Source organism: Novosphingobium sp. KCTC 2891 (assembly GCF_025938155.1).
Taxonomy (GTDB): Bacteria; Pseudomonadota; Alphaproteobacteria; order Sphingomonadales; family Sphingomonadaceae; genus Novosphingobium.
Map to the genome: position 1 here is coordinate 585,125 of NZ_JAPCZG010000001.1, position 112,190 is coordinate 697,314.

The window sequence follows — 112,190 nt, forward strand, 5'->3', positions numbered from 1 at the left end:
GCGCAGGCGCGCGGGGATTGGGACAACACGAAGGCGCTGCTCGAACGCGGGCAGGACGGCATCATCCAGGAAATCAAGGATTCGGGCCTTCGCGGGCGCGGCGGTGCGGGTTTCCCCACCGGCATGAAGTGGTCCTTCATGCCCAAGGAAAGCAAGGACGGCCGTCCGAGCTTCCTGGTCATCAACGCCGACGAATCCGAACCCGGTTCCTGCAAGGACCGCGAGATCATCCGCCACGATCCGCACAAGCTGCTCGAAGGCGCGCTGGTCGCGGGCTTCGCGATGCGCGCACGGGCGGCCTACATCTACATCCGCGGCGAATACATCCGCGAGGCCGAAACGCTGTTCGCGGCGCGTGACGAAGCTTATGCCGCCGGCCTGCTGGGCAAGAACGCCTGCGGTTCGGGCTATGACTTCGACGTCTTCGTTCACCGCGGCGCCGGCGCCTACATCTGCGGCGAAGAAACCGCGATGATCGAAAGCCTCGAAGGCAAGAAGGGCCAACCGCGGCTCAAGCCGCCGTTCCCGGCCGGCGCGGGCCTCTATGGCTGCCCCACCACGGTCAACAACGTGGAATCGATCGCGGTGGCGCCGACCATCCTGCGCCGCAGCGCCGCGTGGTTCTCGTCCTTCGGGCGCGAGAACAACAAGGGAACCAAGCTTTTCCAGATCAGCGGGCACGTGAACAAGCCCTGCGTGGTCGAAGAAGAGATGAGCATCCCGTTCAGCGAGCTGATCGAGAAGCACTGCGGCGGCATTCGCGGCGGGCGCGACAACCTGCTGGCCGTGATTCCCGGCGGTTCGTCGGTGCCGCTGGTGCCCGCGGCCGAGATCTGGGACGCGCCGATGGACTTCGACGGCCTGAAGGCGGTCGGCTCGGGCCTTGGCACCGCGGCCGTCATCGTCATGGACAAGTCCACCGACATCGTCCGCGCGATCAGCCGCCTGTCGTACTTCTACAAGCACGAGAGCTGCGGCCAGTGCACGCCCTGCCGCGAAGGCACCGGCTGGATGTGGCGCGTGATGGAGCGCCTGCGCACCGGCGATGCTGACGTGTCGGAAATCGACATGCTTCAGCAGGTCACCAAGCAGGTCGAAGGCCACACCATCTGCGCGCTGGGTGACGCGGCCGCCTGGCCGATCCAGGGCCTGATCCGCCATTTCCGCCCCGAAATCGAACGTCGCATCGCCGAGCGAGCCGACGTCCGGGAGGCTGCAGAATAATGCCCAAGGTCAAAGTAGACGGCGTCGAACTCGAAGTCCCGGCGGGCGCCACCGTCCTCCAGGCCTGCGAACTGGCCGGCAAGGAAATTCCCCGCTTCTGCTATCACGAGCGGTTGAGCATCGCCGGCAACTGCCGGATGTGCCTTGTCGAAGTGAAGCCCGGACCGCCGAAGCCGCAGGCTTCGTGCGCGCTTCCGGCCAGCGAAGGCCAGGAAATCCGCACCGACAGCGAGATGGTCAAGAAGGCGCGTGAAGGGGTGATGGAGTTCCTCCTCATCAACCACCCGCTCGATTGCCCGATCTGTGACCAGGGCGGCGAATGCGACCTGCAGGACCAGTCAGTGGCCTATGGCCGCGGCGCCTCGCGCTACCACGAGCACAAGCGCGCGGTGACCGAGAAGTACATGGGCCCGCTCATCAAGACGACGATGACGCGCTGCATCCACTGCACCCGCTGCGTGCGCTTCTCTGAAGAAGTGGCCGGCGTGGACGAGATCGGCGCGCTTTATCGCGGCGAGGGGATGCAGATCAGCACCTATCTCGAAAAGGCGGCGAAGCACGAGCTTTCGGCCAACGTGATCGACCTTTGCCCGGTCGGCGCACTAACGTCGAAGCCCTATGCTTTCGAGGCCCGTCCGTGGGAGCTGAAGAAGACGCTGTCGATCGACGTGTCGGACGCGCTCGGCTCGAACATCCGGCTCGACAGCCGCGGCCGCGAAGTGCTTCGCGCTCTGCCGCGCGTAAACGATGACGTGAACGAGGAATGGCTGTCCGACCGGGGCCGCTACATGGTCGACGGGCTTACCCGCCGCCGCCTCGACAAGCCTTGGCTGCGCCGCGACGGCAAGCTCGTCGCCGCCACCTGGGCCGAAGCGTTCGATGCCGTGGCGAAGATCAACCCCGGCGCTTCGGTGGCGGTAATCGCGGGCGACCTCGTCGATTGCGAGACCATGTTCGCTGCCAAGAAGCTGGCGGGCGCGCTCGGTTCCAGCCTCCTCGAAGGCCGCCAGACCGGGCTGGCCTATGATTGCTCCAACCTCGCCGCGGTGAATTTCAATTCGACCCTGGCCGGGATCGAGGACGCCGATGCGGTCCTGATCGTCGGTTCGATGGTTCGCGACGAGGCGCCGCTGCTCAACACCCGCCTGCGCAAGGCGGTGAAGAAGGGCGCGAAGGTCTTCATCGTCGGCCCGCACTGGGACCCGACTTATCCGGCGACCTTCCTGGGTGACGATCTCGCCGTTCTGGGCAACCTGCCGGCGGATGTTGCCGACCTGTTCGGCAAGGCGCAGAAGCCCGCGATCATCGTGGGCGGCGGTGCGCTCGCCAAGGGTGCGCTGGCTCCTGCACTGGCGTTTTCGGCGCAGTTCAACCTCGTCCGCGATGGCTGGAACGGCTTCAACGTCGTCCACATGGCCGCGAGCCGCATGGGCGGGCTGATGCTCGGCTACGCGCAGAAGGGCGGCATCGCCGACCTCGTCGCGGCCAAGCCGAAGATGGTGATCTCGCTCGGCGCCGACGAAGTGGACTTCACGAAGTTCGCCGGCAGCATGATCGTCCACATCGGCCACCACGGCGACAAGGCGGCCCATGCCGCCGACGTGATCCTGCCCGCCGCCGCGTTCAGCGAGAAGGACGGCACTTACGTCAACACCGAGGGCCGGGTGCAATACGCCGAAAAGGCCGTGTTCGCGCCGGGTGACGCCCGCGAGGACTGGACGATCCTGCGCGCGATGGCCGATGCGCTGGGCGTGTCGGTCGGCTTCGACAGCTTCGAGCAGCTTCGCGCGGCCATGGTCGCGGAAGTGCCGGCGCTGGGCGTCGAGGGTCTGGCCGACTACGGCGCGCTGCCGGCGGCTCCGGCCGACGCCAAGGCGGAAGGCGTGATCGGCTACCCGATCAAGGATCGCTACCTCACCAACGCCATCGGCCGCGCCAGCCCGACGCTGCAGCGCTGCTCGGCGGAACTGCTCCACGGTGAAACCTTCGCGGAGGCCGCGGAATGACCGAGTTGTTCATGAACCTTGGCCTCTCCTACGAGTGGGCCTGGGGCATCTCCACCATCGCCGGCATCCTGCTGATCGCGCTGCCGCTGATGCTCGGCGTGGCGATGATCATCTATGCCGACCGCAAGATCTGGGCGGCCATGGCGCTGCGCCGCGGCCCCAACGTGGTCGGCCCGCTCGGCCTGCTCCAGTCGTTCGCGGACGGCCTGAAGGTCTTCCTTCAGGAAACCATCATCCCGTCGGCCGCGAACAAGGGCCTGTTCCTGATCGCGCCGATCATCACTTTCACCGTAGCGCTGATGGCCTGGGCGGTGATCCCGTTCAATTCGGGCGCGGTGCTGGCCAACATCAACGTCGGCCTGCTCTATGTCCTCGCGATTTCGTCGCTGGGCGTTTACGGCGTGGTGATCGCAGGTTGGTCGTCGAACTCGAAGTATCCGTTCTTCTCGGCGATGCGCGCTTCGGCACAGATGATCAGCTACGAAGTCTCGATCGGCTTCATCCTGATCTGCGTGGTGCTGTGGGCCGGCTCGTTCAATATGAACGAGATCGTCAAGGCGCAGAAGGATCATGTCTGGATCATCAACGGCTTCGTCGCGAACCCGCTGCTGTTCCCGATGTGGGTGATGTTCCTCATTTCGGGCATGGCCGAAACCGCACGCGCGCCGTTCGACCTGACCGAGGCGGAATCGGAACTCGTCGCGGGCTACCAGACCGAATATTCGTCGATGAGCTTCGCGCTCTACTGGCTGGGCGAATATGCCAACGTCCTGCTGATGTGTGCGCTCAACGCCACGCTGTTCTGGGGCGGATGGCTGCCGCCGCTCGACATTCCGGTGCTTTACCTCGTGCCGGGCTTCGTTTGGCTGCTGCTCAAGATCCTGTTCTTCTTCTTCGTGTTCAGCTGGGTGAAGGCGACGGTCCCGCGCTATCGCTATGACCAGCTGATGCGCCTGGGCTGGAAGATTTTCCTCCCTGTCTCGCTGCTGTTCGTCTTCCTGATCAGCGGTTACCTCATGGCTACCGGACACTTCGCATGACCGTCGGACAGCTCATCAGGAGCTTTACGCTCTGGGAGTTCGTGAAGGCGCATTGGTTGACCTTGAAGTATTTCTTCAAGCCCAAGGCGACGATCAACTACCCGTTCGAAAAGAACCCGCTTTCGCCCCGCTTCCGCGGCGAGCATGCCCTGCGCCGTTATCCCAACGGCGAGGAACGGTGCATCGCGTGCAAGCTGTGCGAGGCGGTCTGCCCGGCGCAGGCCATCACCATCGAAGCCGAACCGCGTGAGGACGGCAGCCGCCGCACCACGCGCTACGATATCGACATGACCAAGTGCATCTTCTGCGGCTTTTGCCAGGAAGCCTGCCCGGTCGATGCCGTCGTCGAAGGGCCGAACTTCGAATACGCGACCGAAACGCGCGAAGAGCTGCTCTACGACAAGGCCAAGTTGCTTGCGAACGGGGACAAGTGGGAGCGCGCGATCGCTGCCAATCTTGAAGCCGATGCGCCGTATCGCTAGGGGGCCGCGCTCATGATCCAGGCCTTTGCCTTCTACCTTTTCGCGACGCTGATGATCGCCTCTGGTGCGATCACCATCCTCGCCCGCAATCCGGTGCATTCGGTGCTCTGGCTGATCCTCGCGTTCTTCAACGCCGCGGGCCTGATGGTCCTGTGCGGGGCTGAATTCATCGCGATGCTGCTGATCATCGTCTATGTCGGTGCGGTCGCCGTGCTGTTTTTGTTCGTGGTCATGATGCTCGACATCGACTTTGCCGAACTGCGCGCGGGCTTCATCAACAATTTCCCGCTGGGCTTCGTGCTGGCGGTGGTTCTGCTGTCCGAACTGGTGCTGGGTGTTGGCGCCTACCGCGCCGGTGCTCTGAAGCTGGGCACGGCGGACGGCACAGCCGCACCGTCTCAGGCCATCAGCAACACCGAGGCGATCGGTGCGCTGCTCTACACGCGCTACCTGTTCCTGTTCGAGGCAGCGGGCATCATCCTGCTGGTCGCAATGATCGGCGCGATCGTGCTGACGCATCGCCAGCGTAGCGGCGTGCGGGGCCAGAACATCGCCAAGCAGGTCGCGCGTCGCCCTGAAGACGCGACGTTCAACGTGCAGCCGGAAGTGGGCAAGGGGGTCCAGCTCTGATGATCGGCATCGAACACTACGTCGTCGTCAGCTCGATCCTGTTCGTGCTCGGCGTGCTCGGCATCTTCCTCAACCGCAAGAACGTCATCATCATCCTGATGGCGATCGAGCTGATCCTCCTGTCGGTGAACCTCAACCTGGTCGCCTTCAGCGCCTACCTCCATGACCTTGTCGGCCAGATCTTCGCGATGTTCGTGCTGACCGTGGCGGCGGGCGAGGCGGCGATCGGCCTTGCGATCCTCGTCATCTACTTCCGTGGCCGCGGCACCATCGCCGTGGACGACGTCAACCGGATGAAAGGCTGAAACTCGTGTCTTCCATCCTGATCATCGTTTTCCTGCCGCTGCTGGCAGCGATCGTTGCCGGCCTGGGCAACAAGAAGCTGGGCTTCGTGCCCTCGAAGGTCATCACCACAGGCGCGCTGTTCATCAGCTGCGCGCTGTCGTGGCCGATCTTCCTGTCGTTCCTGAACGGCAGTGCCGAAGCCACCGTCGTGCCGGTGCTGCAATGGGTGCGGTCGGGCGACCTCGATTTCGCCTGGGCGCTGCGGGTCGATACGCTCACCGCGGTCATGCTGGTGGTCATCACCAGTGTCTCGGCACTCGTGCACCTCTATTCGTGGGGCTACATGAGCGAGGAGCCGGATCAGCCGCGCTTCTTCGCCTACCTGTCGCTTTTCACCTTCGCCATGCTGATGCTGGTGACGGCCGACAACCTCGTCCAGATGTTCTTCGGCTGGGAAGGCGTGGGTCTTGCGTCCTACCTCCTGATCGGCTTCTGGTTCCGCAAGCCGTCGGCCAACGCCGCCGCGATGAAGGCCTTTGTGGTCAACCGCGTGGGTGACCTTGGCTTCATGATGGGCATCTTCGGCACGTTCCTGGTGTTCGGTACGGTTTCCATTCCGGAAATCCTGCACGCAGCGCCCGGCATGGCCGGATCGACCATCGGCTTCCTCGGCCACCGCTTCGACACCATGACGGTGCTGTGCATCCTCCTGTTCATCGGCGCGATGGGCAAGTCGGCGCAGCTTGGCCTGCACACCTGGCTTCCCGATGCGATGGAAGGCCCGACCCCGGTGTCGGCGCTGATCCACGCCGCGACGATGGTCACCGCCGGCGTGTTCATGGTCTGCCGTCTTTCGCCGATGTTCGAGGCCAGCCCGACGGCGCTGGCATTCGTGACCTTCGTCGGTGCGGCGACCTGCTTCTTCGCGGCGACGGTCGGCACCACGCAGACCGATATCAAGCGCGTGATCGCTTATTCGACCTGTTCGCAGCTGGGCTACATGTTCTTCGCGGCGGGCGTCGGCGCCTATGGCGCGGCGATGTTCCACCTGTTCACGCACGCCTTCTTCAAGGCGCTGCTGTTCCTGGGCGCCGGCTCGGTCATCCACGCGATGCACCACGAGCAGGACATGCGCTACTACGGCGGCCTGCGTAAGCACATCCCGCTGACCTACTGGGCGATGATGGCCGGCACGCTGGCGATCACCGGCGTGGGCATCGTCGACGTGGCGGGCTTCGCGGGCTTCTATTCGAAGGACGCTATCCTCGAGGCGGCTTATGCCAAGGGCACCGAGCTGTCGCACTTCGCCTTCTTCATGGGTATCTTCGCCGCGCTGTTGACCAGCTTCTACAGCTGGCGCCTCGTGTTCCTGACCTTCTACGGCAAGCCGCGGTGGGAGCAGAGCAAGCACATCCAGCACGCGGTGCACGACGCACACGGCCACGGCCATGACGACCATGCCCATGACCATGCGCACGCAGCCGATCATGCCCACGATGACCACCATGGTCACGACGCGCATGGCGACGGCACGGCGGGTTACCACCCGCATGAAAGCCCGCTCAACATGCTGGCTCCGCTCGGCATCCTGTCGGTCGGCGCGATCGCCGCGGGCTTCGTGTTCCACCACGCTTTCGTCAGCGAAGGCACGGGTGAGTTCTGGAAGGGTGCGCTGGTGTTCAACGAACACCTGCTCCACGCGATGCACAGCGTGCCGGACTGGGTGAAGTGGGCGCCGTTCGCGGTGATGGCCACCGGCTTCCTGATCGCCTTCTACGCTTATATCCGGAACCCGAAGTTCCCGGCGGCCTTCGTCGAGCAGTTCGGCTTCCTGTACCGCTTCCTGCTCAACAAGTGGTACTTCGACGAGCTCTATCACTTCATCTTCATCAAGCCCGCCATGTGGCTTGGCCGGGTCTTCTGGAAGGTGGGTGACGTGGGCATCATCGATCGGTTCGGTCCGAACGGTGCCGCGTGGGTGGTTGCCAAGGGCAGCCGCGCCGCCGTCAAGCTCCAGTCGGGGTACCTCTACAGCTATGCGCTGGTCATGCTCGTCGGACTTGTCGGGGCGATCAGCTGGGTGATTGCACGATGACCGGCCTTCCCATCCTTTCGTTGATGATGCTCGCGCCGCTGCTTGGTGCGGTGGCCTGCCTCAAGGCGGGGCGCGAACAGGCGCGGACGATCGCGCTGGCGGCAACGCTGGTCGATTTCGTCCTCGGCCTGATGCTCTGGGCCAACTTCGACGTGGGCGGCGCGCAGTGGCAGTTCACTGAACGTTATGCCGTGTTCTCGGGCTTCTCGTGGGCGCTGGGCATCGACGGCATCGCGTTGCTGCTGATCGTGCTGACGGTGTTCCTGATGCCGATCTGCATCGGCGCCAGCTGGAACGCGATCGAGAAGCGCGCGGGTGAATACTACGCCGCGTTCCTGGTGATGGAGACGCTGATGATCGGCGTCTTCACCGCGCAGGACTTGTTCCTGTTCTACATCATGTTCGAAGCCGGCCTGATCCCGATGTACCTGATCATCGGCATCTGGGGCGGCGCGGACCGGATCTACGCCAGCTACAAGTTCTTCCTCTACACGCTGCTCGGCTCGGTGCTGATGCTGATCGCGATGTTCTGGATGGTGAACCAGGCCGGCACGACCGACATCCCGACGCTGATGGCCTACAACTTCCCGGTGAAGGCCCAGACCTGGCTGTTCCTCGCCTTCTTCGCCAGCTTTGCGGTGAAGATGCCGATGTGGCCGGTCCATACCTGGCTTCCCGACGCGCACGTGCAGGCGCCGACCGCCGGTTCGGTGATCCTGGCTGGCGTGCTGCTGAAGATGGGCGGCTACGGCTTCATCCGCTTCTCGCTGCCGATGTTCCCGGAAGCCTCGGCGCAGTTCGCGCCGCTGGTGTGGGGCCTGTCGATGGCGGCGGTCGTGATCACTTCGCTGATCGCGCTGGTCCAGCACGACATCAAGAAGCTGATCGCCTACTCGTCGGTTGCGCACATGGCGATCGTGACCATCGGCCTGTTCGCTTTCAACCAGCAGGGCCTTGAAGGCTCGATGATCGTCATGCTCAGCCACGGCCTTGTCGCCGGCGCGCTGTTCCTCGCGGTCGGCGTGATCTACGATCGCCTGCACACCCGCGAGATCGACCGTTACGGCGGCCTTGCGATCAACATGCCCTATTTCGCGCTGTTCTTCCTGCTGTTCACGATGGCTTCGATCGGCCTTCCCGGCACCAGTGGCTTCGTCGGCGAGTTCCTCTCGCTGCTCGGTGTCTACAAGGCGTCGAGCTGGGTGGCGCTGGTCTGCACCACGGGAATCATCCTGGGCGCGGCCTACATGCTCTACCTCTACCGCCGGGTCGTGTTCGGCGTGCAGAAGAACGCCGATGCCGCAGCGATGCCCGATCTCGACAAGCGCGAGTGGGCGATGATGGTGCCGCTGGCTGCCGTCGTGCTGTGGATGGGCGTCTATCCGGAATCGTTCCTCGCGCCGATGCGCAAGGACATCGCCGCGCTTGATGCGCGCCTGGCCCAGGCCGCGCCCAAGGGCGACGCCCAGCTGAAGGTGGGGGCGGCGAAGCCCGTGTCCGCCGAACATGATGCCGCGCACGGGGAGGCGCACTGATGGAACTCGTCCGCTCTCTCCACCTGGTCGCCGCCGAGGAACTGCTCAGCGTTGCCGGCCTGATCCTGCTGCTCGTCGCCGCCTGGGGCGGTGACAAGGCCGCCCGCGCCATCTCGATCGCCTCGGTCGGCGTGCTGACAGTGTGCGCGCTGCTGGCGGCGCCCGCGCTGTGCAGCGGCGCGACGGGGCCGGATACGCTCGCTTTCGGCGGGCAGTACAAGGCTGATGCCTTCTCTGCCTTTGCCAAGCTGCTGATCTATGCCGGCGCCGCGGTCACGCTGATCGTCGCGCCCGCGTTCTTCGACCGCTTCAAGGCGATGCGCGCCGAATTCCCGCTTCTCGTGCTGTTCGCCTCGCTCGGCATGGGCATGATGGTTTCGGCCAGCGACCTGCTGACGCTCTACCTCGGCCTCGAACTCAACAGCCTTGCCTCCTACGTGCTCGCCGCCTTCCTGCGCAGCGATGATCGTTCGGCAGAATCGGGCCTCAAGTACTTCGTGCTCGGCTCGCTCGCTTCGGGCATCCTGCTCTACGGCGTCAGCCTGACCTATGGCTTCACCGGCCACACCAGCTTCGCGGGCATCCGCGCGGCGCTGGGCGCCGGGCCGATGTCGGTCGGCGCGACTTTTGGCGTGGTGTTCATCCTCGCCGGTCTCGCCTTCAAGATCAGCGCCGCGCCGTTCCACATGTGGACGCCCGACGTCTATGAAGGCGCGCCCACCCCGGTGACGACCTTCTTCGCCACCGCACCCAAGGCGGCGGCGCTGGCGCTGCTGATGCGCATCAGCCTCGAAGCCTTCGGCGCGCAGCCGCAGGCGTGGCAGCAGATCGTGATCTTCGCTTCGCTGCTGTCGATCGTGATCGGTGCGCTCGGCGCCATCGGTCAGGACAACATCAAGCGCCTGATGGCCTATTCCTCGATCAACAACGTCGGCTTCATGCTGATCGGCCTTGCCTGCGCCACCCAGAACGGGGCGGCAGCAATGCTGATCTACCTCGCGATTTACGTCGCGATGTCGGTCGCCGGCTTCGTCGCCATCCTGATGCTGCGCGACGAGAATGGCGATCCGGTGGAATCGATCGCGGATCTGGGCGGCCTGTCGAAGACGCGCCCCGGCCTTGCTGCTGCGCTCGCGGCGGTGATGTTCAGCCTTGCCGGCATCCCGCCGCTGTTCGGCTTCTGGGGCAAGTTCGTGGTGTTCCAGGCCGCCGTGCAGGCGAACCTGGTGGCGCTCGCCGCCATCGGTATCGCCGCCTCGGTGATCGGCGCCTTCTACTACCTGAAGGTGGTGAAGGTGATGTACTTCGACGAGGCGGTGGACAAGGTGCGCGGCAAGAGCGACGCGGCGCATGTCGTGCTGCTCGCGGTCGCCAGCCTGTTCATCTCGCCGCTTGGCTACTTGCTGACCAACTGGCTGCACGCGCTGGCCGGCAACGCTGCGGCGGCGCTGTTCCACGTTGCGTAAGGGGCGCGGCCTGGCCGGACGCGTGATGCCGTGATCGAAACGGTCGCGGAGATCGGCTCGACGAACGCCGCGCTGCTGGGCCGCCTTGCCGCGGGTGAGTCCGTTCCCGAAGGTGCGTGGCTTGTCGCGGACCGGCAGAGCGCCGGCCGCGGCCGCGCCGGACGGACATGGTCCGATGGCTTCGGCAATTTCATGGGATCGACCGCGGCGCTGCTGCGCGCGGGCGATCCTCTGCCGCAGACTTTGGCGCTGGTCGCGGGCGTTGCCGCGCACAAGGCGGTGCTGGCGCTGTGCGATGGCCTTTCGGGGCTGATGCTCAAGTGGCCGAACGACCTGCTGGTGGGGCAGGCCAAGCTTGCCGGCATTCTTCTGGAACGGCAGGGCGATGGCGTCGTCGTGGGCATCGGCGTCAATCTGGCGCAGGCGCCCGAGGTGCCGGGGCGCGCGACTGCTTCGCTGGCAGGGCTGGGCTTCCCCGTGGCACGCGATGCTTTCGCGGCCACGCTGGCGGCGGAGTGGCAGGCCGCGCTGACCCGCTGGCATTGCGGGGAATGGCCCGCGCTGCGGGAGGAATGGCTGGCCCGGGCGCATCCGGTCGGAACGCTCGTCACCGTCAAGGATACCGATCAGGGCACCATCATGGGGGCATTCGGCGGTATCGACGACAACGGCGTGGCCCTTCTGCGCTTGGCGGATGGCGCAACCCGTGCCATCCACGCCGGCGACATAGAAATGGTGGGATAGGAACCGGGGCGATGCTGCTGGCAGTGGACGTCGGAAACACGAACGTGGTGTTCGCGCTGTTCGATGGGCGCGAAATCAAGGGGCGCTGGCGCGTGGCGACCGATGCGCGGCGCACTGGCGACGAATATGCGGTCTGGTTGCTTCAGCTCATGCAGCTTGAGGGCTTCCGGCGCGAGGACGTGCAGCACATCCTCATCTCCACGGTCGTGCCGCGCGCGCTGCACAATCTGAAGGTGCTGGCGCAGAAGTATTTCAAGCAGGAAGCGATGGTCGCGGGCGAAGGCGTCGCGGCCTGGGGTTTTGAAGCCGACGTGGACGAGCCGCGCTCGCTCGGCGCGGACCGGGCGGTCAATGCCATCGCCGCGCACGCCAAGTACAAGGGCGACCTGATCGTCGTCGATTTCGGCACTGCGACCACCTTCGACCACGTCGATTTCATGGGCGCCTACAAGGGCGGGATCATCGCGCCGGGGATCAACCTGTCGCTCGACGCGCTGGTCAATGCGGCGGCCAAGCTGCCGCGCATCGCCATCGAGGCGCCGACCCGCACCAAAAGCGTGATCGGCCGCAACACGGAAGATCAGATGCACATCGGTGTGTTCTGGGGCTATGTGGCGCTGATGGAGGGCCTGATCGCGCGGATGCGCGCTGAAATCGGCCGGCCTGCGCAAGTCATCGCCACGGGCGGCCTTGCCGTGCTGTTCGGCGATCATACCGACATTTTTGACCATGTGGACGCAGACCTGACGCTCGACGGTCTCGCCATCCTTGCCGAACGCGCCGCTCAGGCGGCTGCATGACGGCACGACCAGAACAGGAATTAATGTGAACCCCGGTAAGGAACTGCTTTTTCTCGCTCTTGGTGGTTCGGGCGAGATCGGAATGAACGTCAACCTCTATGGTTGCGACGGCAAGTGGCTGATGGTCGATCTCGGCATGACCTTTGCCGACCCGTACTATCCGGGCATCGATCTCGTCTTCGCCGATCTTGAGTTCATCGAGGAACGCCTGAAGGATCTCGTCGGGGTCGTGCTGACCCACGGGCACGAGGACCACATCGGCGCGGTGCCCTATTTCGCGCAGGAACTCGGCGTGCCGCTCTATGCGACGCCGTTCACCGCCAAGCTGATCCACGCCAAGCTGACGGAGGCGGGGATCGACAAGACCACCGAGCTGAACGTGATCCCCAACGAGGGCGCGTTCAGCCTCGGGCCGTTCGATATCCGCTATGTCCCGCTGGCGCACTCGATCGCCGAAGGCAACGCGCTGGTGATCGACACGCCCTATGGCCGGGTGTTCCACACCGGCGACTGGAAGCTGGATGATGAGCCGCGTGTCGGCATTCCGGCGACCGAGGAGGAACTCACCGCGATCGGCGACGAGGGCGTGCTCGCGCTCGTCTGCGATTCGACCAACGTGTTCAATCCCAAGCCATCCGGCTCCGAAGGCGCGGTGCGTGCCGGCCTGTTCGAGGCGATCGAGCCGCTCAAGGGGCGCCGCGTGGTGGTGACCACGTTCGCCTCCAACGTGGCGCGCCTGCAGACGCTGGCGGAAGTGGCCGAGGCCACCGGACGGCAGCTCTGCGTTGCCGGACGCTCGCTGGACCGGATCATCGCGGTGGCGCAGGCCTCGGGCTATCTTCAGGATTTCCCCGACACGATCTCGATGGACGAGGCGATGGACCTGCCGCGGGGGCAGGTGATGATCGTCGCCACCGGCGGGCAGGGCGAGGCGCGCGCGGCGCTGGCGCGGATTGCGGGCGACCAGCATCCGATCAAGCTGGAGCGCGGCGACGTCGTGCTGTTCTCGAGCCGCCAGATCCCCGGCAACGAGATCGCCATCGGCCGCATCCAGAACGCACTGGTGGCGAAGGGCATCGAACTCGTCACCGATCGCCAGTCGATGATCCACGTGTCCGGCCATCCCGGCCGTCCCGAACTCGTCTCGCTCTATGAGTGGATCCGCCCGCAGATGCTGGTGCCGGTCCACGGCGAGATGCGCCACATGGCCGAGCAGGCACGCCTGGGGAAGGCCGAGGGCATTCCCAAGACCATCGTCCAGAAGAACGGCGACCTTATCCGCCTGGCGCCCAACGGGCCGCACAAGCTGACCGAGGTGCGCAACGGCCGGCTTGTGCTCGATGGCGACATCATCGCGCCCGCGGACGGCGAGGCGATGGGCGCGCGGCGCAGGCTGGGGCTGAACGGCCTCGTCACCGTGGCGCTGGCGGTAACGCGCGAGGGCAAGCTGGCATCGCCGGCGCAGGTCGCCAGCGTGGGCCTGCCGCTGGATGAGGACATGAACGATTTCGTGATCGAGGCCGAAAGCGATGCCGCCGAAGCGGTGCGGACGCTGAAGGGCGATCGCAAGCGCGACCGGGTGGCCATTGCCGAAGCCGTGCGGCTCGCGGTAAGGCGCACCGCGCAGCGCTGGTCGGGCAAGAAGCCCGTGGTCCAGGTCCTGCTGCGCGAAGCGTAAGGGAGCAGCTGGCGTGAAGTGGACTTCGATCGTCGCGATCTATTCGCTTTTCTGGGTCTTTTCAGCGTTCCTGGTGATGCCCTTCGGCGTCCGGACGCATGACGAACTGGGGCTGGAGAAAGTGCCGGGGCAGGTGCACAGCGCCCCCGGCAACTACGACCCGAAGAAGATCGCCACCCGCGCCACGCTGCTCGCGGTGGTGCTGTTCGGGCTGTATTACGCCAATTACGTGAACCGCTGGATCACCACCGACGATCTCGACATATCCCGCCTGATCGGAATCTGAGGCACGACCCGAACGATACCTAACCGCACCTGACGACACCCAAGGGCGTCGTCAGGGCGTTGGAGCGGAATGTCTCAGACACCTTCCAGCGCGTAGCCGGCGGAGCGCACGGTGCGCACCGGATCGGCAGCGCCGGGCAGGGCGATCGCCTGGCGCAGGCGACGGATATGGACGTCGACCGTGCGCAGCTCGATGTCGCTGCCGCTGCCCCATACCGCATCGAGCAGTTGCCCGCGCGAGAAGACGCGGCCGGGGTGTTCCATGAAATGCTTGAGCAGGCGGAACTCGGTCGGCCCGATCTTGAGCGATTCGCCGCGGCGCATGACGCGGTGCGCGGTGGGATCGAGCGTGAGGTCGCCCACGGTGATCGTCTCGCCCGCCAGCGCGGGGCGCACGCGGCGCAGCACGGCGCCGACGCGGGCGATCAGCTCGCGGGGGGAAAAGGGCTTGGTCACGTAATCGTCCGCGCCGGTTTCGAGGCCGCGCACGCGGTCGTCCTCGTCGTGGCGGGCAGTCAGCATGATGATCGGGACGTGCGCGGTTGCCTTGTTGCGGCGCAGGCGCCGGCAGACCTCGATGCCGCTGGTGCCACCGATCATCCAGTCGAGCAGGACGAGATCGGGGGTATCCTCGGCGGCGAGGAGCAGCGCCTCGTCCCCGTCGTCGGTGCAGCGCACATCGTAGCCTTCGCCGCGGAAGCGATATTCCACGAGTTCGGCGAGCGCCGTATCATCTTCGACGAGAAGCAGCTTGGGAGCCGACACACAAACCTCCGTGACAGTCAGGTTGCGCCAGACACGCCCAATGTTACCGCAGTGTGACCAGTTTCAGACCGATCGGGCGCCGGGCCATCAGATGCCCGGCGGGATCACGTCTTCGCGCTCGGGCAGATAGGTGCCCGTGGCCGCATAATGGACCATTTCCGCGATGTTGGTGGCATGATCGCCGATCCGCTCGATGTTGCGGGCGACGAACATCAACTGTGCGACGCTGCTGATCGTGGCCGGGTTTTCGACCATGTAGGACACGAAGTTGCGGAACACGCTGTCATAGAAGGCATCGACCTTGGCGTCGCGCAGAACGATCTCGGCGGCGGCGACGGGGTCGCGGGCGGCGAAGGCGGTCAGCACGTCGTGGACCATGTCTCCGGCCAGTTCGTTCATCACGGGCAGCAGGGTGAGCGGCTCGAACCGCTTGCGGCCTTCGATGTGGCCAACGCGCTTGGCGATGTTCTTGGCATAATCGCCGATGCGCTCGATGACGCCGGCGATCTTGAGCGCCGCGATCACTTCGCGCAGATCGTCCGCCATCGGTGCGCGCAACGCGAGCACGCGGACGGCGAGGCGGTCCACCTCGGCTTCCAGCTGGTCGATTCGCTTGTCGCGCGCGATGACGCCTGTCGCCAGTTCCTCATTGCCATGGACCAGCGCGTCCATCGCCTCGGCGATGGAAAGTTCGGCCAGGCCGCCCATTTCCGCCACCAGGCCGCGCAGGCGGGTGATGTCCTCGTCGAATGCCTTGACGGTATGTTCGGCCACCATTTCGATTCCTTACCCGTAACGCCCGGTGATGTAGTCCTTGGTGCGTTCTTCACGTGGGTTGGTGAAGATATCGGATGTCGTGCCGTATTCCACAATCTTTCCAAGGTGAAAGAATGCGGTCCGCTGCGAGACGCGGGCGGCCTGCTGCATCGAGTGGGTGACGATGACGATGGCGTAGCGCCCCCGCAGTTCGTCGATCAGTTCCTCGATGCGCGCGGTGGCGATGGGATCGAGCGCCGAACACGGCTCGTCCATCAGGATCACTTCGGGATCGACCGCGACGGCGCGGGCGATGCACAGGCGCTGCTGCTGGCCGCCGGAAAGGGCGGTGCCGCTGTCGTCCAGGCGGTCCTTCACTTCGTCCCACAGGCCCGCGCGCTGGAGCGACTGTTCGACGATGCCGTCGAGTTCGCTCTTGCTGCCGGTGATGCCGTGGATCTTGGGGCCGTAGGCGATGTTCTCGTAGATCGACTTGGGGAAGGGGTTGGGCTTCTGGAACACCATGCCCACGCGGGCGCGAAGCTGCACCACATCCATCGAGGAGCGGTAGATATCCTCGCCATCGAGCAGGATCTCGCCTTCGACGCGGGCATTGGTGATCGTGTCGTTCATGCGGTTGAGCGAGCGCAGGAACGTCGACTTGCCGCAGCCCGACGGGCCGATGAAGGCGGTGACGTAGTTCCGCGGAATCTCGATCGAGACGTCGTCGATCGCGCGCTTCTGGCCATAGAAGACCGAGACGTTGCGGGCGCTGATCTTGGGCTGACCGACAGGCTCGGGGAAGCGGGGGGCGTCGACGGTGACGGAGGGTGTGAGGGGGGCGTTCATGTTACCACCGTTTCTCGAACCGGTTGCGGAGGTAGATCGCAAGACCGTTCATGAGGAGCAGGAAGACGAGAAGGACGACGATCGCCGCACTGGTGCGTTCGATGAAGCCGCGGTCGATTTCATCCGACCAGAGGAAGATCTGCACCGGCAGCACGCTGGACGGCGAGGTGAAGCCGGACGGCGCGCTGGCCACGAAGGCGCGCATGCCGATCATCAGCAGCGGCGCGGTCTCGCCCAGCGCGCGTGCCATGCCGATGATCGTGCCGGTGAGGATGCCGGGCAGGGCGAGGGGCAGGACGTGGTGGAACACGACCTGCACCGGGCTGGCGCCCATCGCGAGCGCGGCATCGCGGATCGAGGGCGGAACGGCCTTGATCGCGTTGCGTCCGGAAATGACGATGACCGGCATGGTCATCAGCGCCAGCGTCATGCCGCCGATCAGCGGGGCCGAGCGATAGTTGGGGAAGATCCACAGGAACACCGCAAGGCCGAGCAGGCCGAAGATGATCGAAGGCACCGCCGCCAGATTGTTGATCGAAATCTCGATCATGTCGGTCCAGCGGTTCTTCGGCGCGTATTCCTCAAGATAGAGCGCCGACAGCACGCCGACCGGGAAGGCCAGCAGCAGCGTGACCAGCATGGTCATCATCGAGCCCTTGAGCGCCCCCCAGATGCCCACCGCCTGCGGGCTGGTGGCGTCGGCCCGGGCCAGGAAGCCGCTGTCGAACACGCGGACCAGCTTACCCTCGTGCACGAGCTTCTGCGCCACGGCGCGCAGTGCCGGTTCGCCGCCGCGCTGGGCAGAGGCGAGATCGTCGCTGGCAGGAAGCGAAACGTCGATGCGAGGCTGCGACAGCAGATCCGGATTGGCGATCAGCTTGTTGCCCAGATCGCGCCAGGCACCATCGGACAGCAGCGCCGCGCCGCCCTTGCCCAGCGCCTGCTCGGCAGCGGCATCGACCGCCATCGGCAGGCCGGCGCTTTCGAGGCCGCCGAGCGGGTCGGCCTGCGCGAGGCGCGAAGGGTCGATCATGACCTCACCCTGGATCGGCACGGAAAACCGCAGTTCGCTGCGCTGGAAGCCGGCTACGCCCTGCCAGCCCATCGTGATGAGCAGGAAGGCGAGCACCAGTGCGGAGAACGTCACGGCCGCAAGGCCCGCCATGCGGAAGCGCCGGTCGGCGGCATAGCGCCGGGCCAGCCCGGCCTGCATCCGCGCACGGCGTTCCGCCTGCACCTGTTCGAAGCTGTCGGTCATCGGGCGATCACTCGTAGGCTTCGCGGTAGCGCTTGACGACGCGCAACGCGATGAAGTTGAGGGCCAGCGTCACGAGGAACAGGACCATGCCCAGCGCGAACGCGGAAAGCGTCGCGGGGTGATCGAAGCTGCCCTCGCCCGTGAGCATGGCGACGATCTGGAATGTCACCGTGGTCATCGACTGGAACGGATTGAGCGTGAGGTTGGCCGAAGCACCAGCGGCCATGACGACGATCATGGTTTCGCCGATGGCGCGGCTGATCGCGAGCATGACGCCCGCGACGATGCCGGGCAGGGCGGCCGGGACGAGCACGCGGCGGATCGTTTCGGAGCGGGTCGCGCCCATCGCGAGGCTGCCGTCCCGCATCGCCTGCGGCACCGCGGCGATCGAATCGTCGGCCATCGAGGAGACGAACGGAATGATCATGATGCCCATGACCAGGCCGGCGGCGACCGCGCTTTCGGTAGAGGCGCTGGAAATGCCGATGGCCTGCGCCGCATCGCGCACAGCCGGGGCGACGGTGAGCGCGGCGAAGTAGCCGTAGACCACGGTGGGCACGCCGGCGAGGATTTCGAGCAGCGGCTTCATCACCTTGCGCACGGTGGAGGACGCATACTGCGTGAGATAGATCGCGCTCATCAGGCCGAGCGGGATGGCGACGATCATGGCGATGATCGCGCCGATGTAGATCGTGCCCCAGAACAGCGGAATCGCGCCGAACTGCTTGCCGTCGGGCGCGCCGGTACTCATCGGATCGGGCGCCCAGTGGGTGCCGAACAGGAAATCGATGGGTGAAACCATCGAGAAGAAGCGCGCGGTTTCGAACACCAGGCTGACGATGATGCCGAGCGTGGTGAGGATGGCGACGAGCGAGGCGATGAGCAGCAGGCTCATCACCGCGCGTTCCACACGCGTGCGCGCGGTGAAATCGGGCTTCAGTCGCAGGAACGAGAACGCGCCGCCGACAAAGGCGATCAGCAGCGTGACGACGAGGCCGATGCCTTCATAGCGCAGGTTCGCCGCGCGATAGGGCTCGACCAGCGCCTGCGCTTCGGCGGTGAAGACCGCCGGGGCGGCCCCGGTGGCGACCGCGCGTGCTTCGGAAAGCATCGAATCGCGCTCGAAGCCGAAGGCCGGCAGCGAGGCGGCTGCCGGATCGGCCAGCACGGACTGGGTGATCAGGCCGGGGCTGACCGCGTTCCACGCCAGCGCGAAGACGAGCGCCGGGACCGCGATCCACAGCGCCACGTACCACGCGTGGAAGTTGGGCAGGGAGTTGATCCGGCCGTGAGGCGCGGAACGACGGAAAGCCCAGGCCCGGGATCGTGCCGCCAACCAGCCGACGAGACCCAGCCCGAAGGCGAGCAGAAGCAGGATGGCTGGCGACATGACTTGAACGATACTCCTTACTTCAACTGCGCGCCATCGAGCAGGGGCAGCTCGGTGACGGCCTTGGTGCTCGCGGCAAGAACGTCGTCAGGTGCGACGACCATGCCGAGCTTGGCCAGCGATCCGCCCTTGCCCCACGCCTTTGACCATTCCGTGACATAGGCCTGAAGTCCCGGGATTGCCTTGAGATGCGCCTTCTTCACATAGATGTAGAGCGGGCGCGCACCCGGGTAGGTGAAGTCCGAAATGGTCTGGTAGGTCGGCGTGATGCCGCTCATGGTCAGACCCTTCAGCTTGTCGTGGTTTTCCTCGAGATAGGAGAACCCGAAGATGCCGATGGCCTTGGGATTGGCTTCGATCTTCTGGACGATCAGGTTGTCGTTCTCGCCCGCGTCGACATAGGCGCCGTCTTCACGCACTTCGCCGCAGATGGCGTCGTGCTTGTCCTTGTCGCTGTCCTTCAGCGCCTTCATCTCGGCGTTGGCATCGCAGCCCTTGGTCAGGATCAGTTCCTTGAGCGCGTCGCGCGTGCCGGAAGTCGACGGCGGACCGTAAACGAGGATCGGTTCGTCGGGCAGCGACGGATTGACGTCCTTCCAGGTCTTCGCGGCGTTGGGCTTGCCATAGGGGTTCTTGGCCAGCGCCTTGTAGACGTCTTCCGGGGTCAGCGCGATGCCGGGGCCCTGCGAACCTTCGGCGAAGGCGACGCCGTCGAGGCCGACCTGGATCTCGACGATCTCCTTTACGCCGTTCTTCTGGCATTCCTCGAATTCGGACTTCTTCATCCGGCGCGAGGCGTCTTCGATATCGGGGTGCTGCGGGCCGACGCCGGCGCAGAACAGCTTCATGCCGGCGCCCGTGCCGGTCGATTCGATGATCGGCGACTTGATCGAGGCGTCGGACTTGGCGAGCGATTCGGCGACCGCCTTGGCGAAGGGATAGACGGTCGAGGAACCGACCGCGCGCACCTGATCGCGGCTGGCGCCCTGCTGCGAACCGCAGCCGGCGAGGGAGAGTGCGGCGAGTGCGACAGCCGAGAGAGCAATGTTACGAGTGACGTTCATGGTGGAAACCCTTCCATCCGCGTTGGATTGGCGGCCAATGAGACAGAGCTGTGACGGTTTTATGACAATTGCTCGACCGCTGTCACGGCCAGAGAAAATCGGACGGTGACAGTGGTGCCTTCGCCCAGCTTGCTTTCGATGTCGAGCTTGCCGCGATGGCGTTCCACGATGTGCTTCACGATGGCCAGGCCCAACCCGGTTCCGCCGGCCATGCGGCTGCGGCCGGGGTCGGTGCGATAGAAGCGCCGGGTGAGGTAGGGCAGGTGATCGGGGTGGATGCCTTCGCCCCGGTCGGCCACGGTCAGCACCGCCTCGCCGTGGTCGGGCACGACCCGCACGTGGACGGGAGCCTTGGGATCACCATACTTGAGAGCGTTGTCGATCAGGTTGCGGATGACCTGGTCAAGTTGCTGGCGGTCGCCGATGACGGTCGCGGGGCTGGCCTCGACCGTCACGCGGTCCTCGCCCACGGTCGCCCCGACTTCGCCGACGATGCTTTCCGCGAGCTGGCCGATATCGATCCGCTCCTTCGGCGGCTCGTGCTTTTCCGCCTCGATGCGGGAAAGCGACATGAGGTCTTCGACCAGGCTCTGCAGCCGCTTCGCCTCGCGCAGGACGGTGGCGTGAAAGCGCGCCGACGTGGCCGCGTCGATCTTGGCGTCGGGATCGGACAGCGTCTCGATATAGCCGATGATCGAGGCGAGCGGAGTGCGCAGTTCGTGGCTCGCGTTGGCGACGAAATCGGTGTGCGCGCGGCTGATGTCGGCTTCCGCCGTGCGGTTCACCAGTTCGATCAGCGAAAAGCGCTGGTCGATCGCGGCCCGGTTGACCTGCCAGATCGAACGCGCGCCGGTGAGACCGCGGACCATGGCGCTGCCCTCGGTTTGGTCGAGCAGCTTGATCGCGGCAGGATGGCGCAAGGCGACGCGCGCGTCCTGGCCGACGACATGGGGGCCGAGCGCCTCGCGTGCGGCGGCGTTGGCAGCGGCGATGCGCTGTCCGTCAAGCATCAGCACGGGCACGCTGAACGGTTCGACCAGTTCGACCATGGCCTGGCGCGAGAGATTGCCTTCATCCGGATCGCGGGTGCGGACGGTCGGTTCCGGACGGGCCAGCCATAGCGTGCCGAGCCAGACGATGAGCACGGACACGGCGAGCCAGGCATTGGCCCCCGAGAAGGTCATCGCGACAGCGGTGCCGAGCGCGACGGCGATGCTGGACCAGGGCAGGGACAGGCCTTTCATACGCGTCGCTTGATACCACGGATGTTACCGAAGCGTGACAGGGACTTGCTCCGGGGTCGGCGGCGCCCATAGGCGAGGTTTCAGGGCGGCGGCAAGCGCGCATCGGGGATTGTGAACAGCCTGCCGCGAACACGCGGGAAATGGACCGCCGGAAGTGTCATGATTGCAATGCTATCGTCAAAAATAGGTCAATTCAGTCACAAACTGTAACAAAAGAGTCTTGGATCGATCATAGTTGGCCCGTGAGTTTGGTGGGAGGGACCGATGCGAAGCGTCGCAAATGTGATGATCCTGACGGCGGCTATGGCCGCGATGCCTTGCGCAGCCATCGCGCGCGACGATGCCCAGGCGTGGCAGGCGGCGACGGTCAACGTTGACCTCGGTTCGGGTTTTCGTGCCAGCAACGAGATCGTGGCGCGCAGCAGCGATCGCCGGGGCTTCTATGAAATCGAAGACAACCTGATGGTGGGGTACAAGGCCAACAAGGTCGTCACGGTCTGGTTGGGGTACACCCACAACCCGCAGTACGATCATGGCGACTTCACGGTGATGGAGCACCGCTTCCGCCAGCAGGTGAACTTCGACAACGTGGCGACTGTGGGGAACGTGAGGCTGTCCGGCCGCTTGCGGCTGGAAGAGCGCTGGCGCGATGGGCAGAACGGCACTGCCTGGCGCCTGCGGCCGCAGGTGAAGGCCGCCCTGCCGCTGAAAAGCGGAAGCCGGACCGCGCTCGTCATGACGCACGAAAGCTTCATCGACCTCAACACCAACACCTTCCAGCGGGTGGGCGGCGAGGAGCGGATGCGCAATTTCATCGGCATCAGCACGCCATTGTCGAAGAAGATCACTCTGGAAGGAGGCTATCTGCTCCAGCACGGATTCGTGCGGAACGGCCCGGATAACCACGACCACGTGTTCTCGCTCGCCCTCAACGGAAACTTCTGAAGCTGCGTGGGACGGTTCCGCCATGATGGCGGGGCGGGCCCGTTCCATTTCGATTTTCGTGTAATCGCAGTACGCTCAGGGGGCGCCGGGACGGGCTTGGGCGGGGTTGGACGGGCTTGGACCGGCTTCGCGGCAACGGCATTCCACGATTATGGCGGAGGCGCGGCCTGTGCTCCATATGGCGCACGGCGTGCGGGATGATCTGCGACATACCGCATTCTGCAAAAACGCCCCATGAAACAATGCGCTATGCGTGGCGGCTAGATCGCTGATCCGGCTTTTGCCGATGGTTGACATTGGACGGCCATGGGCGAACCGTTCAGCCCGTGTGCAACCTCTACCGCATGAAAGCCTCCGTGCAGGAAGTCGCGCAATTGTTCGGCGCAAGTCCGTTCGAGGGAGCGAACCTGGCGACCGAGATTTACCCCGGGTATCCGGGGCTTGTGGTGACGGGTGGGCAAGTGCGCCGGATGACCTGGGGCTTCCCGCTCGCGCTCAAGGGCAAGCAGGGCCAGCCGCTCAAGCCCAAGGCTGTCAACAATGCGCGCGAGGACAAGTTGCTCACCCCGTTCTGGCGAGACAGTTTCGAGCGGCGGCGCTGCCTTATCCCGGTAAGCGCTTGGGCCGAGGCCGAGGGCGAGAAGGGCCGCATGACCCGCACATGGTATTCCCTACCCGGCGAGGAACTGTTTGCCGTTGCGGGCTTGTGGAGGCCCACCGCGGAATGGGGGGATGCCTATTCCATGGTGATGGTCGCCGGTTGCCCTGGCATGACGGACGTTCACGATCGGATGCCGGTAGTGCTGGCGCGCGACGATCAAGACCGGTGGTTGCAGGGCGATTCAATCGAAGCGTTTTCGATTTGCCGGACCTGGGCGAATCCGCTGGCGGTTGACCGAACGCAAGACCGCTGGGCGAGCCGATAGGACGGCGCGGTCATTGCCGTTCAGCGCGCTGCTTTCCGAGATATTGCCGATATCGCCCTTCGGGCAGCCTTGGCCCCAAAGATTGATCTAGTTGGTGACCCCTACGAGAATCGAACTCGTGTTTCAGCCGTGAGAGGGCCGCGTCCTAACCGCTAGACGAAGGGGCCTTGCCGGGGACCAATTGGTCCGCCGGGCAGGCAACTAGTGGTGACCCCTACGGGAATCGAACCCGTGTTTCAGCCGTGAAAGGGCCGCGTCCTAACCGCTAGACGAAGGGGCCACTGGGCTAGCGCCGCTGGGCAGGTCCGCGCCTCTATTGGCATCCCGCGGATGCGTCAAGCGTCGTTTTCAGGAAAATGTCATCAGTCTGCAAAGGCGGCGTCTTCAACGTGAAGTTCGGCTGCGGGGCGGGTGCCCCAATCGTCGATCTTGGCGCGGCCCGCGAGCCAGAACTGCCTGCCGCGCGATTGGTGGAGCAGGACCTGGCCCAGTTCGGTCTGTGCAGCGCGGAAGGCGATCGCCTTGAACGAGCGGCCATCGCCGCCGCTGGCGATCATGCGGACATGGTCGGTGCCGACGAGATCGCATTTGACGAGGCGCACCGGCCCGACCGCGATGCGCGGCCCCGGCCAGCCCACGCCGAAGGGACCGGCCCCTTCCAACGTCTCGATCAGCGACGGCGTCAGACCGCCGGCGGTGAGCGAGAGATCGAGCAACAGCGCCTGCGCCGCGCGCGCTTCGGCCACGTCACGCGCCAATCGTTCGTCGAGCCAGTCGGCGAGGCGGGGCAGGGCGGCCGGGTCGATCGTCAATCCGCAGGCCATGGCGTGGCCGCCGCCTGCAACCAGCATTCCTGCCTCGCGCGCGGCGATGATCGCGGCGCCCAGGTCCACGCCCGAGATCGAGCGGCCCGAACCCTTGCCTTGGCCCGCCTCGTCCGCGCCGAGCGCGATGACCAGCGTGGGCTTGCCGGTCTTTTCCTTGATCCGCCCCGCGACGATGCCGATCACGCCGGGGTGCCAGCCTTCGCCCGAGACGACGATCACCGCGCGGTTGTGCTGAGCATCGACCTGCGCTTCGGCGGCTTCCTGCACGGCCTGTTCGATGGCGCGGCGCTCGTCGTTGAGTTCGGAAAGCCGGGCCGAGATGGTGCGCGCCTCGTCCGGGTCCTCGGTCGTCAGCAGGCGCACGCCCAGCGACGAATCGCCCACGCGCCCCGCCGCGTTGATGCGCGGCCCGAGTGCGAAGCCCAGATCGCTGCACGTTGGCGCGCGGTTGAGGCGGCTGGCGTCGATCAGCGCGGAAAGGCCGACGTTCTCGCGCCGGGCCATGACTTTCAGCCCCTGCGCCACGAGCGCGCGGTTGAGGCCTTTCAGTTGCGCCACGTCGGCTACGGTGCCGAGTGCGACGAGATCGAGCAGGCGCATGAGGTCGGGCGCGGGGCGGCGGTCGAACCAGCCGCGTCCGCGCAAGGTGCGCACCGTCGCCACCGCGAGCAGGAAGGCAACGCCCACTGCGGCGAGGTGCCCGTGCGCGGCGGCCTCGTCGGCTTCGTCGAGCCGGTTGGGGTTGACCAGCGCGGCGGCTATGGGAAGTTCGGGCGCGCACTTGTGATGATCGACCACGATCACGTCCACGCCCTCGGCATGGGCAGCTGCCAGCGCTTCGTGGGCCATGGCGCCGCAATCGACGGTGACGATCAGGCGAGAGCCTTCGCGCGCCAGCCGCACCAGCGCCTCGCCCGAGGGGCCGTAGCCTTCGAGCAGTCGGTCGGGGATATAGGCGCGCGCGGGCAGGCCAAGCTCGCCCAGCAGCCGGATCAAGAGCGCCGCGCTGGTGGCGCCGTCGACGTCGTAGTCGCCATAGACGGTGACGGCTTCCTGTCGCTCGACCGCGTCGGCGAGGCGGCGGGCGGCAGCGTCCATGTCGCGGAAGATCGACGGGTCCGGCAGGAAATCGCGCAAGGTGGGACGGCGGTGGCGCTCCAGGTCGTCGCGGTCCACGCCGCGCGACAGCAGAAGCTTGTCGACCAGATCGTCCGATAGGCGGGCATCGCCGCCAAGGTCCATGTTGCCGCCCCGCCAGCGCCAGGCGAGGCCGGAGAGGGATCGAGTGATCGCAGTGACGGGTATCATGTGAGCGCTGCGCTAGACCATTCGGGGCCGCGATTAAAGCGCGCCCTTTGCGCAAGGTCACAGCGAGTTGACACAGGGGACGGTCATATGGTCGCATCTGCCGGGGCAAACCCGCCCGCGCGCGGCGAGTCTCGTTCTCAACGGAGGATGCTATGAGCAGGAATCGGCGTGAACGACGCGTGTTGCAGCCCTTCTGGATCGGCGCAGCAGCGGCGATGGGCGTGATCGCGGTGGGCGGCGCAGTCGTCGCGCAGAAGACCACGGGGCCTGTGGCCCGCTATGAAATGCGCGCGGGCACCACATCGGGCATGGGCGCGATGGGAGCAGGCGGGCGCGGCGGGATGCGCGGCGCGATGGGCATGGCCTTCGGCGGTGGCAATTCGGCCAACCACGAGTTGTGGCTCGACCTTGGCTCAAGTCGTGCGGCCAGCGAAGGCACGCCGCGCGCGGACCATTTCATGCCGGCGGGGGCCAAGCTCGGCCCATCGGTGGCGCTCAAGACGCCGCAGATCGTGTCCAGGCCGGAACAGCCGGGCGAGCGCGATTTCCAGCGGCCCAAGGGCCGGATGCTGATCTTCTGGGGCTGCGGCGAGCACGCGCCGGCCGGGCAGCCGATCGTGATCGACTTCGCCCGGATCGCCGCAGGGCAGATGCCCCCGGGCCTGTGGTCCACCAGCGTGCCGATGGACCGCTATGTCAGTCCGGCGAATAGCCGCACCTATGGGCACTGGCCGTCCGACGATGGCAAGTTCGTGAAGCCGGACAGTTCGCTGATCGGCGCGCACCGCGTGGCAGGCAATTATTCGCCGAGCATGAGCTTCACCCTGACGCGGGACTTCATGGGGGCGCTGCGCGCGGGATCGACGGCGAATCCCAGCGGATCGGTGCTGCTGCGCTGGAATGCCCTGCCCGACGCGACCGGCTATCACGCCTCGCTGATCGGCGGGAAGCAGGGCAAGACCGGTGGCGGCGAGATGACCGACGTGGTGTGGTGGTCGTCGAGCGCCACGCGCGAGTTCGGCGGCGGGCTGGCCGACTGGCTCTCCCCTGCGACGGTGGCGCGGCTGGTGGCGAACCGCACGGTGCTTTCGCCGCAGACCACCACCTGCACGGTGCCGGTCGAAGTGAAGCAGGCGGCGCCCGACTTCCTGATGACTTCGCTCTATGCCTATGGGCCTGAGGAAAGCTTTGCCTATCCCCCCAAGCCGGCGGACCCCAAGGCGGTGTGGAACATCGAATGGTCGGCGCGTATCCGCCATCGTTCGATGACCGCGTTCCTGGCGGGGATGCCGGGAATGGAGGACATGGGCGCGGCGGATGAGGGCGGCCAGCGCAAGCCGCAGTGCAAGCCGAAGAAGAAGGGCGGCTTCGGCGGGCTGCTGGGCGGCGCGTTGGGCGGGGCGCTGGGCGTGCCATCGGGCGACGACGGCTGCTGACCGGCAACGCGCCCGGATTGTTGATCGTGTGGCACAGCCGCACGGGTGCCGCCGCGCAACTCGCGCGCGCGGTGCACGACGGAGCGGGCGGCGCGGTCGGCGCGCGCCTGCTCCGCGCAGAGGATGCGGCGCCGGAGGATCTTCTGGCCGCGCGCGTCACGGTCTTTGCCTGCCCCGAAAACCTGGGCGCGCTGTCGGGCGCGATGAAGGAGTTCTTCGATCGCAGTTATTACCCGGTGCTGGGGCGGATCGAGGGGCGCGGCTATGCCACTGTCATCGCGGCCGGATCGGCGGGGCAGGGCGCCGAAGCGCAGATCGACCGGATCGTGACCGGGTGGCGGCTGCGCCGTGTGCAGGAGGGGATGATCGTCAACCTGGGCGCGCAGACGCCCGAGGCGATTCTGGCGCCCAAGCAGGTGGACGAGACGGCGTTGCAGAAATGTCGCGATTTGGGACAAGCGTTGGCGGCCGGTCTCGATATCGGCCTGTTCTGATGTAAAGTTCCCGGCCATGTGGCGGTCCGGATCGAATGCTTTCCCAGACGCGCGGGACTCGACGGCCGGCACCGTGTCGGCCAAGCATCCGGTGGAGGGCGAAGGAGCACACGTGGTCGGGATCGCAAGCACGGCGCAGAGCAGGAGCGTAGCCGCGCTGCTGTTCGATTCCGGCAAGCGCCCCGATGCAGAGGCGCTGGCTGCACTGGCCGCGCGCAGCGGCGCCTTTACCGTGACGCACCGGTCCGAAGCGGAGCCGGGCTGGCTGGAACTGCTGCGCGGCGGACTGACTTTCGACGTGACCGGCCTCGCGCCGGAAACGGCATTGCGGCTGGGCCCGGCGGCGGCGCACCCCGTGGGCCTGCCGCGCAGCCTCGATCTCACCACGCTGGAGGCGATTTATCTCGCGCCCGGGCCGCATCTGGCTGGCGCCGAACATCTTCTTCCCGTGATCCGCGTCGCGGTCGCACAAATCGCCGATATGGCGCAAATGCCGGGGATTGTCGGCGTTTCATGGCTTCCGGCCAGAACGGTCGTTTCGCCAGGATGGTTCGTGCAGGCCATCTCCGCGTGGCTTGATGGCGGGCCGTTCCCGGCGCTGGCGCTTGCCGCGCTGGCGAGAACTTCCTCCAAAATGACCAGCGAAGGGCTGGCGTTTCTGATTGGTCAAGAATTCACGCTCTACGCATCGGACGGGATGTTGCAGGAGAGGGACGCGCGCGTGGCGGTACGCCTGGTCGATTGGCTGGTGGCCCATGGCAAGGTCGAAGGACCACGCGAAGTCGTGCTTTCCGGCGTCGGCCCGGTCTGGCTGGAGCCTGACCGGGAGGGCCTGGTTCACGCCCGGTGCGTGTAAGCGCGCAGGCGTGACGGCGGGCGCTCGCACCGCGCTGCCTTTCAGGGCGGTCAACGTTTTCGGCGCGCGCGGATATGTCGCGGGATTGCAGCGCCACCATGTCCTGCCGCGCCAGCTGCTGGGCCATGGCGGGCTGAAACGGATGTTCGCCGCGCTCGACGGCGAGACGCTGGGCTTTCACGATTTCCGCCGCAATGGCCTGCTGCTGCCCGCCTGCGAGCGCCAGGCGGAGCGCGCGGGCCTGCCGCTTCATCGCGGGCCGCACCGGCGTTACAGCGAACTGGTGCTGGAGCGCGCGGGGCAGATCGAGGCGGGCTGGCAGCGTGCGGGGCAGGTCGATCTCGACCGGGCGTGCCGCGAGGCGCTGATGCGCTTCGACCTGCTGCAGAAGGCGCTGCGCCGGCGCTTGCTCGATCCGCGCCGCTGGCAAGGGCCATCGCTGCATCGCCGCGATCCCAACCGCCGCGACCCCGCGCTCGATTTCAGCCATCTGGACCAGATGGCCGAGATGCTGTGGGCGGATACCGCGACCGAAGCCTGAGCTTCGGCCGCGCACCATCGGTTCAGCGCAGGAACGGGGCCGTGTTTTCCGCGAGCGCGGCGGCCGCTTCGCGATATTCGGCTTCGAACCGGGCGACGCGCGCCTCCACCGGCTCCACCGCGTGGATCGCGCCGATGCCTTGGCCCGAACCCCAGATGTCCTTCCAGGCCTTGGCTTCGGTATTGCCGCCCGAGCCGAAGTTCATCTGCGAGGGATCGCTGACCGGCAGGTTGTCCGGGTCCAGCCCGGCCGCGACGATCGATGGGCGCAGGTAGTTGCCGTGCACGCCGGTGAAGAGGTTCGAGTAGATGATATCGTCCGCACGGCCTTCGACGATGGCGTTCTTGTAACCTTCCTGCGCGCGGGCCTCTTCGGTCGCGATCCATGCGGAACCGATATAGGCGAAGTCCGCGCCCAATGCCTGTGCGGCGAGGATCGAGCGGCCATGCGCGATGGCGCCCGACAGCGCGACCGGGCCGTCGAACCAGCTGCGGATTTCCTGCATCAGCGCGAAGGGCGAAAGCGTGCCGGCATGGCCACCCGCGCCCGAGGCAACCGGGATCAGCCCGTCCGCGCCCTTGTCGATGGCCTTGTGCGCGAAACGGTCGTCGATCACATCGTGCATCACGATCGCGCCCCAGCGATGGGCCGCGTTGTAAACGTCCTCGCGCGCGCCGAGCGAGGTGATCAGCATCGGCACCTGCCACTTTTCGCAGAGCGCCATGTCCTCATCGAGCCGGTTGTTGGTCTTGTGGACGATCTGGTTGACCGCGAAAGGCGCGGCCGGGCGGTCCGGATTGGCGCGGTTGTGCGCGGCCAGTTCCTCGGTGATCTGGTGCAGCCATTCGTCAAGCTGGCTGACCGGTCGTGCGTTGAGCGAGGGAAAGCTGCCGACGACGCCCGCCTTGCACTGGGCGATGACCATTTCCGGCCCGGAAATGATGAACAGCGGGGAGGCGATGACCGGCAGGCGGAGCTTGGAGAACAGCGGCGGCAGCGACATCGGATTTCTCTCCCATCAAGCCCTTTAACCGGGCGATTAAGAAGAGCTACCAAGCCGCGCCGCCGCTGTCAAAGACCCAGCGTTGGCGGATTCCCGTAAGGGCAGGCGTCAGCCCGCGTCGAGCAGGTGTTCCACGCCATAGACCTTGGCTGCAGTGCCGGCGAAGAGCGCCCGCTTTTCGCCGGCGGAGGCGCCCGCCGACAGCCGCTTGAACGCGTTCCACAGCGTGCGGTAGTCCGCGCCCCAGCGATCGACCGGGAAGTTGCTTTCGAACATCGCGCGCTGCGGGCCGAAGGCGTCGATGCAGGTTTCGATATAGGGACGCCACATCGCCGCCAGCACTTCCGAGCCAAGGCCCGCCGCCGGGCCCTTGTCCGGCATCATGCAGAACGCCATGGCGAGGCCGCCGAGCTTGACCGACACGTTCGGGCATTCGGCCAGCGTGCGAATCTTGGCGCGCCAGATGTCGAAACGTTCGGGCAGCTTGCCCTTGTAGCTGGCGATGCCGAGCGGGGTGCCGCAGTGATCGAGCACGATGGTCTGGTCGGGGAAGGCGCGGGCAAGGTCGATCACGTCGTCGAGTTGGGGCTCGACCACCCAGGCGTCGAACGTCAGGCCCATGGGGGCAAGGTGCTTGAACCCGGCACGGAATGCATCGCTGTGGTAAAGCCCCTGCACGGCATGGAACGGAGGGCCGAGCACCTCCGGATCGGCATCCCACGCGTCTTGGTGGCGGATGCCCTTGAAGCGGCCCCCTGAACTGCCGCCGCCCGCGGCGACGAGCGCTTCGAGCACGCCCTTGGCGCCGTCGCCCAGCGTCATGTCGGCATGGCCGACGATGCCTGCGCAGGGGCGGTAGGCGCCGTAGAGGCCGCTGGCGCCCTGCGCCGCGACGCCGTTGACGTATTCGACTTCGCCGACCGGCTTCATCGCCTGTTCGGCGCCGCTGCGGTAGAACGCGCCGCATTCCATGAACACGGTGCCGATCACGTTGTGGCCGGACTGCGTATCCGCGAGCAGCTGGTCGAAGGTGTAGTAGGGCGCCAGAGTCAGCGCCTCGATGAAGGGGTGGCGCGGCTGGGGGAAGGAATCGACCAGCGGCCGCAGATCCCACAGATGGTGGTGCGGATCGATGATCGGCAGGTCAGGATCGAGAATCGCTTCAGGCATACCGGCTCCCATTTTCGTGCGCCTCTTGTGGGCAGGGGAGCGAGTATGGAGAATGCGGGCGCAGCCGCAAGGTCTAGTTTAATCGGGTAATTGACGTTCGATCGGGACGTTGACGGGGCGGCCATCGGGCCGCCCCGCAATATCGTCAGGCGGCGTTGGCGGCCGAAAGGATGGCGCGGACGCTGGCCGTGGCCACGTCCTCGTCGATGCCCACGCCCCAGATCGCGCGGCCATCGGGCAGCACGCACTCGACATAGGCGGCCGCACGCGCATCGCTGCCGCCGGACATGGCGTGCTCGGAATAGTCGCGCACGTCGATATCGATGCCGAAGCCGTCGCGCAGCGTGGCGACGACCGACGAGATCAGGCCGTTGCCGCGCCCGCTGACCGACTGGACCTTGCCATCGACCTCGATCTTGCCGGCGAACACGCGCGTGCCATCGGCCGCGCGGCTTTCCTCGTAGTCGACCAGCTGGAAGTGCTGCGGCACGTCAAGCCGGTAGACCTTGCGGAACACGCCCCAGATGTCGCCCGCCTGCAGTTCGCGCCCGAGTTCGTCGGCCAGTTCCTGTACGTGGCGGCTGAAGTGCGCCTGCATTTTCTTGGGCAGCTTGAGGCCCTGATCCTGTTCGAGCACCCAGGCGAAGCCGCCCTTGCCCGACTGCGAGTTGACGCGGATGACCGCTTCGTAGCTGCGGCCGAGGTCGGCCGGGTCGATCGGCAGGTAGGGCACCGACCACAGGTCGTCGTTGCGCTTTTCCTGCGCGGCGAAGCCCTTCTTGATCGCGTCCTGGTGGCTGCCCGAGAATGCCGTGAACACCAGTTCGCCGCCATAGGGATGGCGCGGGTGGACCGGCAGCTGGTTGCAGTATTCGACCGTGCGGATGACCTCGTCGATGTCCGAGAAGTCCAGCTCCGGATCGACGCCCTGCGTGTAGAGGTTGAGCGCGACGGTGACGAGGCAGCAGTTGCCGGTGCGCTCGCCATTGCCGAACAGGCAGCCCTCGACGCGGTCGGCGCCGGCCATCAGGCCGAGTTCCGCCGCCGCGACGCCGGTGCCGCGATCGTTGTGCGTGTGCAGGCTGATCACCGCGCGGTCGCGGTTTGGCAGGTTGCGGCAGAAATACTCGATCTGGTCGGCATAGATGTTAGGCGTCGCCGCCTCGACCGTGGCCGGCAGGTTGAGGATGATCGGCTTGTCGGTCGTCGGCTGCAGGATTTCCATCACCGCTTCGCAGCATTCGATGCTGAAATCGACTTCGGCAGTGGAGAAGGTCTCCGGGCTATATTCGAAGTGCCAGTCGGTCTGCGGGAAGCGCGCGGCCTGATCGCGCAGGAACGTGGCGCCGGCGCGCGCGATTTCCTTGATCTCGGCCTTGTCCATGCCGAACACCACCTGCCGCCACAGCGGCGACACGGCGTTGTAGACGTGGACGATCGCCTGCTTCGCGCCGGCAAGGCTTTCGAAGCTGGTCTTGATCAGGTCTTCGCGCGACTGGGTGAGAACCTGCACGAACACGTCGTCGGGAATGCGGCCCTGATCGACCAGTCCGCGGATGAAATCGTACTCGGTCGCGCCCGCGCTGGGGAAGCCGACTTCGATTTCCTTCACGCCGACCTTGAGCAGCAGGTCGAAGAAGCGGGACTTCTTGTCGGCATCCATCGGATCGATCAGCGACTGGTTGCCGTCGCGCATGTCGGTCGAAAGCCAGCGGGGGGCCTTGTCGATCACGCGGCTGGGCCACTGGCGGTCGGTCAGCGGGACCTGCGGAAACGGGCGATACTTGACCGAAGGGTTCTTGAGCATGGTCATGGAATGGCTACTCGAAGCTGGAAGGTTTGCGTCTGTGAAGGTCCGTATCCCCTGGGCGCCGTGCGCGCCGTAGGACCGACGCGTCAGCTCACGCCCAAGGGCGGATAAGTCGCAGGGTAAGGTCCAGCCGGGTGCTCATGCGCGAAACCTATGGTGAAAAGCGCCGGGCTTGTCCACAATGTTCTGCGTCAAAAAATGGGAAGGGAATGAGGATGTCCGCCGCGATAGAACCGTTCGTCGTGCAAGTTCCGCAAACCGAGATCGACGATCTCAACCGCCGGCTCGACCTTGCGCGCTGGCCGGAAAAGGAGACCGTGGACGACTGGTCGCAGGGCACGCCGCTCGCCGCGCTCAGGGATCTCGTTTCCTATTGGCGCGATCGCTACGATTGGCGCGCCTGCGAAAGCTGGCTCAACCGGCTGGGAATGCATTCGACCACCATCGATGGCGTCGACATCCGTTTTCTGCATGTCCGTTCGCCGCACGAAGGCGCCACGCCGCTGCTGCTGACGCATGGCTGGCCCGGCTCGATCCTGGAATTCCGGGGTGTGATCGCGCCGCTGACCCAGCCCGAAAGCGGGCGCGCGGAGGATGCCTTTCATCTGGTGATCCCGTGCCTTCCGGGCTTCGGCTTTTCGGGAAAGCCGGCCGTCACCGGCTGGGGCATCGAGAAGATCGCGCGCGCCTGGGGCGAACTGATGGAGCGGCTGGGCTATGCCCGCTGGTTCGCGCAAGGGGGCGACTGGGGCGCGGGGGTGACGACGCAGATCGCGGTGCAGAAGATCGCCGGCTGCGCGGGCATCCACCTCAATATGCCGACATCGCGCCCGCTGCCCGAGGACATGGCCAGCCCCGAAGCCGATGAACAGCGCGTGCTGGGCGCGCTCCAGCATTATCAGGATTGGGATTCGGGATATTCCAAGCAGCAGGCCACGCGGCCGCAGACCATCGGGTATGCGCTGGTCGATTCGCCGGTGGGGCTGGCCGGCTGGATTTATGAGAAGATGTGGGCGTGGACCGACAATGCGGGGCATGCCGAGGATGCGCTGCCGCGCGATGCGATCCTCGACAACATCATGCTCTACTGGCTGCCCGGCACGGGAGCCTCATCGGCGCGGCTTTACTGGGAGAGCTTCAACAGCTTCGTGCCGCACGATATCGAAATCCCGGTGGCAGCCAGCGCTTTCCCGAAGGAAATCATCCCCACGCCGCGCAAGTGGTTCGAGCGCCATTGCCGCAATCTGGTCCACTGGGGAACGCTGGACAAGGGCGGGCACTTCGCCGCGTGGGAGCAACCGGAAGCCTTCGTGCGCGAGCTGCGCACGGCATTCGCGTTGATGCGCTGAGGGCGGCTCCAGGCTGTTCGTCACCCCCGCGCGGGCAGGGGTGACGAACGCTGGCGCGGCGCTAGGCGATCAGCCCTTCTTGACGAAGGCGATCGTGATCGACAGCGGCACTTCGTCACCCACCAGCGGGATGAAACCGCCAACGCCGAATTCGCTGCGCTTGATCGTCGTTTCGCCGTGGAAGCCGACGGCGGGCACCTTGGCCATCATGTCGGTGCCGGCGCCGACGAAGCTGGCTTCGAGCGAGACCGGCTTCGTTACGCCGTTGAGCGTGAGCGTGCCATCGACGGTCGCGCTGGTGCCATCGGCGTGCGGGGTGACCTTGGTCGATGTGAAAGTGGCATCGGCGGGGGCGGGGCCGAAGAAATCGGGCTTGCCGCCGGCTTGCGCGGGCGCGCGCAGCAGGTGATCGGTGAGCGCCGGGTTGGCGGTGATGACCTTGGACACCGGGATCGTCGCGGTCACCTTGGCGTCGGCAGGCTTCGCCGGATCGAGCACCAGCGTGCCGCTGACATTGCCGAACAGGCCGAAATAGTCGTTGAAGCCCATGTGGTTGACCCGCCAGGCGACGAGCGAATGGTTGGCGTCCGCGGCATAGGTGCCGGCAACGACGCGCGACTTGTCCATCTTGCCCGGTGCCTCGGTCGGCATCTGTGCCAGCATCGGCGAGGCGCAGGCGGCGGCCAGCGCGAAGGGCAGGGCGGTCTTGAGCAGGCGCTTGGGTGTGGACACGGCGGTTCTCCCTGGGATCATGCAGCCCCGCGCGGTCGCGGGATGGCAGCAATGCATGAAATCACGGGAGGCGGGACATTGCCAGCCCTGACCGACCAATGTCGCGCCGCCGTCAACCGCAGCGCAGCGCAGCCACCCGGCCGGAATCGTCAAGAATGACGTTGAGGCGATCGGCCACAACATCGCTCGTTATGGCGTTGCCGGGACGAATCCACCGGATCTGCTCGTGGCCGGCCAGTTGCCGGACCCGGTTGTGCAGGGCAGGGGAATATTCGTGCCGGATCAGCGCGGCAGTGCGGACCGCGCCGCACAGGTCGTCCGGCGAAGGCACGCCCGATCCGCTGGCGCTCGCCACGTCCAGCGACGCCGGCGATGGGGGCGGCTGGGCCGGATCGCCGGGCTTGTCGCACGCCCCGGCCAGAATGCACAAAAGGGCCGCACCGCGCGACAAGGCAGCATTTCGGACCATTTCAGCAACTGCCCCCTATCTTCTCCAAAATGGAGGTATCGGGGAAATGCTGAGCGGTCCACCGCCTTCGTCGAGCCAGTACGGCCCTTGGTGGATCGTTCGCCGGGGCGGCGGGAGCGGCCCCGGCGATGTCTCGATCAGTTCTTGCTCTTGTCGACCAGCGCGTTCGCGCCGATCCAGGGCATCATGGCGCGCAGCTTGGCGCCGGTTTCCTCGATCGGGTGACGGGCGGCGAGGCCGCGCGCAGCCTTCAGTTCCGGCTGGCCGGCGCGGTTGTCGAGCACGAAGGCCTTGACGAAGCGGCCCGACTGGATGTCGGCGAGAACGCGCTTCATTTCCTTCTTGGTCTCTTCGGTGATGATGCGCGGCCCGATCGTGATGTCGCCGTATTCGGCGGTGTTCGAGATCGAGTAGCGCATGTTGGCGATGCCGCCTTCATACATCAGGTCGACGATCAGCTTCAGCTCGTGGAGGCATTCGAAGTAGGCCATTTCCGGCGCGTAGCCGGCTTCGACCAGCGTTTCGAAACCTGCCTGGACGAGCGCGGTGGCGCCGCCGCAAAGCACGGCCTGCTCGCCGAACAGATCGGTTTCGCATTCCTCGCGGAAGTTGGTCTCGATGATGCCCGAACGGCCGCCGCCGACGCCCGAAGCGTAGGCGAGCGCGATGTCATGCGCGTTGCCGGTCGAATCCTGGTGGATCGCGACGAGGCAGGGCACGCCGCCGCCACGCTGGTATTCGCTGCGCACGGTGTGGCCCGGGCCCTTGGGGGCGATCATGATCACGTCGATGTCGGCGCGGGCTTCGATCAGGCCGAAGTGGATGTTCAGGCCGTGGGCGAAAGCGAGCGCGGCGCCGGGCTTGAGGTTGGCGTGAAGGTCCGCCGCGTAGATCGCCGCCTGGTGCTCGTCGGGCGCGAGGATCATGAGGATGTCGGCCCACTTGGCCGCTTCGGCGTTCGACAGCACCTTGAAGCCGGCGCCTTCGGCCTTCTTCGCGGTGGCCGAACCTTCGCGCAGCGCGATGGCGACGTCCTTGACGCCCGAATCGCGCAGGTTCTGCGCGTGGGCATGACCCTGCGAGCCATAGCCGAGGATCGCGATCTTCTTGTCGGTGATCAGGTTGAGATCACAATCGGCGTCGTAATAGACCTTCATTTCCACTCTTCCTTGCCTTGGTTCGTCATGCCGGACTTGATCCGGCATCCATCAGGCCGCCCGCGTGGAGCCATCCGGAGAAATGGACCCCGGAACAAGTCCGGGGTGACGACGGATTGAAATGACGTACTTGTATTCGAATGGGTGTGCCTCAGGCGGCCGAAGCCCCCCGGATCATGCCGACGATGCCGGTGCGGCCCACTTCGACGAGACCCAGCTCCTTCATCAGCCCGACGAAGCTGTCGATCTTGTCGGGCGAGCCGGTCAGCTCGAAAATGAAGCTCGACGTCGTGGTGTCGACCACCTTGGCGCGGAACACGTCGGCCAGGCGCAGCGCCTCGACCCGGTTCTCGCCCTTGCCCGAAACCTTGATCAGCGCCAGCTCGCGTTCGACATAGGGGCCGACTTCGGTGAGGTCGGTCACCTTGTGCACCGGCACCAGCCGTTCGAGCTGCGCGTGGATCTGGTCGATGATCGCCGGCGGGCCGTGCGTCACGATGGTGATCCGGCTGACATCGTGGCCATCGGTGATGTCGGCCACGGTCAGGCTGTCGATATTGTAGCCGCGCGCAGTGAACAGGCCGGCGATCTTGGCGAGAATGCCCGCTTCGTTGTCGACCATAATGGTCAGGACGTGGCGCTCCTGCGCCTCTTGCTTGATCTTCATCACGGTTGTCGTTCCTGAACGGCTTTTCTGTCAGACCCTGCCGGTCAGACCAGCGCCTTGGCCTCGTCGTCCATCGTGCCGGCAACTTCGTCGCCGTAGAGGATCATGTCGGTGTGCGCGGCCCCGCTGGGGATCATCGGGAAGCAATTGGCTTCCTTGGCGACGAGGCAATCCACGATCACCGGGCCGTCATGGTCGATCATCGCCTGGATGCCCGCGTCGAGCTGGCTTTCGTCCTCGATGCGGATGCCCTTCCAGCCATAGGCTTCGGCGAGCTTCACGAAATCGGGCAGGCTGTCCGAATAGGAGTTCGAATAGCGGCTTTCGTAGGTGAGCTGCTGCCACTGGCGCACCATGCCCATCCACTCGTTGTTGAGGATGAACACCTTGACCGGCAGGCGATACTGCGTGGCAGTGCCCAGTTCCTGGATGTTCATCTGGATCGAGGCATCGCCCGCGATATCGATGACCAGGCTGTCGGGATTGCCCAGCTGCGCGCCGATCGCGGCGGGCAGGCCATAGCCCATGGTGCCGAGGCCGCCAGAGGTCAGCCACTTGTTCGGCTTCATGAAGTGGAAGTACTGCGCCGCCCACATCTGATGCTGGCCGACCTCGGTGCTGATGACCGGATCCTTGTCCTTGGTCAGCGCATAAAGCCGCTCGATCGCGAACTGGGGCATGATCTCGCCCGCCTTGCGGCGCGGGTAGGCCAGGCTCTGGCGAGCCTTCCAGCCATCGACCCGGGCGTTCCACTCGGTGAGATCGGCCTTGGTGCGGCCGGTTTCGAGCCAGCCTTCGATGATCTGCGCCAGAACCTTCGCGCAGTCGCCGATCAGCGGCAGGTCGACCGGCACCGTCTTGTTGATCGAGGCGCGGTCGATATCGATGTGGATCTTCTTCGAGTTCGGCGCGAAGGCGTCGAGCCGTCCGGTCACCCGGTCGTCGAAGCGCGCGCCGACGCAGACGATCAGATCCGAGCGGTTCATCGCCATGTTCGACTCGTAGGTGCCGTGCATCCCCAGCATGCCCAGCCACGCCGGATCGTCCGCCGGGAAAGCCCCGAGGCCCATCAGCGTCGAGGTGACGGGCGCGCCGGTCAGCTTCTGCAGCTCGCGCAGCAGACGCGTTGCTTCCGGCCCGGAATTGATGACGCCGCCGCCGGTGTAGAGGATCGGCGCCTTCGCGGCGGCGATCATTTCCACCGCCTGCGCGATGTCGTCCGCCGGGGCTTCGACCTGCGGGTTGTAGCGGTTGCGCTGCTGCGGGGCGACCTGCGACCATGCCGCCTGCGCGATCTGCACGTCCTTGGGAATGTCGATCACGACCGGGCCGGGGCGGCCCTCGGTGGCGATGCGAAACGCCTCGTCGATGATCCCCGCCAGCTGCGACGGGTCCTTCACCAGATAGTTGTGCTTGGTGCAGTGGCGCGTGATGCCGATGGTATCGGCTTCCTGGAACGCATCCGAGCCGATCAGGGCAGTCGGAACCTGCCCGGTGATGACGACCATCGGGATCGAATCCATGAACGCGTCGGCAATGCCGGTGACGGCATTGGTCGCGCCCGGGCCCGAGGTCACCAGCACCACACCGGGCTTGCCGGTGGCACGGGCATAGCCTTCGGCGGCGTGGGCCGCGCCGGCTTCGTGGCGGACGAGGATGTGGCGGATGCGGTCATCGCCGAACAGCGCATCATAAATCGGCAGCACTGCACCGCCCGGATAGCCGAACACGAATTCGACTCCCTTGGCGACCAGGCTTTCGACCAGGATTTCGGCGCCGCTGCGCTCGGTTTTCACGAGGTGCTTCCCTTGCTTGTTCTGCCGCGCCCCATAGCGCCGGGGCGGGCATCGATAAACAAAATACCAGTCCGGCGCCGTGGAGTGCGCCGATCCCTGAAGTTCAAAACATTGCCTGGCGCAGGTGACTGCGCCGGCCTCCGGAGATCAAAACATTCGGCCCGGCGCAGTGGACTGCGCCGGGCCGTCTCTCCCTCTCGGGCACCCGGTCGGACAACCGGGCAGTTGACGGCTTGCTAAGTGATATAAAACGCTCTGTCAATCGGCTATGAGCGCAATAAACTTGCTGCATGAGCGGTGTCAATGGAATTTTCGTACACGATGCGCGGCCAATCGCCCGGATTCTGGTGCCTTAGCCAGGTGTATTGGCGTTTCGCATAGCGCCGAGTCGCCTGTTGGCCGGCGGAAATGGCGGCTTCGCGGGTCATCTCGCCCGCAAGAAAGGCGGCGATCTCGGGCACGCCGATGGCGCGCATCACCGGAAGATCGGGGTCCAGCCCGCGCGCGAGCAGCGCTTCGACTTCGCCCAGTGCACCCGCTTCCCACATCCGCTCGAAGCGCAAGTCGCAGCGGGCGTAGAGCCATGCGCGTTCGGGCAGGAGGATCAACGGGCGCAGCGCCACCGCGTCGCCGATCCCGCCGGTGCGCTCGGCCTGCCAGTGGGCAAGGGGGTGGCCGGTCGAGCGCACGACTTCAAGCGCTCGGGCCACGCGCGTCGCGTCCGCGGGGTTGAGCGCAGCGGCGCGCTCCGGGTCTTCCTGCCGAAGCGCGGCATAGGCTTCCGCCACGGGCAGCGCGCGCACCGCGCCGCGCACGTCAGGGTCTATCGACGGCACGGGGGCGATCCCGTCGAGCAGGGTGCGGATATAGAGCCCGGTCCCGCCGACCAGGATCGGCAGCGCGCCGGCGGCATGGGCGGAGGCGATCTCTGCCCTGGCGGCCGCCGCCCAATCCGCAGCCGAACAGGCCACCGCGCCGTCCCACGCGCCGAACAGGCGGTGCGGAATGCCCTGCATCTCTTCGTCCGAAGGGCGCGCACTGAGCACGCGCAGATCGGCATAGACCTGTGCGCTGTCGGCATTGATGACGACGGCCTCGCGGCCTGCCGCGCGCTCCATTTGCGCCACTGCCACTGCCAGATCGCTCTTGCCGCTCGCCGTCGGCCCTGCGATGAGCGCGAGCCTTGGCTTGGCCTCGCGTTCCGGGGTCCCATCTTCGAAGGAATTACAGGTGCTCATCGCGCGGCTGATAGCAGACCCGGATACGCTTGGTGACAATCTTGCGCTCGCCATGGAAATGATCGAGGCGCGCGGCTGGGAAGTGGCCGGGGCGGGGATGCTGGATACCACGCCGGACGTGCTGGAGCTGGAACTGCTCGAAGGCGATCCGGTGGAAGTGCGCCGCATTCTCGACCAGTGCTTCCCCGAAAGCGACCTTCTGCTTTCCGCGCAGCCGATCGAGGTGCCGCATCTGTTCGTGTCGGACATGGATTCGACCATGATCGGGCAGGAATGCATCGACGAACTGGCCGATTTCGCCGGTCTGAAGGACCGGATCGCCGCGATCACCGAGCGTGCGATGCAGGGCGAACTCGATTTCGAAAGCGCGCTGCGGGAGCGCGTCGGCCTGCTGAAGGACTTGTCCGAAGGCGCGATCCTCCAGTGCCTTGACGAGCGCATCCGCCCGATGCCGGGCGCGCGCACGCTGGTGGCGACGCTGAAGGCACGCGGTTGCCATACGGTGCTGGTCACGGGCGGTTTCCATTCCTTCGCCGATCCCGTGGCTGAAATGCTCGGCTTCGACCGCGTGGTGGGCAACCGGCTCGGCATTCACGAAGGCGCGCTCACCGGCGGGCTGGTGGGCGGCATCGTCGACAGCTCGGTCAAGAAGAAGGTCCTGATCGAGGAAAGCGAGCGGCTGGGCGAGGGCACCCGCAGCCTTGCCACCGGCGACGGCGCCAACGACATCCCGATGATCGAGGTGGCAAGCTTCGGTCTGGCCTATCGCGCCAAGCCCAAGGCCCGCGCCGCCGCCGATGGCTGGATCGATCGGGGTGACCTGACCGCGATTCTCGAGCTGTTCGGCATCCCGCGCGATGAGTGGGTTTTCGACTGACGACGCGGGGCGTTGACGCCGTATTTACACGCATGTAAATATTGTCCGATAAAAGTTCGGGAGAATCTGCGTGAACGCCCTTTCCGCCACCTTCCAGTCCGACCTGCCACTCTATGACGAGCGCCGCCCGGCGCTGAAGCTGCGCCCTGCCAAGGCGTGGCATCACTTTCGCGAGCTGTTGAAGAACAAGGAAAACACCGAGGAGGTGTTCCACATCTTCGAATCGCTGCCGTGGCGCAAGCTGAAGCCGACGGCGCTGGCGTTCCTGGGCAGCGATCGCGGCCAGCGGCTGCGCGCACGCGAATCGTGGCTGCCGGCGATTCTCGATGACCATGCCCGCCTGCGCGAGATGCCCGAAGGCTCGGTCGCTCACGCCTATTGCGATTTCATGGAGCGTGAAGGGCTGACCGCGCAGGGGCTGGTGGACGAGTTCGCCAAGTTCGCGGCGAACAAGCCCAAGTTCGAGGACCAGTTCCTCTGGTATCTCAACCGGATGCGTGACGTGCACGATCTGCTGCATGTGCTCACCGGCTATGGCCGCGATGCGCTGGGCGAAGCCTGCGTGCTGGCCTTCACCTACAGCCAGCAGCCCAGCCCGGCGCACCTGTTCATCGGCTACATGGCCGGGCTGAACATGAAGAAGCAGGTCAAGAGCGACGCGCCCGTGCTGAAGGCAGTGCGCGAGGGGCAGCGGCTGGGCAAGGCGTGTCCGCGCCTGTGTGAACAGTCGATCCTCGACCTGCTGCAGCTGCCGCTGGAAGAGGCGCGCCGGCGGCTGAACATCACGCGGCCGGTGCAGTATCACGCCGCGCACGAGACGTGGCGCGCGCTGGGCGTCGATCCCTATGACCTGCTGGGCAAGAGCGTCCAGCAGGCGGCCTGAAGATCAGGGCCTGATGGTCAAAGGGACGCGATCATCGCCTGCGCAGCGACGGGGTTGCGTTCCTTCGCGCCGGAAATGAACAGCACGTAAACGTCGCGGCCGCCGCGCGACCATGTGCGCGCCTGTTCCGCCCAGTCGGCAATCGCCGCCTGGTTGTAACCGGCCGCGTGCTCGGCCGCCGACTGCTGCAACCGCGCATAGGTGAAATCGGCCGTCTGCTCCTCGATGCGCGGAAACTCGGCGCTGTCGGCAAACACCACCGCCATGTTGCGCGCGCGGCACAGGTCGAGGAACGCCGCATCACGAAAGCTCTCGTCCCGCACTTCCAGCGCGTGGCGCAGCGGCAGGCCGCCTTGCGTATCGGGGATGAGGTCCAGAAATCGCGCGAAATCGTCGCGCTCGAAGCGCTTGCCGTCGCGGAACTGCCAAAGGATCGGACCGAGCTTGTCACCCAGTTCGGTGAAGCCCTGATCCAGGAACTTCGCGACGGAATCCGCGCCTTTGGCCAACACCTTGCGCACGGTGGCAAAGCGTGACGCCTTCAGGCTGAAGCGGAAGCCATCGGGCGTGGAAGCGGCCCAGTTGGCGAAGCTCTGCGGCTTCTGCCGGCCATAGTATGTCGCATTGATCTCGATGCAGGTCAGCTTGCTGGCCGCATATTCGAGTTCGCGCTTTTGCGGCAGGCCCTCGGGATAGAAGGCTCCGCCGCGCCAGGGTTCAAAGGTCCACCCGCCGATACCGACGCGGATGGACCCTTGTGTCACGCTTCCATCCACTCGCGGAAGAAGGCTTCGTTCGCTTCGCGCAAATCCGCGATGGCAACGTTGAAGCCGGGGCCGCTGACGGACTTGCCGCCGGTGGTGCCGATGCGGGTCATCGGAATGCCTGCCGCCTGGATCGTATCCGCAACCGCGCTGGTCACGATATAGCGGCCCTGATCCTCGCCGAAAGCGGTGAACTGGTCGCCGATTTCTTCCAGCTGGCAGCCGATGCCGCTGGCCAGCGCCATTTCGGCGAGCGCGACGAGCAGGCCGCCGTCGGAAACGTCGTGGACCGCGGTCACCTTGCCGTCCGCGATCAGCTCGCGCACGAATTCGCCGTGGCGGCGCTCGGCGGCGAGATCGACCGGCGGGGCTTCGCCATCTTCGCGGCCATGCAGTTCGCGCAGCCACAGCGACTGGCCGAGGTGGCCGTTGTTCTTGCCGATGACGAAGATCGCTTCGCCTTCGGCCTTGAACGGCACGGTCGCCATCTTTTCGTGGTCGAGCATCAGGCCGACGCCGCCGATCGCGGGGGTGGGCAGGATGGCCGAGCCGCCGCCGGTCGCCTTCGATTCGTTGTAGAGCGAGACGTTGCCGGACACGATCGGGTAGTCGAGCGCGCGGCAGGCATCGCCCATGCCGTTCAAGGCTTCCACGATCTGGGCCATGATTTCCGGACGCTGCGGGTTGGCGAAGTTGAGGCAGTTGGTGATGGCGAGCGGGGTGGCGCCCACCGCGCAGATGTTGCGGAAAGTCTCCGCCACGGCCTGCTTGCCGCCTTCGTAGGGGTCCGCGAAGCAATAGCGCGGGGTGCAGTCGGTGCTGATCGCCAGCGCCTTGTCGGAGCCGTGGATGCGCACGACGGCTGCATCGCCGCCCGACTTCTGCAGCGTGTCCGCGCCGACCTGGCTGTCGTATTGCTCGAAGATCCAGCGGCGGTTGGCAAGATCGGGGCAGCCGATCAGCTTGAGCAGGTCTGCGCCGAGGTCGCTGCTGGCGGGCACGGTGCCCAGCGGGGCGACCTTGGCCCAAGCCTTGTAGTCCGCCAGGCTGAGGTGCGGGCGGTCATAGAGCGGGGCGTCTTCGGCGAGCGGGCCAAGCGGGATGTCGCACACGGTTTCGCCCTGGAAGGTCAGCACCATGTGGCCGGTGTCGGTCACTTCGCCGATCACCGCGAAGTCCAACTCCCACTTCTTGAAGATCGCCTCGGCCATGGCTTCCTTGCCCGGCTTCAGCACCATGAGCATGCGCTCCTGGCTTTCCGAAAGCATCATCTCGTAGGGCGTCATGCCCTCTTCGCGGCAGGGCACCATGTCCATGTTGAGGATGATGCCGGCCTTGCCGTTGGTGGCCATTTCCACCGACGAGGAGGTCAGGCCCGCCGCGCCCATGTCCTGGATCGCGACGATGGCGTCGGTCGCCATCAGTTCGAGGCAAGCCTCGATCAGCAGCTTTTCGGTGAAGGGGTCGCCCACCTGCACGGTGGGCCGCTTGGCTTCCGAATCCTCGCCGAAATCGGCGCTGGCCATGGTCGCGCCGTGGATGCCGTCGCGGCCGGTCTTGGAACCGACATAGACGATCGGATTGCCGAGGCCGGTCGCCGCCGAATAGAAGATCTTGTCGGTGTCGGCCACGCCCACGGTCATCGCGTTGACAAGGATGTTGCCGTCATAGGCCTTGTGGAAGTTGGTTTCGCCGCCCACCGTCGGCACGCCGACGCAGTTGCCGTAGCCGCCGATGCCCGCGACCACGCCCTGCACCAGATGCTTCATCTTGGGATGATCGGGCCGGCCGAAGCGCAGCGCGTTCATGTTGGCGACCGGGCGTGCGCCCATCGTGAACACGTCGCGCAGGATGCCGCCCACGCCCGTTGCCGCGCCCTGGTAAGGCTCGATGTAGCTGGGGTGATTGTGGCTCTCCATCTTGAAGATGGCCGCCTGGCCATCGCCGATGTCGATCACGCCTGCGTTCTCGCCGGGGCCGCAGATCACCCAGGGCGCCTCGGTGGGCAGCTTCTTCAGGTGGATGCGGCTCGACTTGTACGAGCAGTGCTCCGACCACATGACCGAGAAAATGCCAAGTTCCACGAGGTTCGGCTCGCGGCCCAGCGCGTGGAGCACGCGGGCATATTCTTCCTCGGACAGCCCATGGGCGGCGACGACTTCGGCGGTGATCTGAGACATGCTCGCCCCTTAGCGCCAGCAAAAGGAAAGGGCTAGTCCGCGAGTATGTCCTCGCCCTCGTTCAGGAAGCGCGCGATGAGCCGGTCCGTCTCGGGGCTGTCGATCAGCGTCCCGGCGAATTCGCGCGCGGTCTGGCCAAGCACCGCGTCATGGTCGCACCCTGTCTCGATCATCCGGGCAAGCCGCCGCGTCGCGTCGATCCCGATTCGCGGACGTGCCGCGTATTCCTGCGCCAGTTCAATGCCGCGCGCGCGGGCGTCGGCCACCAGCTCGTCTATGATGCCGAGCCGGTGCGCCTCGGCCGGGGCGAACACCGCGCCGCGCATGACCGCTGCAGTCGCGCGCGCCGGACCGATCAGCCGCGACAGCAGGTATTGCCCGCCCACGCCGGGGATGATGCCGAGCCGCGTTTCTGGCAGGCCGATCGTGTAGTCGCCTTCTTGCGCCACGCGCATGTCGAAGCTCAGCGCAAATTCGCAACCGCCGCCCATGCACATGCCGTTGATCGCGGCCACGGTCGGGACCGGCGAATCAAGCATGGCCTTTATGAGATCGAGAACGGCGGAGCCTTGGTCGAAGTTTTCCGGGCCGATCCGGCCATTGGCGAGGGCAGCGGATATATTGGCAATCTCGCCTACATCGTAGTGGCGGATGAACACGCCTTCGAGACCGCCGGTGACGCAGATCGCGCCCACCGATTCGTCGGCCTGTGCAGCGCGGACGGTTTCCAGCAGGTCGGTTGCCATCTGCGCGTTCATGTAGCCGCGCGGCGGATTGGTCAGCGTGATTTCGAGGACGCGGCCATGGCGCCGGGTGGAGACGGGGGAAGGGCTGTCGGTCACGGCTTTTCTCCGGAAAGTGCGCTGCGGCCCACCCACTGGCAGAGCGCGGCGATGAGCAGGTAAGCGAAAATGGCGGTCAGCGAGGCGGATGGCCCCGCATCGGTGGTGCGCGGGCCGAACCAGTCGATGGCCTGCACCGCGAGCAGGGTCAGGGCCAGAACCGCGACGGGCAAGGTGCGCGGGCGGCGTCGGCGCACGTAGAGCGCCAGCGCGCCGAAGGTCAGCGCCAGCTCCACCGGCTTTTCGATCAGCGGCAGGTTCCACAGGCCCAGGCCCAGCATCGGCGGCGCGCCTGCCAGGGTAAGGTCGGGCCGGTGGACGAGAAGGTCGAGCAGCCAGTGCGAGAGCACGACCAGCGCGGCGATGCCCGCTGCGGCCGGGCGCCGCGTGACCAGCCACACCGGCACCGCGAGCAGCAGCGCGAAACCCGCGCCGCCCAGCAGGCTATGCGTCCACGGCGCGGAATCGAGCATCAGCCAGTTGCTGGCGGTCGCGCCCGGCACGAAGCGGAAATGTTCGATCCCCGCCATGGCGAAGGCGAAGAAGGCGATGTCGACGAACTGCGCGGCAATGGCCAGCACGCCCAGGCTTGGCGCCTTGCGCGATGCGCCGGCGGCAAATGCCGCGCTCCAGTGGCCGATGAACATCCCCGGTCCCCTTCCTCGTCCCCTGCCGACCGTCTGAAACAGCCTTGTCTTGTTGCACAAGCTTGACCCGCCGCCAGAGGCCGGTCAATGCTTGCCATGATGGGAACCCAACCTGAAATTGCAGCGCTTTCGTTCGAGGAGGCGCTGAAGGCGCTTGAGGACGTCGTGCGCCGGCTCGAAAGCGGCGAAGCGCCGCTCGACGAATCGATCGAACTCTATGCCCGCGGCGATGCGCTGCGCGCGCATTGCCAGTCGCGGCTGGATGCCGCCCAGGCCCGGATCGAGGCGATTGTCGCCGATCGTGATGGACGGCCGGTTGGCGTGAAACCGTTCGACGACGCAGCCGGTCCGGCGTGAGCACCATGGCCGAGCCGCTGCTCAAGCCCGCGCTGGTCCAGATCGCGCGGGAAATCGACGCCAGCTTCGATGCGCTCCTGCCGCTGAGCGGCGATGCGCGAGACCGGCTGGCTGAAGCCATGCGCTATGCCGCGATCGGGGGCGGCAAGCGGATGCGTCCGCTGCTGCTGGCAGCGACCGCCGGGATGTTCGGCGTCGACCGCACCTCCGCCATTCGTGCGGGCACCGCGATCGAAGCGATCCACGTCTATTCGCTGATCCACGATGACCTGCCGGCCATGGACGACGACGACCTGCGCCACGGCAAGCCGACGGTGCACAAGGCGTTCGACGAGGCCACCGCGGTTCTGGCCGGCGACGCGCTGCACGCCTTCGCGTTCGAGGTGCTGTCCGATCCGGCCATGAGCGGCGATCCCTTCGTGCGGATCGAACTCGTGCGTACGCTGGCGTGCGCCAGCGGCCTGCATGGCATGGCGGGTGGCCAGATGATGGACATTGCCGCCGAAAACGGCGGGTTCGATCTCCAGGCGGTGACCCGCTTGCAGCAGCTCAAGACCGGGGCGCTGCTGGCGGCGGCGGTGGAAATGGGCGCCATTCTTGGCCGTCTGCCCGCTGATGGGCGCACGCCGCTGCGCGGCTATGCGCGCGACATCGGCCTGGCCTTCCAGATCGCCGACGACCTGCTCGACGCAGAGGGCGACGAGGCATCGGCTGGCAAGGCCCTGCGCAAGGACGCGGCGGCCGGCAAGGAAACCTTCGTGTCGCTCCTCGGTCTGGAGCGCGCGCGCGAACAGGCGCGGCGGCTTGTCGATCAGGCGGTGCAGCACCTGTCCCACTTCGGCCAGGAAGCCGATCTGCTGCGCGAAGTCGCGCGGTTCATCATCGAAAGGGATCATTGAATGGGGGAGAGGATCGGGATTTATCCCGGCACGTTCGATCCGATCACCTTGGGCCACCTCGACATTATTCGTCGCGGCGCCAAGCTGGTCGACAAGCTGATCATCGGAGTCACGACCAATCCGTCGAAGAACCCGATGTTCACGCCCACCGAGCGGATGGACATGGTGACGCGCGAACTGGCGACGCAGGGCATCGAGAATGTCTCGGTGATCGGCTTCAACGCGCTGCTGATGAAGTTCGCTGAAAAGCAGGGCGCATCGGTGATCGTGCGCGGCCTGCGCGCCGTGGCCGACTTCGAATACGAATACCAGATGGCCGGTATGAACCAGCAACTGAACGACCGGATCGAGACGATCTTCCTGATGGCCGATGTCAGCCTCCAGCCGATCGCGTCCAAGCTGGTCAAGGAAATCGCGCTGTTTGGCGGCGACATTTCCGATTTCGTCACCCCCAGCGTGCGCGATGACGTTGTCGCGCGGGTCGATCAGCTGGGGCGGCTCGGCGAATATTGATGCAATCGGGGTCGCCGGGCATCGCCGGCGGCCATTCGTTCATTGCAGCGTCAGCGCGCGGGCCCTATCGGCAGGGGCTATTCGGTTGACGAAGTCCGTCTATCCACGTTCTTATCAGGGTGGCATTCGCATGGTTTCCCGCATCACCGGCTCGCTGGCGCTCGCCGTCGCGCTCATCGCCACCACCTCCGTCGCGGCATTTGCCCAGAAGGCTTCGCAAAAGGAAGAAGTGCGGCCGCTCGACGTCCAGCGCGTCGAATCGTCGCAGACGTTCCCCTATGCGGTCGATGCCAACCAGCAGAACGAGCGCGAGAATATCCTGCTGCTCGACCTGTCCAATGGTGGCCGCGTGGCCATCCGCCTGATGCCGCGCTGGGCGCCGCACCATGTCGAGCGGATCAAGGAACTTGCGCGTCAGGGCTTCTATGACGGTCAGATCTTCCACCGCGTGATCGACGGATTCATGGCCCAGACGGGTGATCCGACGGGCACCGGGCAGAGCGGTTCCAAGCTTCCCGATCTCGCCGCCGAATTCAACGATGCGCCGCACCTGCGCGGAACCGTCTCGATGGCGCGCACCGACGATCCGAACTCGGCCAATAGCCAGTTCTTCATCGTGTTCTATCCGCGCCTTGGCCTTGATCACAAGTATACCGCCTTCGGCCGCGTGATCGCAGGGATGGACACCGTGGACGCGATCCAGCGCGGCGAGCCGCCGGCGAACCCCACGAAGATCCTCCAGGCCTCTATCGCGGCGGACAACAAGCCACAGGTCCTGCCGGCGGCGCCCGTCGCGGCTCCGGCGATCACTTCGGATATGCTGCGCAATTCAAAGTCGAACTGACGGTCGTTCCGCGCTAGGGGCCTTGCCCCATGCGCGTTGACCTTTTCGATTTCGACCTTCCGCCCGAAAACATTGCCCTGCGTCCGGCGCGGCCGCGCGATTCCGCGCGCCTGCTGCGCGTGCCGGGCGAAGGTGCCTTCACCGATCACGTGGCGCGCGACCTGCCAGCGCTGCTGCGCAAGGGCGACGTGCTGGTGTTCAATGACACCAGGGTCATCCCGGCGCAGCTCGAAGGCCGGCGGGGAGAGGCGCGCATCGGCGCCACGTTGCACAAACGGCTCGATCTGCGGCGCTGGCAGGCCTTCGTCCGCAACGGCAAGCGCCTGCGCGAAGGCGATACGATCGAATTCGGCGCGGGCGTGACCGCGGCCGCAGAGGCGCGCTTCCCCGATGGCAGCTGGACGCTGCATTTCGCTGGTGATGAGCCGGTGGAAGTCCTGTTGGAACGCGCGGGTCGGATGCCGCTCCCGCCCTATATCGCGGGCAAGCGCGAGACCGACGAGCAGGACCGGCGCGACTACCAGACGATGTTCGCGCGCGAGGAGGGCGCGGTCGCCGCGCCCACCGCCGCGTTGCATTTCACGCCCGAACTGATGGCCGCGCTGGCCCAGGCCGGCATCGCGCACGAGACGCTGACGCTCCACGTCGGCGCAGGCACGTTCCTGCCGGTCAAGGCGGACGACACCAACGACCATGCCATGCACGCCGAATGGGGCCGCATCGATGCGGCCACCGCGGACCGGCTCAACGCCGTGCGTGCGGCAGGGGGGCGCGTGATCGCGGTGGGCACCACCAGCCTGCGCCTGCTGGAAAGCGCGGCAGGGGAAGACAAGCTGATCCGCCCGTTCGAGGGCGACACCGCGATCTTCATCACCCCCGGCTACACCTTCCGCGCCATCGACGGGCTGATGACCAACTTCCACCTGCCCAAGTCGACGCTGTTCATGCTGGTCAGCGCGCTGATGGGGCTGGAGCGGATGCAGGCGGCCTATGCGCACGCGATTGCGGAGGGCTACCGCTTCTACAGCTATGGCGACGCGAGCTTGCTGCTGCCATCGGGGTGACCCGGCGGGGCCACCCCGGCGCGCCGGTCAGGCCACGATCTGGATGTCGGTGAACGCCAGCGCCGGATGCGTGGCCGTGCCCAGCAGCGCGATTTCCACAGCGGCCGCGCCGCCCAGGCCATCGGCATCATAATACAGCACGCCGCTGGCGGTGTCGTAGACGACGCGGTCCGAGGCATCGTGCCCGCTGGTGGCGCCTGAACCGGCGTAGAACTCGTCCGCCAGCAGCGCACCGGTGTGATTGATGCCGGCGAAGATCTTCTGGCTCAGGCGGATCTTGTCGGCGCCGGCCGCGAAATCGGTGATCGTGTCGCGGTCGGGCGCGGTGTCGAAGACGAAAAAGTCGCGGCTGGTCCCGCCGGTCAGCACGTCACGGCCCGTGCCGCCGCGCAGGATATCGATCCCGCTTCCCCCGATGAGCGTGTCCGCGCCGGCGCCGCCGATCAACTGGTCGTCGCCGGCCTTGCCGTCGATCCTGTCATCGCCGGCGTTGCCGTAGATGATGTCGGTTAGGATGCCGCCGGTCAGCGTATCGTTGGCCGAGGTTCCATTGATGGTGAACACCTTCTGCAGCAGCACCGGAACCGACGGGTTCGAAGTGCCTGTGCCTCAGCAGACGGGTGCTCGCCGGTGTTCCGCCTGTGACCCAAAGCTCGACACCGGTGCCGGCGGGGTCGGTCGCGGTGAAGATCCATTGGTTGGTAGCCATGCCTGCTCCGAAGATTGCCGTTGAACCGCGTGCATAGCCGCTCTTGGCAAGCTGGCATCTCCCCAGAACACGGCATTGACGCAGCGCGGCGACGGTCGGGGCGCGAATTGACTTGGCGCAAGGACGCCGGAGTTTATTAATCGATTAGCTAACACGCGCGCCGGGCGATTCTGCCGGTCGTGGCACAAAAAAACGGGAGACGGACATGAGTCATTTCGTGACGGAGGACCAGGCAGCGTTCCGCGACGCGGCGCGCGCGTTCGCGCTGAAGGAGATCGAGCCGCTCGCCAACCGCATCGACCGGGAGGAGCGCACGCCGCCCGAACTCACCGCGAAGATGGCGGAGCAGGGCTTCTTCGGCCTCTTTATTCCAGAGGAATACGGCGGTACCGGCGCCGATCTGACCACCGCCTGCCTCGTGCTGGAGGAACTGGCCAAGGCCTCGCCCGCCTATGCCGGCCTTGTCTCGGTCGAGATGATCCTCTGCCCCGAAGTCGTGCTGGTGCTGGGCACCGAGGAGCAGAAGCGGCGCATCCTGCCCAAGACGGTCAGCGGCGAGCGGCTGATGGCCTATTCGCAGACCGAGCCTTCGGGCGCGGGCAATATCGAATATCACCAGACCAAGCTGACGCCCGATGGCAACGCCTACCGCCTCAACGGTTCCAAGCTGTTCTGCACGCAGGGCGAGGCCAGGACCTACCTCATCATGTGCCGTACCGAGCGTGGGGGTGAGAAGGGCTATGGCTGCGTGGTGGTCGAGGCCGAGCAGGAGGGCTTCTCGGTCGCGCCTTATGAGGACAAGCTGGGCTGGCGGGGCACCAACACAGGCCCGATCAGCTTCACCGACATCGAGATTTCGCCCGACGCCGTGCTGGGCGACCTGCTCACTGCCAATGCCGACATCGGCCTGATCGCCAACCAGGCGAGCTTCCTCGGCCATGCCGCCACCTCGCTTGGCTGCGCCGTCGGCATGTTCGAAAAGACGCTGGAATACGTGAAAAGCCGCGAGCTTTACGGCGCGCCGATGGTGGCGCTTTCCCCGTGGGCGGACCGGCTGGCGCGGTGCTGGAACCGGATCGAGGCGATGCGCGCCACGCTCTACACCGGCACGCGCCTGTTCGATGAAGGTCGCCGCGATCTCGTGTTCGGCTCCACCTGCAAGTCGTGGGTCTGCGAAACCGCGTTCGAGGTTTGCAACGATCTGCTCCAGGCCTGGGGCGGCAGCGGCATGATGGATTCGACCGGGATCAACCGCTACTTCCGCGATTCCCGCGCCAAGCTGATCGCCGAGGGCGGCACGGAAATGCACAACGCCATCATCGGTCGCTACGCGCTCGGCTTCGGCTGATCCGCAGGCGCCGGGGGCACCTGCACCAAGTGGCAGGTGCCCCCGGCAGCGCCGCGCCATAGCCTCCCGGCCAAACATACCGGGAGAGAATGATGCAACTGGCGACCCCGCCGCACGTGCCGGCCGACCGCGTGGTCGATTTCGACATCTTCAACCCGCCCGGTGTGGAGCGCGACTATTTCGCCGCGTGGCGCACCTTGCAGGCCCCGGGCACGCCGGGGCTGGTGTGGAGCACCGCCAACGGCGGGCACTGGATCGCCACGCGCGGCGAACTGGTCCGCACGCTCTGGGCCGATGCCGAACGCCTTTCCAGCGAATGTCTCGCGGTGACGCCGGGACTGGGCGAGGTGATGCGCTTCATCCCGCTGCAGCAGGACCCGCCCGAACACGGGCCGTTTCGCACCTCGGTGATGAAGGGCTTGGCGTCGCGCTTCGTGGTGGCGCTCGAACCCAAGGTGGAAGCGGTCGCGCAGGAACTGGTCGATGGATTGCGCCCGCGCGGAGCCTGCGATTTCGTGGCCGATTTCGCTGAAATCCTGCCGCTCAACATCTTCCTCTCGCTGATCGATGTGCCGCTGGAAGACCGCCCGCGGCTGCGCACGCTGGGCGTGCAGCTGACCCGTCCGGATGGCTCGATGACGGTCGAGCAGCTGCGCGATGCGGCCGATGATTACCTCTGGCCGTTCATCGAGCAGCGCATGGCGGCGCCCGGTGACGACCTGTTCAGCCGCATCCTGTCCGAAGGCGTGGGCGGCCGTCCGTGGAGCGTGGACGAGGCGCGGCGGATGTGCCGCAACCTCCTGTTCGGCGGGCTGGACACGGTGGCCGCGATGATCGGCATGGTCACGCTGCACCTTGCGCGCCATCCCGAGGACCAGCACCTGCTGCGCGAGCGGCCCGACCTGATCCCGACGGCCGCGGACGAGCTGATGCGCCGCTATCCCACCGTCTCGGTCAGCCGCAACGCGGTGGTCGATGTAGAGGCGGACGGGGTGACGATCCGCAAGGGCGACATCGTCTATCTGCCCAGCGTCCTGCACAATCTTGATCCGGCGTGCTTCGATGCGCCCGATGCGGTGGACTACGCGCGCGGGCTGACCCCGGTGCGCCACACCACGATGGGCGCCGGCGCGCATCGCTGCGTCGGCGCGGGTCTCGCGCGGATGGAAATGATCGTGTTCCTGCGCACCTGGCTTGCCGCCATGCCCGCCTTCGCGCTCGACCCGGAGCGGCCGGTGACGATGAAGGGCGGCAATGTCGGCGCCTGCACCGCGCTGCCGCTGGTGTGGTAGCGCCTATCCGGCGAACCAGCTCCACAGCAGCCGCCCGGTCAGGCCAAGGCTGACCACCACCAGCAGCGGGCGGATCACCCTGGCGCCGTGGCGCGTGGCGAAATGGCTGCCGATGACCGCTCCGGTCATCGCGCCCGCGCCCATGCACAGGCCGAGCAGCCACAGCACCTGCCCGCCGATCGCGAACACGATCACGCTGGCGATGTTGCTCGTCACGTTGAGCAGCTTGGTCAGGCCGGTCGCGCGGGTCAGTCCCAGCCCGCGCAGGCCCACCAGCGTGACCGCATAGAACTGCCCTGCGCCGGGGCCGAAGAACCCGTCGTAGAAGCCCACGCCGCCCGCCACCGGCAGGAATCCGCGGTCGCTCAGCTTGGCGTGCGCGTCCTCGTCGCCCATGCGGGGCGACAGCACGGTATAGAGCGCCACCGCCATCAGCAGCAGCGGCACGATCAGCCGCAGCACGCCCGCGTCGAGCCGCTGCACCAGCAGCGCGCCGATGGTGGCGCCGACGAACACCGTGATGGCAAGCGGCAGGGCCGCGCGTATCGAGAACAGCCCGGCGCGCCAGAAGCGCCACGTCGCCATGCCGGTGCCGCACATCGATTGCACCTTGTTGGTGCCCAGCACCACGTGCGGCGGCAGCCCGGCATAGATCAGCGCGGGCATCATGATCAGCCCGCCGCCGCCGGCAATGGCGTCGATGAAGCCGGTGACCACGGCCGTGCCGGTCAGCGCGGGGTAGAGCCACAGGGGGACAAGGAAAGGATCGGCCATTTGCGCGCCATGGCAATTGCGCTTAAGGGCCGCAATCTCCTTTTGGCCTGTGCGTCCCGCGATCGGGAACGCCTCCCATGGACCGGCTTGTTCCCATGACCCGCTTCTCGTTCCAGATCCACGCGACCGACGGCAAGGCCCGCACCGGCGCGATCCAGATGCAGCGCGGCGAAATCCGCACGCCCGCGTTCATGCCGGTGGGCACCGCCGCCACGGTGAAGGCGATGAAGGTGGAGGACGTGCGCGGCACCGGCGCCGACATCATCCTGGGCAACACCTATCACCTGATGCTGCGCCCCGGCGCCGAGCGCATGGCGCGGCTGGGCGGCCTGCACAAATTCATGGGCTGGGATCGCCCCATCCTGACCGACAGCGGCGGTTATCAGGTGATGAGCCTTTCGGACTTGCGCAAGATCACCGAGGAAGGCGTGACGTTCGCCAGCCACCTCGACGGCTCGCGCCATATGCTCAGCCCCGAACGCTCGATGGAAATCCAGCGCTTGCTGGGATCGGACATCGTCATGGCGTTCGACGAGTGCCCCAAGATCGATCAGCCGCGCGATGGCATCGCCCGTTCGATGGAAATGTCGATGCGCTGGGCGCGCCGCAGCCGCGCCGGCTTCGATGCGGGCGAGGAACACGCCGCCCGCTCGGCCCTGTTCGGCATCCAGCAGGGGGCGCTGGACGAAGGACTGCGCAAGGAAAGCGCCGACGCGCTGACCGACATCGGCTTCGATGGCTATGCCATCGGCGGACTGGCCGTGGGCGAGGGGCAGGAGGCGATGTTCGCCACGCTCGAATTCGCGCCGAGCCAGCTTCCGGCGGATCGCCCGCGCTACCTGATGGGCGTGGGCAAGCCCGACGATCTGGTCGGCGCGGTCGAGCGCGGGGTCGACATGTTCGACTGTGTGCTGCCCACGCGCTCGGGCCGCAACGGGCAGGCGTTCACCTGGAACGGGCCGCTCAACATGCGGAACGCGCGCCACGCCGAAGACACCGGCCCGCTGGACGAACGCTGCACCTGCCCGGTCTGCGCCAAGTACAGCCGGGCCTATCTCCACCACCTGCAGAAATCCGGGGAAATGCTGGGTGCGATGCTGCTGACGGAACACAACCTGTCGTTCTACCAGCAACTGATGGCGGGGATGCGCGCCGCGATTACCGCAGGCCGCTTTGCAGCATTCGCGGCCGATTTCCGTCGGGACTACTTGCGGAAATAGACACCGCAGTAGCGCAAAAGGTGCTCCGGACGCTTGCGCGCACCGGTTCCGGCTGTAACCCTGAATGCGGTAACAGGCGGGAAAACAACATCGTGAAACTGTATGCGCGGCGATTTGCGGGGCTACTGCTTGCCGGGCTGTCCCATCCGGTTCTGGCCCAGCAGCCGGTCGGCGATCAGGGGGATGGCGCCGCGCTGGCAGCCCGGTTCGGCGCGCTCGAATCGGTCCGGCAGATCAGCATTTCGCCCGATGGGCAGAAGGTCGTCTACATCGCGTCGCGCGCGCAGGGCGGCGCGCTGGTGATGGTCGCCGATCTGGCCGCAGGGGGGCAGCCGAAGGCTATCCTCGCGCAGAAGGCGGGCACCGAACAGTTGCAGCGCTGCGTCTGGGCGACCGACACGCGCATCGTTTGCTCCAACTACACTGTCGTGGATTATGGCGGCTTCCTCTTTCCGATGAGCCGCCTGTTCGCGATGAACGGGGATGGCAGCAATGTGCAGCGGCTCTCGGCGGGCGTCGGCAGCAACACTCTTGGTACGGTCGCCCTGACCGGCGGCGTAGTCATCGACTGGGACCTACCGGGCAAGCCGGGCAGCGTCCTGATGACCCGCTATTACGTTCCTGACACGGCCGCGCAGGCCAATGTGAAGCGCGAGATCGAAGGTTTTGGCGTGGAGGCAGTGGATACGGCCACCGGCCAGCGCCACAACGTCGAGCGGCCGCTTTCGGAAGCCGTCGAGTACATCAGCGACGGCCAGGGCAACGTGCGCATCATGGGCGTCCAGTCGCGCGATCCCGACGGCGACCGCCGCAACAAGATCAAGTATTCCTTCCGCCTGGCCGGATCGCGTCAATGGCAGCCGCTGTCGACGGTGCGGGTCGGCAGTACCGGATTGCCGATCGGCTTCGATCCCTATGCGGTCGATAGCGCACAGAACGTGGTCTACGGCTTCGAAGATCTCAACGGCTACAAGGCGCTCTATTCCATCGCGCTTGATGGCACGGACACGCAGAAGCTGGTGCTGTCGCGGCCTGGCGTCGATGTGGATTCGCTGGTGCGGATCGGGCGCGATCGGCGGGTCGTGGGCGTCAGCTATGCCTCCGATATCCGCAGCTACGAATTCTTCGATCCTGAGCTGAAGAAGCTGGGGACAGGGCTGGGCAAGGCTCTGCCTGGGCAGCCCAGCGTCACGTTTCTTGGTGCCAGCGCGGGTGAGGACAAGCTGTTGCTGCTTGCGTCCAGCGATGTCGATCCGGGCATGTTCTACCGTTTCGACAAGGCGACGCGCCAACTGGCGCCGCTGCTGCCGGTGCGGGGCGAGCTGGTGGGGGTGAAGATGGGCCGGATGCAATCCATCTCCTATCCGGCGGCGGACGGCACCCCGATCCCGGCCTACCTGACGCTGCCGCCGGGCAGCACGGGCAACAACCTGCCCGCCATCGTGATGCCCCACGGCGGCCCCAGTTCGCGCGACGAATGGGGGTTCGACTGGATGGTGCAGTATTTCGCGGTGCGGGGGTTCGCCGTACTGCAACCGAACTATCGCGGTTCGGCCGGGTTCGGTTCCGAATGGTACAAGCAGAACGGCTTCCAATCGTGGAAGACCGCTATCGGAGATGTGGACGACGCGGGGCGCTGGCTGCGCAGCCAAGGCATCGCAGCTCCAGGCAAGCTGGCCATCGTCGGCTGGTCCTATGGTGGCTATGCCGCGCTTCAGGGCAACGTGCTCGATCCGGACCTGTTCAAGGCCGTGATCGCGATCGCACCGGTGACCGACCTTGCGCGGTTCAAGCTTGATCTCGGATCAAAGCTCACCCGCGACTTCATCGGGTCCGGTCCGCACATCAGCGAGGGCTCGCCCGCGCAGAACACCGAGAAGATCAAGGCGCCTGTGCTGCTGTTCCACGGCGACCGCGATGTGAACGTCAATATCAGCCAGTCGCGCCTGATGCGCGACCGGCTGCATGATGCGGGCAAATCGGTGACGCTGGTCGAATTCCCGGATCTCGATCATCAACTGGCCAGCACTGCGGCGCGAACGCGCGTGCTGGCGGATAGCGATTCCTTCCTGAGAACCGCGCTGGGGCTCTGAGCGCCTAGGCGGCGAGTTCGCGTGCCGCCGTGTCCTCTTCCTCCAGTGCGCGCGTTTCCAGCTGCGTTCCCGGATATTGGTAGAACACGCCAGTGCGCGTCTCGAAGAATCCGGCGCCGATGGCGCTCGCCTGCCGCTGTGCGGTGAGGAGGTCGGGATACCACTTGCCGTAGCGGTGCGGGGTCACGAAACGATACATCACGGTCATGCCCGCTCAATGTCGTTAGGCCGCCCAGGTTCCCTTGCCGGCGACCGGCCGCAAAGATTTTGCGGTTGGCGGAATTACCCCCGAATCCATTGCGCGCAGACGCAAAAAAGGCGGGGTTTGCACCCCGCCTCCTTGGCTTGCCGTGACGGCTCGAAACCGATCAGCGCGAATAGAATTCGACGACCAGGTTCGGTTCCATCTTCACCGGATAGGGCACTTCGTCGAGCGTCGGGACGCGGACGTAGGTGATCTTGTCGGTGCCGTCCTGCTGGACGTAGTCGGGAACTTCACGCTCGGGCAGCGACTGCGCTTCGGCGATCAGGGCCATTTCCTTGGCCTTGGCACCAAGGCTGATCACGTCGCCGGGGCGAACGCGGCGCGACGCGATGTTGCACTTCACGCCGTTGACGTAGATGTGACCATGCGAAACGACCTGACGGGCCGAGAAGATCGTCGGCGCGAACTTGGCGCGATACACGACCATGTCGAGGCGCTGTTCGAGCAGGCCGATCAGGTTCTGACCGGTGTCGCCCTTCATGCTGGCGGCTTCCTGGTACGTGCGCTTGAACTGCTTCTCGGTCACGTCGCCGTAGTAGCCCTTGAGCTTCTGCTTGGCGCGCAGCTGGATGCCGAAGTCCGAGACCTTGCTCTTGCGGCGCTGGCCGTGCTGGCCCGGGCCGTACGAACGGCGGTTCACCGACGACTTGGGACGACCCCAGATGTTTTCGCCAAGGCGGCGGTCGATCTTGTGCTTAGAAGCATGACGCTTGGACATGCGAGTTCCTTTCAAATCTGCTGGCCACAACTGATTGTCGCGGCATCGTTGCCCCGGAACGCACCATCCAGCCTGTTGCCAGATGCGGCCGCCGCTTCACCGGGTCTGCGGGGCCAATCGAACTTTCCCGCCGGAACGTGTCCGCCGGGGTCCAAAGTGAAGCGCGGCCACTACAGCCTTTCGGCCGAGAGTCAAGCCTTGGCGGGGATGGGGTTCAACCGCGCCCTTCGCGCGGGCCGGGCTTGCGCGCCAGCGCCGAAAGCACGCCGCGCAGCGTGCGCACTTCAAGGTGGTTCCAGCCCGGCTTGGTCAGCATCGAGCGCAGGGTGCGGCGCGTGGCGGCAGCGCGGCTGTAAGGCTCGAAATAACCGCGCGGCTCCAGCATGGCGGCGAGCTGCTCGAACATACCCTCGAACTCTTCCTGCGGGGCAGGGGGCAGCAGATCCTCGGCCGTGGGCTGCACCAGGTCGCAGTGCTTGGAATATTCATAGGCGCACAGGATCACCGCCTGCGCCAGGTTGAGCGAACCGAATTCCGCATTGATCGGCGCGGTCACGATCGCGCGGGCCAGCGCCACATCGTCGGTTTCCAGTCCCGATCGTTCGGGGCCGAACACCAGCGCACTGCGCCCTTGCGCCAGCACGATGTCCTTGGCCGCCTGCTCGGGCGTCAGCACGGGCTTGCTCACGCCGCGCTTGCGCACCGTGGTGGCATAGACGTGGCTGCAATCGGACACAGCATCGGCCAGCGTGGTGAACACCTGCGCCCGTTCCAGCACCACGTCCGCGCCCGCGGCGGCTGGGCCGGCGGAGGGATTGGGCCAGCCGTCGCGCGGGGACACCAGCCGCATCTCGGTCAGCCCGAAGTTGAGCATGGCGCGCGCGGCCTTGCCGATGTTCTCGCCCAGCTGCGGGCGCACCAGGACGATCACGGGGGGCAGGGTCTCGCTCACTGTCCGCCCACTTCGCGCCCGCTCATTTCGACAACGGTGCTGGCGAAAGCCTCGAAGTCCTTGGCCTCGGTGAAATCGCGGTAGACGCTGGCGAAGCGGATATAGGCCACGCTGTCCATCTGGCGCAGGCCTTCCATCACCATCTCGCCGATCGCCTTGGACGGCACTTCGGCATCGCCCATCGTCTCGATCTGGCGCTGGATGCCCGATACCAGCTGGTCGAGCCGCTCCTGCGCCACGGGCCGCTTGCGGCAGGCGAGCGCGACCGATTGCTCGATCTTGGAACGGTCGAACGGCTCCTTGCGATCACCGCTCTTCACCACCAGCACTTCGCGCAGCTGCACGCGCTCGAACGTGGTGAAGCGCGCGCCGCAGCCCTCGCATTGGCGACGCCGGCGGATCGAGGTGTTGTCCTCGCTCGGCCGGCTGTCTTTCACCTGGCTGTTGTCATGGGCGCAGAACGGGCAACGCACGTCGGGTTATTTCTTGATCCGCTGCCAGAACGCGATCCCGGCACCGACGATCAGCCCCGCGGGAAGCGAGACCACCGGCAGCAGAGCGCCGGCCACCGCGCCCAGCCCGGCGCCGATCAGCACCGGCTTGGTCGAGGGGTGGTCCATGCCCTGCTTGGCCATGCCCGAAAGCTCGGACTTGGCGCGCGCGGCGAGATCGTCGTTACCGTTCATGGCATCAAAGCTCCGGATAGATGGGGAACTGGCTGCACAGCGCCTCGACGCGGTCGCGCACGCGCTGTTCCACCTGGCCGTCACCCTCTTCGCCATTGCGCGAAAGGCCGTCGACCACTTCGGCGATCAGCTGGCCGATCTGGCGGAACTCGTCCTCGCGGAAGCCGCGCGTGGTGCCGGCAGGCGTGCCGAGGCGGATGCCCGAGGTGACGAAGGGCGAGCGCTTGTCGAACGGGATGCCGTTCTTGTTGCAGGTGAGCCAGGCGCGATCGAGGCCCTTTTCGGCGATCTTGCCCGACACGTCCTTGGCGGTGAGGTCCACCAGCATCAGGTGGTTGTCGGTGCCGCCCGAAACGATGGCAAGGCCGGCTTCCTGCAGGCTCGCAGCCAGCGCGCGGGCATTGGCGACGATCTGCGCGGCATAGGCCTTGAACTCGGGGCGCAGCGCTTCGCCGAAAGCAACCGCCTTGGCCGCGATCACGTGGACCAGAGGCCCACCCTGCAGGCCGGGGAACACCGCGGTGTTGAACTTCTTGGCCAGATCCTCGTCATTGGTGAGGATCACGCCCGAGCGCGGGCCGCGCAGCGACTTGTGCGTGGTGGTGGTAACCACGTGGGCGTGCGGGAAGGGCGAAGGGTGCGCGCCGCCGGCGACGAGGCCGGAGAAGTGCGACATGTCGACCAGCAGCCAGGCGCCCACTTCGTCGGCGATCTCGCGGAAGCGCTGGAAGTCCCAGACGCGCGAATAGGCGGTGCCGCCGGCGATGATCAGCTTGGGCTTGTTCTCGCGCGCGATGCGGGCAACTTCGTCCATGTCGATCAGGTGATTGTCGGGACGCACGCCGTAGGGCACCGGGTGGAACCACTTGCCGCTCATGTTCACGGGCGAACCGTGGGTGAGGTGGCCGCCCGAATTGAGGTCCAGCCCCATGAAGGTGTCGCCCGGCTGGAGCAGCGCGAGGAACACGGCCTGGTTCATCTGGCTGCCCGAATTGGGCTGCACGTTGGCGAAGGCGCAGCCGAACAGCTGCTTGGCGCGTTCGATCGCCAGCGTCTCCACCACGTCTGCATATTCGCAGCCGCCGTAGTAGCGCTTGCCGGGATAGCCTTCGGCATACTTGTTGGTGAAGACCGAGCCGGTGGCTTCCAGCACGGCGAGCGAGGTGATGTTCTCGCTAGCGATCAGCTCGATCTTGTTCTGCTGGCGCTTCAGTTCGCCCTGGATCGCGGCGAAGACTTCAGCGTCGGCGGTGGCGAGGTGCTCGGTGAAGAAACCGGGCTTGCGGATCTCGGCGGCGTTAGAGGCCATGCGTCGGTCTCCCTGTGATCAGAACGAAGGGTTGGAAAGCTTCTCGACGCGGCCGGCGTGGCGGCCTCCGCCGAAGTCGGTCGAAAGGAAGGCGTCAAGGCAGGCCTTGGCCATGTCCTCGCCCGTCAGGCGCGCGCCCATCGCAATGCAGTTCGCATTGTTGTGTTCGCGCGCGAGCGCGGCGGACAGCGGCTCGGACACCAGCGCGCAGCGCATGGCGGGGTTGCGGTTGACCGCGATGGAAATGCCGATGCCCGATCCGCACAGCGCCACGCCGAAGTCGGCGGTGCCGTCGCCGACGACCGCGGCCAGCTTGTAGCCATAGTCTGGATAGTCGACGCGGTCGGCGGTCTCGGGGCCGAGGTCGGCCACTTCGTGACCCTGCTCGATCAGGTATTCGCGCAAGGTCGCCTTGAGGTCGACGGCGGCGTGGTCGGAAGCAATGGCGATGCGCATGGGCGAGGCGGGCCTGTCCTTTGCGGGGGAAGGGGGGATTCGTTGGGCCTCCCTTAGTCGCGACTTTGTCGCATTGCCAGTCTTGAGGGGCCACCCCCTTGGGCAGTGGGGCCGGTTCCTGCGCACGAGGCAGCACCAGGCAAGGATCGCACCAAGGAAAAAGCCCCGGCGTGGGGGCCGGGGCTTTTCCTGATTTACTGATCGAGGAAGCTGCGCATCTTCCGTGACCGGCTGGGATGCTTGAGCTTCCGCAGCGCCTTTGCCTCGATCTGACGGATGCGTTCGCGCGTCACCGAGAACTGCTGGCCGACTTCCTCCAGCGTGTGATCGGTGTTCATGCCGATGCCGAAGCGCATGCGCAGCACGCGTTCCTCGCGCGGGGTCAGGCTGGCAAGGACGCGGGTGACCGTTTCCTTGAGGTTGGCCTGGATCGCCGCGTCGACCGGGATGATCGCGTTCTTGTCCTCGATGAAATCGCCTAGGTGCGAATCTTCCTCGTCGCCGATCGGCGTTTCGAGGCTGATCGGCTCCTTGGCGATCTTCATCACCTTGCGCACCTTTTCGAGCGGCATGGAGAGTCGCTCGGCCATTTCCTCGGGCGTGGGCTCGCGGCCCTGCTCGTGCAGGAACTGGCGGCTGGTGCGGACCAGCTTGTTGATTGTCTCGATCATGTGGACCGGGATGCGGATCGTGCGCGCCTGATCGGCGATCGAGCGGGTGATCGCCTGACGGATCCACCAGGTGGCATAGGTGCTGAACTTGTAGCCGCGGCGGTACTCGAACTTGTCGACCGCCTTCATCAGGCCGATGTTGCCTTCCTGGATGAGATCCAGGAACTGCAGGCCGCGGTTCGTGTACTTCTTGGCGATCGAGATCACGAGCCGCAGGTTCGCCTCGACCATTTCCTTCTTGGCGATGCGCGCCTCGCGCTCGCCCTTCTGGACCATGTTGACGATGCGGCGGAACTCGCCCAGCGACATGCCCGTGGCGCTGGCGATGTCCGAAATCTCGGCGCGGATGCGCTCCACGCCGGAAGCTTCGGCGCCAGCGAAAGCGGCCCAGCGCTTGTCGCGGCCGGCCAGGCTCTGCAACCAGCCTTCATCAAGCTCACGCCCGACGTAGTGGTCGAGGAAGTCCTTGCGCGGCACCTTGTGGCGTTCGGCCAGGCGCAGCATCTGCCCGCCCAGCGTGGTCAGCCGGCGGTTGAAGGCATAGAGATTATCGACCAGGTATTCGATCTTGGTCGCGTGGAACTGCACCGATTCCACCTGCGCGGTCAGTTCCTCGCGCAGCTTCTGGTATTCGGTTTCCTTCGCGGCGGGGAAATCGTTGCCGATCCCCAGCGCGTCGAGCCGTTCTGCCTGGAGCTGCTCGAAGCGGCGGAACAGGCCGGTGATCTCGGCGAACTTTTCCAGCGCGGCGGGCTTCAGCGCCGCTTCCATCTGGGCGAGGGAGAGGGTGTTGTCCTCCTCCTCTTCCTCGGGCGCGCGGGCGCGGCGTTCGCGCAGTTCGTCGTCCTCGTCCTCGGCGACCTCTTCCTCCTCGATGTCCTCTTCTTCCTTGAAGGTGGGACCCGCGGTGGCTTCGGTGATTTCGCCGTCGGCCTCTTCCCCGTCTTCCGACAGGTTTTCCGGCTGAGGCTCCTTCGAGAGCATGGCGTCGAGGTCGAGGATCTCGCGCAGCTGCATTTCGCCTGCGTTGAGCGCCTCGGACCACTGGATGATGGCGTGGAAGGTGATCGGGCTTTCGCACAGGCCCATGATCATCGTGTCACGGCCGGCTTCGATCCGCTTGGCGATGGCGATTTCGCCCTCGCGGCTCAGCAGTTCGACCGCGCCCATCTCGCGCAGGTACATCCGCACCGGGTCGTCGGTGCGCTCGATGGTTTCCTTGCGCTTGACGATGTCGGGGCGATCGTCGACGGCTTCGGTGTCTTCCACCTCCTCGTCGTTCGCCTTGTCCTCGGGATCGACGGCGTCTTCATCGCTTTCGACGATGTTGACGCCCATCTCCGAGATCGCGGCCATGATGTCTTCGATCTGCTCGGAAGACATCTGGTCCTGCGGGAGGGCCTCGTTCAGCTCGTCATAGGTGATGATGCCGCGGCGCTTGGCGCGCGCGATCAGCTTCTTGATAGAAGCGTCGTTGAGGTCGATCAGCGGAGCGTCGCCGCTATCGGTCTTTTCGTTCGAAGCCATTGAACCCCGTGTACCACCTATTTCGAGCCGTGCCCCGTTTGCGCGGGACGGACGCTTATTCTAACGAAGCACGAGCGCGACCCATTTGCCCCAAGCGGGCCAGCAAGGCCAGCCTTCGTTCGCGCAATCGTTCTTTTTCGGCCTCGGTTTCCGGGGAAAGCTCGGATTGGTAACGCTGATTCGCAGTTTCAAGCGCCGCTTCCACCTCGGGAAACTCCACCAGCAATGCGATAGCGTCCGCCAATTCCTCGGCACTGCCTTCCCGCTGGGCGAGAAAGCCGAACCGTATCTCTCCAAAATCCATAGCCGAAGGCACCCGGAGGTGCCGTTCGCCCAATATGGTAAGAAGTCGGCCCTCTTCAAGGTCATCCTGCGAGTCGGCCAGTGCCAGCAATGCATCGAGCAATGCGGCCTGGCTGCTTTGCGCGGGATGGAGGCGCGCGAGCGTCTCCGCGTGGCGCTGGATCGCCGCAGGCCGCGCAACAAGTGCCGCGAGCACCGCCGCCAGCAGCGCATCGTGCGAACCGATCTTCTGCATCCGCGCGGTGGCATCGGCGGGCAGGGGCGGCGGCGCGGGTTTCCACGGCTGTCCCTTGCCTCCGCGTTGGGCTCCGCCGCGCTGTCCGCCCGTGCGCTGGGCGGGCTGGAACGGCGCCCGCTCGCGCCGGGCAAAGGCGAAATCTCCGAAGCGCTGGTTCAGCTCGCTGCGATAGAGCGCCTTGATATCGGGATGCTGGATCGTGTCGGCATGGGCCATGAGCCGTGCCTTGAAACCTGCCTTGTCCTCGGGCGTGTCGAGCGGGCCGGCGGCCTTTTCGGCCTCCCACAGCACGTCGATCAGACTGCGGGCCTCGGCCAGCAAGGCTTCCATCGCCTGCGGGCCCTGCTTCTTCACGATGTCGTCCGGGTCCATGCCCTGCGGCAGGACGGCGATGCGCAGGGAGTGGCCCGGCATCAGCATTGGCAGCGCGCGCACCACCGCGCGCATCGCGGCGCGCTGGCCGGCGGCATCGCCGTCGAAGCACAGCGTCGGGCACTCCGTCACGCGCCACAGCCGCTCGATCTGGTGTTCGGTCAGCGCGGTGCCCAGCGGGGCGACCGCTTCGGCAATGCCCGCCGCCGCCAGCGCCACCACGTCCATGTAGCCTTCGACCACCACGATGCGATTGGAAGACCGCGCGGCGGGCGCTGCGCGGTGCAGGTTGTAGACCGTGCGCCCCTTGTCGAACAGCGGGGTGTCGGGCGAGTTCAGGTATTTGGGCGCATCGGTCTTGTCGGCGGCCAGGATGCGTCCGCCGAACGCGATGACCCGGCCGCGCGCGTCCATGATCGGCAGCATCAGCCGGTCGCGAAAGCGGTCGTAGGGATCCTTGCCCTCCACCACGATGCGCAGGCCCGCCTCGATCAGCATGGCCTCGGGAAAGGCGGACAGCGCTTCCTTCAGCGCCTGCCGGCCCGCCGGGGCATAACCGAACCCGAACTCGCGCACGATCGCTTGCGGAAACCCGCGCGAGGCGAGGTAGCGGCGCGCTTCCGCCCCGCCTTCGCCCGCCAGCGACCGCACGAAGAAGTCCTGCGCCGCCGCCATCACGTCGTGGAGTGACTTCTGCTGCTCCGCCCGCATGGCCGCGCGCGGATCGGGCGCGGGAACTTCCATCCCCGCCTGGCTGGCCAGTTCCTTCACCGCTTCCATGAACGGCAGGCCCTGGTGGTCGGTCATCCAGCGGATGACGTCCCCGTGCGCGCCGCAGCCGAAGCAGTGGTAGAAGCCCTTTTCGTCGTTGATGGTGAAGCTGGGCGTCTTCTCGTTGTGGAACGGACAGCACGCCTTGAACTCGCGCCCCGCCTTCTGGACGCGCACCGAACGCCCGATCACGCCCGAAAGCGAGATCCGGGCGCGCAGTTCATCCAGCCATTGGGGCGAAAGGCTCACTGTCCCATCAGGCCGAAAGCGCTGCCTTCACCAGCCCGCTGGCCTTGCCCATGTCGAGCTGGCTGCCGTGCTTCGCCTTCAGCGCGGCGACCACCTTGCCCATGTCCTTCATGCCGGCGGCGCCCGACTCAGCGATGATCGCGGCGATGGCAGCCTTCGCGTCGTCGTCCGAAAGCTGGGCGGGCAGGAACTCGTCGATCACCGCCAGCTCGGCCTTTTCCACGTCGGCCAGTTCCTGGCGGCCGCCCTGTTCGTAGAGCGTGATCGATTCGCGGCGCTGCTTGGCCATCTTCTGAAGCACGTCGACCACCAGCGTGTCGTCGTCGGGCACCGTGGTGGCGGTGCGCAGTTCGATGTCCTTGTCCTTCAGCTTGGCGAGGATCAGGCGGACGGCGGCAAGGCGAGTCTTGTCGCCGGCCTTCATCGAAGCGACCTGCGCGGCCTTGATCGTATCGCGGATCATCGTGGTATCCTGTGTCCAATTTTGCGGGGATGTTGGCGCGCGATGGCGCCGTTCGCTGTCATGTAGGCGAAACTTTCCGCCTTCGCTAGGTTGACGCTGCGGCGCGTTAGGTCTAGCGGGCGAGCCTTAGCGACATCGCCAGAACCCTTGCTAACGGAGCGCCCCAGATCATGGCCGACCCCGCACTTTCGCACGCGCCTCAACCAGACGGCGCGACGGGAGTCCTCGTGCTTGCGGATGGATCGGTGACCTGGGGGCGCGGGTTCGGCGCGGTCGGCGCGGCCGTCGGCGAAGTGTGCTTCAACACCGCGATGACCGGCTACCAGGAAGTGATGACCGATCCGTCCTACGCGGCGCAGATCGTCACGTTCACATTCCCGCACATCGGCAACGTCGGCGTCAACGCCGAGGACGTGGAAAGCCACGGCGTGGCTGGCGAAGTGCTGGGCGCGGTGGGCTGCGTCGTGCGCGAGGACGTGACCGATCCGGCCAACTTCCGCTCCACCGGCACGTTCCAGCAGTGGCTTGAAGCGCAGGGCAAGATCGGCCTCTCGGGGATCGACACCCGCGCGCTCACCCGCCGCATCCGCCTTTCGGGCGCACCCAATGCGGTGATCGCGCACGATCCCAAGGGCAAGTTCGACATTCCCGCGCTGATCGAGCGCGCCCGCAACTGGCCCGGCCTCGAAGGCATGGACCTTGCCCGCACCGTCAGCCGCGAAGGCAACGAGGAATGGGAAGGCTCGGTCTGGCATCTGGGCGAGGGCTTCACCCGTCCCGAAGCAGGCACGCGCCCGCACGTCGTGGCGATGGACTTCGGCGCCAAGGACAACATCTTCCGCAATCTGGTGCAGGCTGGCGCGGACGTGACCATCGTTCCCGCGCAGACCACGCTGGAGGCGATCCTCGATCTCAAGCCCGCCGGCGTGTTCCTGTCGAACGGACCGGGCGATCCGGCCGCGACCGGGGCCTATGCCGTGCCGGTGATCCAGAAGCTGCTGGAGCGTGACGTGCCGATCTTCGGCATCTGCCTCGGCCACCAGATGCTGGCGCTCGCCGCCGGTGCCCGCACCACCAAGATGCACCAGGGCCACCGCGGCGCGAACCATCCGGTCAAGCGGCTCGCCGACGGCGTGGTCGAGATCACCTCGATGAACCACGGCTTCGCGGTGGACAACGCCGCGCTCCCCGACACGGTCGAGGAAACCCACGTTTCCCTGTTCGACGGTTCGAACTGCGGCATCGCGGTCAAGGACAAGAAGGCATTCGGCGTGCAATACCACCCCGAAGCCTCGCCGGGACCGCAGGACAGTTTCTACTTGTTCGAAAAGTTCGTGGGAATGCTTTGATCGGAAGGACTTGAGATGGCCGTTGTTCGTCAGCTCGTCGAGAAAGCGCTAGATCGCTCGAGCACCCATTCCGAAGTCGAAGCTACCATTTCGCTGGTTGAGGCGGACGGCGAGAAATTCGTCCAAATCGACACTTATGGTTCCAAAAATCGAGCGATGCCTGGGAAGGTTTCTCAGAGCTTGCGCCTGTCTAAATCGGCGTTCGAGCAGCTCGTCAATCTTGCAGAAAAGCACCTCTAATGCCCAAACGCACTGACATCTCCTCGATCCTGATCATCGGCGCCGGGCCGATCATCATCGGCCAGGCCTGCGAGTTCGACTATTCGGGCACGCAAGCGGTGAAGGCGCTCAAGGAAGAGGGCTACCGCATCGTCCTGGTCAACTCGAACCCCGCGACGATCATGACCGATCCGGACATGGCCGACGCGACCTATGTCGAGCCGATCACGCCCGAAGTCGTCGCCAAGATCATCGAGAAGGAGCGCCCCGACGCGCTGCTGCCGACGATGGGCGGGCAGACCGCGCTGAACACCGCGCTCGCGTTGTTCAACGACGGCACGCTGGAGAAGTTCGGCGTGCAGATGATCGGCGCCAATGCCGATGCCATCGACAAGGCCGAGGATCGCCAGCGCTTCCGCGAGGCGATGGACAAGATCGGCCTCGAATCCGCGCGTTCGGGCGTGGCCCACACGGTTGAGGAAGCGCTTGCGGTGCTGGAGTCGACGGGCCTGCCCTCGATCATCCGTCCCAGCTTCACCATGGGTGGCACCGGCGGTGGCATCGCCTACAACAAGGACGAATTCGTCAAGATCGTGCGCGGCGGCCTCGAAGCCAGCCCCACGACCGAAGTCCTGATCGAGGAATCGCTCCTCGGCTGGAAGGAATACGAGATGGAAGTCGTCCGTGACCGGAACGACAACGCCATCATTATCTGTTCGATCGAGAACGTCGATCCGATGGGCGTCCACACCGGCGATTCCATCACCGTCGCCCCGGCGCTGACGCTGACCGACAAGGAATACCAGATCATGCGCAATGCATCGATCGCGGTTCTCCGGGAAATCGGTGTGGAAACAGGCGGTTCCAACGTACAGTTCGCAGTCAATCCGGCGGATGGCCGCCTGATCGTGATCGAGATGAACCCGCGCGTCTCGCGCTCCTCGGCGCTGGCGTCGAAGGCCACCGGCTTCCCGATCGCCAAGGTCGCGGCGAAGCTGGCGGTGGGCTACACGCTCGACGAGATCATGAACGACATCACCGGCGCGACGCCAGCCGCGTTCGAGCCGACCATCGACTACGTCGTCACCAAGATCCCGCGCTTCGCCTTCGAGAAGTTCAAGGGTTCGGAGCCGCTCCTCGGAACGGCTATGAAGTCCGTCGGCGAAGTCATGGCCATCGGCCGTAACTTCAAGGAATCTCTGCAGAAGGCGCTGCGCGGCCTCGAAACCGGCCTCGACGGCTTCAACCGCGTGGTCGAGCTGGAAGGCGCCACCCGCGACGAGATCAAGGCCGTGCTGTCGCGCGCCACGCCCGAGCGCCTGCTCGCGGTCGGCCAGGCGTTCCGCGAAGGCTTCACGGTCGAGGACGTCCACGCCGTCACAAAGTACGAGCCGTGGTTCCTGCGCCACATCCACGAGATCATCGAGGAAGAGAAGCAGGTCGCGGCCAATGGCCTGCCGGTCGATGCGGCCGGGATGCGCCGCCTGAAGGCGATGGGCTTCTCGGACAAGCGCCTTGCCACGCTCGCCGTCCGCTCGGTCGGTGTGGCCGGCGGGCTGGGTGAGACCCAGGCCAAGCGTTCGGGCCTGCTGCACGATACGCTGCGCGCCATGGCCGGCGCGACCAGCGAGGAAGAAGTGCGCGCGCTGCGCCACAAGCTGGGCGTGCGCCCGGTGTTCAAGCGGATCGACAGCTGCGCGGCCGAGTTCGAGGCGGTCACGCCTTATATGTACTCGACCTATGAAGGCGGCCTGTTCGGCGCGCCGGAGAACGAGGCGAACCCCACCGCCGCGAGGAAGATCGTGATTCTCGGTGGCGGTCCCAACCGCATCGGGCAGGGCATCGAGTTCGACTACTGCTGCTGCCACGCGTGCTTCGCGCTGGAGGACGCCGGGTTCGAGACCATCATGGTCAACTGCAACCCGGAAACCGTCTCCACCGACTACGACACCTCCGACCGGCTCTATTTCGAGCCGCTGACGGCCGAGGACGTGCTCGAAATTCTCGAGGTCGAGAAGTCGAAGGGCGAGCTCGTCGGCGTGATCGTCCAGTTCGGCGGGCAGACGCCGCTCAAGCTGGCGCAGGCGCTTGAGGATGCGGGCATCCCCATCCTCGGCACTTCGCCCGACGCCATCGACCTTGCCGAGGACCGCGAGCGCTTCGCCGCTCTGGTCGAGAAGCTGGGCCTGCTCCAGCCCGCCAATGGCCTTGCCCGCAGCCGTGACGAAGCGATCGCCGTCGCCGCGCGCATCGGCTACCCGGTGCTGATCCGTCCCAGCTACGTGCTCGGTGGCCGCGCCATGGAGATCGTGGACAGCCAGGCCCAGCTCGACGACTACATCGCCACCGCGGTGCAGGTCTCGGGCGATAGCCCGGTGCTGATCGACCAGTACCTGCGCGACGCGATCGAGTGCGACGTCGACGCGCTGGCCGATGGCGAGACGGTAACCGTCGCGGGTGTGCTCCAGCACATCGAGGAAGCCGGCATCCATTCGGGCGACAGCGCCTGCACGCTGCCGCCGTACAATCTGCCGGACGAAATCGTGAAGGAAATGGAGCGCCAGGCGGTGCTTCTTGCCACGGCACTTGAAGTTCGCGGACTGATGAACATCCAGTTCGCGGTCAAGGACGGGCTGGTCTACCTGATCGAGGTGAACCCGCGCGCCAGCCGCACCGTGCCGTTCGTCGCCAAGGCGATCGGTCAGCCCATCGCCAAGTTCGCCGCGCGCATCATGGCGGGCGAGAAGCTGGCGAACCTGCCGGCGATCAAGCGCGACATCGACTACATGGCGGTCAAGGAAGCCGTGTTCCCGTTCGCGCGCTTCCCCGGCGTCGACCCCGTGCTCTCGCCGGAAATGAAGTCGACCGGCGAAGTCATGGGAATCGATAGCAATTTTGCGGTCGCGTTCGCCAAGGCGCAGCTGGGTGCGGGCACTCTCCTGCCGGCGTCGGGCACGCTGTTCGTTTCGGTCAAGGAAACCGACAAGCCGGTCGTGCTGCCTGCCGTGCAGAAATTGGCCAGCCTCGGCTTCCGCATCGTCGCCACCAGCGGCACCGCCAGTTATCTCGCCGAGAACGGCGTGGATGTGGAGCGCGTCAACAAAGTGGCCGAAGGGCGTCCGCATATCGTCGACCGGATCATCGACGGCGATATCGCGCTGATCTTCAACACCACGGAAGGCTGGCAGAGCCACAAGGATTCCGCATCGATCCGCGGATCGGCGCTGGGCGGCAAGGTCCCTTATTTCACCACTGCGGCCGCTTCGGTGGCCACGGCGGAGGCGATCGAGGCACTGCGGAGTGCCGACCTTGCGGTTCGTTCCTTGCAGGATTATTATCGCTGAGCTTCCACGGGTCCCCCTCCCAGCAGCGGCAGTGAAAGTCCGGGGCGCCGATGCGCCCCGGAGGGGAACGGTTTTCCCTTGTTTGCGTAGCGCAAGGGTCTGAAAGAAAAGAGGAATACCGATGGCCAGTGTCGAAAAGCTGCCGATGCTCCAGGAAGGCTATGAAAAGCTGACCGCCGAGCTGAAAGCGCTGCGCGAGGAGCGCCCGAAGATCGTCGACGCCATCGAGGAAGCGCGCGCCCACGGCGACCTTTCCGAAAATGCTGAATATCATGCCGCCAAGGAACGCCAGGGCCAGGTCGAAGCGACCATCGGCGATCTGGAGGACCGGATCAGCCGCGCGCACATCATCGACCCGACCACGCTTTCAGGCGATCGCATCGTGTTCGGTGCAACGGTGACGTTGCTCGATGATGACGACAAGCAGGTGCGCTACCAGATCGTTGGTCAGGCCGAGGCCGATGCCAAGGTCGGCCGCATCAGCTACAATTCGCCGCTCGGTCGCGCTCTTATCGGGCGCAAGGTCGCGGAAGAGATCGAAGTGACCGTTCCGTCGGGCGACAAGTTCTACGTCGTGGAGAAGATCGAGTTCATCTGAACCCGAACGACACCTGACGGCACCCAGCGGTGCCCGAGCCAACGAAAAAGGCCCCGGAAGCGCTCCGGGGCCTTTTTCGATTCAGGCGCTTACGCCTTGGGGGGCAGGTCCGGTTCGAGCAGCCGGTGAAGATGCACGATCACGTAACGCATTTCAGCGTCATCGACCGTGCGCTGGGCGCAGGCGCGCCAGGCATCTTCCGCCGCGGCGTAGTCAGGGAAGACCCCGACGAGGTCGATGGCGTTGAGATCGACGAATTCGAGGCCCTGCGGGTCCTTGACCCGGCCGCCCATGACGAGATGCAGCTTTTGCATATGCGAGTTTCCTTGAGGGAGGATTCGCTAGCGCCACTGGCAAAAGGGATGGGCCGTTGCAAGTGCGACCAAAGCCCTATGTGCGAATCAACGCTTCACGCGACTGGCGAATTCGTTTGCGCGCTTCACCGCGATCTCGCCCGCTTCGCGCAGCGCGCCGGCCGCGATATCCGCGAAATCGACCGCACGCTTCTTGGCCTCGCTGGTGCCATCGCTGAGTTTTTCGCCCACGGCGCCGCCGATATCCTCGAGCTTGTGCACGCTTTCGCGGCCCTTTTCCGCGGCCTTGGCGGCATAGGCCACTGCGATCTCGGCCCCGAGCGCGGCAAGCGCGGAGGCGCGCGAACCGGCCGTCTTGACCGGTGCACGGGGCAGCATCCGCGCGATCAGCGCGCCCAGAAGGATGCCGCCGGCGAGCGCGGCGACCGGATGTTCCTCCACCAGCCCGCGCACGGTTTCGGTTCCCGACCTGGCGAGATCGCCCGAGCGGGCCTTGGCGGCGTCGAGTCGTTCGCGGATGCGGGCGTTGCGGTCTTCGGTCACGTCAGACTCCTGTGGGGAGAGGAAGGGGGAAGAGGTCAGCGCCGGTCCAGCGCTTCGGTAACGGTCTCGGCCAGATTTTGCGCGATGCCCGCGATGGGGCGGCGCAGGAACCAGCCGGCCAGTGCGGCGATCGTCAGCCCGATCACCGTCTTGTTCTCGGCAGCGACGTCCTTCGCGGTGTCGATCGCTTCCACCACCTCGTCGGTGGCGCGGTCCTTGAGCCGTTGCCCGATCGGGCGGGCGGAGAGGCCGTCGCGCAGCGTCTCCACGTCCTTGCGGACGAGCGCCCAGGCCTCTGTGCGCAGAGCGCGGGCTTCGTGCAGCGCCTTGGCGTCATCGCTCATGCGCCGCCCTCCGTGTCCAAGATCACCGCGCGCGCCTTGCGGAAGCGCGACACCGCTGAGAAGAAACACAGCGCGGCCGACAGCGCGAGGCCCAGTCCGACCACCGCCAGCGCGCCCCAGGCGCCCAGCAGGGGGATCAGCGCGAGGAGCAGGCCGACCACCAGGGCGACGAGCGTGAAGAAGGCCAGGAACAGCGCCGCCACCAGCAGCAGCGCAATGCCCTTGGCGCGGCCGAGCGCATAGCCCACCCGCGCCTGCTGGAACGCCACTTCCGCCTCGAACAGCGTCTGTCCGTCCTCGAGCAGGGCGCGGATGCCGTCGCCGAGCGAGGCATCGCTGGCGGCGTGCCCGGCTGCGGCGGCGGAAGTTTCGCTCTTCATGGTCAAGACGCCCACCGCCTTGCGCTGGCCAGATGCATCAGGCGTCCGACTTGTCCGAACCGCCCAGCGCACGGGCGAGGAAGAAGCCGGCCACGGCGGCAATGCCGACCGCGATCGCCGGGCTCTTGCGGACCACGTCCTTCACGTCCTCGCCCAGTTCCGAAAGCTCCTTCGATTCGAGCTTGGCCGCGGTTTCCTGGATCGAGCGCGCGGCGCTGCGGGCATAGTCGCCATACTGGACGCCCAGCTTCTCGTCGATCGTGGGCGCGGTGCTCGAAATCGTCTTGCCCAGCGACGAAAGCGCGTCGCTGGCCTTGGTCTTGCCCTGGTTGGCCAGTTCCAGGCTCTTGTCCTTGGCCTGGGCGGCATAGGCATTGGCCTGTTCCGTCCAGTCGCTGGCCGCGGTGCTGGCCTTGTCCTTGTAGGCGGCGGTGCGGCCAACCGCTTCGTCCTTCAGCGCGGAGGCGCCGGCCTTGGCTTCCTCGATCGCCTTGCCAAAGCGCGTCTTGGCATCGGCCAGACCGCCCGAAGCGGCGTCAGAAACCTGATCGGTGGCAAGGTTTGCGCCCTCGACCGGGGTCAGCGGCGCGGCGGTATCGGTGGTGCCGTTGGTCGTGGGGGTATCAGCCATCGACTTGATCCTCTTGAAGCGTGGGGTCGGGTCCCGCAGGGGGAAAGTGAGAATAAGGCAACGGGCTGGCTTTTGCTCGCAAATATTGCACCTGCGTTCCGCCCGTCATTTCTCCCTTCAACGCCGCTTGCTTGCGGGGGTTCCAACCGATAGGAGCGCGGCCGAACGGCGATGTCCAGCGCTATTAGCCTCGCGCGAGCCGGCACGGATATCTCGCCCGACGCCATGTGCCACGCCTTTGCCCATCAGGGGGGAGCCCACCATGACCGCGATCATTGATATCCATGCCCGTGAGATTCTCGACAGCCGTGGCAACCCCACCGTCGAAGTCGACGTCCTGCTCGAAGACGGCTCGTTCGGCCGCGCCGCAGTTCCCTCGGGCGCCTCGACCGGCGCACACGAAGCCGTCGAACTGCGCGACGGTGACAAGGGCCGCTACCTCGGAAAGGGCGTGACCAAGGCCGTCACCGCGGTCAACAGCGACATCGCCGAAGTGCTGCTGGGCATCGACGCCGAAGACCAGCGCGATGTCGATCTCGCCATGATCGAACTCGACGGCACCGAGAACAAGGCCCGCCTGGGCGCCAACGCCATTCTCGGCACCAGCCTGGCCGTCGCCAAGGCCGCCGCCGATGCCCGCGGCCTGCCGCTCTACAGCTATGTCGGCGGTGTTTCGGCCCATGTCCTGCCGGTGCCGATGATGAACATCATCAACGGCGGCGAGCACGCCGATAACCCGATCGACTTCCAGGAATTCATGATCATGCCGGTCGGCGCGCCTTCGCTCGCCGAAGCGGTGCGCTGGGGCGCGGAAGTGTTCCACACGCTGAAGAAGGGCCTCCACGAGAAGGGCCTCGCCACCGCCGTGGGCGACGAGGGCGGCTTCGCGCCGAACCTTGCCAGCACGCGCGATGCGCTCGATTTCGTGATGGCCTCGATCGAGAAGGCCGGGTTCAAGCCGGGCGAGGACATGGTCCTGGCGCTCGACTGCGCCGCCACCGAGTTCTTCAAGAACGGCAAGTACGAGATCAGCGGCGAAGGCCTCTCGCTCTCGCCCGACGCGATGGCCGATTACCTCGCCGCGCTGTGCGATGCCTATCCGATCCGCTCGATCGAGGACGGCATGAGCGAGGACGACTTCGAGGGCTGGGCCGCGCTCACTGCCAAGGTCGGCAAGCGCGTCCAGCTGGTTGGCGACGACTTGTTCGTGACCAATCCCAAGCGCCTTGAAATGGGCATCGGCAAGGGCCTCGCCAACTCGCTGCTGGTGAAGGTCAACCAGATCGGCACGCTGACCGAGACGCTCGAAGCCGTCAGCATCGCGCAGCGCAATGGCTACACCGCCGTCATGTCGCACCGCTCGGGCGAGACCGAGGACGCGACCATCGCCGACCTCGCCGTCGCCACCAACTGCGGCCAGATCAAGACGGGCTCGCTCGCGCGCTCGGACCGGCTTGCCAAGTACAACCAGTTGATCCGCATCGAGGAAGAGCTGGGCAACTCGGCCCGTTACGCCGGCACGGGCGCGTTCGGACGCCTTGCTGGCTGAGCCGCGCTTCACACCGAAAGAGGGAAGGGGCCGTCCGCTTGGGCGGCCCTTTTCGTATGTTCGCCATCCCGGCGTCTAGCTGGCCTCTGAATCCTCCTTCGCTACTTCCTCTTTCGCCTCCTCGGCGATGGCCTCCGCCTTTTCGATCTCGCGCTTCTTTCTGGGGCTGAGCAGATATTGCCACACGCCCCAGGCGTTGACTGCCAGCAGCAGCGCGTTCTGCACCACGATGGGAGGCGTTCCGTTTGCAAGTCCGGATGCGATCCACGCGGCCGATACAGCCACGAACAGCGCGAAGGCCCAACCGGTCCAGCGCCGGCCGAGATCGGCGGCGATCATGCCGGCGGCAACGATCGCGCCCAGCGCGCCGAACCATTCGAGAGGGCCGTCCATGCAGTGCCAAGCGCGCGGCGGGGTCATGCGTTCCGGCACCTCAACTTTCTGGTTAAGCATTCAATTAAATGAGCTTCACATTCACGTGCGCCTCTGCCAGCATGGCGGCGGGAGAGTACAATGACCGATTTTCCGACTACTGCCGCCGCGGTCGATGCCCGGTGGCTCGAAGGCAAGCTGCGTGCCGCGGGCGCCATTGGCGATGCCCGCATCACCGATCTTACGTTCGTGCCGATCGGCACGGGCCAGGTGGGCGACACCGCCCGTTTCACGATCACCTATGATCGCCCCGGCGCAGGGCCGGAAACGGTCGCGGGCAAGTTCCCGTCCGCCGACGCGACCAGTCGCAGCACCGCGGCGATGTTCGGCCTCTATCGCAAGGAAGTGTCCTTCTACCGCGAGTTGGCGCCGAACATCGACGTGCGGACGGCGCAGGCCTATGGCTCCGAACTTGACGAGAATGGCTGCGATTTCATCCTGCTGTTCGAGGATCTCGGCCCCTGCCGCGGCGGCAACCAGCTGACCGGATGCGGCATCGAGGATGCGCGCCACGGCATCCGCCAGGCCGCCGCGCTCCACGCGCCGACGTGGAACGCGCCGTGGCTGGCCGATACCGAATGGATCCAGCCGCGCCCCGGCACGCAGGAACAGATGCTCGCGCTCTACCCGCAGGCGCAGGCGCTGTTCCGCGAGCGCTATGCCGATACGCTCGAGTCCGAGTTGATGGCCATCTGCGAGCAGCTCAATGATCTCGCCGGGGTCTACTTCACGCGCACCTCGCCCGACTACACCGTCACGCACGGCGATTATCGGCTCGACAACATGCTGTTCGACGTGCGCGGCGGTTCCGATCCGATCGCGGTGGTGGACTGGCAGACGACCGGTGTCGGCTGCCCGATGCTGGACGTCGGCTATTTCATGGGCTGCGGCATCGGCAGCGCCCTGCGCCGGCCGCACGAGGAAGAACTGCTCGACCTCTACTGCGCCGAAATGACCCGGCGCGGCGTGCCGCTGACGCGCGACCAGATCTGGGACCGTTACCGCCTCGGCGCGCTTCACGGCGTTTCGACCGCGGTGTTCAGCGCCGCTTTCGTCGTCCGCACCGATCGCGGCGACCAGAACTTCCTCTCGATGGCTCGCAATTCCTGCGAACTGTGCCTCGATCATGACAGCATCGGCGCTCTCAAGCGCCTGACGGAGACTGTGCAATGCTGACCAAGGGTGACGATTATCCGCTGCACCAGACATCCGAGCCGATCGCCTATGCGGGCACGGACCGGAACTTCTACGATCGCTACTTCTTCAACGGCTACGCACCCGATGGCAGCGGCTTCTTCGCTGTGGCCTTTGGCGTCTATCCCCATCTCAACGTGGCGGATGCCGCGTTCTGCGTGGTGCGCAACGGCAAGCAGTACAACCTCCACGCCTCGCGCGAGCTGGGCATGGAGCGCATGGACCTTGTCGTCGGGCCGATCTCGATCGAGATCGTCGAACCGCTTCAGGAACTGGTCGTCCGCGCCGATGGCGAAGGGATCAAGGCCGAAGTGCGCTTCAAGGGCCGGGCCTTCCCGATCGAGGAGCCGCGCTTCGTGTTCCGCAACGGGCCGCGCACTTTCATGGACTACACCCGCCTGACGCAGAACGGCCATTACACCGGCTGGATCGAGATCGACGGCGTGCGCGAGGAACTGGCCCCGGGCAGCGCGGGCACGCGCGACCGCAGCTGGGGCGTGCGCCCGATCGGTGCGCCCGATGCGCAGCCGCACGCGGGCAACCACGTGCCGTCGTTCTTCTGGCAGTGGACTCCGATCAACCTGCCTTCGCGCTCGGTATACTATCACATCAACGCCGACGTGAACGGCGGGGCATGGAACACCCGCGCTGCGATCGCGACCGATGGCGCCAATCACGATGGCCACTTCGAAACCCCGTCGGCAACGATGGTCTCGCCGATGCTTTCGGGCACGCGCTGGCCGGCCTCGGGCGATCTGACCATTCAGGCCGAGAATGGCCCGCTGACGCTCAGCTTCGAACCGCTCGTGCGGTTCCAGATGAAGGGGTTGGGCTATATGTCGCCCAAGTGGGCGCATGGCCTCTACCATGGGCCGCTGGAAGTCGAGCGCGAGGATTTCGATCTCGCCTCCATCGACCCGATGGCGATGGAAAACCTGCACGTCCAGATCGTCAGCAAGATCACCACGTCCGATGGCGAAGTCGGCACGGGCGTGTTCGAACAGCTCGTGATCGGGCCTTACAACCCCTGGAACCTCAAGGGCTTCGACGACGCGGGCTGATCGCTTGGCCCGCCGTCCGCCTCGTCGTCCGTCCCGCCGCGCGGCGCCGCGCTGGCCCTTCGCGCTCGTGACGGCGCTGGGGCTGGTGGCGGGCGCGGCGTCGGCAGGGTGGACAATGAAGCATGGGGGAGGCGCCGAGGAACATCGCGGGTGGCGCGGGAGCAGGGTGACCGGCTCGCCCGACGCCGATCCATGGACCCGCGCGCAAGTCGCGCTGACCGGGCTGTTGGCGCTGAACCGTAGCCAGGCGATCTACTTCACCCGCAGCACCGACGATGCAGGCGCGCCCCTGCGCGAGGATTGCCGCTACAGGGTCAATGGCGGGCGGCTTCCGGGCAAGTGGTGGTCGGTGACGGTCTATGCCGCAGACGATTACCTTCCCCTCAACGATGACGATGCGCTGTCGTTCGATGCGACCGAGGTGCGCCCCGATGCCCGCGGGCAGTGGACGGCCACGCTGGCGCCCCAGCGGCCTGCGAAAGGCGCCTGGGCCTCGACCCGGCAAGCAGGCGCCTTCGACGTGACCTTGCGGATATACAACCCGTCGCCGCGCGCGCAGGCCGATTTCGGCACGATCCCGTTTCCCTCGGCGCAGCGGCTCGATTGCGGAGGGGCGGCATGAGCCGGCGCCTCGCGCTCGCGCTCGTCTTCATCGCGGCGATGGTTGTCGGCCATGTCGGCACGATAGTGGCGGCGCCGCACGCGATCATGGCGGTGGCGATGAACCGGCTGTCGCAAAGCGGTGAGGCGGTCAACCGCTTCCACTTTGCCCGCCGCACCACCGCGCAGTCGCGCGCCATCGTGCGGCCGTCGCCCGATCTGGCCTATGCCAGCTGCGTCTATGATCTTGCCGACGGGCCGCTGCTCGTCACCGCCGCGCCGACGCCGGCGAAGGGCTATGTCTCGGTGTCGGTTTTTGCCGGGAACACCGATAATATCGGCGTGTTCGACAGCCTGCGCGCGCCGGAGGGCATTCGCTTCGTGCTGGCGCCGGCAGGGCAGGTGCCCGACCCGGCCAAAATGCCGACCGGGCTTCCGGTGCTCTATTCGCCCTCGCGCAAGGGCGTCATCCTCGACCGCCGGCTTGCGCCCACGGCCGAAGCCTTTGCCGTGGCGGACAAGGCGCGCCGCGAGGACCGCTGCGCGCCTCTCCGATAAATCAGGCGTACTTCTCGCGCAGTGCCAGCAGCGCCATGGCGGCCTTCGCCGCTTCGCCGCCCTTGTCCTTCTGCGCCGGATCGGCACGGACGAGCGCCTGCGCCTCGTTCTCGACCGTCAGGATGCCGTTGCCGATGGCAAGGCCGTCCATGGTCAGCGCCATCACCCCGCGCGCGCTTTCGCCCGCGACGATTTCGAAGTGATAGGTTTCGCCCCGGATGACCACGCCGATCGCGACATAGCCGTCGAATTCTTCCGACTGGTCGGCCAGAGCGATCGCGCCGGGGATTTCCAGCGCGCCGGGCACGGTGATGACTTCGGCCTTGTGGCCGGCTTCCTTGAGCGCCGCCTTGGCGCCCGCGACGAGCATGTCGTTGAGGTGGTCGTAGAAGCGGGCTTCGACGATCAGGAACTTGGCCATGGTGAAGATTACTCCGCGGGGATCGGCCGTTCGCCGACGATATTGAGGCCGTAGCCCTCGATGGCGATGACGTGGCGATGCGCGTTGGTCAGCAGGACCATTTCGTGGATGCCCAGGTCGGCAAGGATCTGTGCGCCGATGCCATAGTTGCGCAGGTCCATCTCGCCGCCCGGCTGGCCGCCGCGTGCCGGATCGGCGTCGGCCTGCCGGAACAGCAGCACGATCACGCCGCTGCCTTCCTTGCCGATTTCGGCCATCGCGCGCTGCAACGTGCGCTTGCGCGGACCGGGCGCGCCCATGATGTCGTAGAAGGGCGAAAGCTGGTGGACGCGGGTGAGGGTGGGCTTGTCGGGCACGATCTGGCCCTTCATCAGCACCATGCTGTCCGACCCGTCGATCTTGTTGCGATAGGTCAGCAGGCGCCAGTCGCCACCATAGTCGGATGTGAACGCAATGTCGTTCACGCGTTCCACAAGGTGGTCGTGGCGGCGGCGATATTCGATCAGGTCGCGGATCGTGCCCATCTTCAACCCGTGGCGACGGGCGAAGGGAATCAGATCGTCGAGACGCGCCATGGTCCCGTCGTCCTTCATGATCTCGCAGATCACGCCAGAGGGATTGAGGCCCGCCAGGCGCGAGATGTCGACTGCGGCTTCGGTGTGGCCGGCGCGGACCAGCACCCCGCCGTCGCGGGCGATCAGCGGGAAGACGTGGCCGGGGGTGACGATGTCGGCCTTGGACTTGGAAGCGTCGATGGCGACCGCGACGGTGCGCGCCCGGTCGGCGGCGGAGATCCCGGTGGTGACGCCTTCGAGCGCCTCGATCGAGACGGTGAACGCGGTTTCGTGCCGGGTTCCGTTGTTCCGGCTCATCAGTTCGAGGCCCAATTGCTCGACTCGCGGGCGGGTAAGCGTGAGGCAGATCAGGCCGCGGCCATGCGTCGCCATGAAGTTGATCGCGTCGGGCGTCGCCATCTGCGCGGGGATCACGAGGTCGCCCTCGTTCTCGCGGTCCTCGTCGTCGACCAGGATGAACATCCGGCCGTTGCGGGCCTCGTCGATGATCTCCTCGATCGGTACGAGCGCGGGCGCTTCGTCGCCTTCGCTGAGCACGCGCTCGAGCTTGGCGAGCGTGTCCGCCGTGGGATTCCACGTCGGCTGCGTCAGGTCGCGCAGGGTGTTGGCATGGAGGCCGGCGGCACGCGCAAGGCCCGAGCGGGACATTCCGCCATCGACGACGAGTCGGCGGATGCGATCGATGAGGTCACTAGACATGGCATTGTGATTTCACACCCTGATGTGATTTGCAAGGGGGCTTCATTCACATTGGAATCACATTCCCTGCACTGTCAGTGAATTGCTGCAAGTGCGTGTGGTGGCCCATTCACCACAATTCACCAAGTTGTTCCAACGGAACGGTGCCGTGTTAATTATTCGGTTGACAAGGAGGGGCTCAAGCTATGTCTTCGAGGTCAGGAGACCCGCCAAAAAGACGGGCTCCGCTGGAGAGAGAGGTCTGAATATGAGGGGCAAACTTACCCTGTTGGCAGGCGTGTGCGCTGTTGCCATTACCACCCCGTCCTTTGCACAAGCGGCTCAGGCCGGTTCGTCGGGCGTCGAGGAAATCATCGTTACTGCGCAGCGTCAGTCGCAGCGCCTTCAGGACGTTCCCATCGCGGTCAGCGCGTTCACGGCTGAAAACCTGGACAAGCAGCAGATCAAGAACACCAGCGATCTCCAGCTGACGCTGCCGAACGTCACGTTCACCAAGACGAACTTCTCGTCCGCCTCGTTCACCATCCGTGGCATCGGCGACCTTTGCGTGGGCGTGACCTGCGACAGCGCCACCGCCATCCACATGAACGACGCGCCTCTCGGTGGGGCTACGCGCCTGTTCGAAGGCGAGTTCTACGATCTCGCCCAGATCGAAGTGCTGCGTGGTCCGCAGGGCACCCTGTTCGGCCGTAACGCCACCTCGGGCGTGGTGAACTTCCGCACCGCCAAGCCTGACCTCAACAAGTTCGGCGCCAATGGCGAAGCCGAATACGGCAACTACAACTCGATCAAGGTCAAGGGCGCGATCAACGTTCCGCTGGCCGAGAACTTCGGCGTCCGTCTGGCCGGTTTCTACCTGAACCGTGACGGCTATACCAAGAACCTCTACGACAACAGCCGTATCGACGGTCGTGACATGTTCGGCCTTCGCGGGTCGGTTACCTGGGAGCCTAGCCCCAACACCACGATCGACTTCATGGCGCAGTACTTCAAGGAGAACGACAATCGTCTCCGCATCCAGAAGCAGCTGTGCGATACGGATCCGACCGGTATCCTGGGCTGCCTCAACACCTCGTACGGCTATGGCACGACCAATGCCAATTCGACTGCTGGTTCGATCCTGATCTCGAAGCAGTTCCTTGCGCTCAACGGTTTGGGGGCATTGGGCTTCGGTTTGACGGATGTGTACGGTCCGAATATTTATGCAAATGCGGTCAATCCCAAGGACCCGCGCGAAGTCAACACCGACTTCAATCCCTATTACAAGGCCGAGGAAATTATCCTCCAGGGCCGCATCAATCAAAAGCTTGGTGACAAGTTCAATCTGCGCGTCACGGGCCAGTACACCCACGTCAAGAACGACTCCGGTCAAGACTACAACCTCAGCGTGGGCGATTCTTCGGTCTATGCGGCAGGCTTGGCCAACTTCGAAGCGGCTGCGCTTGGTGCGTACGACGGCTTCCTTCCCGGTTTCTCCAATTACGTGAAGCCGGCGTACAATGCACTGCTGCCCAATGGCCTTGCAGGTGGGACCTACTGCACCTCGACTGGCGATTTCAGCAACACCGGTGTCTTTGGCGGTCATGCGCTCTGCGCCCCGACCCCCGAGGATTTCGACCGTTCCACTCTCAATACCTCGCAGTGGTCGGCCGAAGCCGTGCTGTCTTCGGATTTGGACGGTCCGTTCAACTTCCTGATCGGTGGCATCTATGCCCAGGCGCACGTCACCGATGCGAGCTACTTCGTCAACTCGTTCCAGCTTGACTATGCCAGCGCGCTGCTCGGGGCTGCCACCGCGTACTTCGGCGGTCTGCCGCCCTCGTACCTTGGCTCGCCGAACTTCCACTCGGATTCGACCGATTTGCGAGTCAAGAGCTATGGCCTCTTTGGTGAAGGCTATTTCAAGTTCGACGACAAGTTGAAGCTGACGGTTGGTCTGCGGCTCAACCACGACGACAAGAAGAACCGCGCGGCCACCACTCTGCTCAGCGCGCTGGTCCCGTACGGCACCGACAACTTCGACAATTCGCCTTACGTCGGCTCGTTTGACGGCGATCCGTCCGCTTCGAACCCGGGCGTCCAGCGTTGGCAGGACCGTCAGGTCAAGTTCACGCGTCTGACTGGCCGTGCGGTGCTCGACTACCAGGTCACGCCTGACAACCTGCTCTATGCATCGTACTCGCGCGGCTACAAGTCGGGCGGTATCAACCCGCCGCTTTCGGCCGAAGTCGCCGCGCAGGTGCCTGAAACGTTCGCGCCGGAAAGCGTCAATGCTTTCGAAATCGGTTCGAAGAATACCTTCGCCAATGGCGCGATGCAGCTGAACCTGACGGCGTTCTACTACCAGTACAAGCAGCTGCAGCTGTCGCGCATCGTCAACCGTACGTCGGTCAATGACAATATCGATGCCAACATCTATGGTCTGGAAGCGGAAGCCATATTCCGTCCCAGCCGTGACGTGACCATCAACGCGAACTTCAGCTACCTGAAGTCCAAGGTTACCACCGACAAGCCGATCGCGAACTCGCGCGATTATGGTGGCGGTCGTTCCGACGCCGTGATCATCAAGGATCTGACCAACGCCGCCAACTGCGCTGTTGCGTCGAAGTCGGGCAATGCAGCGAACACCAACGCCTTCGTCAACGCGATCAATGACGGCATCAACGCTGCCAAGGGCACGGACCTGCAGCACACCACGACGTTCCCGGGCAACAGCGGTATCGCTTCGACCGGTGCGTTCTCGGTGTGTAGTGCAATCGGCGCAGCAGTCGGTGCCGCTGAAAAGGCCAGCCCCGATACCAATGATATCGTGTTTTATGGCTCGGGCGTTCCGAGCAGCGTGAAGGGCAACAAGTTGCCTGGCGCTCCGACGATCAAGTTCTCGGTCGGCGCGCAGTACGATATCCACATCGGCGATCTGACCCTGACGCCGCGTGCGGACCTTGCCTTCACCGGTGAATCGTACGGCAACATCTTCAACGGCAACGTCAACAAGGTTCCGGCCTTCACCCAGGTGAATGCCCAGATCCAGCTTGATGGCCCGGAGAGGAAGTGGTTCATCCGTGGCTTCGTCCAGAACATCACCAACAGCAATTCGATCACGGGTCTCTACGTGACCGACCAGTCGTCGGGTCTGTTCACCAACATCTTCACGCTGGAACCGCGCCGCTACGGCGTGGCCGCGGGCTTCAAGTTCTGAAGGTGAAGGCCAACGCATAACAGGGGCCGGTCCTTCGAGGACCGGAAACAGACTGGGCGCCGGAGGGAAACCTCCGGCGCTTTCTTCTTTCGGGGGCAGGGGCGGGGTTGCCTTGTGCGCGCAGAGCTTCGCTTCGCTTATCCCCGCCTGCCGGAAGGGTGCGCGGCACGGCCGTGAGCGGGTCCTGGGGCAGACCCTGAACGAACGGGGATGGCCGTGGGGGCAAACGGCCGGGGGTATCGCAGGCTCATCCGCAAGCGATGCCCCGGCATTGTGCCGGGCGCTTGTGCCGCGCCCGGCCTTCCACCTCAGTCGAATGCGGCGCGCGGCACGCCTGATCCATCATAGACTGGCGCCTTGCGCGCCACGGCGTACTTGTTGACCTCGGCGCCGGTCATCCCGGCTTCGGCCAGATATCCCGACATGGCCCGATACAGCGGCCCTTCGAGGTGTGCGGCGAGATCGGCGACCGTCTCCCACTCCTCAAAAACCCACACGCGGTGCGTCTGCACCGGATCGGCGGTCCACACATAGTGGACGCAGCCCTGCTCGTCATAGGTCGGTGCGATATGCTGCGTCGCGCCGCGCACGATTGCTGCGGCATCCTTGCCGTCGAAGTCGATCCAGCCCCACAACGTGATTCGGTCCATGTGCTTCTCCTGCCTTTGTCTGATGAGCCAAAGGCATAGGCGCGGCAAAGCGCAGGGCAACAGCGCTTTTGCGCAGGCCCGCCGGTGGGGAAGGGCGTGTGAAGGAAAAGGCGGTGGTGGACGCACTTGGGCTCGAACCAAGGACCCGCTGATTAAGAGTCAGCTGCTCTACCAACTGAGCTATGCGTCCGTTCCCGTACCGGGATGCTCCCTCGAAGGGGAGAAGGGATGGTGGACGCACTTGGGCTCGAACCAAGGACCCGCTGATTAAGAGTCAGCTGCTCTACCAACTGAGCTATGCGTCCATTCCCGTGCCGGCGTTGGTGCGCCGGGGAGCCGCCCCCATAACGTTTCTGACGGCCCTGCCAAGAGGAAAATTTCAGATTCTTACAGAAGACCCGTTCCGCTGCGCCGCGACCAGCGATCCACGGCCATGATCGTGCCGATGCAGATCATGTTGGTCATCATCGATGAGCCGCCGTGGCTCATGAACGGCAGCGGGATGCCCACCACCGGCGCCAGCCCCATCACCATCATCAGGTTGATGCACACGTAGAAGAAGATCGTGGTGGTCATTCCCGCCGCCAGAAGGCGCGAGAAGCGGTCGGGCGCGTTGCTCGCCACTTTCAGCCCCCAGTGCATCACCACCGCGAACACGAACAGCACGAACAGCCCGCCCAGCATGCCCCATTCCTCGGCCATGGTGGCGAAGACGAAGTCGGTGTGCGCCTCGGGCAGGTAGTCGAGGTGGCTTTGCGAGCCATGGCCGAAGCCCTTGCCCAGGAACCCGCCCGAACCGATGGCGATCTTGGACTGGGTGATGTGATAGCCCGAGCCGAGCGGGTCGCTTTCCGGGTCCATGAACACCAGCACGCGCTTGCGCTGGTAATCGTGGAGCAGCGTGAAGAACGCGATCGGCGCGGCCACCGCCGCCGCCGCCAGGCCGCCGATGAACAGGCGCAGCGGCAGGCCGGCCAGGAACATCATCACCACCGCGCCGAAGCTGATGGCCAGCCCGGTGCCAAGGTCCGGTTGCAGCATCACAAGGCCTGCGGGCAGGCCCAGCAGCAGCACCGCCGGCGCGATCGCGCGCCAGCCGTTGACTTCGCCCACCGGCAGCACGCTGTAGAACCACGCCAGCACCAGCACGATGCCGGGCTTCATCAGCTCGGAGGGTTGCAGCGTCATGAAGCCCAGGTTGAGCCAGCGCTGGCTGCCGCCGCCGATGCCGCCGATCAATTCGACCAGCACCAGCAGCACGCACAGTACGCCGTAGATCGGCAGCGCCGAGCGCTTGAACCAATCCTGCGGCACGCGCGCGATCAGCCCGGCCATCACCAGGAACACGAAAAAGCGCGCCACGTGCGTGACCGCCCAGGGCTGGAAATGGCCGCCTGCGGCCGAATAGAGCACCATGCTGCCGAACACGACCAGCGCCGTCAGCGGCAGGATCACCCGCCACGGCTGCCGCGCGATGGCCTGCGGGATATAGGCGCGTTGCATCGTCAGGGCCTCGTCGTGGGGGAAGGCGAGGGGGCGGGCGCCGGCGGTGCGGCTGACGCTGCCGCGTCCGGCGGGGAGATCGTGGCCGGGTCAGGCTCGGGCGCGGGGCTGGCGGCGTCGGTCTGCGCCGCGCTTGGTTCGGGCGCGGGCTTGTTGTCCGCCGCCACTTCCTCGGCGGCCTGCGCCTCGTCGGGCGCCTTGGGGGCGCTCGCGCCGTATTGCGCGGCATAGGCGTTGTATTTCGTGGTCATGCGCTGGCGCACGTCGCCGCCCCACTGCTTCTCGAAGTCCTCCAGAACCTGCATCGCCTTGCCCGGATCGAACAGGAACGTCATCACGTCGCGCGCGATGGGATAGGCGGCGCCAGATCCCCCGCCATGCTCGACCACCACCGCGCAGGCATAGCGCGGCTTGTCGAACGGGGCGAAGCAGATGAAATGGCCGTGGTCGCGGTGCTTCCACAGTCCGCCCTTGCCGTTGCCGATGTTCAGGCCGACGACCTGCGCTGTGCCGGTCTTGCCCGCCATCTGCACGCCTTCCACCGGAATCCGCGCCTTGCCCGCGGTGCCGCGCCCGTTGACCACTTCGTTCATTGCGGCATGGATATAGTCGAGGTGCTCCTGCCTGAAGCCCATCGAACGCGGCTGCGGCGCGTGCCGGTCGAGCAGCAGGCGCGGACTGAGTTCAAGCCCGGAGGCGATGCGCGAGGCCATCACCGCCTGTTGCAGCGGGTTCACCAGCATGTAGCCCTGGCCGATGGTGGCGTTCACCGTGTCGTAGAGCGCCCAGTCCGACTTGTATTTGCGCTTCTTCCACGCAGGATCGGGCACCGTGCCATAGGACTGGCCGGGATAGGGCATCGCGAATTCCTGCCCCAGCCCCAGCCGGCGCGCCATCGTGGCGATGATGTCCATCCCGATCTGCTGCGCGAAGTGGTAGAAGTAGACGTCGCACGACTGGTAGATGCCCTTGGCCATGTCGGTCGTGCCGTGGCCGCGGTGGTTCCAGCAGTGGAACACGCGGTTGCCCACGCGCAGCCCGCCAGCGCAATTGACGCTGGCATTGGGGTCCAGCCCAGCTTCCAGGAACGAGAGCGCCACCATCGGCTTCACCGTCGATCCCGGCGGATACAGACCGCGCAGCACCTTGTTGCGCAAGGGCACGTGATCGTCTTCCGACAGCATCTTCCACTCGATGCGGCCGATGCCGTCGGAAAAGCTGTTGGGATCGAAGCTGGGCATCGACACCATCGCCAGCACGTCGCCGGTCTGGCAGTCCATCACCACCACCGAGCCGCTTTCCAGTCCGATGCGGCGCGCGGCATAGTCCTGAAGCGGGCCGTTGATCGTCAGCTGGATCGGCTTGCCCGGCACATCCTCGCGCGTGCCGAGGTCGCGCACCACGCGTCCGCTCGCGGTCGCTTCCACGCGCCGCGCGCCCGGCACGCCGCGCAGCCGCGTTTCGAAGTGCTTTTCCAGCCCGTCCTTGCCGATCTTGAAGCCCGGCGTGATCAGCAGCGGATTGCGCTCGCGTTCATAATCGTCGGCGGAGGCGGGGCCGACATAGCCGACAAGGTGGCCTACGGACGGCCCGGTGGGATAGAACCGCGAATAGCCGCGCTGCGGGATCACGCCCGGCAGTTCGGGCAGGCGCACGCTCACGGCGGCGAACTTTTCCCAGTCGAGGTTCGAGGCGACTTCCACCGGCTGGAAGCCCCGCGCCTTGTCCAGCTTGTCCTTGATGTCGCCGATCTTGTCGGCGGTCAGCCCCAGCAGCGGCGCCAGCGTGCCCAGGGTGGCATCGGCATCGACCACGCGGTCGGGGATCAGGTCCACGCGGAAGTCCGCCCGGTTGGAGGCCAGCGCCGCGCCGTTCCGATCGAGCACCCAGCCGCGCCGCGGCGGGATCAGCGTAAGGTTCACGCGGTTGCTTTCCGACGCCGCGCGATACTTCTCGTTTTCCGCCACCGACAGATAGCCGAGCCGCGCCGCCAGCATCACGCCCACCGTCGCCTGGCCCATGCCCAGCACGAAAGTGCGCCGCTCGAACTTGTTGGTGAGGATCGCCGATGTCATCGGCAGCATCTTCTTCACGCCTAGAGCCTCCGCAGCGGCAGCAGGCGCACCCGGTCGAGCAGCGCAACCACGCGCGTCACCGGCGGGAACACCACGACCGACAACAGCAGCTGCGGCCCGATCGACAGCGGCAGGGGATAGCCGGTGGCGAACGAGGCGAAAGTGGAGGACAGCAGCAGGTAGGCCGCGAGCAGAGCGGACCCGGCCAGCCAGTCCTGCACGAAGCCGCGCCAAAGGAAGCGCGCGTCGATCACTTCCATCGCCAGCATCGCGGCGGACCACAGCACGATCGCGCTGCCGAACGGCTGGCCGCTGAACAGGTCGTCCCACGCGCCCAGCGGCAGGCCGATCCACACCGGCAGCAGGCTTGGCCGCAGCATCCGCCACGCCAGCAGCACCATGAAGGCCAGCGGCGGCAGCACCGGCGCGGAGGCGATGATCGGAGAGAAGCTGACCATCGAGGCGAGCATGACCGAGGCCCACGGCAGCCCCACCGCCAGCAGCGGAGACGGGGCGCGGTTGATGCGATTGCGGACTAGGTCCTCGGGCCGGGCTGTGATGCGGGGCAGGATCATGGCTCCCCGTCGTCGCCCGGCGCGGGGCCGGCAGCCTTCTGGCTGGCCTCCAGCGCGGCGACGGCGGCGGGCTGGAACACCGGCAGCACGATCACGAAGTCCGCGTCGGACGGATCGCTGGCGAGGTGCCCCACCGCCCCGTCGCGGTGCGGCTCGGTGGCGACGGCCACCGGGATGCCCGGCGGATAGAGCCCGCCCGATCCGGAGGTGACGAACACGTCGCCCTTGTGCAGCGGATTGACGCCCATGTTGATCATGCGGATCTCGATGCGGCCGTTCGATCCGCCTTGCACGAAGGCGGGCAGCCCGTCGCTGGCGCGGCGCACCGGCACCACGTTGTCGGGGTCGGTCACCAGCAGAACGCGCGCGGTATTGGGGCCGACTTCGACAACGCGGCCGATCAGGCCGCTGCCGCTGCGCACTGGCTGGCCGGGGCGCAGGTTCTGGTTCGCGCCGACCGAAAGCACGGCGAAGCGCCGCGCGCTGGCCGATGTCGATCCGATCAGTCGGGCTGCCGCCACTGGACGGGCCTGCGGGTCGATGATGCCGAGCAGCGCTTTCAGCCGCCGGTTCTCACCCTCCATCGCGCGCATCGTCACCGCGTTGGCCCGTGCGGCGGCCACTTCGCGGGAGAGTTCGGCGTTCTGGCGACCGGCGTTGAAATAGGCGGCAATGCCCGCGAACAGCCCCTGGCTGGCGACGCGCGTTTCCGCGCCGGCCTGCCCCATCGGGCGCGCCACTTCGGCGGCGGCAGCGCGAGCAAACGAGAAGGCACCGGGATTGAACAGAGAGACGGCAAGCAGCACCACGCCCGCCACGACGCCGAGCACGGCGACCACGTAGCCGGTGAAGATCCCGTATTGCGCCCTGCGCGAAAAGCCCGGGCGCCGGTCCTGCGACCGCGCCATTCCTATCTTCCTCTACGAACCGCCTGCGCCGAGACGCTATTCTCGCTGAACCGGCGGTTTACGCCGTCATCAGCACGCCGCGGTAGATCGGATCCTCCATCGCGCGGCCGGTGCCGAGCGCCACGCACGAAAGCGGATCTTCCGCCACCGAGACGGGCAGGCCGGTTTCCTCGCGCAGGTGCTCGTCCAGCCCGCGAATCAGCGCGCCGCCGCCGGTCAGGACGATGCCCTGGTCGACGATGTCGGCGGCCAGTTCCGGCGCCGTGTTTTCCAGCGCGATGCGCACGCCTTCGACGATGGCGCCGATGGGTTCGGCCAGAGCCTCTGCCACGTTGGCCTGCGTGATCGTGATTTCCTTGGGCACGCCGTTCACAAGGTCGCGGCCCTTGATGTGGATCGTCTCGCCGATGCCGTCTGCGGGCACCGTGGCGATGCCGTAGTCCTTCTTGATCCGCTCGGCCGTGGCTTCACCGATCAGCAGGTTGTGGTGGCGGCGCACGTAGGAGACGATGGCCTCGTCCATCTTGTCGCCGCCGACGCGGACCGAGGTGGTATAGGCAAGACCGCGCAGCGACAGCACCGCGACTTCGGTGGTGCCGCCGCCGATGTCCACCACCATCGAGCCGACCGGCTCGGTGACGGGCATGTCGGCGCCGATCGCGGCGGCCATCGGTTCAAGGATCAGGTAGACCTGCGAGGCGCCCGCGTTGCTGGCCGCGTCACGGATCGCGCGGCGTTCCACGCTGGTCGAACCCGAAGGCACGCAGATCACGATTTCCGGATAGCGCAGCAGGCTCTTCTTGCCGTGCACCTTCTGGATGAAGTGCTTGATCATGGCCTCGGCCACTTCGATGTCGGCAATCACGCCGTCGCGCAGCGGGCGGATGGCCTCGATGCTGTCGGGGGTCTTGCCCATCATCATCTTGGCGTCGTCGCCCACGGCCTTGACGCGCTTCACGCCGTTGATCGTTTCGATGGCAACGACCGAGGGTTCGTTCAGGACAATGCCGCGATCCTGCACGTAAACCAGCGTATTGGCCGTGCCCAGGTCGATCGCAATGTTCTGGGAACCGAACTTGAAGAATCGGGAAAACATCGATGCCATCAGGAAATCCGTCGAGAATCCGTGGGTTAGCGCGAAAAGCGCGCGCCGTACCCTCCAGGAGTGTGCGTCCAGCGAAGGCGGCTCATTAGCGCATGGATCGGGCAAAACCCAATATTTTGTGCAGGTGCGCGCGGGATAACTCGCACCGCTTGTCTCGAAATCCGCCGCATCCGTCGCTAGGATGATCCGTCCCATGGAAACATCCACCCGCATCATACGCCGCCTGCCGGAAAACCTCGTCAATCGCATCGCCGCGGGCGAGGTGGTCGAGCGCCCGGCGAGCGCGCTCAAGGAACTGGTCGAGAACGCCATCGACGCCGGCGCGGGGGCGATCACCGTGCGCCTGTCCGAAGGCGGCCTGGCGCTGATCGAGGTCACCGACGACGGCTGCGGGATGCGCGCCGACGAGATCGCGCTGGCGCTGGAACGCCACGCCACCAGCAAGCTGCCCGACGAATCGATCGAACTTGTCGCCACGCTGGGCTTCCGGGGCGAGGCGCTGCCCTCGATCGCCTCGGTCGCGCGCGTCACCATCGAAAGCCGCAGCCGCGCCACGGGCGAAGCGTGGAAGCGCGTGGTCGATCACGGCGAACTGGCCAGCGAAGGCCCGGCCGCGCTGCCGCCCGGCACGCGCGTCCGCGTGGAGGACCTGTTCGGCAAAGTGCCCGCACGGCGCAAGTTCCTGCGCAGCCCGCGCGCCGAATGGGCCGCGAGCCTCGATGTCGTCCGCCGCCTAGCCATGGCGCGCCCGGACATCGGCTTCACGCTGGAACACGATGGCCGCCGCGCGCTGCACGTCCAGCCGGGTGACAGCCTCGAAGCCCGCGTCGCCCAGCTCGTCGCGCGCGAGCTGAAGGACAATGCGGTCGAGGTCGATCTCGCGCGCGGCGACTATCACCTCGTCGGCGTGGCCGGGCTGCCCACGTACAATCGTGGCGTGGCCGATCACCAATACCTGTTCGTCAATGGCCGCCCGGTGAAGGACAAGCTGCTCAACGGCGCGGTGCGCGGAGCCTATGCCGATATGCTGGCGCGCGATCGCCACGCCGTGCTCGCGCTGTTCCTCGATGTGCCGCCCGAAGAAGTCGATGTGAACGTCCATCCGGCCAAGACCGAAGTGCGCTTCCGCGATCCGGCACTGGTGCGCGGGATGATCGTCACCGGCCTGCGCCATGCGCTGTCGGCCGGGGATCGCCGCTCGGCGCAGGCGCCCGATGCCTCGGCGATGGCCGCGTGGCAGTCCGAACCACTTGGGGTGCCCGCGTTCCCGGCTGCGCCCGCACCCCTGTTCGCGCCGCAGCAGGGCAGCATCTTCGCCGCATCCCAGTCGCGCCTGTCCGAAGCCGGGCACGCCTGGCGCGGATATGAGGCCGGCGTGATGGCGCCGCCTGTCGCGCGTGCCGAAGCTGCCGAAGCGCCGCCGCCAGAGGCTGCCGACCACCCGCTCGGCGTGGCGCGCGGGCAGGTGGCCAACACCTATATCGTTGCCGAAGCGGCGGACGGCCTCGTCATCGTGGACCAGCACGCCGCGCACGAACGCCTCGTCCTTGAGCGCCTGCGCGCTGCCGGGGCCGGGGCGGGCGACGCCCCTTCGCAGGCCCTTCTGATCCCCGAAGTGGTCGAGCTGGAAGAAGTCGCCGCCGACCGGCTGGAAGACGCCGCGCCCAAGCTCGCGCGCTTCGGCCTCGTCCTCGAACGTTTCGGCCCCGTCGCCGTCCTCGTCCGCGCCGTTCCCGCCGCGCTCGCCAAGGGCGATCCCGCCGCGCTGGTGGGCGACGTGGCCGACGACCTTGCCCGCAACGGCGATGCGCTGCTGCTGGAAGAACGCCTCGACCTCGTGCTCGCCACCATGGCCTGCCACGGCTCGGTCCGCGCCGGCCGCGCGCTCACCGTCGCCGAAATGAACGCCCTCCTGCGCGAAATGGAAGTCACCCCGCGCTCCGGCCAATGCAACCACGGCCGCCCCACGTGGGTGAAGCTGGCGCACGGCGACATCGAGAAGCTGTTCGGGCGGAAGTAGGCGGGCCGCAACCAATCGCTAACCGTCCGCTGCGAAGACGGGCGGATGAGATTCTCCATTTCCCGTTCGAAGCTGCTTGCCTTGTTCGTGCCGGCATTCTGCACATTCGCCGCTGCCCCCGTGGCGGCGCAGGCCATTTCTGGTCCGGCGACCGTGGTGGACGGGGGTTCGCTTGAACTCACCGGCACGCACATCCGCCTGTTCGGCATCGACGCGCCGGAGACCGCGCAGGTGTGCGAGCGTGGCGGGCAGGCCTGGTCCTGCGGTGCCGATGCTGCGAAAATGCTCGGGCGGCTTGTGCAGGCCGGCCCGGTGGACTGCGTCGGCGTGGAGCAGCGCGCGGGCGGGCGGCTGGTGGCGCGGTGCCGCGTGGGCGGCGTCGATCTCGCGGCGGCCCTGGTCACGGCCGGGCTGGCGGTGGTGCTGCCGGCCGGACAGGCGGACTATGCCGATGCCGAGCAACGGTCCCGAAAATACGCCCAAGGGCTGTGGGGCGCGAAGTTCGATCTTCCGGCCGACTGGCGGGTAGCCCATCCGCGTGAAGTGCTTGCGCCAGAGGTTGTGGTCGCACCCGCGCCCCGCGCGGTAAAGCCCCGCGTTTTCCGCGATGCGCGGGGCTGCGCGATCAAGGGCAACCGCAGCTGGCGGGGCGAATGGATCTATCACCTGCCCGGCACGAAGTTCTACGAAGGTACCCGCGCCGAGGAGTTCTTCTGCACCGAGGCGCAGGCACAGGCGGCCGGCTACCGCGCCGCTGTCTATCGCGACAACTGAGGCAGGGGCGCCCCCGGCCTTACCGCACCCCCACCAGTTCCGCCTGACCCCATGGCGCGATGGGGCCGGCGTCACGGTCCTGGAACGCCTTGGGCAGTTCCTCCACCATGTCCCAGCTCGCGCCCAGCCGGCCGAAACCGACGCAGAGCGCGGCGAAGATGCCCAGTTCCACGATTTCCGCTTCGGTGAAGTGTTCCTTCAGCTTGGCGTGATAGGCATCGTCGAGCGAGAGGTGATTGGTCGCCAGCCGCTCGCCATAATCGATAGCCAGCTTTTCGCGCTCGGTCAGGTTTTCCGCCTCGGCCGGACGTTCGAGCGAGCAGACCAGCGCTTCGTCCACGCCATCCTCGGCCGCCGCGCTATAGCGCACCGCCATGCAGCTGCGGCACTGGTTGTGGAATGCGATGCGCAGCCGCATCAGCTCGGTCAGGCGCTCGGGCAGGGTGCGCTCGCCGCGCAGCGCGCCGAAGAAGCCGACGAAACCCAGCGCAGTCTCGGGCTTGTGCGCCATGATCCGCAGCGTGCCCCGCTCCAGCGGGGTCATGCTTTCGGGATGCGTGGCGGCGCGCAGTTCCTCGCTCCAGCCATCGTGCTCGATCATCGAAATCCGCGTCATTGCTGTCTCTCCGCCGGTTCTTGTTGGTGGACAGCACACACCGCCGCACGCCCTTGCCGCAACGCGCCTTTGCGCTAGGCTGGCGGGGTAACGACAACGGGGAAGGGGACAACGATGCGCTGCGTGCTACCGCTCGTGATATTCGCGCTGGCCGCCTGTTCGCAGCAGACGCCGGCGGAAAAGGCCGCGGCCGATGCGAGGGCCATCGCCGAAGTCAACGCCGCGCAGGATGTGAAGCCCCCGGCCAAGCCGATCGCGCCGCAAGCGATCGGCTTCTTCGACATCACGCAGAACAAGCTGTCGGCATCGGGCTGCAACTTCGTGGCCGACGGCGGGGGCATGGGCGCGGTGCTGCTGGCTCAAGCGGAGCGCGCGGTGATGAAGGTTGGGGACAAGCTCGTGATCCTCGCCGCAGACAAGGGCAGCGCTGCTCTGCCGCAGGGCGCATGGTCGCGCTATTCGGGGCGCGAGTATGCGCTGACGCTGACGCGGATCGAGGGGGGCAAGGCGAGCAAGGCCGGCGTGGTCGAGATGTTCGATGCCAAGGTCACGGTCACCGACCCGCACGACCAGGTGGTTTATGACGCGCGCGGCCAGGCGCAGTGCAAGCCGATGTAGCGCATGGCCGTGTGCGGTCAGGTGTCGTTCGGGTCAGTCTGCCCCGCCGGGCTGGCGGGTGCGGATGAAGCCCGTCGATTTCATCGTCATCACCACATCGCCGTGCTGGTTGGTCACGGTGACGACATTGCGGAAACTGCCCATTTCCGGCCGTGAGCCGCTGCGTCTCTTGTCCACCAGCAGGCGCTCGACCGACAGCGTGTCGCCCGGATAGACCGGCTTGACCCACCGCAGTTCGTCGACCCCGGGCGAACCCAGCCCGGCTTGCTCGTTCTTCTTCAGCTCCTCTACCAGCATCGCCATGGTCATCGCGCACGTGTGCCAGCCGCTCGCGGAAAGGCGGCCGAAGAACGTGTCCTTCGCCGCCTCGTCGTCCAGGTGGAAGGGCTGCGGATCGTACTTCGAGGCGAAGTCGATCACTTCCTCGCGCGTCACCGCGTAGGAGCCGAAACGGTCGGTGCTGCCGGGCACCAGGTCTTCGTAATACTGCATGGCGGCAAGGTTGCCCGCGCGCGGCGCGTTAGTCAATCGAGCGATTAAATTGCCCGGCGCAGCGCCTCCGTCTTGCGGCGGACCTTGCCCCGCGCGGCGTGGACCACGTCGATGGCGGGCACGATCCGGAACCGCGCGCAGATCACGCTGAACAGCCCGAACACCACAAGACCGCCCGCCACCGCGAGGTAGAGCGTTTCCTCGCCGCGCAATTGTGCCAGCACGCCGCCAAGATCACGCACCTGATCGTGCCTGACCATCCACGCCGAGCGCAGCAGCGACCAGCCCACCAGCGCGAATACCACGGTGCGCGCGGCGAAGCCGATCCGGCCCAGCATTTCGGTTGGCCGGGGGGCGTCCGCGGCGATGCGCTTCATGAACTTGCCGGTGGCCGCGTTGATCGCCTGGAACGCCGCCGCGCCGAGAAAGGCCGCGCCCACCAGCGCCAGCAGCACCCAGCCAAGCGGCAGCGACAGAACGCCGCTCGCCATCGCGGCGCTGCCATTGCCGCCTTCGCTGGCATAGTGGCGATAACCGAGCGCGAAGCTGCCGGCCGCCCAGGCCATCGAGAGGTAGGCCAGCGCGCCGGCGCCAAGGCCCGTGCGCACCGCTGCGCCCTTGGCGTCGTGGCCGTGATGTTCGATGTCGAGCAGCGCCGCCGCCAGCTTGTAGATGCCGTAGGCGAGCAGCCCGGCGACGATCAGCGCCAGCGCCGCGCCGCCCAGTGGCATGTCCTGCATCATGGCGAACACGGCGTTCGGGCCGTCCTTCGCCGCGCCGCGCGTGGCCAGCGCGACATAGCCGAGCAGCAGGTAGACCGCCGCCCGCGCCGCATATCCGGCCCGCGCCAGCACGTCGATCCGCGTCAATTTCGCCATGTCATCCCCTTTTCGATGAAAGGGGAACGGCGGGGCCGGGCAAAGGCTCCCGCCGGTCGATAGGGCAGGCGTCAGATGTCAGATGTCAGAAGTCAGACGTTGAACTTGAAGTGCAGCACGTCGCCGTCCTGAACCACGTATTCCTTGCCTTCCTGCCGCAGCTTGCCCGCATCCTTCGCCGCGGTTTCGCCGCCCAGCGACACGTAGTCGTCAAAAGCGATGGTTTCGGCGCGGATGAAGCCGCGCTGCATGTCGGAGTGGATCTCGCCCGCCGCGTCGGGCGCCTTGGCGCCCTTGTGCACGGTCCACGCGCGCGCTTCCTTCGGGCCGACGGTGAAGAAGGTGATGAGGTGCAGCAGCTCGTAGCCCGAGCGGATCACGCGGGCCAGGCCGGTTTCGTGCAGGCCCATTTCCTCAAGGAACACGGTGCGTTCGTCCGCATCCATGCCGACCAGCTCGGATTCGATCGCGGCCGAGACGATCACCGCGTTGGCGCCTTCGGCCTTGGCCTTTTCGAACACGCGCGCGGAGAAGGCATTGCCTTCGGCGGCGCTCTCTTCCTCGACATTGCAGACATAGAGCACGGGCTTGGCGGTGAGGAGCTGCGCCTGCGCGAACACGCGGGCCTCATCCTCGTCGCGCGGCTGGGTCAGCCGGGCGGGCTTGCCTTCGCGCAGCAGTTCCAGCGCCTGGCCGAGCACCGAGGCGATGACCTTTTGCTCCTTGTCGCCCTGCGCGGCCTTCTTCACGGCGGCAGGAACGCGCTTTTCCAGGCTTTCGAGGTCCGACAGCATCAGTTCGGTCTCGACCGTCTCGGCATCCGAGATGGGATCGACCTTGTTGTCGACGTGCTGGATGTCGTCGTTCTCGAAGCAGCGCAGCACGTGGACGATGGCGTCCACCTCGCGGATATTGCCCAGGAACTGGTTGCCGAGGCCTTCGCCCTTGCTCGCCCCGCGCACCAGGCCGGCGATATCGACGAAGCCGAGCTGCGTCGGAATGATCTTCTGGCTGCCCGCGATGGCGGCCAGCTTGTCAAGCCGCGGGTCGGGCACGCCGACGTTGCCGACGTTCGGCTCGATCGTGCAGAACGGATAGTTCGCCGCCTGCGCCGCCTGCGTCTCGGTCAGCGCATTGAACAAGGTCGACTTGCCAACATTGGGCAGACCGACGATCCCGCAACGAAAACCCATCGTAAAGTCACTCCTGTTCTCAGCCGCGCCCCTTAGCGGGGAAGGGGAGAATTGGAAACCTTCACGCGACGTTTATACCTACACGGCAGAGAGGTCCGGAATGGTGGAGATCGACCGGATGAAGACAGCAGGCGTTTTGGTGCCCCTGGCGTTCGCCGTGATGCTGGCGGGATGCGGGGAAGACCCGGCGAAGCGCTTTGCCCGCGCGCAGCAGGAATTCGCGGGGCATGAATACGTGGCGGCGCAGGCCGACCTTGCGGCGGTGCTGGCTGCCAAGCCCGATGACCCGGCGGTGCTGGAACTCCATGCGCGCAATGCGCTGGCGATGGGCGACGGCGTGGCCGCGGGCGCCAGCCTCGACAAGCTGCCGCAGCCGCGTCGTCCGCGCGACTATGCGCTGCTGACGGCGGAAGCTGCGCTGCTGCGCGGCAATGCCAAGCAGGCGCGCGCGCTGCTGGGCACCGACGCATCGCCGCAGGGACAGCGCCTGCGCGCGCTGGCGCTGGTGGGAACCGGCGACAAGGCGGGCGCGGGCCGCGCGTTCGACGCCGCGCTGGCGGCCCATCCGGCCGATGCCCGGCTGCTTGCCGCCGCCGCCCGGTTCCGGCTGGCCGAAGGCGATACCGCCGCCGCGCGCGCACTGGTCGATCGGGCGCTGAAGGCCGACGGCAGCCAGCTCGATGCGATGCTCGCGGACGCGAAAGTCTCCACTGCCGAAGGCGATCTGGCCCGCGCGCTGTCCTCCTATGACAAGGCGGCGAAGGCTTATCCGGGCAATCTTCCGGCGCTGGTGGGCAAGGCGGGCGTGCTGGGCGATCTGGGGCGCACCGATGGGCTGGAACAGGCGATCAAGGATCTGAAGGGCATCGGCAGCGATGCCGAGATCACCTACCTCAGCGCGCGGCTCGCCGCGACGAAGGGGCAGTGGCAGAAAGTGCGCGACCTGCTTCAGGCGGACGAGGCCAAGCTGGCCGACCGCGATGATGCGGGCGTGCTCTATGCGCAGGCGCTGACCGCACTGGGCCAGCCCGAACAGGCGCGCGCGCGGCTGGGGCCGCTGTTGCTGCGTCATCCGGAAAACCTGCTGGTGCGGCGCGAGTTGGCGAAGGCGCAACTGGCCGGGCACGATGCGGCCGGTGCAGTCGCCACGCTGCGCCCCTTCGCCACGAGCAAGACCGCGTCGGCCGAGGACCTGCGCCTGCTGGCGCGCGCGGCCAAGGAGGCGGGTGACGTCGACCTTGCGTCGTTCGACGCGCGCGCGCGCTATCCCAGCCCGCGCGCGATGGGCGCCCTGCTGGCGAATGCCGATCAGGCGATGCAGAAAGGCAACTGGGGCAACGCGGTGGCCGCCTATGATCAGATCATGGCGGTGACCGACGGGCGGAACCCGCTGGTGCTGAACAACCTCGCCTGGGCGCACAGCCAGCTTGGAAACAGCGACAAGGCGCTCGAGTATGCGCGGCGTGCATGGCGCGAGGCGCCGACCGATCCCTCGGTGATGGACACGCTCGGCTGGCTGCTGGTCAGCACGGGCAAGGACCGGGCGAAGGGCACGGCCCTGCTGCGCGATGCGGCAGCGAAAGCACCGCAGAACCCCACGATCCAGAAGCATCTGGCCGAAGCGAACAAGGGCTGAGGCCGATAATGAAAAAGGGAGCCGATCCTGCGACCGGCTCCCCAATTCGAGCGAAGCCTTGCGGCGATCAGGCGGCGCGCGCTTCCGAGCGGCGCAGCGTCTGGCGGCGGCGGGCCAGGGCGAGGCCGACAAGGCCCGCGCCGAACAGGCCGATCATGCCCGGTTCCGGAACCGAGGTGCCGCCAGTCGAGGTCGAGCTGGAGATCGTGCCCGCGCCGCTCGCCGACGAGATGCCCGGAACGCCGGTGATCGACTGGTACCGCACGAAGAAGTCGCTCAGCGTCACCGCGGAAACGGGCGAGGAGAAGCTCAGCGAGAAAGCGCCGGTGCCGGTCTGGCCGAGCGTGAGGCCGCCGCTGGCGCCGCCGGCGCACGATCCGGTCGTGGCGTCCTTGAAGCAGACGTCGACGGTGCCGATGCCGTTGGGATAGTTCGAGTTCAGCGTCGTCTGCGAGAACGCGCCGGTCGAGGTCGCGCTGGCGATCGTCGGATCGGTGTTGAACGCGAAGCTCGAGATGCGCGAACCGGTCACCGGCGCGCTGCTGGTGTTCGAAACCGAGTAGTCGAAGTTGTAGGTGTTGCCCGACACGCCGGTGAGCGTGAAAGTGGTCGAACCGGTCAGGCCGTTGATCGAAGCGCCGCCGCTGCCGCTGTAGCCGTTGTAGTTCAGCGTGACGGTCTTGCCGGTGTCGCCCGCTCCGAAAATCATCGAATCCGCAAAGGCGTTTCCAGCGATGGCGAAGGTCGCGATCGCTGCGAGGCTGGCAAGGGTCTTGGTGATCCGCATGACGTTCGCTCTCATTGGTTAATACGTGTTTGTCATTTCATACGCAATTCACGTGCCAATGGCTCATTTCTGCCAATTTCGGTGGTTAACGCATGGGCGGATGTAAACAGGGCCGACATTTTTGGCCCGTTTCGGACATGTGCCGTAGTCGGACAAATACGGCGCGCGACACGTAACGGGGTGGGGTTCATCGAAATTTCAGGGGTTGATGCCATCGCTAGGGCCATGCGTCCCAGGCTGTCTCTTTCGCTTGTCCTCGCGCCCGCCGCGCTGATCCTTGCGGCGTGCTCGCCGGATCCCTCGCAGCACGCCGCGAAGGCGCGCGCGGCCTTTGCCGCAGAGGATTTCGCCGCCGCGCGTATCGAGGCGCTGGCCGCACTCGACGGCGACGGGCGCAATGCGGATCTGCTGGTGCTGCTGGTGCAGAGCCAGTTGCGGCTGGGCGACGGCGACGGTGCGCAGGCGGCACTGGCGCGGTTGGTCGATGCCGGGCGCGCCGGGCCGGACATCACGCGCTACAAGGCCGAGGCCGCGCTGCTGCGCGGGCAGCCGCGTCAGGCGCTCGACTGGCTGGGGACCGACGACAGCCCTTCGGCATGGCGGGTGCGCGCCGCCGCGCATTATGCGCTGCACGATTACCCTGCGGCGATGGAAGCCTTTCACAAGGGCATGGCCGGCAAGCCCGACCTGCTGCTCGCGCGCGATTATGCCCGGATCCTGCTCGAAGCGCAGGACTATGCCGGCGCGGGCAAGGCGCTTGAGGTGATGCAGCGGCTCGCCCCCGATGCGCTCGATACGCTGCTGGTCGCCGGGGAACTGGCGCAGCGGCAGGGACGGCGGGACGAGGCAGCGGCGATCTATGCCCGCGCCGCCGAGCGTCACCCCCGCCGGATCGAACCGTTGCTGGCACAGGCGATGCTGGCGGACATGGCGGGCAAGGTCGATGCCGCGGCCGGTTTCGTCGATCGCGCGGCGGCGATTGCCGGAGGCGATTCGCGCGTCGTGGAAATGAAAGTGCAGATCGCGGCGGAAAAGGGCGATTGGGAGACGGTCCGCAACACGCTGGCGTCGTCCGAGGGAAGCCTCGATCCGCGGTCTCCCAACGGTCTCAAATATGCCGAGGCACAGCTCGCGCTGGGGCATCCGGAGCAGGCGCGCGCGATCTTCGCCAAGGCGCTGCTGCTTTCGCCGCAGAATCCCTACGTCCGGATCATGCTGGCCGAGGCGCAGCTCGCGACGGGAGAAGCCGCCAGCGCATTGCGCACGGTCATGCCGTTGTCCGATGCCGCACTGGCCGGCCCGCGTGAGCTTGATCTGGCGGTGCGCGCGGCGACGGCGGCGGGCGATCCGGCGGCCGGGGCGCTGAAGGCGCGGCTGCAATCGGCGGCGTTCCAGGCGTCGCAGCAGGCCGGCGCCCAGGGCAGGGCGGCAATGGCCCGGCAGGACTGGGCAGGCGCCATCGCGGCGCTACGCCAGGTGACCGGTTTTGATGGCGATGCCGAAGTGTTGAAGATGCTGGCCTTTGCCAGCAGCAATGCGGGTCAGCATGACGAGGCGATTGCCTATGCCGATCGCGCGCTGGCGCTGGCGCCGCGCAATCCCGACATGATCCACATCGCGGGGCTGGTGCGGCTCAATGCCGGGCGCAGCGACGATGCGACGATGCGCCTGCTGAAGGATGCGAGCGAGGCCGATCCGGCCAATCGCCTGTTCCGGGCCGATCTGGCCCGGGGCGGGGCGCTGCGCAGCGCCCCGACGGGCGCCACCGGCCAGCCCTAGGCCGCCGGTGGCGTAACCGGATCAGCGACGACGGCGGCGGGCAAGGCCCAGGCCGGCAAGACCCAGCGCCATCATGCCGAGCATGCCCGGCTCCGGAACCGCGGTGCCGCCCGAAGTCGTGGTGGTGCCGCCCGACGTGGTGGTCGTGCCGCCCGAGGTCGTGGTGCCACCCGAAGTGGTCGTGCCACCCGAAGTGGTGGTGGTGCCGCCGGTCGACGTGGTGGTCGTGCTCGAGCTGGTGCTCGAACCCGTGCACATCGACGAGCCGGTGGAATCGCCGCAGTTGCAGTAGTGCGTGTGGAACCACGTGGCATGGGCGGGCGCGGCTGCGGCGAACGAGCCGAGGAGGGCGGTGGCAATGACGATCGAACGCTTCACGGTTGGTCCCCTGTATTGAATTCAGTTAACACTTCTCAAAGCAAAACCGGTGCCAATTCCCGAAAAGCGCGGCTTTCGATGGTTAACGTGAAAAATAAGGATGCGAACTGTAAAACCTGCCGACCATCCGATCCGGACCTGATCGCTATCGTTACGTGGCGTTTTGACCGTCCGGTCAGCTGTTCTGGCGCAGCGCGATGTCGTTCATGAAACGGGCGGTGTCGCCCTTGGCCAGCCAGTCGGCCTCGCCGGCGACCGCGCCCAGCATCTCCACCAGATCGTCCTGTTCCGCCTTGGCGAAGTTGCCCAGCACGTATCCCGTCACCCGATCCTTGTGCCCGGGGTGGCCGATGCCCAGCCGCACGCGGCGGAACTCGGGGCCGAGGTGCTTGTCGATCGAGCGCAGCCCGTTGTGGCCGGCGGTGCCGCCGCCCTGCTTCACCTTGACCTTGAACGGCGCCAGGTCGAGCTCGTCGTGGAACACGGTCAGCGCCTCTACGCCAAGTTTGTAGAAGCGCAGCGCCTCGCCCACCGCGCGGCCGCTTTCGTTCATGAAGGTGGCGGGCTTGAGCAGCAGCACCTTGTCGCCGCCGATGCGGCCCTCCTGGACCCAGCCCTGAAACTTCTTCTGCACCGGGCCGAACCGATGGACTTCGGCGATGGTGTCGAGCGCCATGAAGCCGACGTTGTGCCGGTGGAGCGCATATTGCGGACCGGGATTGCCGAGGCCGACCCAGACTTGCATGGCGATGAGGCTCCTTCGCGTTGGTGTCGCCGCCTTGGCAGAATCGGGCGGGCAAAAAAAGAACCCCTCCCGCGTTGGCGGAAGGGGTTTCTTGTCCGCCCCCGTCATCCGGCATGGCGGACAACGGGAAGCGAAACCGGGCCGATCAGGCTTCGGTCTTGGCCGTGTCGCCTTCTTCGCTCTTCAGCGCCGAAGGGGCAACGATCGTCGCGATGGTGAAGTCGCGGTCGGTGATCGCGGAGCGCGCACCGGCCGGAAGCTTCACGTGGCTGATGTGGATCGAATCACCGATGTCGAGACCGGTCACGTCGATCGCGATGTCATCGGGGATGGTGTCGGAGCCGCACACCAGTTCCAGCTCGTGACGGACGATGTTCAGCACGCCGCCCTTCTTGAGGCCGGGCGAGGCGTCTTCGTTGGCGAAAAGCACCGGCACGTTCACGTGGACTTCGGCGTTCTTGGAAAGACGCAGGAAGTCGGCGTGGAGCGGGCGATCCGTCACGGGGTGGAAAGCGACGTCCTTGGGCAGGGTGCGGACGGTCTGGCCGTTCACAGTGAGCTCGACGATCGAGTTGAAGAAGTGGCCGGTGCCAAGCGCCTTGGCCAGGGCCTTCTCCTCGAGATGAACCGAAACCGGTTCTTCCTTGCCGCCGTAGATCACGGCGGGGGTGCGGCCTTCGCGGCGCAGTGCACGGGAGGCTCCCTTGCCTGCCCGATCGCGCGCCTCGGCCGACAGCGTAAGCGTCTCGCTCATTGTCTGTACCTTCCGAAAATGCTGGTTGAATCCATTCTTCTCCGTCACGCCTCCAGGGATGACCATGACGGGAAGCGGCGGCCCTTAGCCGATCCAGCGCAAAAAGCAACCGGGATGCGGCGCGGCGAGCCGCTCAGTCCACCCGGCGCACCTTCCATCCGCGCGCCATCAGCATCCGGGGCAGTCCGTCGCTGCCGGCCACGTGCGCCGCGCCCACTGCCACGAACGGGCGCGCGCCGGCCTTCAGCATCGCGTCGATCTTGTCGGCCCAGGCCTGGTTGCGCGCGGTGACGAGCGCGTTGTGCAATACGGGATCGGCGAGGAACCCGGTGCCGGCCTCGCGCGCGATGCCAAGCTCGTCGCCGCGCAGCCACAGCGTGACCATGTCGGCCTCGTCGTCCTTCTTGTCGGCCGCCTCGACCGCGACCTGTTCGAGAAGCACGCGCTGCGCACGGGGCGGCAGGCGGTCGAACACGCCGAACTGTCCATCGAGCGTTTCCAGCCCCTCGACCGGCCGCGCACCGTTCATGCGGCGCAGTTCGGGCTCGACGCCGCTGTCGGGCATCATGCCTTCCTTCTGCCCGCCGATCGCGGCGATCTGGAGCGCGACGGCCCAGTCCTCCTGATCCTTGAACTCGGCGTCCGACAGGCTGAGGTCCTTGTAGGTCGTGGCCAGCGCGGCGCGGTATTTCGGCCCGACGCGCGCCGAAGGCGGCGGCAGTCCCTCGGTGAACGCGAGCCGGCCCATCGCTTCGCCCGCGACCTTTGAATCAAGCGGCTGCCCGATCTCCAGCACCAGCCGGTCTGCGGCGGCCAGCGCATTGTCGACTCCGGGGCGCCGCCACTCGGTGCCGCGCGGCAGGGCGTGGACCGTCCCGAACAGCCACCCGTGAACGCCCGTTTCGCTGGAGACTTCCCACAGCGCGACCTTGGAGGGCTGGGCCGGCGCCTGCGCGCGGCACGCCGCCAGCAGCGCCAACGTGCCGACGAGCAGCGCACGGAGCAGGGGGCGCAGGTTCACTGCATCCTCGTGGTGGCGAGGCCGGACTTCGCCAGTTCGTCCTGCACGCAGCCGGCCCCCGCGAGATGTCCGGCGCCGACCGCGACGAAAACCGTCCCCGGCCGGTCCAGCCGCCGCGCGATCCATCCCGCCCATTCGCGGTTGCGCTTGTGAAGCAGCGCTTCCAGCAAGACGGGATCGTCGTCCGGCTCGGTTGCCAGCCTGGCGAGTTCCTCGGCATTGCCCTTGCCCCAGGCGTCGAACAGGGCGTCGGTTTCGGTATTGATGGTGTCGAAGTCCGCCACGATCTCGCCCAGCCAGCGCACCTGCACCGTGCGGGGCAGGGCGTCGAGAATGGCCAGCTGGCGATCGACGGTTTCCAGCCCGGTCTGCGTCTTGCCGGCGGCATGGGCGGCAATGGTCGCCTCCGCTCCGGCGGCGGGCGATATGCCGCGACGGGCCAGCGGCAGCGTGGAAAGCATCAGCGCGGCGTACCACGGCTTGTACGCATCGAGCGCATCGACCGGCAGTCCTTCGCGTCGAAGCAGCGTTTCAAACGCGCTCCGCTGCGCCGGTTTCATCAGCACGCGCAGGCGCTTGCCCTTGGGCAGCATCGCGCGGCTGATCGCGGCCTGCTGCGCGGCCAGCCCCGAGGGATCGAGCGCTTCGGTCACGACTTCGTCCGCGCCTTCCAGCGCGGCGGCGACCGGACCGCCATACCAGTCCAGCCCCGGCCTGAGCACGTGGACCGTGCCGAACAGCCAGATCGTGGTATCGGCGTCCGCCACTTTCCACAGCGCGGGGCGCAGGGTGGGGGCTTGCGCGGTGGCCGGCGCAGGCGGCTGCGGGGAAGGCTGGGCCTGGAGCGGAGCGGCGACGGTCAGCGCAAGGAGCGCGATGAGGCGGATCGTTCTCTTCATGCAGGTTGCGCGATGGACCAGCCGCTGCCGCCCGGCAAGGCCCGAACGTATGCCCGAACTTGCGTGCCTGCCCGCGCGCGAGGTTGATTTGCGGGCGTCCATCGGCCAAAGGCGCGGCCATGGCCGACACCGCGCAAAAACCGATGAGCCTTCAGGATATGATCCTGCGCCTCCATGCGTTCTGGAGCGCGGAGGGCTGCCTGATCCTCCAGCCTTACGATATGCGCATGGGCGCGGGTACGTTCCATCCCGCCACCACGCTGCGCGCGCTGGGACCGGAGCCGTGGAACGCGGCCTTCGTCCAGCCGTGCCGCCGTCCTACCGACGGCCGTTATGGCGAGAACCCGAACCGGTTGCAGCATTATTACCAGTATCAGGTGATCCTGAAGCCCAGCCCGGCAAACCTGCAGGAGCTTTACCTCAAGAGCCTGATGGCCATCGGCATCGACCCGCTGGTCCATGACCTGCGCTTTGTCGAGGACGACTGGGAATCGCCGACGCTGGGCGCGTGGGGGCTGGGCTGGGAAGTCTGGTGCGATGGCATGGAAGTCACCCAGTTCACCTATTTTCAGCAGATGGGCGGCTTCGATTGCAAGCCCGTCGCGGGCGAGCTGACCTATGGCCTTGAACGCCTCGCGATGTACATCCAGGGCGTCGACAACGTCTATGACCTCGCCTTCAACAACCACGGCGTGACCTACGGCGACGTGTTCCTTGAGAACGAGCGCCAGATGTCGAAGTGGAACTTCGAGGTGGCGGACACCGACAGCCTGTTCGAAGGCTTCCGCCGGGCCGAGGAGGAGTGCCGCCGCTCGCTCGACGCGGGCGTGCCCATCGCCGCCTATGAGCAGGCGATCGAGGCCAGCCACCTGTTCAACCTGCTCCAGGCGCGCGGCGTCATCTCGGTGCAGGAACGCGCCAGCTACATGGGCCGCGTGCGCGATCTCGCGCGTGGCTCGTGCGAGGCCTACATGGACAAGTTCAAGGACGACTGGGCGGCAAAGTACCCGGGGTGGAGCGCATGAGCCCGAACGTGACCAGCACCGCAGACTTCCTCCTCGAACTGCGCTGCGAGGAAATCCCCGCGCGGATGCAGGCCGGTGCGCGCGCCGATCTGGAAAAGCTGTTCCGCAAGGAACTGGACGCTGCCGGGTTGAAGCCGGGCGCGATCACCGTGTGGTCCACGCCGCGCCGGCTCGCGCTGATCGCGAAAGGGTTGCCGCTGGCGACCGAGGCCGTCCGCGAGGAAGCCAAGGGTCCGCGCACCAGCGCGCCCGAGCAGGCGCTCGAAGGCTTCCTGCGCAAGACCGGGCTGACCAAGGACCAACTGACCGAGCGCGATGGCGTGTGGTTCGCCGTGACGGAAAAGCCGGGCCGCGCCACCGCGGACGTGCTGGCCGAGGCGATTCCCGCCATCGTCCGCGCCTTTCCCTGGCCCAAGTCGCAGCGCTGGGGCGCAGCTTCGCTGGCCACGGATTCGCTGCGCTGGGTGCGCCCGCTCTCGGGCATCGTCGCCATCCTCGGCGAAGATCTGGTCGAGCTGGAGGTGGGCGGCATCCGCTCGGGCTACGCCACGCTGGGCCACCGCTTCCACCACGCCGGCGAAATCACCATCGGCAGCGCGCATGACTATGCCGAAAAGCTGCGCGCCTGCCATGTGATCGTCGATCATGTCGAGCGCGAGGGCATCGTGCGGACCAAGGCCAAGGCCGCCGCCGAAGCCGCCGGGCTGGTGCTGGTCGAGGACGAGGGGCTGGTGATCGAGAACGCCGGCCTCACCGAATGGCCGCAGCCGCTGCTGGGCCGCTTCGACGAGGCGTTCCTCGCCGTGCCCCCCGAAGTGATCCAGCTGACGGCGCGCATCAACCAGAAGTATTTCATCTGCCGCGATGGCGCGGGCAACCTCGCCAACGCTTTCGTCTGCACCGCCAATATCGAGGCGAAGGACCACGGCGTCGCCATCGTCGACGGCAACCGCAAGGTGCTCGCCGCCCGCCTGTCCGACGCGCGCTTCTTCTGGGAACAGGACAAGAAGAAGCCGCTGGCGCTTCAGGCCGAAAAGCTGGCGCGGATCACTTTCCACGAAAAGCTGGGCACGGTGGGGCAGCGACAGGATCGCTTCATCGGCCTTGCCGATGCGTTCCAGGGCCAGTTGGCCGACAGCGTTCCGGCCGCCAAGCAGGCCGCCGCGATCCTCAAGGCAGACCTCGTCACCGAGATGGTCGGCGAGTTCCCCGAACTGCAGGGCCTCATGGGCGGCTATTACGCGGCCGCCGAGGGGCTGCCGGGCGCCGTCGCCGCTGCGGTGCGCGACCACTACAAGCCCGCCGGCCAGTCCGATGCTCTGCCGACCGAGGGCGCGGCCATCCTCACCGCGCTGATTGACAAGATCGACGCGCTGGTCGGGTTCTTCGGCGCGGATCTCAAGCCCACCGGATCGAAGGATCCCTTCGCGCTGCGCCGCGCCGCGCTCGGTGTGATCCGTCTGGTGACCGAGAACGAACTGCGCCTTTCGCTGGGGCAGTTGTTCGATGCCGCCGCGCAGCTGTATCGCGCGCAGGGCATCGCAGTCGAAAACGCCTCGGCCGAACTGCTCGCCTTCTTCGCCGACCGACTCAAGGTGCAGCAGCGCGAAGCCGGCGTCCGGCACGACCTGATCGACGCGGTGTTCGCGGTGAAGGATGCAAAGGGGGGCGGGGAGGACGATCTCGTCCGCCTGCTCGCGCGCGTCCATGCGCTCCAGGCCTTCGTCACCACCGAGGACGGCACCAACCTGCTCGCGGGCTACAAGCGTGCGGCCAACATCCTCAAGAAGGAAGGCGCGCACGACCAGACCGCGGGCGCACACGGCGAAGGCACCGTGCCGCCCACCGGCGAGGAAGATCCGCTGGTGCTGGTCGACGATCCGGCGCTGAAGGGCGTGGCCGCGCAGTTCAGCCACCCGGAACGCACGCTGTCCTACCAGCCGGAACCGGCCGAGCAGGCGCTGATCGACGCGCTCGATACCGCCGAGCCGCGCGCCGAAGCCGCCATTGCCGTCGAGGACTTCACCGCCGCGATGGCCGCGCTCGCCAGCTTGCGCGCGCCCATCGACTCGTTCTTCGATCAGGTGACGGTGAACGATGCAGATGCGAACAAGCGCGCCTCGCGCTTGGGAATGCTTGGTCGCTTTCGTGCTGCGGTGCACAAAGTGGCAGACTTTTCGAGGATCGAAGGCTAAGACCTGCGAAGGGCCGGGCGGTCAAACGCCCGGCCGCGCATCAATCTGGGAGCGTCGCCGGACTCATGAGTGCATACGTATTCCATTTCGGCGGCGATGCCCGCAGCGACACCGCTCGCGCCAAGGACAAGACCATCGTGGGCGGCAAGGGCGCGAACCTTGCCGAAATGGCGGGCATCGGCCTGCCGGTTCCCCCTGGCTTCACCATCAGCACCGAAGTCTGCACGAGCTACAACGAAACCGGCAAGACCTTCGACGATGACCTGCGCACCGCCGTGGCGGCGGGCGTGGCGCATATCGAGGCGACGACCGGCCGCAGCTTTGGCGATCCCGCCAACCCGCTGCTCGTCTCGGTCCGCTCGGGCGCGCGCGTGTCGATGCCGGGCATGATGGACACCGTGCTCAACCTCGGCCTCAACGACGCGACCGTCGAGGGGCTGGCAACGGGTTCGGGCGACGCGCGCTTCGCGTGGGACAGCTATCGCCGCTTCATCCAGATGTATTCGGACGTGGTGCTCGGTCTCGACCATCACCGGTTCGAGGATGCGCTGGAAATCGCCAAGGAAGACAATGGCTTCTTCAACGATGTTGAGATGGGTGCGGAGCACTGGCAGGCGCTGGTGGCCGAGTACAAGACCATCGTGGCCGAAGAGCTGGGCCGCCCGTTCCCCCAGGATGTGAACGAGCAGCTGTGGGGCGCGATCGCCGCGGTGTTCGATTCGTGGGAAAGCGACCGCGCCAAGGTCTATCGCCGCCTGAACGACATTCCGCAGTCGTGGGGCACCGCCGTCAACGTGCAGGCGATGGTGTTCGGCAACATGGGCGATACCTCTGCCACGGGCGTCGCCTTCACCCGCGATCCGGCGACCGGCGAGAAGGCCTATTACGGCGAATGGCTGGTCAACGCGCAGGGTGAGGACGTCGTCGCCGGCATCCGCACGCCCCAGTATCTGACCCAGCGCGCTCGCGAGGCTGCCGGCGCAAAGCCGCTGTCGATGGAAGAGGCGATGCCCGCCGCCTACGGCGAACTCGCCGCGGTCTTTGAACTGCTGGAAAAGCATTACAAGGACATGCAGGACATCGAGTTCACCGTGGAGCAGGGCAAGCTGTTCATGCTCCAGACCCGCGCCGGCAAGCGCACGGCCAAGGCCGCGCTCAAGATGGCGGTGGACATGGTGGGCGAGGGCCTGATCGACGAGGCCACCGCGATCCGCCGGATCGATCCGATGGCGCTCGACCAGCTGCTGCACCCCACGCTCGATCCCAAGGCCGTGCGCGACGTGATGACGCGCGGGCTGCCCGCCTCGCCGGGCGCGGCCAGCGGCATCGTGGTGTTCGACGCCGATACCGCCGAGCGCCGGGCCGAGCGCGGCGAGGCCGTGATCCTCGTCCGCGTTGAAACCAGCCCCGAGGACATCCACGGGATGCACGCGGCCAAGGGCATCCTCACCGCGCGCGGCGGCATGACCAGCCACGCCGCCGTGGTGGCGCGCGGCATGGGCCGCCCCTGCGTTTCGGGTGCCTCCGCACTGTCGATCGACATGAAGACGCGCACCGCCAGGATCGGTGGCCGCGACCTTGCCGAAGGCGACGTGATCACGCTCGATGGCTCGAACGGCGACGTGATGGCGGGGCAGGTGCCCACGGTCGAACCCGAACTGGTCGGCGATTTCGGCACGCTGATGGCGTGGGCCGACAAGCACCGCCGGATGAAGGTGCGCACGAATGCGGAAACCCCGCTCGATTGCCAGGTCGCGCGCCAGTTCGGCGCCGAAGGCATCGGCCTGTGCCGCACCGAGCACATGTTCTTCGACGCGAACCGCATCTCGGCCGTGCGCCAGATGATCCTCGCCGAGGACGAGGCCGGCCGCCGCGCCGCGCTCGCCAAGCTGCTGCCCGAGCAGCGCAGCGACTTCCAGTCGATCTTCGAGGTCATGGCCGGCTTGCCCGTCACGATCCGCCTGCTCGACCCGCCGCTGCACGAGTTCCTGCCGCACGCCGATGCCGAGTTCGAGGAACTGGCCGAGGCGACCGGGCTGGGTGTCGATCACCTGAAGCGCCGCGCGGGCGAGCTGCACGAATTCAACCCGATGCTGGGCCATCGCGGGTGCCGTCTGGGCATCACTTTCCCGGAAATCTACGAGATGCAGGCACGCGCCATCTTCGAGGCCGCCTGCGACGTCGCTGCGGCAAGCGGCGAAGCGGTCGTGCCCGAAGTGATGATCCCGCTCGTGGCGACCAAGCGCGAACTGGAGATCCTGAAGAGCCTGATCGACCGCGTGGCGACCGAGGTCTTTGCCGAGAAGGGCCGGACGCTCGACTATCTCGTGGGCACGATGATCGAACTGCCGCGCGCCGCGCTGATGGCAGGCGAGATCGCCGAGGAGGCCAAGTTCTTCTCGTTCGGCACCAACGACCTGACCCAGACCACGCTCGGCGTCAGCCGCGACGATGCCGCGCGCTTCCTCAACCCCTATGTGGAACAGGGCATCTACCCGCGCGATCCCTTCGTCAGCCTCGATATCGAAGGCGTGGGGCAGCTTGTGGAACTGGCCGCCGAGCGCGGCCGCAAGACCCGTCCCGATATCAAGCTGGGCATCTGCGGCGAGCACGGCGGCGATCCGGCCAGCATCGCGTTCTGCGAAAAGACCGGACTCGATTACGTCTCCGCCAGTCCCTACCGCGTGCCGATTGCTCGGCTCGCGGCGGCGCAGGCCGCGCTGGGCTAAGCTTACAGATCGAAGCGGCTGGGCCGGGGCGCCCGTGCCCAGCCGCTCAAGGTCAGGATCTCGAACAGTTCGGTAACGCGGCCGTCCGCATCCGCGCGGGCTGCAAAGGCGGCTTCGGCGCGCGCGAGTGCGGTCCTGCCCAACGGCGGCGCAGCGCGCTGCAGCGCCGATCCCAGTCCCTGCGCACGCACATCGTCCACCAGACCGCGCAGCGTGCCG

At 66.3% G+C, this 112,190-nt stretch carries 107 protein-coding genes and 4 tRNA genes (2 of these 111 running past the window's edge); 49 read left to right on the forward strand and 62 right to left on the reverse strand.

The window, feature by feature from the left end:
- The 13 genes from nuoF to OLX02_RS02810 form a co-directional block, all read left to right on the forward strand.
- Positions 1-1,224, forward strand: the 3' portion of a protein-coding gene (gene nuoF / locus OLX02_RS02750; protein ID WP_264420015.1) for an NADH-quinone oxidoreductase subunit NuoF. The gene continues 69 nt to the left of window position 1, outside the view; 1,224 of the gene's 1,293 nt are visible here — the last part of the coding sequence; its start codon lies beyond the left edge, outside the window; it ends in the stop codon at positions 1,222-1,224.
- The gene (gene nuoG / locus OLX02_RS02755; protein ID WP_264420017.1) at positions 1,224-3,230 is read left to right on the forward strand and encodes an NADH-quinone oxidoreductase subunit NuoG; all 2,007 of its coding nucleotides are present in this window, start codon (positions 1,224-1,226) and stop codon (positions 3,228-3,230) included. The genes nuoF and nuoG overlap by 1 nt, the downstream gene beginning before the upstream one ends.
- Positions 3,227-4,270, forward strand: coding sequence for an NADH-quinone oxidoreductase subunit NuoH (gene nuoH, locus OLX02_RS02760; RefSeq protein WP_264420019.1), 1,044 nt, complete (start codon positions 3,227-3,229; stop codon positions 4,268-4,270). The genes nuoG and nuoH overlap by 4 nt, the downstream gene beginning before the upstream one ends.
- Positions 4,267-4,752, forward strand: coding sequence for an NADH-quinone oxidoreductase subunit NuoI (gene nuoI, locus OLX02_RS02765; protein ID WP_264420021.1), 486 nt, complete (start codon positions 4,267-4,269; stop codon positions 4,750-4,752). The genes nuoH and nuoI overlap by 4 nt, the downstream gene beginning before the upstream one ends.
- A gap of 12 nt (positions 4,753-4,764) precedes the next feature.
- Positions 4,765-5,382: an NADH-quinone oxidoreductase subunit J gene (locus OLX02_RS02770; RefSeq protein ID WP_264420023.1), complete on the forward strand. Its 618-nt coding sequence runs from the start codon at positions 4,765-4,767 to the stop codon at positions 5,380-5,382.
- Positions 5,382-5,687 (forward strand): NADH-quinone oxidoreductase subunit NuoK, encoded by a 306-nt coding sequence (nuoK, locus tag OLX02_RS02775; RefSeq protein ID WP_264420025.1) that lies wholly within the window; start codon positions 5,382-5,384, stop codon positions 5,685-5,687. Before OLX02_RS02770 ends, nuoK begins: the two co-directional genes overlap by 1 nt.
- Before the next feature lie 5 nt (positions 5,688-5,692).
- Positions 5,693-7,762 carry an NADH-quinone oxidoreductase subunit L gene (nuoL, locus tag OLX02_RS02780; RefSeq protein WP_264420026.1) on the forward strand — a complete coding sequence of 690 codons (2,070 nt, stop codon included), beginning with the start codon at positions 5,693-5,695 and terminating at the stop codon, positions 7,760-7,762.
- On the forward strand, positions 7,759-9,297 hold the full coding sequence (locus tag OLX02_RS02785) for an NADH-quinone oxidoreductase subunit M (RefSeq protein ID WP_264420028.1): 1,539 nt from the start codon (positions 7,759-7,761) through the stop codon (positions 9,295-9,297). The genes nuoL and OLX02_RS02785 overlap by 4 nt, the downstream gene beginning before the upstream one ends.
- Complete coding sequence (gene nuoN / locus OLX02_RS02790) at positions 9,297-10,763, forward strand: NADH-quinone oxidoreductase subunit NuoN (RefSeq protein WP_264420030.1); 1,467 nt, start codon at positions 9,297-9,299, stop codon at positions 10,761-10,763. Before OLX02_RS02785 ends, nuoN begins: the two co-directional genes overlap by 1 nt.
- 30 nt (positions 10,764-10,793) lie before the next feature.
- On the forward strand, positions 10,794-11,507 hold the full coding sequence (locus tag OLX02_RS02795; protein ID WP_264420032.1) for a biotin--[acetyl-CoA-carboxylase] ligase: 714 nt from the start codon (positions 10,794-10,796) through the stop codon (positions 11,505-11,507).
- 11 nt (positions 11,508-11,518) lie between these two features.
- Positions 11,519-12,307, forward strand: coding sequence for a type III pantothenate kinase (locus OLX02_RS02800; protein ID WP_264420033.1), 789 nt, complete (start codon positions 11,519-11,521; stop codon positions 12,305-12,307).
- An 82-nt stretch (positions 12,308-12,389) separates the two neighbouring features.
- Positions 12,390-13,985 (forward strand): ribonuclease J, encoded by a 1,596-nt coding sequence (locus OLX02_RS02805; protein ID WP_413630055.1) that lies wholly within the window; start codon positions 12,390-12,392, stop codon positions 13,983-13,985.
- Between the two features lie 13 nt (positions 13,986-13,998).
- Positions 13,999-14,271, forward strand: a complete 273-nt coding sequence (locus OLX02_RS02810) for a DUF1467 family protein (protein WP_264420035.1) — start codon at positions 13,999-14,001, stop codon at positions 14,269-14,271.
- A 74-nt stretch (positions 14,272-14,345) separates the two neighbouring features.
- On the opposite strand, the gene phoB is transcribed toward OLX02_RS02810, so the two are convergent.
- The 7 genes from phoB to OLX02_RS02845 all read right to left on the reverse strand — a co-directional run bounded on the left by phoB (position 14,346) and on the right by OLX02_RS02845 (position 21,596).
- Positions 14,346-15,035 (reverse strand): phosphate regulon transcriptional regulator PhoB, encoded by a 690-nt coding sequence (gene phoB, locus OLX02_RS02815; protein WP_264420036.1) that lies wholly within the window; start codon positions 15,033-15,035, stop codon positions 14,346-14,348.
- 87 nt (positions 15,036-15,122) lie between these two features.
- Entirely contained in the window at positions 15,123-15,812 is a 690-nt protein-coding gene (gene phoU / locus OLX02_RS02820) for a phosphate signaling complex protein PhoU (RefSeq protein WP_264420038.1), read from the reverse strand.
- A 9-nt stretch (positions 15,813-15,821) separates the two neighbouring features.
- Entirely contained in the window at positions 15,822-16,640 is an 819-nt protein-coding gene (gene pstB / locus OLX02_RS02825; protein WP_264420040.1) for a phosphate ABC transporter ATP-binding protein PstB, read from the reverse strand.
- A gap of 1 nt (position 16,641) precedes the next feature.
- A complete protein-coding gene (gene pstA, locus OLX02_RS02830) occupies positions 16,642-17,898 on the reverse strand; it encodes a phosphate ABC transporter permease PstA (RefSeq protein ID WP_264420041.1) in 1,257 nt (418 codons plus the stop codon).
- A 7-nt stretch (positions 17,899-17,905) separates the two neighbouring features.
- Positions 17,906-19,288, reverse strand: coding sequence for a phosphate ABC transporter permease subunit PstC (pstC, locus tag OLX02_RS02835; RefSeq protein ID WP_264420042.1), 1,383 nt, complete (start codon positions 19,286-19,288; stop codon positions 17,906-17,908).
- A 17-nt stretch (positions 19,289-19,305) separates the two neighbouring features.
- The gene (locus OLX02_RS02840) at positions 19,306-20,352 is read right to left on the reverse strand and encodes a substrate-binding domain-containing protein (protein ID WP_264420044.1); all 1,047 of its coding nucleotides are present in this window, start codon (positions 20,350-20,352) and stop codon (positions 19,306-19,308) included.
- Between the two features lie 59 nt (positions 20,353-20,411).
- Entirely contained in the window at positions 20,412-21,596 is a 1,185-nt protein-coding gene (locus OLX02_RS02845) for a sensor histidine kinase (RefSeq protein WP_264420046.1), read from the reverse strand.
- A gap of 264 nt (positions 21,597-21,860) precedes the next feature.
- Between OLX02_RS02845 and OLX02_RS02850 the strand changes: the two genes are divergently transcribed.
- Both OLX02_RS02850 and OLX02_RS02855 read left to right on the forward strand, forming a co-directional pair.
- A complete protein-coding gene (locus OLX02_RS02850; RefSeq protein ID WP_264420048.1) occupies positions 21,861-22,541 on the forward strand; it encodes a DUF2490 domain-containing protein in 681 nt (226 codons plus the stop codon).
- Between the two features lie 326 nt (positions 22,542-22,867).
- Complete coding sequence (locus tag OLX02_RS02855; RefSeq protein ID WP_264420050.1) at positions 22,868-23,467, forward strand: SOS response-associated peptidase; 600 nt, start codon at positions 22,868-22,870, stop codon at positions 23,465-23,467.
- 92 nt (positions 23,468-23,559) lie between these two features.
- Here OLX02_RS02855 and OLX02_RS02860 read toward each other — a convergent pair.
- The 3 genes from OLX02_RS02860 to recJ form a co-directional block, all read right to left on the reverse strand.
- Positions 23,560-23,634 (reverse strand) — tRNA-Glu (locus tag OLX02_RS02860).
- A 38-nt stretch (positions 23,635-23,672) separates the two neighbouring features.
- Positions 23,673-23,747 (reverse strand) — tRNA-Glu (locus tag OLX02_RS02865).
- A gap of 82 nt (positions 23,748-23,829) precedes the next feature.
- Entirely contained in the window at positions 23,830-25,602 is a 1,773-nt protein-coding gene (gene recJ, locus OLX02_RS02870) for a single-stranded-DNA-specific exonuclease RecJ (protein ID WP_264420051.1), read from the reverse strand.
- A gap of 152 nt (positions 25,603-25,754) precedes the next feature.
- Here recJ and OLX02_RS02875 point away from each other — a divergent pair, with 152 nt between their 5' ends.
- The 4 genes from OLX02_RS02875 (at position 25,755) to OLX02_RS02890 (ending at position 28,929) form a co-directional block, all read left to right on the forward strand.
- Complete coding sequence (locus OLX02_RS02875; protein WP_264420052.1) at positions 25,755-27,038, forward strand: hypothetical protein; 1,284 nt, start codon at positions 25,755-25,757, stop codon at positions 27,036-27,038.
- A 17-nt stretch (positions 27,039-27,055) separates the two neighbouring features.
- Complete coding sequence (locus tag OLX02_RS02880) at positions 27,056-27,532, forward strand: flavodoxin family protein (RefSeq protein WP_264420053.1); 477 nt, start codon at positions 27,056-27,058, stop codon at positions 27,530-27,532.
- 112 nt (positions 27,533-27,644) lie between these two features.
- Positions 27,645-28,388: a hypothetical protein gene (locus tag OLX02_RS02885; RefSeq protein WP_264420054.1), complete on the forward strand. Its 744-nt coding sequence runs from the start codon at positions 27,645-27,647 to the stop codon at positions 28,386-28,388.
- Positions 28,389-28,398: 10 nt separating this feature from the next.
- Positions 28,399-28,929: an AHH domain-containing protein gene (locus OLX02_RS02890; protein WP_264420056.1), complete on the forward strand. Its 531-nt coding sequence runs from the start codon at positions 28,399-28,401 to the stop codon at positions 28,927-28,929.
- 22 nt (positions 28,930-28,951) lie between these two features.
- Here OLX02_RS02890 and OLX02_RS02895 read toward each other — a convergent pair whose 3' ends face one another.
- The 3 genes from OLX02_RS02895 to leuA form a co-directional block, all read right to left on the reverse strand.
- Entirely contained in the window at positions 28,952-29,932 is a 981-nt protein-coding gene (locus OLX02_RS02895) for an NAD(P)H-dependent flavin oxidoreductase (protein ID WP_264420058.1), read from the reverse strand.
- Positions 29,933-30,040: 108 nt separating this feature from the next.
- The gene (locus tag OLX02_RS02900; protein ID WP_264420060.1) at positions 30,041-31,102 is read right to left on the reverse strand and encodes an amidohydrolase family protein; all 1,062 of its coding nucleotides are present in this window, start codon (positions 31,100-31,102) and stop codon (positions 30,041-30,043) included.
- A gap of 145 nt (positions 31,103-31,247) precedes the next feature.
- Positions 31,248-32,915 (reverse strand): 2-isopropylmalate synthase, encoded by a 1,668-nt coding sequence (leuA, locus tag OLX02_RS02905; RefSeq protein ID WP_264420061.1) that lies wholly within the window; start codon positions 32,913-32,915, stop codon positions 31,248-31,250.
- 212 nt (positions 32,916-33,127) lie between these two features.
- Between leuA and OLX02_RS02910 the strand changes: the two genes are divergently transcribed.
- On the forward strand, positions 33,128-34,261 hold the full coding sequence (locus OLX02_RS02910; RefSeq protein ID WP_264420063.1) for an epoxide hydrolase family protein: 1,134 nt from the start codon (positions 33,128-33,130) through the stop codon (positions 34,259-34,261).
- 69 nt (positions 34,262-34,330) lie between these two features.
- Here the strand turns inward: OLX02_RS02910 and OLX02_RS02915 are convergent, their stop codons facing one another.
- From OLX02_RS02915 to miaA, 6 genes are all read right to left on the reverse strand, one after another.
- Complete coding sequence (locus OLX02_RS02915; RefSeq protein WP_264420065.1) at positions 34,331-34,993, reverse strand: YceI family protein; 663 nt, start codon at positions 34,991-34,993, stop codon at positions 34,331-34,333.
- 112 nt (positions 34,994-35,105) lie between these two features.
- Positions 35,106-35,462 carry an I78 family peptidase inhibitor gene (locus OLX02_RS02920; protein WP_264420067.1) on the reverse strand — a complete coding sequence of 119 codons (357 nt, stop codon included), beginning with the start codon at positions 35,460-35,462 and terminating at the stop codon, positions 35,106-35,108.
- A gap of 137 nt (positions 35,463-35,599) precedes the next feature.
- Positions 35,600-36,619, reverse strand: coding sequence for a ketol-acid reductoisomerase (gene ilvC, locus OLX02_RS02925; RefSeq protein ID WP_264420069.1), 1,020 nt, complete (start codon positions 36,617-36,619; stop codon positions 35,600-35,602).
- A gap of 151 nt (positions 36,620-36,770) precedes the next feature.
- Entirely contained in the window at positions 36,771-37,286 is a 516-nt protein-coding gene (gene ilvN, locus OLX02_RS02930) for an acetolactate synthase small subunit (RefSeq protein ID WP_264420070.1), read from the reverse strand.
- Positions 37,287-37,330: 44 nt separating this feature from the next.
- Positions 37,331-39,082, reverse strand: coding sequence for a biosynthetic-type acetolactate synthase large subunit (ilvB, locus tag OLX02_RS02935; RefSeq protein WP_264420072.1), 1,752 nt, complete (start codon positions 39,080-39,082; stop codon positions 37,331-37,333).
- Between the two features lie 266 nt (positions 39,083-39,348).
- Entirely contained in the window at positions 39,349-40,320 is a 972-nt protein-coding gene (gene miaA, locus OLX02_RS02940; RefSeq protein ID WP_264420074.1) for a tRNA (adenosine(37)-N6)-dimethylallyltransferase MiaA, read from the reverse strand.
- On the opposite strand from miaA, the gene serB reads away from it, so the two are divergent.
- Both serB and OLX02_RS02950 read left to right on the forward strand, forming a co-directional pair.
- Positions 40,313-41,197, forward strand: coding sequence for a phosphoserine phosphatase SerB (gene serB, locus OLX02_RS02945; RefSeq protein WP_264420076.1), 885 nt, complete (start codon positions 40,313-40,315; stop codon positions 41,195-41,197). The genes miaA and serB overlap by 8 nt on opposite strands.
- Before the next feature lie 70 nt (positions 41,198-41,267).
- Complete coding sequence (locus tag OLX02_RS02950; protein ID WP_264420077.1) at positions 41,268-42,080, forward strand: Coq4 family protein; 813 nt, start codon at positions 41,268-41,270, stop codon at positions 42,078-42,080.
- A gap of 17 nt (positions 42,081-42,097) precedes the next feature.
- Here the strand turns inward: OLX02_RS02950 and OLX02_RS02955 are convergent, their stop codons facing one another.
- The 4 genes from OLX02_RS02955 to OLX02_RS02970 are packed head-to-tail and all read right to left on the reverse strand — an operon-like array spanning position 42,098 to position 46,513.
- Positions 42,098-42,844 carry a DUF72 domain-containing protein gene (locus OLX02_RS02955; protein WP_264420078.1) on the reverse strand — a complete coding sequence of 249 codons (747 nt, stop codon included), beginning with the start codon at positions 42,842-42,844 and terminating at the stop codon, positions 42,098-42,100.
- Entirely contained in the window at positions 42,841-45,024 is a 2,184-nt protein-coding gene (gene purL, locus OLX02_RS02960; protein ID WP_264420080.1) for a phosphoribosylformylglycinamidine synthase subunit PurL, read from the reverse strand. The genes OLX02_RS02955 and purL overlap by 4 nt, the downstream gene beginning before the upstream one ends.
- Positions 45,025-45,056: 32 nt before the next feature.
- Positions 45,057-45,866: an enoyl-CoA hydratase/isomerase family protein gene (locus OLX02_RS02965; RefSeq protein WP_264420083.1), complete on the reverse strand. Its 810-nt coding sequence runs from the start codon at positions 45,864-45,866 to the stop codon at positions 45,057-45,059.
- Entirely contained in the window at positions 45,863-46,513 is a 651-nt protein-coding gene (locus OLX02_RS02970) for a hypothetical protein (protein ID WP_264420084.1), read from the reverse strand. Before OLX02_RS02970 ends, OLX02_RS02965 begins: the two co-directional genes overlap by 4 nt.
- 99 nt (positions 46,514-46,612) lie before the next feature.
- On the opposite strand from OLX02_RS02970, the gene OLX02_RS02975 reads away from it, so the two are divergent.
- The 5 genes from OLX02_RS02975 to queA all read left to right on the forward strand — a co-directional run bounded on the left by OLX02_RS02975 (position 46,613) and on the right by queA (position 50,190).
- The gene (locus tag OLX02_RS02975) at positions 46,613-46,870 is read left to right on the forward strand and encodes an exodeoxyribonuclease VII small subunit (protein WP_264420085.1); all 258 of its coding nucleotides are present in this window, start codon (positions 46,613-46,615) and stop codon (positions 46,868-46,870) included.
- Positions 46,871-46,875: 5 nt separating this feature from the next.
- Positions 46,876-47,769 carry a polyprenyl synthetase family protein gene (locus OLX02_RS02980; RefSeq protein WP_264420322.1) on the forward strand — a complete coding sequence of 298 codons (894 nt, stop codon included), beginning with the start codon at positions 46,876-46,878 and terminating at the stop codon, positions 47,767-47,769.
- Positions 47,770-48,282 (forward strand): pantetheine-phosphate adenylyltransferase, encoded by a 513-nt coding sequence (gene coaD, locus OLX02_RS02985; protein WP_264420087.1) that lies wholly within the window; start codon positions 47,770-47,772, stop codon positions 48,280-48,282.
- Positions 48,283-48,412: 130 nt separating this feature from the next.
- Positions 48,413-49,126 carry a peptidylprolyl isomerase gene (locus OLX02_RS02990; RefSeq protein ID WP_264420089.1) on the forward strand — a complete coding sequence of 238 codons (714 nt, stop codon included), beginning with the start codon at positions 48,413-48,415 and terminating at the stop codon, positions 49,124-49,126.
- A 29-nt stretch (positions 49,127-49,155) separates the two neighbouring features.
- Positions 49,156-50,190: a tRNA preQ1(34) S-adenosylmethionine ribosyltransferase-isomerase QueA gene (queA, locus tag OLX02_RS02995; RefSeq protein WP_264420091.1), complete on the forward strand. Its 1,035-nt coding sequence runs from the start codon at positions 49,156-49,158 to the stop codon at positions 50,188-50,190.
- A 27-nt stretch (positions 50,191-50,217) separates the two neighbouring features.
- Here queA and OLX02_RS03000 read toward each other — a convergent pair whose 3' ends face one another.
- Positions 50,218-50,769: a M10 family metallopeptidase C-terminal domain-containing protein gene (locus OLX02_RS03000; protein WP_264420093.1), complete on the reverse strand. Its 552-nt coding sequence runs from the start codon at positions 50,767-50,769 to the stop codon at positions 50,218-50,220.
- A gap of 335 nt (positions 50,770-51,104) precedes the next feature.
- On the opposite strand from OLX02_RS03000, the gene OLX02_RS03005 reads away from it, so the two are divergent.
- Both OLX02_RS03005 and OLX02_RS03010 read left to right on the forward strand, forming a co-directional pair.
- Positions 51,105-52,247, forward strand: a complete 1,143-nt coding sequence (locus OLX02_RS03005) for an acyl-CoA dehydrogenase family protein (protein WP_264420095.1) — start codon at positions 51,105-51,107, stop codon at positions 52,245-52,247.
- A gap of 92 nt (positions 52,248-52,339) precedes the next feature.
- Complete coding sequence (locus OLX02_RS03010) at positions 52,340-53,539, forward strand: cytochrome P450 (RefSeq protein ID WP_264420097.1); 1,200 nt, start codon at positions 52,340-52,342, stop codon at positions 53,537-53,539.
- A gap of 3 nt (positions 53,540-53,542) precedes the next feature.
- Here the strand turns inward: OLX02_RS03010 and OLX02_RS03015 are convergent, their stop codons facing one another.
- Entirely contained in the window at positions 53,543-54,313 is a 771-nt protein-coding gene (locus OLX02_RS03015) for a TSUP family transporter (protein WP_264420099.1), read from the reverse strand.
- Positions 54,314-54,408: 95 nt separating this feature from the next.
- Here OLX02_RS03015 and tgt point away from each other — a divergent pair, with 95 nt between their 5' ends.
- On the forward strand, positions 54,409-55,533 hold the full coding sequence (gene tgt / locus OLX02_RS03020; protein WP_264420324.1) for a tRNA guanosine(34) transglycosylase Tgt: 1,125 nt from the start codon (positions 54,409-54,411) through the stop codon (positions 55,531-55,533).
- A 92-nt stretch (positions 55,534-55,625) separates the two neighbouring features.
- Complete coding sequence (locus OLX02_RS03025; RefSeq protein ID WP_264420101.1) at positions 55,626-57,626, forward strand: alpha/beta hydrolase family protein; 2,001 nt, start codon at positions 55,626-55,628, stop codon at positions 57,624-57,626.
- Between the two features lie 4 nt (positions 57,627-57,630).
- Here the strand turns inward: OLX02_RS03025 and OLX02_RS03030 are convergent, their stop codons facing one another.
- The 10 genes from OLX02_RS03030 to OLX02_RS03075 all read right to left on the reverse strand — a co-directional run bounded on the left by OLX02_RS03030 (position 57,631) and on the right by OLX02_RS03075 (position 66,606).
- Positions 57,631-57,834 (reverse strand): hypothetical protein, encoded by a 204-nt coding sequence (locus tag OLX02_RS03030; protein WP_264420102.1) that lies wholly within the window; start codon positions 57,832-57,834, stop codon positions 57,631-57,633.
- Between the two features lie 160 nt (positions 57,835-57,994).
- Positions 57,995-58,609, reverse strand: a complete 615-nt coding sequence (rpsD, locus tag OLX02_RS03035; protein ID WP_264420104.1) for a 30S ribosomal protein S4 — start codon at positions 58,607-58,609, stop codon at positions 57,995-57,997.
- A gap of 214 nt (positions 58,610-58,823) precedes the next feature.
- Positions 58,824-59,561, reverse strand: coding sequence for an RNA methyltransferase (locus tag OLX02_RS03040; RefSeq protein WP_264420105.1), 738 nt, complete (start codon positions 59,559-59,561; stop codon positions 58,824-58,826).
- Positions 59,558-60,034 (reverse strand): transcriptional regulator NrdR, encoded by a 477-nt coding sequence (gene nrdR, locus OLX02_RS03045; protein WP_264420106.1) that lies wholly within the window; start codon positions 60,032-60,034, stop codon positions 59,558-59,560. The genes OLX02_RS03040 and nrdR overlap by 4 nt, the downstream gene beginning before the upstream one ends.
- Positions 60,035-60,040: 6 nt before the next feature.
- Positions 60,041-60,247 carry a hypothetical protein gene (locus OLX02_RS03050; RefSeq protein ID WP_264420107.1) on the reverse strand — a complete coding sequence of 69 codons (207 nt, stop codon included), beginning with the start codon at positions 60,245-60,247 and terminating at the stop codon, positions 60,041-60,043.
- A gap of 4 nt (positions 60,248-60,251) precedes the next feature.
- Positions 60,252-61,556, reverse strand: coding sequence for a serine hydroxymethyltransferase (glyA, locus tag OLX02_RS03055; protein ID WP_264420108.1), 1,305 nt, complete (start codon positions 61,554-61,556; stop codon positions 60,252-60,254).
- 18 nt (positions 61,557-61,574) lie between these two features.
- The gene (gene rpiB / locus OLX02_RS03060) at positions 61,575-62,012 is read right to left on the reverse strand and encodes a ribose 5-phosphate isomerase B (protein ID WP_264420109.1); all 438 of its coding nucleotides are present in this window, start codon (positions 62,010-62,012) and stop codon (positions 61,575-61,577) included.
- A 194-nt stretch (positions 62,013-62,206) separates the two neighbouring features.
- Positions 62,207-64,210: an RNA polymerase sigma factor RpoD gene (gene rpoD, locus OLX02_RS03065; RefSeq protein WP_264420110.1), complete on the reverse strand. Its 2,004-nt coding sequence runs from the start codon at positions 64,208-64,210 to the stop codon at positions 62,207-62,209.
- Between the two features lie 55 nt (positions 64,211-64,265).
- Positions 64,266-66,143, reverse strand: coding sequence for a DNA primase (gene dnaG / locus OLX02_RS03070; RefSeq protein ID WP_264420111.1), 1,878 nt, complete (start codon positions 66,141-66,143; stop codon positions 64,266-64,268).
- A 7-nt stretch (positions 66,144-66,150) separates the two neighbouring features.
- Entirely contained in the window at positions 66,151-66,606 is a 456-nt protein-coding gene (locus OLX02_RS03075) for a GatB/YqeY domain-containing protein (RefSeq protein ID WP_264420113.1), read from the reverse strand.
- Between the two features lie 170 nt (positions 66,607-66,776).
- Between OLX02_RS03075 and carA the strand changes: the two genes are divergently transcribed.
- From carA to greA, 4 genes are all read left to right on the forward strand, one after another.
- Entirely contained in the window at positions 66,777-67,955 is a 1,179-nt protein-coding gene (gene carA / locus OLX02_RS03080) for a glutamine-hydrolyzing carbamoyl-phosphate synthase small subunit (RefSeq protein WP_264420115.1), read from the forward strand.
- A gap of 15 nt (positions 67,956-67,970) precedes the next feature.
- The gene (locus OLX02_RS03085; protein ID WP_264420117.1) at positions 67,971-68,195 is read left to right on the forward strand and encodes a hypothetical protein; all 225 of its coding nucleotides are present in this window, start codon (positions 67,971-67,973) and stop codon (positions 68,193-68,195) included.
- Positions 68,195-71,518, forward strand: a complete 3,324-nt coding sequence (gene carB, locus OLX02_RS03090; protein WP_264420119.1) for a carbamoyl-phosphate synthase large subunit — start codon at positions 68,195-68,197, stop codon at positions 71,516-71,518. The genes OLX02_RS03085 and carB overlap by 1 nt, the downstream gene beginning before the upstream one ends.
- Before the next feature lie 121 nt (positions 71,519-71,639).
- Positions 71,640-72,116: a transcription elongation factor GreA gene (greA, locus tag OLX02_RS03095; protein ID WP_264420120.1), complete on the forward strand. Its 477-nt coding sequence runs from the start codon at positions 71,640-71,642 to the stop codon at positions 72,114-72,116.
- Positions 72,117-72,205: 89 nt separating this feature from the next.
- On the opposite strand, the gene OLX02_RS03100 is transcribed toward greA, so the two are convergent.
- From OLX02_RS03100 to OLX02_RS03120, 5 genes are all read right to left on the reverse strand, one after another.
- Positions 72,206-72,430 (reverse strand): DUF4170 domain-containing protein, encoded by a 225-nt coding sequence (locus tag OLX02_RS03100; RefSeq protein ID WP_264420121.1) that lies wholly within the window; start codon positions 72,428-72,430, stop codon positions 72,206-72,208.
- A gap of 87 nt (positions 72,431-72,517) precedes the next feature.
- Entirely contained in the window at positions 72,518-72,973 is a 456-nt protein-coding gene (locus OLX02_RS03105; protein WP_264420123.1) for a hypothetical protein, read from the reverse strand.
- Positions 72,974-73,008: 35 nt separating this feature from the next.
- The gene (locus tag OLX02_RS03110) at positions 73,009-73,317 is read right to left on the reverse strand and encodes a hypothetical protein (protein WP_264420125.1); all 309 of its coding nucleotides are present in this window, start codon (positions 73,315-73,317) and stop codon (positions 73,009-73,011) included.
- Positions 73,314-73,697, reverse strand: a complete 384-nt coding sequence (locus OLX02_RS03115; RefSeq protein ID WP_264420127.1) for a phage holin family protein — start codon at positions 73,695-73,697, stop codon at positions 73,314-73,316. The genes OLX02_RS03110 and OLX02_RS03115 overlap by 4 nt, the downstream gene beginning before the upstream one ends.
- A 37-nt stretch (positions 73,698-73,734) precedes the next feature.
- Complete coding sequence (locus tag OLX02_RS03120; protein ID WP_264420129.1) at positions 73,735-74,328, reverse strand: hypothetical protein; 594 nt, start codon at positions 74,326-74,328, stop codon at positions 73,735-73,737.
- Between the two features lie 262 nt (positions 74,329-74,590).
- Here OLX02_RS03120 and eno point away from each other — a divergent pair, with 262 nt between their 5' ends.
- Positions 74,591-75,877: a phosphopyruvate hydratase gene (eno, locus tag OLX02_RS03125; RefSeq protein ID WP_264420131.1), complete on the forward strand. Its 1,287-nt coding sequence runs from the start codon at positions 74,591-74,593 to the stop codon at positions 75,875-75,877.
- Between the two features lie 75 nt (positions 75,878-75,952).
- Here the strand turns inward: eno and OLX02_RS03130 are convergent, their stop codons facing one another.
- Entirely contained in the window at positions 75,953-76,297 is a 345-nt protein-coding gene (locus OLX02_RS03130) for a hypothetical protein (RefSeq protein WP_264420132.1), read from the reverse strand.
- A 93-nt stretch (positions 76,298-76,390) separates the two neighbouring features.
- Here OLX02_RS03130 and OLX02_RS03135 point away from each other — a divergent pair, with 93 nt between their 5' ends.
- Genes OLX02_RS03135 through OLX02_RS03150 form a run of 4 tightly spaced genes read left to right on the forward strand, consistent with a single transcriptional unit; the run spans position 76,391 to position 79,722 of the window.
- Positions 76,391-77,485: a phosphotransferase family protein gene (locus OLX02_RS03135; RefSeq protein ID WP_264420133.1), complete on the forward strand. Its 1,095-nt coding sequence runs from the start codon at positions 76,391-76,393 to the stop codon at positions 77,483-77,485.
- Entirely contained in the window at positions 77,479-78,564 is a 1,086-nt protein-coding gene (locus OLX02_RS03140; RefSeq protein ID WP_264420134.1) for a hypothetical protein, read from the forward strand. The genes OLX02_RS03135 and OLX02_RS03140 overlap by 7 nt, the downstream gene beginning before the upstream one ends.
- A gap of 4 nt (positions 78,565-78,568) precedes the next feature.
- Complete coding sequence (locus OLX02_RS03145; protein WP_264420135.1) at positions 78,569-79,186, forward strand: DUF1214 domain-containing protein; 618 nt, start codon at positions 78,569-78,571, stop codon at positions 79,184-79,186.
- Complete coding sequence (locus OLX02_RS03150) at positions 79,183-79,722, forward strand: DUF1254 domain-containing protein (RefSeq protein ID WP_264420137.1); 540 nt, start codon at positions 79,183-79,185, stop codon at positions 79,720-79,722. The genes OLX02_RS03145 and OLX02_RS03150 overlap by 4 nt, the downstream gene beginning before the upstream one ends.
- A 1-nt stretch (position 79,723) precedes the next feature.
- Here the strand turns inward: OLX02_RS03150 and ribH are convergent, their stop codons facing one another.
- Together ribH and ribB are read right to left on the reverse strand one after the other, a co-directional pair.
- Positions 79,724-80,143, reverse strand: coding sequence for a 6,7-dimethyl-8-ribityllumazine synthase (ribH, locus tag OLX02_RS03155; RefSeq protein WP_264420139.1), 420 nt, complete (start codon positions 80,141-80,143; stop codon positions 79,724-79,726).
- Positions 80,144-80,151: 8 nt separating this feature from the next.
- Positions 80,152-81,417, reverse strand: a complete 1,266-nt coding sequence (ribB, locus tag OLX02_RS03160) for a 3,4-dihydroxy-2-butanone-4-phosphate synthase (protein ID WP_264420141.1) — start codon at positions 81,415-81,417, stop codon at positions 80,152-80,154.
- 247 nt (positions 81,418-81,664) lie between these two features.
- Between ribB and OLX02_RS03165 the strand changes: the two genes are divergently transcribed.
- Complete coding sequence (locus OLX02_RS03165) at positions 81,665-84,616, forward strand: TonB-dependent receptor (RefSeq protein ID WP_264420143.1); 2,952 nt, start codon at positions 81,665-81,667, stop codon at positions 84,614-84,616.
- Between the two features lie 308 nt (positions 84,617-84,924).
- Here OLX02_RS03165 and OLX02_RS03170 read toward each other — a convergent pair whose 3' ends face one another.
- The 8 genes from OLX02_RS03170 to OLX02_RS03205 form a co-directional block, all read right to left on the reverse strand.
- Positions 84,925-85,266, reverse strand: a complete 342-nt coding sequence (locus OLX02_RS03170) for a putative quinol monooxygenase (RefSeq protein WP_264420145.1) — start codon at positions 85,264-85,266, stop codon at positions 84,925-84,927.
- A 114-nt stretch (positions 85,267-85,380) separates the two neighbouring features.
- A tRNA-Lys gene (locus OLX02_RS03175) sits at positions 85,381-85,456 on the reverse strand.
- Positions 85,457-85,495: 39 nt separating this feature from the next.
- Positions 85,496-85,571: transfer RNA gene (locus OLX02_RS03180), tRNA-Lys, on the reverse strand.
- Between the two features lie 82 nt (positions 85,572-85,653).
- The gene (gene rodA, locus OLX02_RS03185; protein ID WP_264420147.1) at positions 85,654-86,769 is read right to left on the reverse strand and encodes a rod shape-determining protein RodA; all 1,116 of its coding nucleotides are present in this window, start codon (positions 86,767-86,769) and stop codon (positions 85,654-85,656) included.
- Between the two features lie 2 nt (positions 86,770-86,771).
- Positions 86,772-88,853, reverse strand: a complete 2,082-nt coding sequence (gene mrdA, locus OLX02_RS03190) for a penicillin-binding protein 2 (protein ID WP_264420326.1) — start codon at positions 88,851-88,853, stop codon at positions 86,772-86,774.
- Between the two features lie 11 nt (positions 88,854-88,864).
- Positions 88,865-89,419: a rod shape-determining protein MreD gene (locus OLX02_RS03195; protein WP_264420149.1), complete on the reverse strand. Its 555-nt coding sequence runs from the start codon at positions 89,417-89,419 to the stop codon at positions 88,865-88,867.
- A complete protein-coding gene (gene mreC / locus OLX02_RS03200) occupies positions 89,416-90,327 on the reverse strand; it encodes a rod shape-determining protein MreC (RefSeq protein WP_264420150.1) in 912 nt (303 codons plus the stop codon). The genes OLX02_RS03195 and mreC overlap by 4 nt, the downstream gene beginning before the upstream one ends.
- A 58-nt stretch (positions 90,328-90,385) precedes the next feature.
- The gene (locus OLX02_RS03205; RefSeq protein ID WP_318248277.1) at positions 90,386-91,432 is read right to left on the reverse strand and encodes a rod shape-determining protein; all 1,047 of its coding nucleotides are present in this window, start codon (positions 91,430-91,432) and stop codon (positions 90,386-90,388) included.
- A 193-nt stretch (positions 91,433-91,625) separates the two neighbouring features.
- Between OLX02_RS03205 and mutL the strand changes: the two genes are divergently transcribed.
- Both mutL and OLX02_RS03215 read left to right on the forward strand, forming a co-directional pair.
- The gene (mutL, locus tag OLX02_RS03210) at positions 91,626-93,452 is read left to right on the forward strand and encodes a DNA mismatch repair endonuclease MutL (protein ID WP_264420152.1); all 1,827 of its coding nucleotides are present in this window, start codon (positions 91,626-91,628) and stop codon (positions 93,450-93,452) included.
- 45 nt (positions 93,453-93,497) lie between these two features.
- On the forward strand, positions 93,498-94,226 hold the full coding sequence (locus OLX02_RS03215) for a thermonuclease family protein (RefSeq protein ID WP_264420154.1): 729 nt from the start codon (positions 93,498-93,500) through the stop codon (positions 94,224-94,226).
- Between the two features lie 19 nt (positions 94,227-94,245).
- Here OLX02_RS03215 and OLX02_RS03220 read toward each other — a convergent pair whose 3' ends face one another.
- The gene (locus tag OLX02_RS03220; RefSeq protein WP_264420156.1) at positions 94,246-94,842 is read right to left on the reverse strand and encodes a carboxymuconolactone decarboxylase family protein; all 597 of its coding nucleotides are present in this window, start codon (positions 94,840-94,842) and stop codon (positions 94,246-94,248) included.
- A 114-nt stretch (positions 94,843-94,956) separates the two neighbouring features.
- Here OLX02_RS03220 and OLX02_RS03225 point away from each other — a divergent pair, with 114 nt between their 5' ends.
- Positions 94,957-95,460 (forward strand): hypothetical protein, encoded by a 504-nt coding sequence (locus OLX02_RS03225; protein WP_264420157.1) that lies wholly within the window; start codon positions 94,957-94,959, stop codon positions 95,458-95,460.
- Positions 95,461-95,493: 33 nt separating this feature from the next.
- Here the strand turns inward: OLX02_RS03225 and OLX02_RS03230 are convergent, their stop codons facing one another.
- The 3 genes from OLX02_RS03230 to ychF form a co-directional block, all read right to left on the reverse strand.
- Positions 95,494-95,952, reverse strand: a complete 459-nt coding sequence (locus OLX02_RS03230; RefSeq protein WP_264420328.1) for a MaoC family dehydratase — start codon at positions 95,950-95,952, stop codon at positions 95,494-95,496.
- 44 nt (positions 95,953-95,996) lie between these two features.
- The gene (locus OLX02_RS03235) at positions 95,997-96,830 is read right to left on the reverse strand and encodes a DUF1206 domain-containing protein (RefSeq protein ID WP_264420158.1); all 834 of its coding nucleotides are present in this window, start codon (positions 96,828-96,830) and stop codon (positions 95,997-95,999) included.
- 92 nt (positions 96,831-96,922) lie between these two features.
- On the reverse strand, positions 96,923-98,023 hold the full coding sequence (gene ychF, locus OLX02_RS03240; protein ID WP_264420159.1) for a redox-regulated ATPase YchF: 1,101 nt from the start codon (positions 98,021-98,023) through the stop codon (positions 96,923-96,925).
- A 118-nt stretch (positions 98,024-98,141) separates the two neighbouring features.
- Between ychF and OLX02_RS03245 the strand changes: the two genes are divergently transcribed.
- Positions 98,142-99,659 carry a tetratricopeptide repeat protein gene (locus OLX02_RS03245; RefSeq protein ID WP_264420161.1) on the forward strand — a complete coding sequence of 506 codons (1,518 nt, stop codon included), beginning with the start codon at positions 98,142-98,144 and terminating at the stop codon, positions 99,657-99,659.
- 67 nt (positions 99,660-99,726) lie between these two features.
- On the opposite strand, the gene OLX02_RS03250 is transcribed toward OLX02_RS03245, so the two are convergent.
- The gene (locus OLX02_RS03250; RefSeq protein WP_264420162.1) at positions 99,727-100,446 is read right to left on the reverse strand and encodes a cistern family PEP-CTERM protein; all 720 of its coding nucleotides are present in this window, start codon (positions 100,444-100,446) and stop codon (positions 99,727-99,729) included.
- Positions 100,447-100,671: 225 nt separating this feature from the next.
- Between OLX02_RS03250 and OLX02_RS03255 the strand changes: the two genes are divergently transcribed.
- Positions 100,672-102,225, forward strand: a complete 1,554-nt coding sequence (locus OLX02_RS03255) for a tetratricopeptide repeat protein (RefSeq protein WP_264420164.1) — start codon at positions 100,672-100,674, stop codon at positions 102,223-102,225.
- A 21-nt stretch (positions 102,226-102,246) separates the two neighbouring features.
- On the opposite strand, the gene OLX02_RS03260 is transcribed toward OLX02_RS03255, so the two are convergent.
- The 5 genes from OLX02_RS03260 to OLX02_RS03280 form a co-directional block, all read right to left on the reverse strand.
- A complete protein-coding gene (locus tag OLX02_RS03260; protein ID WP_264420166.1) occupies positions 102,247-102,603 on the reverse strand; it encodes a PEP-CTERM sorting domain-containing protein in 357 nt (118 codons plus the stop codon).
- Between the two features lie 175 nt (positions 102,604-102,778).
- Positions 102,779-103,348, reverse strand: coding sequence for an aminoacyl-tRNA hydrolase (gene pth / locus OLX02_RS03265; protein ID WP_264420168.1), 570 nt, complete (start codon positions 103,346-103,348; stop codon positions 102,779-102,781).
- A 145-nt stretch (positions 103,349-103,493) separates the two neighbouring features.
- On the reverse strand, positions 103,494-104,102 hold the full coding sequence (locus OLX02_RS03270; RefSeq protein WP_264420169.1) for a 50S ribosomal protein L25/general stress protein Ctc: 609 nt from the start codon (positions 104,100-104,102) through the stop codon (positions 103,494-103,496).
- A 133-nt stretch (positions 104,103-104,235) separates the two neighbouring features.
- Positions 104,236-105,123 carry a TraB/GumN family protein gene (locus tag OLX02_RS03275; protein ID WP_264420170.1) on the reverse strand — a complete coding sequence of 296 codons (888 nt, stop codon included), beginning with the start codon at positions 105,121-105,123 and terminating at the stop codon, positions 104,236-104,238.
- A complete protein-coding gene (locus tag OLX02_RS03280; RefSeq protein ID WP_264420172.1) occupies positions 105,120-106,022 on the reverse strand; it encodes a TraB/GumN family protein in 903 nt (300 codons plus the stop codon). Before OLX02_RS03280 ends, OLX02_RS03275 begins: the two co-directional genes overlap by 4 nt.
- Positions 106,023-106,141: 119 nt before the next feature.
- On the opposite strand from OLX02_RS03280, the gene OLX02_RS03285 reads away from it, so the two are divergent.
- The 3 genes from OLX02_RS03285 to ppdK all read left to right on the forward strand — a co-directional run bounded on the left by OLX02_RS03285 (position 106,142) and on the right by ppdK (position 111,971).
- Positions 106,142-107,047 (forward strand): glycine--tRNA ligase subunit alpha, encoded by a 906-nt coding sequence (locus OLX02_RS03285; RefSeq protein WP_264420174.1) that lies wholly within the window; start codon positions 106,142-106,144, stop codon positions 107,045-107,047.
- Complete coding sequence (gene glyS, locus OLX02_RS03290; RefSeq protein ID WP_264420176.1) at positions 107,044-109,242, forward strand: glycine--tRNA ligase subunit beta; 2,199 nt, start codon at positions 107,044-107,046, stop codon at positions 109,240-109,242. Before OLX02_RS03285 ends, glyS begins: the two co-directional genes overlap by 4 nt.
- A 65-nt stretch (positions 109,243-109,307) precedes the next feature.
- On the forward strand, positions 109,308-111,971 hold the full coding sequence (gene ppdK / locus OLX02_RS03295) for a pyruvate, phosphate dikinase (protein WP_264420178.1): 2,664 nt from the start codon (positions 109,308-109,310) through the stop codon (positions 111,969-111,971).
- A gap of 2 nt (positions 111,972-111,973) precedes the next feature.
- On the opposite strand, the gene OLX02_RS03300 is transcribed toward ppdK, so the two are convergent.
- A protein-coding gene (locus OLX02_RS03300) for a class I SAM-dependent methyltransferase (protein WP_264420180.1) crosses the window boundary here: on the reverse strand, positions 111,974-112,190 show its end. 587 nt of this gene lie beyond the right edge of the window; only the last 217 of its 804 coding nucleotides appear in the window; its start codon lies beyond the right edge, outside the window; its stop codon occupies positions 111,974-111,976.

What these genes read in the sequence shown, in the direction of transcription:
- nuoG (WP_264420017.1), top strand. Translation starts at nt 1,224, where the DNA reads ATGCCCAAGGTCAAAGTAGACGGCGTCGAACTCGAAGTCCCGGCGGGC.
- nuoH (WP_264420019.1), top strand. Translation starts at nt 3,227, where the DNA reads ATGACCGAGTTGTTCATGAACCTTGGCCTCTCCTACGAGTGGGCCTGG.
- nuoI (WP_264420021.1), top strand. Translation starts at nt 4,267, where the DNA reads ATGACCGTCGGACAGCTCATCAGGAGCTTTACGCTCTGGGAGTTCGTG.
- OLX02_RS02770 (WP_264420023.1), top strand. Translation starts at nt 4,765, where the DNA reads ATGATCCAGGCCTTTGCCTTCTACCTTTTCGCGACGCTGATGATCGCC.
- nuoK (WP_264420025.1), top strand. Translation starts at nt 5,382, where the DNA reads ATGATCGGCATCGAACACTACGTCGTCGTCAGCTCGATCCTGTTCGTG.
- OLX02_RS02785 (WP_264420028.1), top strand. Translation starts at nt 7,759, where the DNA reads ATGACCGGCCTTCCCATCCTTTCGTTGATGATGCTCGCGCCGCTGCTT.
- nuoN (WP_264420030.1), top strand. Translation starts at nt 9,297, where the DNA reads ATGGAACTCGTCCGCTCTCTCCACCTGGTCGCCGCCGAGGAACTGCTC.
- OLX02_RS02800 (WP_264420033.1), top strand. Translation starts at nt 11,519, where the DNA reads ATGCTGCTGGCAGTGGACGTCGGAAACACGAACGTGGTGTTCGCGCTG.
- OLX02_RS02805 (WP_413630055.1), top strand. Translation starts at nt 12,390, where the DNA reads ATGAACGTCAACCTCTATGGTTGCGACGGCAAGTGGCTGATGGTCGAT.
- phoU (WP_264420038.1), bottom strand. Translation starts at nt 15,812, where the DNA reads ATGGTGGCCGAACATACCGTCAAGGCATTCGACGAGGACATCACCCGC.
- pstB (WP_264420040.1), bottom strand. Translation starts at nt 16,640, where the DNA reads ATGAACGCCCCCCTCACACCCTCCGTCACCGTCGACGCCCCCCGCTTC.
- pstA (WP_264420041.1), bottom strand. Translation starts at nt 17,898, where the DNA reads ATGACCGACAGCTTCGAACAGGTGCAGGCGGAACGCCGTGCGCGGATG.
- pstC (WP_264420042.1), bottom strand. Translation starts at nt 19,288, where the DNA reads ATGTCGCCAGCCATCCTGCTTCTGCTCGCCTTCGGGCTGGGTCTCGTC.
- OLX02_RS02840 (WP_264420044.1), bottom strand. Translation starts at nt 20,352, where the DNA reads ATGAACGTCACTCGTAACATTGCTCTCTCGGCTGTCGCACTCGCCGCA.
- OLX02_RS02845 (WP_264420046.1), bottom strand. Translation starts at nt 21,596, where the DNA reads ATGAAAGGCCTGTCCCTGCCCTGGTCCAGCATCGCCGTCGCGCTCGGC.
- OLX02_RS02850 (WP_264420048.1), top strand. Translation starts at nt 21,861, where the DNA reads ATGCGAAGCGTCGCAAATGTGATGATCCTGACGGCGGCTATGGCCGCG.
- recJ (WP_264420051.1), bottom strand. Translation starts at nt 25,602, where the DNA reads ATGATACCCGTCACTGCGATCACTCGATCCCTCTCCGGCCTCGCCTGG.
- OLX02_RS02875 (WP_264420052.1), top strand. Translation starts at nt 25,755, where the DNA reads ATGAGCAGGAATCGGCGTGAACGACGCGTGTTGCAGCCCTTCTGGATC.
- OLX02_RS02895 (WP_264420058.1), bottom strand. Translation starts at nt 29,932, where the DNA reads ATGTCGCTGCCGCCGCTGTTCTCCAAGCTCCGCCTGCCGGTCATCGCC.
- OLX02_RS02900 (WP_264420060.1), bottom strand. Translation starts at nt 31,102, where the DNA reads ATGCCTGAAGCGATTCTCGATCCTGACCTGCCGATCATCGATCCGCAC.
- leuA (WP_264420061.1), bottom strand. Translation starts at nt 32,915, where the DNA reads ATGACCATGCTCAAGAACCCTTCGGTCAAGTATCGCCCGTTTCCGCAG.
- OLX02_RS02910 (WP_264420063.1), top strand. Translation starts at nt 33,128, where the DNA reads ATGTCCGCCGCGATAGAACCGTTCGTCGTGCAAGTTCCGCAAACCGAG.
- OLX02_RS02920 (WP_264420067.1), bottom strand. Translation starts at nt 35,462, where the DNA reads ATGGTCCGAAATGCTGCCTTGTCGCGCGGTGCGGCCCTTTTGTGCATT.
- ilvC (WP_264420069.1), bottom strand. Translation starts at nt 36,619, where the DNA reads ATGAAGGTCTATTACGACGCCGATTGTGATCTCAACCTGATCACCGAC.
- ilvN (WP_264420070.1), bottom strand. Translation starts at nt 37,286, where the DNA reads ATGAAGATCAAGCAAGAGGCGCAGGAGCGCCACGTCCTGACCATTATG.
- miaA (WP_264420074.1), bottom strand. Translation starts at nt 40,320, where the DNA reads ATGAGCACCTGTAATTCCTTCGAAGATGGGACCCCGGAACGCGAGGCC.
- purL (WP_264420080.1), bottom strand. Translation starts at nt 45,024, where the DNA reads ATGTCTCAGATCACCGCCGAAGTCGTCGCCGCCCATGGGCTGTCCGAG.
- OLX02_RS02970 (WP_264420084.1), bottom strand. Translation starts at nt 46,513, where the DNA reads ATGTTCATCGGCCACTGGAGCGCGGCATTTGCCGCCGGCGCATCGCGC.
- OLX02_RS02975 (WP_264420085.1), top strand. Translation starts at nt 46,613, where the DNA reads ATGGGAACCCAACCTGAAATTGCAGCGCTTTCGTTCGAGGAGGCGCTG.
- OLX02_RS02980 (WP_264420322.1), top strand. Translation starts at nt 46,876, where the DNA reads ATGGCCGAGCCGCTGCTCAAGCCCGCGCTGGTCCAGATCGCGCGGGAA.
- coaD (WP_264420087.1), top strand. Translation starts at nt 47,770, where the DNA reads ATGGGGGAGAGGATCGGGATTTATCCCGGCACGTTCGATCCGATCACC.
- OLX02_RS02990 (WP_264420089.1), top strand. Translation starts at nt 48,413, where the DNA reads ATGGTTTCCCGCATCACCGGCTCGCTGGCGCTCGCCGTCGCGCTCATC.
- queA (WP_264420091.1), top strand. Translation starts at nt 49,156, where the DNA reads ATGCGCGTTGACCTTTTCGATTTCGACCTTCCGCCCGAAAACATTGCC.
- OLX02_RS03005 (WP_264420095.1), top strand. Translation starts at nt 51,105, where the DNA reads ATGAGTCATTTCGTGACGGAGGACCAGGCAGCGTTCCGCGACGCGGCG.
- OLX02_RS03010 (WP_264420097.1), top strand. Translation starts at nt 52,340, where the DNA reads ATGCAACTGGCGACCCCGCCGCACGTGCCGGCCGACCGCGTGGTCGAT.
- OLX02_RS03015 (WP_264420099.1), bottom strand. Translation starts at nt 54,313, where the DNA reads ATGGCCGATCCTTTCCTTGTCCCCCTGTGGCTCTACCCCGCGCTGACC.
- tgt (WP_264420324.1), top strand. Translation starts at nt 54,409, where the DNA reads ATGACCCGCTTCTCGTTCCAGATCCACGCGACCGACGGCAAGGCCCGC.
- OLX02_RS03030 (WP_264420102.1), bottom strand. Translation starts at nt 57,834, where the DNA reads ATGACCGTGATGTATCGTTTCGTGACCCCGCACCGCTACGGCAAGTGG.
- rpsD (WP_264420104.1), bottom strand. Translation starts at nt 58,609, where the DNA reads ATGTCCAAGCGTCATGCTTCTAAGCACAAGATCGACCGCCGCCTTGGC.
- OLX02_RS03050 (WP_264420107.1), bottom strand. Translation starts at nt 60,247, where the DNA reads ATGAACGGTAACGACGATCTCGCCGCGCGCGCCAAGTCCGAGCTTTCG.
- glyA (WP_264420108.1), bottom strand. Translation starts at nt 61,556, where the DNA reads ATGGCCTCTAACGCCGCCGAGATCCGCAAGCCCGGTTTCTTCACCGAG.
- rpiB (WP_264420109.1), bottom strand. Translation starts at nt 62,012, where the DNA reads ATGCGCATCGCCATTGCTTCCGACCACGCCGCCGTCGACCTCAAGGCG.
- rpoD (WP_264420110.1), bottom strand. Translation starts at nt 64,210, where the DNA reads ATGGCTTCGAACGAAAAGACCGATAGCGGCGACGCTCCGCTGATCGAC.
- OLX02_RS03075 (WP_264420113.1), bottom strand. Translation starts at nt 66,606, where the DNA reads ATGATCCGCGATACGATCAAGGCCGCGCAGGTCGCTTCGATGAAGGCC.
- carA (WP_264420115.1), top strand. Translation starts at nt 66,777, where the DNA reads ATGGCCGACCCCGCACTTTCGCACGCGCCTCAACCAGACGGCGCGACG.
- OLX02_RS03085 (WP_264420117.1), top strand. Translation starts at nt 67,971, where the DNA reads ATGGCCGTTGTTCGTCAGCTCGTCGAGAAAGCGCTAGATCGCTCGAGC.
- carB (WP_264420119.1), top strand. Translation starts at nt 68,195, where the DNA reads ATGCCCAAACGCACTGACATCTCCTCGATCCTGATCATCGGCGCCGGG.
- greA (WP_264420120.1), top strand. Translation starts at nt 71,640, where the DNA reads ATGGCCAGTGTCGAAAAGCTGCCGATGCTCCAGGAAGGCTATGAAAAG.
- OLX02_RS03100 (WP_264420121.1), bottom strand. Translation starts at nt 72,430, where the DNA reads ATGCAAAAGCTGCATCTCGTCATGGGCGGCCGGGTCAAGGACCCGCAG.
- OLX02_RS03110 (WP_264420125.1), bottom strand. Translation starts at nt 73,317, where the DNA reads ATGAGCGATGACGCCAAGGCGCTGCACGAAGCCCGCGCTCTGCGCACA.
- OLX02_RS03115 (WP_264420127.1), bottom strand. Translation starts at nt 73,697, where the DNA reads ATGAAGAGCGAAACTTCCGCCGCCGCAGCCGGGCACGCCGCCAGCGAT.
- OLX02_RS03120 (WP_264420129.1), bottom strand. Translation starts at nt 74,328, where the DNA reads ATGGCTGATACCCCCACGACCAACGGCACCACCGATACCGCCGCGCCG.
- eno (WP_264420131.1), top strand. Translation starts at nt 74,591, where the DNA reads ATGACCGCGATCATTGATATCCATGCCCGTGAGATTCTCGACAGCCGT.
- OLX02_RS03130 (WP_264420132.1), bottom strand. Translation starts at nt 76,297, where the DNA reads ATGACCCCGCCGCGCGCTTGGCACTGCATGGACGGCCCTCTCGAATGG.
- OLX02_RS03135 (WP_264420133.1), top strand. Translation starts at nt 76,391, where the DNA reads ATGACCGATTTTCCGACTACTGCCGCCGCGGTCGATGCCCGGTGGCTC.
- OLX02_RS03140 (WP_264420134.1), top strand. Translation starts at nt 77,479, where the DNA reads ATGCTGACCAAGGGTGACGATTATCCGCTGCACCAGACATCCGAGCCG.
- OLX02_RS03150 (WP_264420137.1), top strand. Translation starts at nt 79,183, where the DNA reads ATGAGCCGGCGCCTCGCGCTCGCGCTCGTCTTCATCGCGGCGATGGTT.
- ribH (WP_264420139.1), bottom strand. Translation starts at nt 80,143, where the DNA reads ATGGCCAAGTTCCTGATCGTCGAAGCCCGCTTCTACGACCACCTCAAC.
- ribB (WP_264420141.1), bottom strand. Translation starts at nt 81,417, where the DNA reads ATGTCTAGTGACCTCATCGATCGCATCCGCCGACTCGTCGTCGATGGC.
- OLX02_RS03165 (WP_264420143.1), top strand. Translation starts at nt 81,665, where the DNA reads ATGAGGGGCAAACTTACCCTGTTGGCAGGCGTGTGCGCTGTTGCCATT.
- OLX02_RS03170 (WP_264420145.1), bottom strand. Translation starts at nt 85,266, where the DNA reads ATGGACCGAATCACGTTGTGGGGCTGGATCGACTTCGACGGCAAGGAT.
- rodA (WP_264420147.1), bottom strand. Translation starts at nt 86,769, where the DNA reads ATGCAACGCGCCTATATCCCGCAGGCCATCGCGCGGCAGCCGTGGCGG.
- mrdA (WP_264420326.1), bottom strand. Translation starts at nt 88,853, where the DNA reads ATGCTGCCGATGACATCGGCGATCCTCACCAACAAGTTCGAGCGGCGC.
- OLX02_RS03195 (WP_264420149.1), bottom strand. Translation starts at nt 89,419, where the DNA reads ATGATCCTGCCCCGCATCACAGCCCGGCCCGAGGACCTAGTCCGCAAT.
- mreC (WP_264420150.1), bottom strand. Translation starts at nt 90,327, where the DNA reads ATGGCGCGGTCGCAGGACCGGCGCCCGGGCTTTTCGCGCAGGGCGCAA.
- OLX02_RS03205 (WP_318248277.1), bottom strand. Translation starts at nt 91,432, where the DNA reads ATGGCATCGATGTTTTCCCGATTCTTCAAGTTCGGTTCCCAGAACATT.
- mutL (WP_264420152.1), top strand. Translation starts at nt 91,626, where the DNA reads ATGGAAACATCCACCCGCATCATACGCCGCCTGCCGGAAAACCTCGTC.
- OLX02_RS03215 (WP_264420154.1), top strand. Translation starts at nt 93,498, where the DNA reads ATGAGATTCTCCATTTCCCGTTCGAAGCTGCTTGCCTTGTTCGTGCCG.
- OLX02_RS03220 (WP_264420156.1), bottom strand. Translation starts at nt 94,842, where the DNA reads ATGACGCGGATTTCGATGATCGAGCACGATGGCTGGAGCGAGGAACTG.
- OLX02_RS03225 (WP_264420157.1), top strand. Translation starts at nt 94,957, where the DNA reads ATGCGCTGCGTGCTACCGCTCGTGATATTCGCGCTGGCCGCCTGTTCG.
- OLX02_RS03230 (WP_264420328.1), bottom strand. Translation starts at nt 95,952, where the DNA reads ATGCAGTATTACGAAGACCTGGTGCCCGGCAGCACCGACCGTTTCGGC.
- OLX02_RS03235 (WP_264420158.1), bottom strand. Translation starts at nt 96,830, where the DNA reads ATGGCGAAATTGACGCGGATCGACGTGCTGGCGCGGGCCGGATATGCG.
- ychF (WP_264420159.1), bottom strand. Translation starts at nt 98,023, where the DNA reads ATGGGTTTTCGTTGCGGGATCGTCGGTCTGCCCAATGTTGGCAAGTCG.
- OLX02_RS03245 (WP_264420161.1), top strand. Translation starts at nt 98,142, where the DNA reads ATGAAGACAGCAGGCGTTTTGGTGCCCCTGGCGTTCGCCGTGATGCTG.
- OLX02_RS03250 (WP_264420162.1), bottom strand. Translation starts at nt 100,446, where the DNA reads ATGCGGATCACCAAGACCCTTGCCAGCCTCGCAGCGATCGCGACCTTC.
- OLX02_RS03255 (WP_264420164.1), top strand. Translation starts at nt 100,672, where the DNA reads ATGCGTCCCAGGCTGTCTCTTTCGCTTGTCCTCGCGCCCGCCGCGCTG.
- pth (WP_264420168.1), bottom strand. Translation starts at nt 103,348, where the DNA reads ATGCAAGTCTGGGTCGGCCTCGGCAATCCCGGTCCGCAATATGCGCTC.
- OLX02_RS03270 (WP_264420169.1), bottom strand. Translation starts at nt 104,102, where the DNA reads ATGAGCGAGACGCTTACGCTGTCGGCCGAGGCGCGCGATCGGGCAGGC.
- OLX02_RS03280 (WP_264420172.1), bottom strand. Translation starts at nt 106,022, where the DNA reads ATGAAGAGAACGATCCGCCTCATCGCGCTCCTTGCGCTGACCGTCGCC.
- OLX02_RS03285 (WP_264420174.1), top strand. Translation starts at nt 106,142, where the DNA reads ATGGCCGACACCGCGCAAAAACCGATGAGCCTTCAGGATATGATCCTG.
- glyS (WP_264420176.1), top strand. Translation starts at nt 107,044, where the DNA reads ATGAGCCCGAACGTGACCAGCACCGCAGACTTCCTCCTCGAACTGCGC.
- ppdK (WP_264420178.1), top strand. Translation starts at nt 109,308, where the DNA reads ATGAGTGCATACGTATTCCATTTCGGCGGCGATGCCCGCAGCGACACC.